Source organism: Herbaspirillum sp. (assembly GCF_035644555.1).
Taxonomy (GTDB): Bacteria; Pseudomonadota; Gammaproteobacteria; order Burkholderiales; family Burkholderiaceae_D; genus Herbaspirillum.
Genome location: NZ_DASQOH010000052.1, coordinates 1 through 115,343 on the forward strand (window position 1 = coordinate 1; position 115,343 = coordinate 115,343).

96 protein-coding genes and 1 tRNA gene (1 of these 97 running past the window's edge) are annotated in these 115,343 nt (G+C 64.3%); 54 read left to right on the forward strand and 43 right to left on the reverse strand.

Features of this window, described 5'->3' with window-relative positions:
* The coding region (locus tag VE092_RS13820) for an ATP-binding cassette domain-containing protein (protein ID WP_324877631.1) at positions 1–940 on the forward strand (940 nt) is incomplete at its 5' end.
* A gap of 55 nt (positions 941–995) precedes the next feature.
* A complete protein-coding gene (locus tag VE092_RS13825; protein WP_324877633.1) occupies positions 996–9,002 on the forward strand; it encodes a calcium-binding protein in 8,007 nt (2,668 codons plus the stop codon).
* A gap of 39 nt (positions 9,003–9,041) precedes the next feature.
* Here the strand turns inward: VE092_RS13825 and VE092_RS13830 are convergent, their stop codons facing one another.
* Positions 9,042–10,538, reverse strand: coding sequence for a PLP-dependent aminotransferase family protein (locus tag VE092_RS13830; RefSeq protein WP_324877635.1), 1,497 nt, complete (start codon positions 10,536–10,538; stop codon positions 9,042–9,044).
* A 180-nt stretch (positions 10,539–10,718) separates the two neighbouring features.
* Between VE092_RS13830 and VE092_RS13835 the strand changes: the two genes are divergently transcribed.
* From VE092_RS13835 to VE092_RS13855, 5 genes are all read left to right on the forward strand, one after another.
* Positions 10,719–11,798 (forward strand): threonine dehydratase, encoded by a 1,080-nt coding sequence (locus VE092_RS13835; protein ID WP_324877637.1) that lies wholly within the window; start codon positions 10,719–10,721, stop codon positions 11,796–11,798.
* Positions 11,798–12,397, forward strand: a complete 600-nt coding sequence (locus tag VE092_RS13840) for a LysE family translocator (protein ID WP_324878021.1) — start codon at positions 11,798–11,800, stop codon at positions 12,395–12,397. The genes VE092_RS13835 and VE092_RS13840 overlap by 1 nt, the downstream gene beginning before the upstream one ends.
* Before the next feature lie 69 nt (positions 12,398–12,466).
* Positions 12,467–13,387 (forward strand): DMT family transporter, encoded by a 921-nt coding sequence (locus tag VE092_RS13845; RefSeq protein ID WP_324877639.1) that lies wholly within the window; start codon positions 12,467–12,469, stop codon positions 13,385–13,387.
* A 161-nt stretch (positions 13,388–13,548) separates the two neighbouring features.
* The gene (locus VE092_RS13850; protein ID WP_077238480.1) at positions 13,549–14,007 is read left to right on the forward strand and encodes a RidA family protein; all 459 of its coding nucleotides are present in this window, start codon (positions 13,549–13,551) and stop codon (positions 14,005–14,007) included.
* Positions 14,008–14,119: 112 nt separating this feature from the next.
* On the forward strand, positions 14,120–15,316 hold the full coding sequence (locus VE092_RS13855; protein ID WP_324877642.1) for a PLP-dependent aminotransferase family protein: 1,197 nt from the start codon (positions 14,120–14,122) through the stop codon (positions 15,314–15,316).
* A 141-nt stretch (positions 15,317–15,457) separates the two neighbouring features.
* Here the strand turns inward: VE092_RS13855 and VE092_RS13860 are convergent, their stop codons facing one another.
* The 4 genes from VE092_RS13860 to VE092_RS13875 form a co-directional block, all read right to left on the reverse strand.
* A complete protein-coding gene (locus tag VE092_RS13860) occupies positions 15,458–15,955 on the reverse strand; it encodes a GNAT family N-acetyltransferase (protein ID WP_324877644.1) in 498 nt (165 codons plus the stop codon).
* Entirely contained in the window at positions 15,906–16,226 is a 321-nt protein-coding gene (locus tag VE092_RS13865) for a DUF1778 domain-containing protein (protein ID WP_324878023.1), read from the reverse strand. The genes VE092_RS13860 and VE092_RS13865 overlap by 50 nt, the downstream gene beginning before the upstream one ends.
* A 177-nt stretch (positions 16,227–16,403) precedes the next feature.
* Positions 16,404–17,534, reverse strand: a complete 1,131-nt coding sequence (locus VE092_RS13870) for an MBL fold metallo-hydrolase (RefSeq protein WP_324877647.1) — start codon at positions 17,532–17,534, stop codon at positions 16,404–16,406.
* A gap of 101 nt (positions 17,535–17,635) precedes the next feature.
* The gene (locus tag VE092_RS13875) at positions 17,636–18,019 is read right to left on the reverse strand and encodes a tautomerase family protein (RefSeq protein WP_324877649.1); all 384 of its coding nucleotides are present in this window, start codon (positions 18,017–18,019) and stop codon (positions 17,636–17,638) included.
* A 199-nt stretch (positions 18,020–18,218) separates the two neighbouring features.
* Here VE092_RS13875 and VE092_RS13880 point away from each other — a divergent pair, with 199 nt between their 5' ends.
* The gene (locus VE092_RS13880; RefSeq protein ID WP_324877651.1) at positions 18,219–19,064 is read left to right on the forward strand and encodes a LysR family transcriptional regulator; all 846 of its coding nucleotides are present in this window, start codon (positions 18,219–18,221) and stop codon (positions 19,062–19,064) included.
* Positions 19,065–19,081: 17 nt separating this feature from the next.
* On the opposite strand, the gene VE092_RS13885 is transcribed toward VE092_RS13880, so the two are convergent.
* Both VE092_RS13885 and VE092_RS13890 read right to left on the reverse strand, forming a co-directional pair.
* A complete protein-coding gene (locus tag VE092_RS13885; protein WP_324877653.1) occupies positions 19,082–19,534 on the reverse strand; it encodes a carboxymuconolactone decarboxylase family protein in 453 nt (150 codons plus the stop codon).
* Between the two features lie 99 nt (positions 19,535–19,633).
* Positions 19,634–21,106 carry a PLP-dependent aminotransferase family protein gene (locus VE092_RS13890; protein ID WP_324877655.1) on the reverse strand — a complete coding sequence of 491 codons (1,473 nt, stop codon included), beginning with the start codon at positions 21,104–21,106 and terminating at the stop codon, positions 19,634–19,636.
* Between the two features lie 96 nt (positions 21,107–21,202).
* Here VE092_RS13890 and VE092_RS13895 point away from each other — a divergent pair, with 96 nt between their 5' ends.
* The 9 genes from VE092_RS13895 to VE092_RS13935 all read left to right on the forward strand — a co-directional run bounded on the left by VE092_RS13895 (position 21,203) and on the right by VE092_RS13935 (position 30,387).
* A complete protein-coding gene (locus tag VE092_RS13895; RefSeq protein WP_324877657.1) occupies positions 21,203–21,688 on the forward strand; it encodes a GNAT family N-acetyltransferase in 486 nt (161 codons plus the stop codon).
* Complete coding sequence (locus VE092_RS13900; RefSeq protein WP_324877659.1) at positions 21,685–22,302, forward strand: FMN-dependent NADH-azoreductase; 618 nt, start codon at positions 21,685–21,687, stop codon at positions 22,300–22,302. The genes VE092_RS13895 and VE092_RS13900 overlap by 4 nt, the downstream gene beginning before the upstream one ends.
* A gap of 158 nt (positions 22,303–22,460) precedes the next feature.
* Entirely contained in the window at positions 22,461–22,919 is a 459-nt protein-coding gene (locus VE092_RS13905) for an Hsp20 family protein (RefSeq protein ID WP_324877661.1), read from the forward strand.
* A gap of 285 nt (positions 22,920–23,204) precedes the next feature.
* Positions 23,205–23,573: an Hpt domain-containing protein gene (locus tag VE092_RS13910; RefSeq protein ID WP_006465287.1), complete on the forward strand. Its 369-nt coding sequence runs from the start codon at positions 23,205–23,207 to the stop codon at positions 23,571–23,573.
* Positions 23,574–23,754: 181 nt separating this feature from the next.
* Positions 23,755–25,200: an efflux transporter outer membrane subunit gene (locus VE092_RS13915; protein ID WP_324877664.1), complete on the forward strand. Its 1,446-nt coding sequence runs from the start codon at positions 23,755–23,757 to the stop codon at positions 25,198–25,200.
* 2 nt (positions 25,201–25,202) lie between these two features.
* Positions 25,203–26,282 carry an HlyD family secretion protein gene (locus VE092_RS13920; protein WP_324877666.1) on the forward strand — a complete coding sequence of 360 codons (1,080 nt, stop codon included), beginning with the start codon at positions 25,203–25,205 and terminating at the stop codon, positions 26,280–26,282.
* Positions 26,279–29,029, forward strand: a complete 2,751-nt coding sequence (rbbA, locus tag VE092_RS13925; protein WP_324877668.1) for a ribosome-associated ATPase/putative transporter RbbA — start codon at positions 26,279–26,281, stop codon at positions 29,027–29,029. The genes VE092_RS13920 and rbbA overlap by 4 nt, the downstream gene beginning before the upstream one ends.
* Before the next feature lies 1 nt (position 29,030).
* On the forward strand, positions 29,031–30,158 hold the full coding sequence (locus tag VE092_RS13930; RefSeq protein ID WP_324877670.1) for an ABC transporter permease: 1,128 nt from the start codon (positions 29,031–29,033) through the stop codon (positions 30,156–30,158).
* 64 nt (positions 30,159–30,222) lie between these two features.
* Positions 30,223–30,387 carry a hypothetical protein gene (locus VE092_RS13935; RefSeq protein WP_158243315.1) on the forward strand — a complete coding sequence of 55 codons (165 nt, stop codon included), beginning with the start codon at positions 30,223–30,225 and terminating at the stop codon, positions 30,385–30,387.
* Between the two features lie 60 nt (positions 30,388–30,447).
* On the opposite strand, the gene parC is transcribed toward VE092_RS13935, so the two are convergent.
* The 7 genes from parC to VE092_RS13970 all read right to left on the reverse strand — a co-directional run bounded on the left by parC (position 30,448) and on the right by VE092_RS13970 (position 40,730).
* Complete coding sequence (gene parC, locus VE092_RS13940) at positions 30,448–32,763, reverse strand: DNA topoisomerase IV subunit A (protein ID WP_324877673.1); 2,316 nt, start codon at positions 32,761–32,763, stop codon at positions 30,448–30,450.
* 34 nt (positions 32,764–32,797) lie between these two features.
* The gene (locus VE092_RS13945) at positions 32,798–33,703 is read right to left on the reverse strand and encodes a lytic transglycosylase domain-containing protein (protein WP_324877675.1); all 906 of its coding nucleotides are present in this window, start codon (positions 33,701–33,703) and stop codon (positions 32,798–32,800) included.
* Between the two features lies 1 nt (position 33,704).
* Positions 33,705–35,693, reverse strand: coding sequence for a DNA topoisomerase IV subunit B (locus VE092_RS13950; protein ID WP_324877677.1), 1,989 nt, complete (start codon positions 35,691–35,693; stop codon positions 33,705–33,707).
* Positions 35,694–35,948: 255 nt separating this feature from the next.
* A complete protein-coding gene (locus VE092_RS13955) occupies positions 35,949–37,301 on the reverse strand; it encodes an amidase (RefSeq protein ID WP_324877679.1) in 1,353 nt (450 codons plus the stop codon).
* 123 nt (positions 37,302–37,424) lie between these two features.
* Positions 37,425–38,102 (reverse strand): DUF2848 domain-containing protein, encoded by a 678-nt coding sequence (locus VE092_RS13960; protein ID WP_324877681.1) that lies wholly within the window; start codon positions 38,100–38,102, stop codon positions 37,425–37,427.
* Between the two features lie 79 nt (positions 38,103–38,181).
* Positions 38,182–39,495, reverse strand: coding sequence for an MFS transporter (locus VE092_RS13965; protein WP_039876979.1), 1,314 nt, complete (start codon positions 39,493–39,495; stop codon positions 38,182–38,184).
* A 299-nt stretch (positions 39,496–39,794) separates the two neighbouring features.
* The gene (locus VE092_RS13970) at positions 39,795–40,730 is read right to left on the reverse strand and encodes a LysR family transcriptional regulator (protein ID WP_324877685.1); all 936 of its coding nucleotides are present in this window, start codon (positions 40,728–40,730) and stop codon (positions 39,795–39,797) included.
* 361 nt (positions 40,731–41,091) lie between these two features.
* Between VE092_RS13970 and VE092_RS13975 the strand changes: the two genes are divergently transcribed.
* The 8 genes from VE092_RS13975 to VE092_RS14010 all read left to right on the forward strand — a co-directional run bounded on the left by VE092_RS13975 (position 41,092) and on the right by VE092_RS14010 (position 50,494).
* Positions 41,092–42,057 carry a MurR/RpiR family transcriptional regulator gene (locus VE092_RS13975; RefSeq protein WP_324877687.1) on the forward strand — a complete coding sequence of 322 codons (966 nt, stop codon included), beginning with the start codon at positions 41,092–41,094 and terminating at the stop codon, positions 42,055–42,057.
* Positions 42,054–43,040, forward strand: coding sequence for an isoaspartyl peptidase/L-asparaginase (locus tag VE092_RS13980; protein ID WP_324877689.1), 987 nt, complete (start codon positions 42,054–42,056; stop codon positions 43,038–43,040). Before VE092_RS13975 ends, VE092_RS13980 begins: the two co-directional genes overlap by 4 nt.
* 25 nt (positions 43,041–43,065) lie before the next feature.
* On the forward strand, positions 43,066–44,919 hold the full coding sequence (locus VE092_RS13985) for a dipeptide ABC transporter ATP-binding protein (protein WP_324877691.1): 1,854 nt from the start codon (positions 43,066–43,068) through the stop codon (positions 44,917–44,919).
* A gap of 94 nt (positions 44,920–45,013) precedes the next feature.
* Positions 45,014–46,585, forward strand: a complete 1,572-nt coding sequence (gsiB, locus tag VE092_RS13990) for a glutathione ABC transporter substrate-binding protein GsiB (RefSeq protein ID WP_324877693.1) — start codon at positions 45,014–45,016, stop codon at positions 46,583–46,585.
* A 131-nt stretch (positions 46,586–46,716) separates the two neighbouring features.
* Complete coding sequence (gsiC, locus tag VE092_RS13995; protein WP_324877695.1) at positions 46,717–47,637, forward strand: glutathione ABC transporter permease GsiC; 921 nt, start codon at positions 46,717–46,719, stop codon at positions 47,635–47,637.
* Positions 47,638–47,645: 8 nt separating this feature from the next.
* The gene (gene gsiD, locus VE092_RS14000; RefSeq protein WP_324877697.1) at positions 47,646–48,590 is read left to right on the forward strand and encodes a glutathione ABC transporter permease GsiD; all 945 of its coding nucleotides are present in this window, start codon (positions 47,646–47,648) and stop codon (positions 48,588–48,590) included.
* Positions 48,591–48,595: 5 nt separating this feature from the next.
* Positions 48,596–49,624, forward strand: coding sequence for a P1 family peptidase (locus tag VE092_RS14005; protein WP_324878025.1), 1,029 nt, complete (start codon positions 48,596–48,598; stop codon positions 49,622–49,624).
* A 24-nt stretch (positions 49,625–49,648) separates the two neighbouring features.
* Entirely contained in the window at positions 49,649–50,494 is an 846-nt protein-coding gene (locus VE092_RS14010; RefSeq protein WP_324877698.1) for a M55 family metallopeptidase, read from the forward strand.
* A 9-nt stretch (positions 50,495–50,503) separates the two neighbouring features.
* Here VE092_RS14010 and VE092_RS14015 read toward each other — a convergent pair whose 3' ends face one another.
* From VE092_RS14015 to VE092_RS14050, 8 genes are all read right to left on the reverse strand, one after another.
* Positions 50,504–51,397, reverse strand: coding sequence for a 2-dehydropantoate 2-reductase (locus VE092_RS14015; RefSeq protein ID WP_324877700.1), 894 nt, complete (start codon positions 51,395–51,397; stop codon positions 50,504–50,506).
* Positions 51,398–51,481: 84 nt separating this feature from the next.
* Positions 51,482–52,282: a GntR family transcriptional regulator gene (locus VE092_RS14020; protein WP_324877702.1), complete on the reverse strand. Its 801-nt coding sequence runs from the start codon at positions 52,280–52,282 to the stop codon at positions 51,482–51,484.
* Between the two features lie 13 nt (positions 52,283–52,295).
* Positions 52,296–53,915, reverse strand: a complete 1,620-nt coding sequence (locus tag VE092_RS14025) for a gamma-glutamyltransferase family protein (protein WP_324877704.1) — start codon at positions 53,913–53,915, stop codon at positions 52,296–52,298.
* A gap of 33 nt (positions 53,916–53,948) precedes the next feature.
* A complete protein-coding gene (locus tag VE092_RS14030) occupies positions 53,949–54,896 on the reverse strand; it encodes an ABC transporter ATP-binding protein (protein ID WP_006463585.1) in 948 nt (315 codons plus the stop codon).
* Between the two features lie 16 nt (positions 54,897–54,912).
* Positions 54,913–55,872, reverse strand: coding sequence for an ABC transporter ATP-binding protein (locus tag VE092_RS14035; protein WP_324877706.1), 960 nt, complete (start codon positions 55,870–55,872; stop codon positions 54,913–54,915).
* A 45-nt stretch (positions 55,873–55,917) separates the two neighbouring features.
* Positions 55,918–56,811: an ABC transporter permease gene (locus VE092_RS14040; RefSeq protein WP_324877708.1), complete on the reverse strand. Its 894-nt coding sequence runs from the start codon at positions 56,809–56,811 to the stop codon at positions 55,918–55,920.
* A gap of 46 nt (positions 56,812–56,857) precedes the next feature.
* Positions 56,858–57,796: an ABC transporter permease gene (locus VE092_RS14045; protein ID WP_006463582.1), complete on the reverse strand. Its 939-nt coding sequence runs from the start codon at positions 57,794–57,796 to the stop codon at positions 56,858–56,860.
* A gap of 55 nt (positions 57,797–57,851) precedes the next feature.
* Complete coding sequence (locus tag VE092_RS14050; RefSeq protein WP_324877710.1) at positions 57,852–59,351, reverse strand: ABC transporter substrate-binding protein; 1,500 nt, start codon at positions 59,349–59,351, stop codon at positions 57,852–57,854.
* Between the two features lie 420 nt (positions 59,352–59,771).
* On the opposite strand from VE092_RS14050, the gene VE092_RS14055 reads away from it, so the two are divergent.
* Together VE092_RS14055 and VE092_RS14060 are read left to right on the forward strand one after the other, a co-directional pair.
* Positions 59,772–60,233, forward strand: coding sequence for a MarR family transcriptional regulator (locus VE092_RS14055; protein ID WP_324877712.1), 462 nt, complete (start codon positions 59,772–59,774; stop codon positions 60,231–60,233).
* A gap of 335 nt (positions 60,234–60,568) precedes the next feature.
* Complete coding sequence (locus VE092_RS14060) at positions 60,569–61,591, forward strand: alpha/beta hydrolase (protein ID WP_324877715.1); 1,023 nt, start codon at positions 60,569–60,571, stop codon at positions 61,589–61,591.
* A gap of 159 nt (positions 61,592–61,750) precedes the next feature.
* Here the strand turns inward: VE092_RS14060 and VE092_RS14065 are convergent, their stop codons facing one another.
* On the reverse strand, positions 61,751–62,419 hold the full coding sequence (locus VE092_RS14065; RefSeq protein WP_182994576.1) for an alpha/beta hydrolase: 669 nt from the start codon (positions 62,417–62,419) through the stop codon (positions 61,751–61,753).
* A 205-nt stretch (positions 62,420–62,624) separates the two neighbouring features.
* Here VE092_RS14065 and VE092_RS14070 point away from each other — a divergent pair, with 205 nt between their 5' ends.
* Complete coding sequence (locus tag VE092_RS14070) at positions 62,625–63,287, forward strand: hypothetical protein (protein ID WP_324877718.1); 663 nt, start codon at positions 62,625–62,627, stop codon at positions 63,285–63,287.
* A 48-nt stretch (positions 63,288–63,335) separates the two neighbouring features.
* On the opposite strand, the gene mog is transcribed toward VE092_RS14070, so the two are convergent.
* Complete coding sequence (gene mog / locus VE092_RS14075) at positions 63,336–63,965, reverse strand: molybdopterin adenylyltransferase (RefSeq protein WP_324877720.1); 630 nt, start codon at positions 63,963–63,965, stop codon at positions 63,336–63,338.
* Positions 63,955–64,563: a ribosome biogenesis factor YjgA gene (yjgA, locus tag VE092_RS14080; protein WP_324877722.1), complete on the reverse strand. Its 609-nt coding sequence runs from the start codon at positions 64,561–64,563 to the stop codon at positions 63,955–63,957. Before yjgA ends, mog begins: the two co-directional genes overlap by 11 nt.
* Before the next feature lie 75 nt (positions 64,564–64,638).
* Here yjgA and pmbA point away from each other — a divergent pair, with 75 nt between their 5' ends.
* The 3 genes from pmbA to VE092_RS14095 all read left to right on the forward strand — a co-directional run bounded on the left by pmbA (position 64,639) and on the right by VE092_RS14095 (position 68,251).
* Positions 64,639–66,003, forward strand: coding sequence for a metalloprotease PmbA (gene pmbA, locus VE092_RS14085; RefSeq protein WP_324877724.1), 1,365 nt, complete (start codon positions 64,639–64,641; stop codon positions 66,001–66,003).
* Between the two features lie 75 nt (positions 66,004–66,078).
* Positions 66,079–66,570, forward strand: a complete 492-nt coding sequence (locus VE092_RS14090) for a GNAT family N-acetyltransferase (protein ID WP_006463573.1) — start codon at positions 66,079–66,081, stop codon at positions 66,568–66,570.
* An 82-nt stretch (positions 66,571–66,652) separates the two neighbouring features.
* Positions 66,653–68,251, forward strand: a complete 1,599-nt coding sequence (locus tag VE092_RS14095; RefSeq protein ID WP_324877726.1) for an MDR family MFS transporter — start codon at positions 66,653–66,655, stop codon at positions 68,249–68,251.
* Between the two features lie 80 nt (positions 68,252–68,331).
* On the opposite strand, the gene VE092_RS14100 is transcribed toward VE092_RS14095, so the two are convergent.
* Positions 68,332–69,816 (reverse strand): deoxyribodipyrimidine photo-lyase, encoded by a 1,485-nt coding sequence (locus tag VE092_RS14100; protein ID WP_324877729.1) that lies wholly within the window; start codon positions 69,814–69,816, stop codon positions 68,332–68,334.
* A 236-nt stretch (positions 69,817–70,052) separates the two neighbouring features.
* On the opposite strand from VE092_RS14100, the gene VE092_RS14105 reads away from it, so the two are divergent.
* A complete protein-coding gene (locus VE092_RS14105) occupies positions 70,053–71,594 on the forward strand; it encodes a methyl-accepting chemotaxis protein (RefSeq protein ID WP_414653493.1) in 1,542 nt (513 codons plus the stop codon).
* Positions 71,595–71,861: 267 nt separating this feature from the next.
* Here the strand turns inward: VE092_RS14105 and VE092_RS14110 are convergent.
* Positions 71,862–71,946, reverse strand: a tRNA-Leu gene (locus tag VE092_RS14110).
* A 220-nt stretch (positions 71,947–72,166) separates the two neighbouring features.
* Here VE092_RS14110 and rnr point away from each other — a divergent pair.
* From rnr to cysE, 3 genes are all read left to right on the forward strand, one after another.
* On the forward strand, positions 72,167–74,689 hold the full coding sequence (rnr, locus tag VE092_RS14115) for a ribonuclease R (protein WP_324877733.1): 2,523 nt from the start codon (positions 72,167–72,169) through the stop codon (positions 74,687–74,689).
* A 90-nt stretch (positions 74,690–74,779) separates the two neighbouring features.
* Positions 74,780–75,517, forward strand: coding sequence for a 23S rRNA (guanosine(2251)-2'-O)-methyltransferase RlmB (gene rlmB / locus VE092_RS14120; RefSeq protein WP_324877735.1), 738 nt, complete (start codon positions 74,780–74,782; stop codon positions 75,515–75,517).
* 95 nt (positions 75,518–75,612) lie between these two features.
* Positions 75,613–76,365: a serine O-acetyltransferase gene (cysE, locus tag VE092_RS14125; protein WP_324877737.1), complete on the forward strand. Its 753-nt coding sequence runs from the start codon at positions 75,613–75,615 to the stop codon at positions 76,363–76,365.
* Between the two features lie 68 nt (positions 76,366–76,433).
* Here cysE and VE092_RS14130 read toward each other — a convergent pair whose 3' ends face one another.
* The 5 genes from VE092_RS14130 to VE092_RS14150 form a co-directional block, all read right to left on the reverse strand.
* A complete protein-coding gene (locus VE092_RS14130; RefSeq protein WP_324877739.1) occupies positions 76,434–77,225 on the reverse strand; it encodes a UDP-2,3-diacylglucosamine diphosphatase in 792 nt (263 codons plus the stop codon).
* Between the two features lie 23 nt (positions 77,226–77,248).
* The gene (locus tag VE092_RS14135; RefSeq protein WP_077238520.1) at positions 77,249–77,737 is read right to left on the reverse strand and encodes a peptidylprolyl isomerase; all 489 of its coding nucleotides are present in this window, start codon (positions 77,735–77,737) and stop codon (positions 77,249–77,251) included.
* Between the two features lie 82 nt (positions 77,738–77,819).
* Entirely contained in the window at positions 77,820–78,389 is a 570-nt protein-coding gene (locus VE092_RS14140) for a peptidylprolyl isomerase (RefSeq protein WP_324877742.1), read from the reverse strand.
* A complete protein-coding gene (locus tag VE092_RS14145) occupies positions 78,386–79,603 on the reverse strand; it encodes a L,D-transpeptidase (RefSeq protein ID WP_324878027.1) in 1,218 nt (405 codons plus the stop codon). The genes VE092_RS14140 and VE092_RS14145 overlap by 4 nt, the downstream gene beginning before the upstream one ends.
* Positions 79,604–79,639: 36 nt before the next feature.
* Entirely contained in the window at positions 79,640–81,151 is a 1,512-nt protein-coding gene (locus tag VE092_RS14150; protein WP_324877744.1) for a YybH family protein, read from the reverse strand.
* A gap of 235 nt (positions 81,152–81,386) precedes the next feature.
* Between VE092_RS14150 and cysS the strand changes: the two genes are divergently transcribed.
* From cysS to tilS, 4 genes are all read left to right on the forward strand, one after another.
* The gene (cysS, locus tag VE092_RS14155; protein ID WP_324877747.1) at positions 81,387–82,778 is read left to right on the forward strand and encodes a cysteine--tRNA ligase; all 1,392 of its coding nucleotides are present in this window, start codon (positions 81,387–81,389) and stop codon (positions 82,776–82,778) included.
* A 1-nt stretch (position 82,779) separates the two neighbouring features.
* The gene (locus tag VE092_RS14160) at positions 82,780–83,439 is read left to right on the forward strand and encodes a DNA-3-methyladenine glycosylase (RefSeq protein ID WP_324877749.1); all 660 of its coding nucleotides are present in this window, start codon (positions 82,780–82,782) and stop codon (positions 83,437–83,439) included.
* 146 nt (positions 83,440–83,585) lie between these two features.
* Entirely contained in the window at positions 83,586–84,566 is a 981-nt protein-coding gene (locus VE092_RS14165; RefSeq protein WP_006463559.1) for an acetyl-CoA carboxylase carboxyltransferase subunit alpha, read from the forward strand.
* Positions 84,567–84,648: 82 nt separating this feature from the next.
* The gene (gene tilS, locus VE092_RS14170; protein WP_324877751.1) at positions 84,649–86,067 is read left to right on the forward strand and encodes a tRNA lysidine(34) synthetase TilS; all 1,419 of its coding nucleotides are present in this window, start codon (positions 84,649–84,651) and stop codon (positions 86,065–86,067) included.
* A gap of 140 nt (positions 86,068–86,207) precedes the next feature.
* Here tilS and VE092_RS14175 read toward each other — a convergent pair whose 3' ends face one another.
* On the reverse strand, positions 86,208–86,459 hold the full coding sequence (locus tag VE092_RS14175) for a hypothetical protein (protein WP_324877753.1): 252 nt from the start codon (positions 86,457–86,459) through the stop codon (positions 86,208–86,210).
* Between the two features lie 79 nt (positions 86,460–86,538).
* Positions 86,539–86,808 carry a hypothetical protein gene (locus VE092_RS14180; protein WP_324877755.1) on the reverse strand — a complete coding sequence of 90 codons (270 nt, stop codon included), beginning with the start codon at positions 86,806–86,808 and terminating at the stop codon, positions 86,539–86,541.
* Between the two features lie 205 nt (positions 86,809–87,013).
* On the opposite strand from VE092_RS14180, the gene VE092_RS14185 reads away from it, so the two are divergent.
* Positions 87,014–87,673: a LysE family transporter gene (locus tag VE092_RS14185; RefSeq protein ID WP_006463555.1), complete on the forward strand. Its 660-nt coding sequence runs from the start codon at positions 87,014–87,016 to the stop codon at positions 87,671–87,673.
* A 127-nt stretch (positions 87,674–87,800) separates the two neighbouring features.
* Here VE092_RS14185 and VE092_RS14190 read toward each other — a convergent pair whose 3' ends face one another.
* Together VE092_RS14190 and VE092_RS14195 are read right to left on the reverse strand one after the other, a co-directional pair.
* Positions 87,801–88,100, reverse strand: coding sequence for a PsiF family protein (locus VE092_RS14190; RefSeq protein WP_006463554.1), 300 nt, complete (start codon positions 88,098–88,100; stop codon positions 87,801–87,803).
* A gap of 79 nt (positions 88,101–88,179) precedes the next feature.
* Positions 88,180–88,569 (reverse strand): lysozyme inhibitor LprI family protein, encoded by a 390-nt coding sequence (locus VE092_RS14195; protein ID WP_324877758.1) that lies wholly within the window; start codon positions 88,567–88,569, stop codon positions 88,180–88,182.
* Positions 88,570–88,717: 148 nt separating this feature from the next.
* On the opposite strand from VE092_RS14195, the gene VE092_RS14200 reads away from it, so the two are divergent.
* The 4 genes from VE092_RS14200 to rmuC all read left to right on the forward strand — a co-directional run bounded on the left by VE092_RS14200 (position 88,718) and on the right by rmuC (position 93,603).
* On the forward strand, positions 88,718–89,068 hold the full coding sequence (locus VE092_RS14200) for a hypothetical protein (protein ID WP_324877760.1): 351 nt from the start codon (positions 88,718–88,720) through the stop codon (positions 89,066–89,068).
* A 63-nt stretch (positions 89,069–89,131) separates the two neighbouring features.
* A complete protein-coding gene (locus tag VE092_RS14205) occupies positions 89,132–91,630 on the forward strand; it encodes an ABC transporter permease (protein ID WP_324877762.1) in 2,499 nt (832 codons plus the stop codon).
* Positions 91,631–91,711: 81 nt separating this feature from the next.
* Positions 91,712–92,113, forward strand: a complete 402-nt coding sequence (locus VE092_RS14210; protein ID WP_324877764.1) for a group II truncated hemoglobin — start codon at positions 91,712–91,714, stop codon at positions 92,111–92,113.
* An 8-nt stretch (positions 92,114–92,121) separates the two neighbouring features.
* Positions 92,122–93,603 carry a DNA recombination protein RmuC gene (gene rmuC, locus VE092_RS14215; RefSeq protein WP_324877766.1) on the forward strand — a complete coding sequence of 494 codons (1,482 nt, stop codon included), beginning with the start codon at positions 92,122–92,124 and terminating at the stop codon, positions 93,601–93,603.
* Positions 93,604–93,673: 70 nt separating this feature from the next.
* Here rmuC and glp read toward each other — a convergent pair whose 3' ends face one another.
* From glp to VE092_RS14235, 4 genes are all read right to left on the reverse strand, one after another.
* Positions 93,674–94,960 (reverse strand): gephyrin-like molybdotransferase Glp, encoded by a 1,287-nt coding sequence (glp, locus tag VE092_RS14220; RefSeq protein ID WP_324877768.1) that lies wholly within the window; start codon positions 94,958–94,960, stop codon positions 93,674–93,676.
* On the reverse strand, positions 94,957–95,577 hold the full coding sequence (gene mobA / locus VE092_RS14225; RefSeq protein ID WP_324877770.1) for a molybdenum cofactor guanylyltransferase MobA: 621 nt from the start codon (positions 95,575–95,577) through the stop codon (positions 94,957–94,959). The genes glp and mobA overlap by 4 nt, the downstream gene beginning before the upstream one ends.
* Before the next feature lie 39 nt (positions 95,578–95,616).
* Entirely contained in the window at positions 95,617–96,732 is a 1,116-nt protein-coding gene (moaA, locus tag VE092_RS14230; RefSeq protein WP_324877772.1) for a GTP 3',8-cyclase MoaA, read from the reverse strand.
* Between the two features lie 304 nt (positions 96,733–97,036).
* Positions 97,037–100,225 (reverse strand): Rne/Rng family ribonuclease, encoded by a 3,189-nt coding sequence (locus VE092_RS14235; protein ID WP_324877774.1) that lies wholly within the window; start codon positions 100,223–100,225, stop codon positions 97,037–97,039.
* A gap of 797 nt (positions 100,226–101,022) precedes the next feature.
* Between VE092_RS14235 and VE092_RS14240 the strand changes: the two genes are divergently transcribed.
* From VE092_RS14240 to VE092_RS14255, 4 genes are all read left to right on the forward strand, one after another.
* On the forward strand, positions 101,023–102,090 hold the full coding sequence (locus VE092_RS14240) for an RluA family pseudouridine synthase (RefSeq protein WP_324877776.1): 1,068 nt from the start codon (positions 101,023–101,025) through the stop codon (positions 102,088–102,090).
* A gap of 128 nt (positions 102,091–102,218) precedes the next feature.
* Positions 102,219–102,878 (forward strand): HAD-IIIA family hydrolase, encoded by a 660-nt coding sequence (locus VE092_RS14245; protein ID WP_324877778.1) that lies wholly within the window; start codon positions 102,219–102,221, stop codon positions 102,876–102,878.
* A gap of 10 nt (positions 102,879–102,888) precedes the next feature.
* Positions 102,889–103,263 (forward strand): Rieske (2Fe-2S) protein, encoded by a 375-nt coding sequence (locus VE092_RS14250; protein ID WP_324877780.1) that lies wholly within the window; start codon positions 102,889–102,891, stop codon positions 103,261–103,263.
* A 47-nt stretch (positions 103,264–103,310) separates the two neighbouring features.
* Positions 103,311–104,345, forward strand: coding sequence for a S49 family peptidase (locus VE092_RS14255; RefSeq protein ID WP_324877782.1), 1,035 nt, complete (start codon positions 103,311–103,313; stop codon positions 104,343–104,345).
* Positions 104,346–104,430: 85 nt separating this feature from the next.
* On the opposite strand, the gene VE092_RS14260 is transcribed toward VE092_RS14255, so the two are convergent.
* The gene (locus VE092_RS14260; RefSeq protein WP_324877784.1) at positions 104,431–105,195 is read right to left on the reverse strand and encodes an SAM-dependent methyltransferase; all 765 of its coding nucleotides are present in this window, start codon (positions 105,193–105,195) and stop codon (positions 104,431–104,433) included.
* Between the two features lie 188 nt (positions 105,196–105,383).
* On the opposite strand from VE092_RS14260, the gene VE092_RS14265 reads away from it, so the two are divergent.
* Positions 105,384–106,841, forward strand: coding sequence for a Ppx/GppA phosphatase family protein (locus VE092_RS14265; RefSeq protein ID WP_006463539.1), 1,458 nt, complete (start codon positions 105,384–105,386; stop codon positions 106,839–106,841).
* Between the two features lie 358 nt (positions 106,842–107,199).
* Entirely contained in the window at positions 107,200–108,234 is a 1,035-nt protein-coding gene (locus tag VE092_RS14270) for a Fe(3+) ABC transporter substrate-binding protein (protein WP_006463538.1), read from the forward strand.
* A gap of 63 nt (positions 108,235–108,297) precedes the next feature.
* Here VE092_RS14270 and VE092_RS14275 read toward each other — a convergent pair whose 3' ends face one another.
* Positions 108,298–109,440 (reverse strand): GNAT family N-acetyltransferase, encoded by a 1,143-nt coding sequence (locus VE092_RS14275; protein WP_324877787.1) that lies wholly within the window; start codon positions 109,438–109,440, stop codon positions 108,298–108,300.
* A gap of 125 nt (positions 109,441–109,565) precedes the next feature.
* Here VE092_RS14275 and VE092_RS14280 point away from each other — a divergent pair, with 125 nt between their 5' ends.
* The 4 genes from VE092_RS14280 to VE092_RS14295 all read left to right on the forward strand — a co-directional run bounded on the left by VE092_RS14280 (position 109,566) and on the right by VE092_RS14295 (position 114,422).
* Positions 109,566–111,623: an NAD(+) synthase gene (locus VE092_RS14280; protein WP_324877789.1), complete on the forward strand. Its 2,058-nt coding sequence runs from the start codon at positions 109,566–109,568 to the stop codon at positions 111,621–111,623.
* A gap of 179 nt (positions 111,624–111,802) precedes the next feature.
* Complete coding sequence (locus VE092_RS14285; RefSeq protein ID WP_006463535.1) at positions 111,803–112,141, forward strand: P-II family nitrogen regulator; 339 nt, start codon at positions 111,803–111,805, stop codon at positions 112,139–112,141.
* Positions 112,142–112,405: 264 nt separating this feature from the next.
* The gene (adh, locus tag VE092_RS14290; RefSeq protein ID WP_324877792.1) at positions 112,406–113,926 is read left to right on the forward strand and encodes an aldehyde dehydrogenase; all 1,521 of its coding nucleotides are present in this window, start codon (positions 112,406–112,408) and stop codon (positions 113,924–113,926) included.
* 115 nt (positions 113,927–114,041) lie between these two features.
* On the forward strand, positions 114,042–114,422 hold the full coding sequence (locus VE092_RS14295; RefSeq protein ID WP_006463533.1) for a DUF779 domain-containing protein: 381 nt from the start codon (positions 114,042–114,044) through the stop codon (positions 114,420–114,422).
* Here the strand turns inward: VE092_RS14295 and VE092_RS14300 are convergent.
* Positions 114,403–115,343, reverse strand: the end of a protein-coding gene (locus VE092_RS14300) for a sigma-54-dependent Fis family transcriptional regulator (protein WP_324877795.1). Its footprint extends 1,063 nt past the window's final position; only the last 941 of its 2,004 coding nucleotides appear in the window; the start codon falls outside the window, past its right edge; the stop codon is at positions 114,403–114,405. The genes VE092_RS14295 and VE092_RS14300 overlap by 20 nt on opposite strands.

Consider the following 115,343-nt stretch of genomic DNA (forward strand, 5'->3'; position numbering starts at 1 on the left):
TGCCGTCTCCAGCGTGGGCTATACCTTCATCGCGGTCGCCACCCTGGTGGTGGGCGTGTATCTGGTGGAAGACAACCTGCTGACGGTGGGCGCGCTGATCGCCTGTTCGCTGTTGATCAGCCGCGCCACCACGGTGCTGTCTTCGCTGGCGGCACTGCTGGGACGTATCGAGATGTTCCGCCGCGCCCGCGCAGAGTTCGATCAGTTGTTCGAGGCGCAGCCGGAAAGTGCCGGTGCCGACGTGCTGCGCCAGGAAATGCGCGGCCTGATCCAGGTCGGCAACCTGCTGCTGCACCTGGACAGGAAGGAAACCCCGACCCTCAAGCATGTCTCCCTGACCGTGCAGCCGGGCGAGAAGGTCGGCATCGTCGGCCGCTCCGGTTCCGGCAAGTCCACGCTGCTGCGTGCGCTGGCCGGCCTGCATCATCCCGACGAAGGCCATGTGCTCATCGACGGCGTGGCCGTGACCGCCTATGCGCCCGAGGTGCGCATGCGCTGCATCGGCTTCAAGCCACAGGAACCCTTCCTCTTCGATGGCACGGTGGCGGCCAATATCTTCGTCGGCGACCGGGTGCCGGGGCAGGTGTACGAGGCGGCTCTGGCCGTGTCCTCTCTGGACGACCTGATCGCGCGGGGCGAACTGCGGCTGGACCAGGTCCTCAAGGCACCGGGCAATCTGTCCGGTGGCCAGCGCCAGATGGTGGCTCTGGCGCGGGTGGTCGCCAGCACGCCGCGCATCCTGCTGCTGGACGAGCCCACCACCGGCGTGGATCAGCAGACCGAGGCCCGCATCATCGAGCGACTGGTGGCCTATGCCGGCCCGCGCACGCTGGTGGTGGCGACCCATAGCCCCGCGCTCTTGCAGCACATGGACCGCATCGTCGTCATCGATGGCGGTCGCATTGTAGCCGACGGGCCGCGGGCCCAGATTTTGCAGTAACACCGTGCAGTGCACGGTGAACCCGATTCGAACCGATCTTCGATAGCGAGGAAACATGGCAACCGCAAGCTCATCACAAGCGAACTCCGCGGACAAGGTCACCGGCCCGGTACGGGTGGTGATGCCCGACCAGGCCGGCAGCTTCCAGGTCAACGTCAACCGCGCCGCCGTGCAGCACGTACAGGTGGTGGATGTGGACATGGTGCTGCACATGGCCGATGGCACCAAGGTGGTGCTGGCCGGCGGTGCCATGGAGGCGATGGACGACAAGTCCAAGGTCAAGTTCGCCGATATCAGTGCCGATACCGGCAAGCTGCTCGATTCGGTGGGCAAGATCGCACTCAAGCCCAATGACCAGTCGCGCATCCTCAACTCCGATCCGGTAATGTCGCCGCCCAACGTGGCACCGGCCCAGCAGGTCACGGTCGACCGCAACGCGGCCAGCATCGGCAACGATGGCGGCAGCCAGTTCTCCCAGATCATCAGCGACAACTCGGCCTCGCTCACCAGCAGCAGCGGCACCAGCAAGACCGGTGGTTCGGCCGGCGCGGTAGTGGGCGGCGACACCACCCACACGACGGTGGGTGCCACCGCAGCGGCATCGCAGAACCTGACGGCCAATACGCCGCCGGTGTTCTCGCCGCCGATCAATCCCAGCGCCAACGATGCCCCGATCAAGCCGGCCGAGCCCCAGTTGCCGCCGGAGCGGCCGGGCTCGATCCCCACGCCGCCGATCCAGGCCGATCCTTCGCAGCCGGCCATGGCCATCAAGCTGGTCAACCTGGCGACCGTCACCCAGACCGGCGACGTGCTCTACGGCAGCGGCGGCATCCCGCAATCGGCCACCGATGCCGGCCTGCCGCTGCAGTTCAGCACCCAGGTGATCAATGCCGGCAACGATGTACACACCATCTATGCCGCCGGCAACAACACGGGCACCTTCATCAAGGTATTCGACGTCACCATCACCGGCAACGGCAACGTGGTCTCGGTGATCGTCTCGGGCGTGCCGGCCAACATGTCCATCGTCAACGCCACCGATCTCGGTGGCGGTCGCTACGAGATGACGGTGGCGGCCGGACAGACCGATTTTCCGATGCAGTTGCAGTACAACACGGTCGAAGCCAACGCGTCCTCGCCGGTGCACCAGGCCTTCGATCTCACCTTCACCACCACCGTCTCGACCTCGCGCGGCCCGCAGACCCTGATCGATACCCGCCACGTCGCAGTCAAGGATGCCACCGTCTATGGCGACCTGAGCTATCTCGATCCAGCCACCGGCGATCCGGTGCTGGTGCTGCCGGCGCAGGGGCAGCCGCATGAAGTCCACGCCGGCGACGGCGGCGTCACCATCTATGGCAGCAATGCCAATGACCTGCTCTATGGCGGTAGCGGCAACGACATCATCTACGGCGGCAGTGGCAATACCTTCTTCCAGGGCGGTGCCGGCGCTGACCAGTTGGTGGGCGGGGTCAACAGCACCGGTACCAACGTCAACACGGCCAGCTACGCCGGCTCCAGTGCCGGCGTGACGGTCAACCTGGTGACCGGCCTGGGTAGCGGTGGTGACGCCCAGGGCGACCAGCTCTCCAATATCCAGAACCTGCGCGGCAGCGCCTTCAACGATACCTTCGTGGCCAATGGCTTGGTGAACCGCCTGGATGGCGGCAGTGGGGGTTCCGATACGGTGTCCTACGTGTCCTCGAATGCGGCCGTGACAGTCAACCTGGTGACCGGCACCGGTGCCGGCGGCTATGCCCAGGGCGATACCTATACCCATATCCAGAACGCCGTCGGCAGCGACTACAACGATCTCTTCGTGGCCAGCAGCGACGCCAACCGTTTCGATGGCGGGCTGGGTTCGAACACCGTGTCCTACGCCAACTCCAACGCCGGCGTCAATGTCAACCTGCTCAGCGGGCTGGGCAGCGGCGGCGCGGCCGCAGGGGATAGCTACCTCCGCATCCAGAACGTCATCGGCAGCGCCTATGACGATACCTTCGTGGGCAACGTGGACGTCAATACATTCGATGGTGGCACCGGCGGCAACGACACGGTCAGCTATGCCGGCTCCACTGCCGGCGTATCGGTCAACTTCGTTTCCGGCCGCGGCACCGGCGGCTATGCCGACGGCGACAGCTACAACCATATCCAGAATGCCATCGGCTCGGCCTACGACGACGTCTTCATCGTGGGCGTGGACACCCGTCACATCGATGGCGGCAGCGGCGGTTCCGACACGCTCAATTTCGGCGCCTCCACCGGCGCGGTCAGCATCAACATGATCACCCAGCTGGGCAGCGGTGGGTATGCGCAGAACATCAGCTTCGCCAACATCCAGAACATCGTCGGCAGCTCGTATTCCGACACCTTCATTGCCAGCGCCGGGGCCAACAATTTCAATGGTGGCCTGGGCGGGTCGGATACCGTCAGCTACGCGTCTTCCAACAGCGCGGTGACGGTGGACCTGACCCACACCGACGGCACCGGCACCTCCGGCGGCTATGCCCAGGGTGACGTGCTGGCACACATCCAGAACCTGATCGGCAGCGCTTACGATGACACCTTCATCGCCAGTGCCGATGTCAACAATTTCGATGGCCAGGGTGGTTCCAACACGGTCAGCTACATCTACTCGACCGGCGGCGTCACGGTGGACCTGACCAATACCATCGGTACCGGCACCGGCGGCTACTATGCGGCGGGCGACTCCTTCACCAATATCCAGAACCTGATCGGCAGCGTCTACGACGATACCTTCGTGGCCAGCGCCGCGGCCAACAGCTTCGACGGTGGCGGATCGACCCACAACCGGGTCAGCTACGCAGCCTCCAGTGCCGCCGTGACGGTGGACCTGAACTATGCCGACGGCACCGGCACCTCCGGCGGCTATGCCCAGGGCGACAAACTGGTCAATATCCAGGACCTCACCGGCGGTGCCGGCAACGATCTGTTCGTGGCCAGCCTGGCGGCCAACAACTTCGATGGGGGCGCCGGTTCCAATACGGTGAGCTATGCCCGTTCCGGCAGCGCCGTCACGGTGGACCTGGTGCAAGGCAGCGGCAGCGGCGGTTATGCCGACAACGATACCTACGTCAATATCCAGAACGTCATCGGCAGCGACTACAATGACCTGTTCATCGCCAATCTGGCCGCCAATGCCTTCGTCGGTGGCGCCGGCAACAACACGGTCAGCTATGCCAAGGCCAGCGATGGCAACGGCGTCACGGTGGACCTGTTCCACAGTACCGGCAGTGTCGGCTTCGCTGCGGGTGACACCTACAGCGGCATCCAGAATGTCATTGGCAGCGCCTATGACGATACCTTCATCGCCGACAACAACACCAACGTCTTCAATGGCGGTCTGGGGTCCAATACGGTCAGCTACGCTTTCTCGACCGGGGCGGTGACGGTCAATCTGGTCAGCGGTATCGGCAGCGGCGGCTTTGCCGCCGGCGACAGCTACATCGCCATCCAGAACGTGGTCGGTTCGTCCCAGGACGACCTGATCATCGCCAGCGCTGAAGCCAACAGCATCGACGGCGGCACCAGCACGGCCACATCCCACAACCGCGTCAGCTATGCCAGCTCGGATGCCGCCGTGACGGTGGACCTGAGCTATACCAACGGTACCGGCACCTCGGGCGGCTATGCGGCCGGCGACAAGCTCTCCAACATCCAGGACCTGACCGGCAGCATCTATGACGATACCTTCGTGGCCAGCCTGGCGGCCAACAACTTCGACGGTGGCGGCTCGCTGCACAATCGTGTCAGCTATGCGCATTCCACCAGCAGCGAAACCATCAACCTGTTTACCGGTGGCGGCAGCGGTACCTATGCCCAGAGCGATACCTACACCAACATCCAGGACGTCACCGGCGGCTCCGGCGACGATCTGATCATCGCCAACGCCGCCGCCAACAACATCGATGGCGGTGCCAGCACGGCGGCCTCGCACAATCGCGTGAGCTACCAGAATTCCACGGTGTCCGAGACCGTGGATCTGTTCAATGGCGTGGGCAGTGGCGGCACCGGGAGCCTGGCCAATGGCGATACCTATACCAACATCCAGGATGTGACCGGTGGTAGCGCCGACGATATCTTCGTGGCCAGTGCGGCCGCCAACTTCTTCGACGGCGGTGGCGGCAGCCACAACCGTGTGAGCTATGCCAATTCCAGTGTCGACGAGACCGTCAATCTGGTCGGCGGCACGGGCAGCGGCGGTACCGGGAGCCTGGCCAATGGCGATACCTATGCCAACATCCAGGACGTCACCGGCGGCAGCGGCAACGATACCTTCTACGGCAATGCCGCCGCCAACCGCCTGGACGGGGGTGGGGGCCTGCACAACCGGGTCAACTACAGCAGCTCTGCGGTGTCGGAGACCGTGGACCTGTTCAACGGTACCGGCAGCGGCGGCACCGGTAGCCTGGCCAATGGCGATACCTATGCCAATATCCAGGACGTGACCGGCGGCACTGCCGACGACGTGTTCATCGCCAGCGCGGCGGCCAACTTCTTCGATGGTGGCACCGGCTCGCTGCACAACCGCGTGAGCTATAGCAATTCCACGGTCGACGAGACCGTCAACCTGGTCAGCGGCACGGGCAGCGGCGGCGCAGGGAGCCTGGCCAACGGCGACACCTACATCAACATCCAGGACATCACCGGAGGTGGCGGCAACGACACCTTCTACGGCAATACTGCCGCCAACCGCTTCGATGGCGGGGGCGGCAGCCATAACCGCGTCAACTACACCACCTCGACGGTGGCCGAGACCATCGACCTGTTCGGCGGCACCGGCAGTGGCGGCACCGGCAGCCTGGCCAATGGCGATACCTACACCAATATCCAGGATGCCACCGGCGGCAGCGCCGATGACGTCTTCATCGCCAGCGCGGCGGCCAACTTCCTCGATGGTGGTACGGGTTCGCTGCATAACCGGGTCAGCTACACCAATTCCACCGTCGACGAAACGGTGAACCTGTTCAATGGCACCGGCAGTGGCGGCACCGGCAGCCTGGCCAATGGCGACACCTATGCCAATATCCAGGACGTCACCGGCGGCAGCGGCAACGACACCTTCGTCGCCAGCGCGGCGGCCAATCGTTTCGATGGTGGTGGCGGTACCCACAACCGTGTGAGCTATACCAATTCCACCGTCGATGAAACGGTCAACCTGATCAGCGGCACCGGTTCCGGTGGTACTGGCAGCCTGGCCAATGGCGACACCTACACCAACATCCAGGACGCCACCGGCGGCAGCGGCAACGACACCTTCTACGGCAACACCGCCGCCAACAGCTTCGATGGTGGTGGCGGCAGCCACAACCGGGTCAACTACAGCAGTTCCACCGTGTCGGAGACGGTGAACCTGTTCAACGGCACCGGCAGCGGTGGCACCGGCAGCCTGGCCAACGGCGACACCTATGCCAACATCCAGGATGTGACCGGCGGTACCGCCGACGACGTGTTCATCGCCAGCGCGGCGGCCAATTTCTTCGATGGCGGCACCGGCTCGCTGCACAATCGCGTGAGCTACACCAATTCCACTGTCGACGAAACGATCAACCTGGTCAGCGGCCTGGGCAGCGGCGGCACCGGCAGCCTGGCCAATGGCGATACCTACATCAACATCCAGGACATCACCGGCGGGGGCGGCAACGACACCTTCTACGGCAACACCGCTGCCAACAACTTCGATGGCGGTGGCGGCAACCATAACCGCGTCAACTACAGCACTTCCACCGTCTCCGAAACCATCAACCTGTTCAATGGCACGGGCAGCGGCGGCACGGGCAGCCTGGCCAACGGCGACGTCTATACCAACATCCAGGACGCCACCGGCGGGTCCGCCGATGACGTCTTCGTGGCCAGCGCCGCGGCCAACTTCCTCGACGGTGGGACCGGCTCGCTGCACAATCGCGTGAGCTATGCCAATTCGACCGTCAACGAAACCATCAACCTGCTCAGCGGCAGCGGTTCGGGGGGCACCGGCAGCCTGGCCAATGGCGATACCTATGCCAACATCCAGGACGTGACCGGTGGCAGTGGCAACGACACCATCGTGGCCAACGCGGCGGCCAACTTCCTGGATGGCGGAGCCGGGTCGAACACGGTCAGCTATGCCGGTTCCACCAGCAGCAACAACGCCACCGGCGTGACGGTCAACCTCACCAGTGGCACCGGTCTGGGCAACTACGCCCAGGGCGACACCTATGCCAACATCCAGAACGTCATCGGCAGCGACTGGGCCGATACCCTGACCGGCTTTTCCACGGTCGGCGTGATGTCGGTACTGACCGGTGGCAAGGGTGCCGACAGCATCACCGCCGACCTCGGCAATCGCGCCTACACCTATGCGTCCTATGCCGGGTCGTCCAGCGGCGTGACCATCGACCTGAAGAACGGGACCGGTACCGGGGGGGATGCCCAGGGCGATACCCTGTTCAACATCGACAACGTGATCGGCAGCAACAACGACGATACCTTCCTGGCCAGCGCTGCAGTCAACATCCTCAATGGCGGTACCGGCGGCTCGGACACCGTCAATTATTCGCTCTCCACCAGCAGCGACGGCACCAACGGCGTGAATGTGGACCTGTCCACGGCCACCGGTACCGGCAGCGGCAACTATGCCGCCGGCGACTCCTACACCAATATCGAGAACGTGGTGGGCAGTGCCTTCAATGACGTGCTCAAGGGATTCTCCACCCCCGGTACGCGCTCGGTGCTGGAAGGCGGCGCGGGTGCCGACAGCATCACCGCGGTGGTCGGCAACCGGGGTTCGACCTTCGCGTCCTACGCCGGCTCGACGCTGGGCGTGACCATCGACCTGAAGAACGGCACCGGTACCGGCGGCGACGCCCAGGGCGATATCCTGGTCAACATCGACAACGTGATCGGCAGCGGCGCCAACGACCTCTTCAAGGCCAGCACCCAGGCCAACAACTTCGATGGCGGTGCCGGCGTCGATACGGTGAGCTATGAATTCGATACCGGTGGCGTGACGGTGGACCTGACCAATACGCTGGCCGCCAGCGGCCTCTATGCGCTCGGCGACAAGTTCAGCAATATCGAGAACCTGATCGGCGGTTCCGGCAACGACACCTTCTATGCCAGTGCCGCCACCAACGCCTTCGACGGTGGCGCCGGCAACAATACGGTCAACTATGCGCGTTCCGGCGGGGCGGGCGTGACGGTGGACCTGTTCCACGGCACGGGTGCCAATGGCTATGCTGCCAACGACACCTACGTCAACATCCAGAACGTCACCGGCAGCGCCGGCGACGATACCTTCTATGCCAGCAGCGTAGCCAATGTCTTCAATGGTGGCACGGGCGGTAGCGATACCGTCAGCTACCTGTATTCGACCAGCGGGCCGATCAAGGCCGACTTGTCCGCCGGCGGTAGCTTGGGCGATGCCAACGGCGACAGCTATATCGGCATTTCCAACCTGGAGGGCAGTTTAACCGTCGCCAGCGAGCTCATCGGCAACGCCGGTGCCAATACCCTGACCGCGCGTGGCAACGCTACCACCAACATCCTCACGGGCGGTGGTGCCAGTTCCGGCACCGATATCTTCAACGTGGTCGAGGGCGGGCACAATTCGGTGACGGTGGGCAGCGGCACCAACCTGATCAATGTCAGCGCCGGCCTGGGCAGTACCGCCGGGGCGCAGAGCGACATGGTCAACAAAAACACCGGCACCTCCAACATCGATTCCATCAATGGCGTGGCCGGGGTGACGACGCTGCATTTTGCCGACCTGGGCAATACCCTCAACCTGAGCAACTTCTCCAGCAAGGTCACCGGTATCACCACCCTCGATGTCAGCGCCGGCAATGGTACCAACATCATCATCACGGCCCAGGACGTGATCAACATGGGCATGGTCAGCGGTGCCACCTCGCACCTGTTGACAGTGAAGATGAGCGGCAGCGAAAGCTTGCAGATCATGGCCAATGGTTCGGACCATTACGTCTACTTCCCCGGCACCACCGACTATGCCTTCTACAATGCCAGCAACCAGGAAGTGGCGCGCATCCACCTGACCACCTGACCTACCGGTGGTCAGGGCGGCCAGGGTGGACGAGGGGGCTCAGCGCGCCATCGCCTTTTCCAGGAAGCGCCAGATGCCGGGGTCGGACATGCTGGCCACGTTGATGCGCATGCGCGTGGAGGGCAGCTGCGCAGGCGAGAACAGGCTGCCCGGTGCCAGCAGGAAGCCCTGTTCCATCGCCTCCTCGGTCATGACATTGGTGTCGCGCCCGGCATCGACCCACAGGAACATCCCGCAGGGCGGCGGATCGCCGATTTCCATGCCCATGCGTTCCAGCTGGCGCATCACCTTGTCGCGCGCGCCATTGAGCCGCGCCCGCAGCCGTTCGGCATGCTTGCGGTAATGCCCCTCCGAGAGCACCTTGTAGGCCACGCGTTCGCCGATCTCGCCGGTGGTCAGTGTCGAGAGCAGCTTGCGGTCGGCCAGGCTGCGCGCCAGTTCGGCCGAGGTGGCGATAAAGCCCACCCGCAGGTTGGCCGACAAGGTCTTGGAAAAACCGCCCAGGTAGATCACCCGCTGCAGCTGGTCCAGGGCGGCGATGCGGGTCGCCGGCTGTACCGCCGAACCGGGATGCATGTCGCAGTAGATGTCATCCTCGACGATGATGAAATCGTGTTCCTCGGCGATGCGCAGGACCTGGAAGGCCTTGGCCGCCGACAGCGAGGTCGAGGTCGGGTTGTGCAGCACCGAATTGATCACGTACAGCTTGGGTTTGTGGATTGACGCCAGCTCGCGCAGGCGCGCGATGTCGGGGCCGTCGCCCAGGCGCGGGATGCCCACGATCTTGGCGCCCAGTGCAGCGAAGGAGCCGAACATCAGGAACCAGGCCGGATCATCGACGAAGATCACATCGCCCGGGCGCAGGAAATGCCGCGCCACCGTGTCCAGGCCCTGGGTCACGCCCGTGGTCATCACGATCTGGTCGGGGGCGGCGGCGATTTCCAGCTCCGCCAGCTTCAGCTGCAACTGCTGGCGCAGCGGCAGGAAACCCAGCGGCGTCCCATAGCCCAGCAGCAGGGACGGATTGTCGCGGCTGACGGCACGCAGGGCGTTGGCGATCAGTTCGCCATCCAGCCAGTCCGGCGGCAGCAGACCGCCCCCGGGCATCTTGTGCGGCGGCATCTGGCGGAACATGTTGCGTACCAGCCAGACCACATCCAGCCCCCGCCCGGCCTCGGCCACGGCTTCGGCCTGGGCAGCGGTGTTGCCATAGCCGCCGCCCAGGGGCGAGCGCTCCTTGACGTAGAAGCCCGAGCCCCGGCGCGATTCCAGATAGCCCTGGGCCACCAGGCGGTCATAGGCCTCCACCACGGTAAAGCGCGAAATCTCGTTGCCATCGGCAAACTGCCGGATCGAGGGCATGCGCACGCCGCTGCGCAAGAGCTTGTCGTCGATACGGGCGCGGATGCCGCGCACAATCTGGTCCACCAGCGATTCGCCACTCTCGCGCAACAGCAGCGGCCAGCCGGGGAGGGCGCTCTCGCTCTGAGGCATATCGGGTCTGACGCTGCGCAATTGCTTGACTGTATTGGTCATTTTGCCGTGACAATGTTTGGGATTATTTGAAAAAGTGTACAGGTACTGTATCGGTATTGTCGGCTAGGATGGCTTCCAATACAAGAGCAAGCGTATCGCCGGGACAAGCAAGCCAATCCGGGCCACCTCGGTCCACCCGGCCTTGTCGCCAGCAACCTGCATTCCGATAGGAGAACCATCATGACCCAAGCCACTTCCGCCGCCCACCGCCTGTTGCCCAGCCTGATGGAGATCGAACAGGCCGCCGGTATCGTCTATGCCGGCATGGCACCCACCGCGCAACTGTGCTGGCCGCTGCTGAATCAGGCACTGGGTGCCGAAGTCTGGGTCAAGCACGAGAACCATGCCCCCACGGGTGCCTTCAAGGTGCGTGGTGGCATGGTCTATCTGCATCACCTGGCCCGGCAACAGCCGCAACTGTCCGGCGTGATCTCGGCCACCCGGGGCAATCACGGCCAGTCGGTGGGGTTGTCGGCGCGCCGCTTCGGCATTCCCGCCACCATTGTCGTGCCCGAGGGCAACAGCCGCGAAAAGAATGCCGCCATGCGCGCCCTGGGCGTGGATCTGATCGAACATGGCCGCGAATTCCAGGACAGCCGCGAACACGCCCAGCAACTGGCGCAACAGCAGCAATTGCACATGATCCCGTCCTTTCACCGCGACCTGGTGGCCGGCGTCTCGACCTACTGGATGGAACTGTTTGCCGCCCAACCCGAACTGGACCTGGTGCTGGTCCCCATCGGCCAGGGTTCCGGCATGTGCGGCGCGGTGGCAGCGCGCAATGCACTGGGCCTGAAGACCCGCATCATCGGTGTGGTGTCCGCCCACGCGCTGGCCTACAAGCTGTCTTTCGAGGCCGGCCGCAAGATCGAGGCGCCGGTCAGTACCTGTATCGCTGATGGCGTCGCCTGTCGGGTCCCCGATCAGGCCTCGCTGGAGGTGATGCTGTCCGAAGTGGACGAGGTCGTGGCCGTCACCGACGATGAAGTCATGGACGCCATGAAGCTGGCCTTCATTGCCACCCACAATGTGGCCGAAGGGGCGGGGGCCTGCGCCCTGGCAGCGGCCTTGCAACTGCGCGCGCGGCTGCGCGGCAAGAAGATCGGCATCACGCTCTCCGGCGGCAACGTCGATCATGACGTCTTCGCCCGTGTGCTGGCCCGCGACAGTGCCGTGGCCGATGCCTTGCTGAGCCCGGCGCGGGTTGTGTCGCTGCCGCCGGCGCAGGGCCAGGAACACCCGCAGCGGAGAACTGCATGATCATCGACGCCCTGCTACCGCTGATGTCGTTCGCGTTTGTTTCCTCGATCACGCCGGGGCCCAACAACATCATGCTGACCTCCTCGGGGATCTGGTTCGGCTTTCGTCGCTCGGTACCGCACATGCTGGGCATCACCTTCGGCTTCGGCGTGCTGCTGGCGGTATGCGCTTTCGGTATGGGCGAACTGGTGGTGGCGCTGCCGCAGGTGGTGCTGCTGCTCAAGGCGGCTGGCTGCGCCTATCTGTTGTACCTGGCCTGGCAATTGCGCCGCATGGGCGTGGCGGGCACTGGCGAGCGGGCGCTGCAGCCCATGTCCTTCGGCGCGGCGGCGATGTTCCAGTTCGCCAATCCCAAGGCCTGGGTGATGGCCATCACCGGTGCGTCGGCCTTCATGCCGTTGCTGCATAAGCATGCCGGATGGCTGGCAATCCTGATCTACTGCATGGTGTTCTGCGCCATCAACCTGCCTTGCGTGTCGGTCTGGGCCGGTGCCGGAGCGGTATTGCGGCGCTATCTGGAACGCCCGCTGTGGCGTATCGGCTTTGCCGCGACCATGGTGCTGCTGACCCTGTATTCGGCGCTGGCGATCTGGCTGTAATGCGGCGACAGGCCGCGGGTAAATCTTTTATATCAATAAGACAACAGCGTAGGCAGACAGGGGCATTTCATGCAGACAGGCAGCAAATCCATTCTGGGAAGTCCATCGACCGGTGTACCGGCACGCCACGAAAGTCGCGGCATGTGGCTGGGCCTGATCGGGGTGGCGATCTTCAGTCTCACGCTGCCCTTTACCCGCATCGCCGTGGCCGAACTCAATCCGGCCTTCGTCGCCTTCGGTCGGGCGGTGGTGGCGGGCGTATGCGCGCTGGTGTTGCTGGTCTGGATCAAGGCACCGCGCCCCACGGCCAGCCAACTGCGCGCCCTGGTGATCACGGCACTGGGTGTGGTAGTGGGTTTCCCGCTGTTTTCCTCGATCGCCATGCGCTATGTGCCGGCTGCGCACGGCGCCGTGGTGGTCGGCCTGCTGCCGCTGGCGACCGCGCTGTTCGGGGCGCTGCGTTTCGGCGAGCGACCTTCGGCCGGCTTCTGGCTGGCGGCGCTGGTGGGCTCGGGCATCGTGATCGGGTTTGCCTTGCACGAAGGCGGTGGCAGTTTCCACCTGGCCGACTTTGCCCTCTTTGCGGCCGTGATCGCGGCGGCCATGGGCTATGCCGAGGGCGGCCGGCTGGCACAGACCATGGGCGGCCAGAACGTGATCGCCTGGGCGCTGGTGGTGGCCTTGCCGGTGATGCTGCCGGTATCGCTGTGGCTGGGCTGGCAATATGGCGTCACCGCCTCGGCGCCGGCCTGGCTGGCGTTTGCCTACGTGTCGCTGTTCTCGATGTTCATCGGCTTTTTCTTCTGGTACAAGGGCCTGGCCCTGGGCGGCATTGCCCGTGTCGGTCAGGTGCAATTGTTGCAACCTTTCATGAGCCTGCTGGGGGCCGCGGTGATCGCCAATGAAGCCCTGGATGCGAGCAACATGCTCTTTGCGCTGGCGGTGATCGTGGTGGTGGCCATCGGCAGGCGCATGGCCGTGCGCCGCTGAAGGGCGTCGCAGGCGCGGCTGTGGCCGTGTTGCGAGCCGAAATAGTTCAGACTGTACCGGGCTAAAGGCCCGGAATTTTGAGATAATCGTCGACTTATTTTTCTTAACGCGCAGCGCCTGCGGCCTCAGCCGCGCGGGCGCTGTCCAACAGGGAGTACCGCATGTCCGTCTATGAAAAGCTGAAAGCATTGAACATCGAACTGCCCGCCGTGGCCGCCCCGGCAGCAGCCTATGTGATGTATGCACAAACCGGCAATACCGTCTTCCTCTCCGGCCACCTGGCCAAGAAGGATGGCAAGGTATGGGTCGGCCAGCTGGGACGCGACATCGGCACCGACGACGCCAAGCTGGCCGCGCGCGGCGTGGCCATCGACCTGATCGCCACCCTGCAGGCAGCCTGTGGCGGCGACCTGACCCGCGTCAAGCGCATCGTCAAGCTGATGAGCCTGGTCAACTCCACCGGCGAATTCACCGAACACCATCTGGTGACCAACGGCGCTTCGGAACTGATCGGCGAAGTCTTCGGCGAGACCGGCAAGCATGCCCGTTCCGCCTTCGGCGTGGCGCAACTGCCCATGGGCGCTTGCGTCGAGATCGAGATGATCGCCGAGATCGCCTGATCCATCGAAACTGTCGAATTGCCGACCAGCACGGCCGCAGCATCCGCAGAGGCGCGCGGCCTGATTCACCCCGGATCACCCTGAACCACACAGACACAGAACACGGTACCGTATGAAACTCGCAAATCCCGCAGCACTGCAATGGCAGTTTTCCCAGCGCGCCGAAGCCATGAAGAGCTCGGCCATCCGCGAAATCCTGAAGGTGACCATGCGTCCCGACATCACCTCCTTCGCCGGAGGCCTGCCGTCGCCGCTGACCTTCCCGGTGGAGCACATGAAGGCCGCCTTCGACCGCGTGCTCACGCAACAGGGCAAGACCGCCCTGCAATACGGCCCCACCGACGGCTACCTGCCGCTGCGTGAATGGATCGCCGCTTCGCTGTCTTCCGACGGCGCCCAGATCACGCCTGACCAGGTGCTGATGGTGTCCGGTTCGCAACAAGGCCTGGATCTGCTGGGCAAGGTGCTCATCGACGAAGGCAGCAAGGTGCTGGTCGAGACCCCCAGCTACCTGGGCGCACTGCAAGCCTTCGCGCTGTATGGCGCCCAGTTCGAATCGGTCCCCAGCGACGAATTCGGCCTGCAGCCCGAGACCATCGAAGCCATCGCCGGTGGCGCGCGCATGCTGTATTCGCTGCCCAACTTCCAGAACCCGACCGGCCGCACCCTGCCCACCGAGCGTCGCGTCAAACTGGTGGAAACCTGTGCCCGCCTGGGTCTGCCGCTGATCGAGGATGATCCGTACGGCGCCCTGAGCTATCGCAACGCACCGCTGCCCAAGATGTTGTCGATGAACCCGGCCGGCGTGATCTACATGGGTTCCTTCTCCAAGGTACTGACCCCCGGCATCCGCCTGGGCTACGTGGTGGCACCGCGTCCGCTGATCCTGAAGATGGAACAGGCCAAGCAGGCCACCGACCTGCACACTGCGCAACTGACGCAGATGGTGGTGTACGAGGCCATCAAGGACGGCTTCCTGGACCAGCACGTGCCGACCATCCGCCAGCTCTACGGCGACCAGTGCCAGGCCATGCTGGATGCGCTGCAGCAGTACTTCCCGGCCAGCTGCTTCTGGAGCAAGCCGGAAGGCGGCATGTTCATCTGGGTCACGCTGCCCGAGCATATCGACGCCGGCGCGCTGCTCAATGAAGCCGTGGAACAGGAAAAGGTCGCCTTCGTCCCGGGCGCGCCGTTCTATGCCAACGTGCCGCAGAAGAACACCCTGCGCCTGTCCTTCGTGACCGTGCCGCCGGAACAGATCCGCGCCGGTGTGGAGCGCCTGGGCAAGCTGATCGCTTCCAAGCTGTAAGGGCAGGCGAGCCCGGACGGGCTCACGGCTGCATCGATTGGCGAGCAGCAAGATGAGCGAAGGCTGGACTGCAAAATGCAGATCCAGCCTTTTTCTTTTGCCTGCTCCGTTGCGTTGCGTTGCGTGGGGGGGGGCGGGTGATCACCCAATCTGTGACAAGGGCATGGCCAGCGTCAATGGCGAATCGGGCAGGGGCCTGAAACCATATTGCGCATAGAAGCGGGCGCCATCGGCATCCTTGGCATCCACGAAGAGCAGGCTGCCGCCGACCTGGGCACTGGCGGCCTTGGCACGCCAGAGGGCGTCATACAACAGAAATTCCCCATACCCACGTCCTTGCAAGGATTGGCAGATCGCCAGGCGCGCCAGGGTCAGTGCGGGGACTTCCCGGGGCAGGCGCCGCGAAAAATCGGTAGGCAGGGTGCTCGTGGCAACCAGTTGCCGGATGGCCAGTGCGTAATAGCCGCTGACGATATCGGGCCGCTGATCCGAGGCCAGCACAAACGACCGGGAAATGCCCTTGTCCTGATGTTGGCCAGCGATATGACGCAACCAGTGGTTCAGGGCGGGCGTGCCGCAGTCGAATTCTTCAGTCTGATGCAGGGTCTTGTTGAGCGGCGCTACGAAGAACTCGTTCATGTCGGGCCTGATGATAACGCTCGCGCGCGCGCATCAGCTTGGCATTGGCCGGCGATGGGTCGTCAAGCAAGTTCAGCAAAAAAACCGCATCGCGTGGCGTGACGGCGATGTGGCGTTCCCGGTCGATCACTTCATTGGCCTTCTCCAGCGCCGCCTGTACGAGGAACTGGTTGACCGTGGCACCGACCAGATCGGCCGCTTCGCGTAGTTTGGCTTCGACTGCCTGGGGAACGCGGGCGGTGATCCGGCCCCTTTCAACGATATCGGTCATGGTGATCAACACTTTCTCGCGCAGGGTAGCTTGCGAAACCCCTTGGCGTGGTTGGAAATGGACTTTGCCGGTGTTTTCTCGTCAAACACGCTGGTCGTGACGAGCACTGGCAAGGAACATCATCATAACATGGTGCCAAAATGGCGCCACTCACGCGTCGGGCAGCAAGCGCCGACCTCAGCGCTGGGAAGGTGTGCCTGCTGGCAGCCTTACGGTTTCTCCGTGCTTGAGCGTAACGAACTGCTCCGGCGGCAGATTGGCCTGCTGCATGGCCCTGGCCAGCGCCTGCGGTGGTTCGTCCAGCGGCTCATCGGCCAGTTCGAAGGTCCCCCAGTGAATACCGATGGAGCGTGTGGCGTGCACGTCCCGGTGGATCTGCACCGCCTGTGCCGGGTCCACGTGCTGACCCTGCATGAACCAGCGCGGCGCGTAGGCGCCGATGGGGATCAGCGCCAGGTCGACATGAGGGAAGCGTGCGCCGATGTCCTGGAAGTCCTTCGAATACCCGGTGTCACCGGCGAAATACACCGTGAACGGTGCGCCGCGGTCAGTCTGGGCCGGCGCGGCGGCCTGCAGCACCCAGCCACCCCATAGCGTCTCGGAACGGTCGAACAGGCTGCGCGCCGACCAGTGGGTGGCGGGTACGAAAGTGATGTCCAGCTTGTCCAGCGACGTCTTGTCCCACCAGTCCATTTCCCGCACGTTGTCGATGCCCAGCGCCATGAACCAGTCGCGCAATCCCAGCGGCACCAGGAACAGTGGCGGGCCACCAGCCTGCCGGTTCAGCTGTTCCACGCTGGCGCGGTCCAGATGGTCGTAGTGGTTGTGCGAAATCACCACCAGGTCGATATGCGGCAGCTCCGCGATCTGCACCGGCAGTGGCACCTTGCGACGCGGTCCGATGAAGGTAAAGGGCGAAGCGCGCTCCGAGAACATGGGGTCGGTCAGCACATTCTTGCCACCCAGCTGCAGCAGCGCCGTGGCATGGCCGATCCAGGTCACGCTGGGCGTGTCCTGATTGGCCTTGAGCCAGGCCAGGTCTGGTTTGAGCACCGGGAAGCGGTAGTCGTTGGCGGGCGGCTTGGGCAGGCCCTGGGTCAGGCGTTCCCATTGCCACTTCAAGACGGAGGGACGCTCCGGCTGTGGGTAGTTGTTGCGAAAACCGGTCTCGGTGCGGTTGGACTTGGCGGGGTCGTAGTACTTGCTCGACGAGGAGCACGCCGTCAACCCCGCCGCCAGCAGCAGGGCGGCAGTACAGCGGAAGAGGCGGCGCAGAAGCGGATGGCGGCAGGATGTCGCAGGTGGCATGTGAGAGGCGCGATGGCTGGGAGGAACGACATCCTAGCAGCAGCCGGCGCGGCGCGCAGGGGACGCGCATGTCTTGCGGCCCCATTGCAAAGTGCGCTGTCTCAGAGCACGTACTGCGCCAGCCCGCGTCCGAAGGACCAGTTGCCCTTGTCACCTTCAAGCAGATGGATCAGCACATCGTCAGCACTGATGCCGGGATTGGCCTGCAAGCGCTCGACGATGCGGGCAAAGAGCGCATTCTTCTGCGCCTGGTTGCGGGTGTTGCTGACCGATAGCTGGATGACCACGAAGTCGTCCGAGCGCTCCATCCCCATGTAGTGGCGGTCGAAGATGAGATCCTCGGGCTCGTGCTGGCTCACGATCATGAAGAGATCGTCCTTGGGGACGTTGAAACTTTCGTGCATGGCCTGGTAGACGTTGTCGACGATGGCATCGCGGTAGGCGCGGGGCTTGCCGCGCAGCAGGGAAAGGCGGACCAGGGGCATGGTGTTCTCCTTGAGATCGGGCGGTTGAAAGTGCTTGAAAAGCCGTGGGTCGCCTGGGCAGGCCTGCCCGTGTGCGACCCATGCAGTGCATGCTAAGCGCCCTCTATCATTTTAAAAACTGCTGAATGCTAATTTCAATGATTTAAAATTCGAATCATTGAGCAATCCGACCCGATATCAGATGCGAGGAGCCCACCCGATGGACCGTCCCCTGGAACTGGATGCCGTACAAGCCTTCGTGCTGGCAGCCGACCTGCAAAGCTTCACACGCGCCGCCGAAGTGCTGGACAGCACGCAATCGGCGATCAGCCTCAAGCTCAAGAAGCTGGAGCAGCGCCTGGGGCGTCGCCTGCTGGAACGCACCCCGCGCCTGGTACGCCTGTCTGCGGAGGGCCAGCAATTCCTGCCGGCCGCCCGCGAATTGCTGGCCGCGCACGAACGCGCCCTGGACCGGCTGGAGCAGGGGCTGGTGCGCTTTTCGGTGGGTATCAGCGATCACGTGGCCGGTGCCGGCCTGCCACGCGCCCTGGCGCAGCTGCATGCCCACGATGCCGGCGTGATGGTGGAGGTGAGGGTGGGCTCATCGCACGACCTCATGCCGCTCTATGAACGCGGCGAACTGGACGCCGTCATCGTGCGTCGCGAGCCGCAGGACCAGGGCGGTGAATTGATCATGCAGGAACCCATCGGCTGGTTTGCCCATCCCGACGCGCAATGCCGGGTCGGGCCTGCTTTGCGGGTGGCGACTTTTTCTTCGACCTGCCGCATTCGTGAATTGTCGCTGCGCCGACTCGACGAAGCCGGTATCGCCTGGGTCGAGGTCTTCGTCGGTGGTGGCATCCTGGCGGTCGGCGCGGCGGTGAGCGCGGGCCTGGCAGTGTCGGCGCTGCTCCATCGCAGCGCGCCGGCAGGGGCGGTGGAGGTGGGCCGACGGCTGGGCCTGCCCACCTTGCCGCTGGCCCAGGTGATGCTGCATTCCCGCCTCAGGGAGCCCCGGGCGCAGGCGGCATTGCGCACGCTGGTGGCCGCGCTGAAGTCAGCCTGAGCCCGGAGTCGCCTCAATCAGGCGCGCGCCGCCTGTGGCCGCATGCGGCCCGGGATGGCCAGGCGGTTCATGGCATTCATCAGGGCGATGGCGACCGTCAGTTCGCTGTACTCCTCGGGCGTGAAATGCTGGATCACCGCCTGGTAATCCGCATCCGGCGCCGCCGTTTCACCGATGCGCGTCATCACTTCGGACCAGGCCAGCGCAGCCTGCTCGCGGGGCGTAAAGAGGCTGCCGGCCTCGTGCCAGACCGGCACCAGCACCAGCTTGTCGATGGTCATGCCGCTCTTGAGCAGGTCGCGCGAATGCTTATCGATGCAATAGGCACAGCCGTTGATCAGCGACACCCGCAGAAACACCAGTTCCACCAGCTCTGCCGGCAGGCTGCATTGCTTGAGATGACGGTTCACTGCCAGCAGGCCTTCGTAGGCGACGGTGGCATTCTGGTAGAGATCGATTCGGTTTGACATGGCGACAAGGCTCCTGGGATGGATGGAAACGAGGCGCCATCATGCCCGCTCATGGCCCAGTCGATAAGTGCCAAGAATGATGAATCGGACTAGGCCATGTCAGGACGGCTCCAGCAGCGCCAGGATGCGCCGTCCCAGTTCACTGGCCTGGCGTCGGCTGTCGATATTGGTGAAGCTGAGCATGATCATCGGCGCCACCCCGGGGCGCGGCGCCAGCAGGCATTCCGACAGGGCGCGGCTGAACATGCCGTGCTGGCGCATCTTCTCGGCCAGTACGCGGTCCGAACGGCGGCCCTGCAGGCGCAGCAGCAGATGCATGCCGCCAGGCGGCGAATCGATGCGGACATGGGCCTTCAATACCGCCTCCAGGCCGGCGATGGTCAAGGTACGGCGCTGTGCGTACAGGCGTCGCATGCGCTGGATGTGACGGGCGAAATGCCCCTCAGCCATGAAATCGGCCACGATATGCTGCATCAGTGCCGGCGCGCCCCCGGAAAACAGCCGGGCACTGTCTTCGAAACGCTGCACCTGGGAACGCGGCACCACCAGATAGGCCAGCCGGATGGCCGGGAACAGTACCTTGCTGAAGGTGCCGGCATAGAGCACGCGGTCATCCTGGTCCAGGCTCTTGAGGGCGGGCAGGGGGCGGCTGACGTAGCGGTATTCGCCGTCGTAGTCGTCTTCCACGATCCAGGCCTGCTGCCGTGCCGCCCATTCCAGCAGCGCCAGCCGGCGCGGCAGTGACAGGGCCACGCAGGTGGGGCTCTGGTGGGCCGGCGTGACCACCGCCGCCCGTGCGCGTGCGGCATGCTGCAGCCCGTGCTCCACCTGCATGCCCTCGGCATCGACCGGTACCCCCACCAGCTGCATACCGGCTTCGCGCAGCAGGGCGCCGGTGGGCGCATAGCCGGGGTCTTCCACCCAGATCTTGTCGCCGGGTTTGAGCAGGGTGCGCGTGATCAGGTTGAGGCTGTCGCGATACCCGGAAGTGATGAAGACCTGTTCCGGCCGGCAGTCCAGCCCCCGCGACAGCTGCAGATAACGCGCAACTTCCACGCGCAAGGCCATCAATCCGGCGGGAGAGGGGTAGAGCATGTCCACCGCTTGCGTGGCACGCGCCGCGCGCGCTGCCAGGCGCGCCCAGATCTTGCGCGGAAAGGCGTCCAGCGCCGGGATGCCCATCTGGAACGGACGCGGTCCCCGGGCCTCGGCGTGGCCGTCTTCCGGCAGGATGGGGGAGCGCGGCGCGGCAGGTACTGCCTGGGCAATGATGGGGCGGGGTTTGCCGGGCGCGTTCGGCGCTCTGGCGGGCAGCCCGGCCGCGATCACGGTGCCGGCCTGTCCGCGTGCTTCCACGTAGCCTTCAGCCGCCAGCAGCGAATAGGCCGTCTCCACGGTGCCGCGCGCCAGTCCCAGTTCTGCTGCCAGTGCCCGCGCCGAGGGAATACGGTCGCCCGGGCGCAGCATCCCCGCTGCCACCGCGCTACGCAGGCGCCCGTAGATCTGGCGGTAGTAGGGCTCGTCGGTGGCGCTGTCGAGGGTGATCAGGGAGGCGGAGGACGGGGTAATCATGGACCAGTCGAAATGTCATTTCTTGGATCTCCCGATTATGCCATCGGCTGGCTAGGATGAAACTCCTTCTACTTTGAACGCATTGACCTTCCTCCCATGAACCAAGCTCCCAAGATTGCCCCAGCCGGCCACTGGCATATCGCCGACAGCGCCTTGCGCCATGCCGACACCGAGGCCGACCGGCTGGCCTGCTTTTCCGTGATGCACGAACTGCGCCCACACCTGCGTGACGCCGACGAGTTCATGCAGCGTACCGGTCGCGCCCGCGAGCAGGGCTATCGCATCCTGGCAGCCTGGGAGCAGGGCGCGGTGGTCGCCCTGGCCGGTTACCGTTTCCAGGAGAATCTGGTCTACGGCCCCTTCCTGTACGTCGATGATCTGGTGGCCGCCAGCACGCAACGCGGCAAGCGTTGGGGCGAGCGCCTGCTCGCCGCGCTCGAAGGTGTGGCCGCCGAGGCCGGCTGTGCGCGACTGGTGCTCGATACCGGCATGGCCAACGCGCTGGCGCAGCGCTTCTACTTCCGCCAGGGCATGCTGACCGGCGCACTGCGCTTCGGCAAGGCCATCGGAGGTGCGGCATGAAGATCCTGCACCTGCTTGCCTCGCCGCGCCAGGAGGCATCCAACACCTGGTGGCTCTCGCAACAGATCGTCAGCCGCCTGCGCGCCTTGCACCCGCAGGCGCAGATCGTGCTGCGCGACCTGCATGCCAGTGCCATTGGTCACGTCGATGCTGCCTATGTCGATGCGCTGGGTTCGCCCGCCTTCGTGGAGGATGCCGGCGCCGCGCAGGGGACGCTGGCCTCGTCGGACCTGCTGATTGCCGAGCTGGAGGCCGCCGATCAGGTCGTCATCGGCACCCCCATGCACAACTACACCGTCCCCTCCATATTGAAGGCCTGGATCGACCATGTGGTGCGGGTGCGCCGCACCTTCGGCATCACCCCCGACGGCAAGGTCGGCCTGCTGCACGACCGCCCGGTACACCTGGCCGTGGTCTCCGGCGGCCGCTTTACCGGCGCGTCCGCACGCCAGCCGGATTTCCTCACGCCCTACCTGAAGGTGGCGCTGGGTACCATCGGCCTGCATGACCTGCGCCTGACGGCGATGGAGGGACTGGCAGCCGGTGCACAGGCGGTGCGCAGCGAGCGCGAGCGGGTCGCGATGGAGCTGGATCGGCAGTTTTCAAGGGCCTGAGGCCGCTTTTCCCGGAAGAAAATCGGGCGACAGAGGCGCCCGTATTTTTTCGAAAAAAATCTCTTGAAAACCCAAAATGCCATCCCTAGATCGGTACCAGCAGATGCTCGACGTTGAGGTCTGCCACGAAAACATCGCTTAACTGAAAGGATATTTTTATGCGTACTTTTGATCTCTCCCCCCTGTACCGTACCGCCATCGGCTTCGATCGCCTGGCCCAGATGTTCGACAACGCCCAGCGTACCGATCAGCCCAGCTACCCGCCGTACAACATCGAACTGGTGGCAGAAGACAAGTACCGGATCACGATGGCCGTCGCCGGCTTTGCCCGCAGCGAAATCGACATCGAGACCGAAAACGAAACCCTCAAGATCACCGGCCGCAAGCAGAAGGAAGACAAGCAGGTCAACTTCCTGCACCGCGGCATCGCCGCCCGTGATTTCGAGCAGCGCTTCCAGCTGGCCAACCACATCAAGGTGGTCGGTGCCAATCTGGAGAACGGCCTGCTCAACATCGAGCTGGTCCGCGAAATCCCTGAAGCCCTGAAGCCGCGCAAGATCGAGATCGGCGCCGGTGATGGCAGCGACAACGTCCAACGTCTGGAACGCGCTGCCTGATCGGCTTCCCCCCTGGATGCCGGGCGCATCCGGAAGCCTGATTGAGCATGCCGCCCGCTAATTGCGGGTGGCTTTTTTGCGTCTATACCTAACACTTCTGATTGACTGTCGTAGCCGGCTTGGTTACGTTACAGGCGCGGCAAAAGAGTTTGCGTGAGTTTGCGCGAGTTTGCCGTACCCGCTCACGATCCGCGCCGTACCCATCGGCCCGGAACTGCTGCTCAAAAGAAATTGGCAATGGAGCAATATATTGCGTATATTGCGTCGGCCTCAGGGGAGAAACGCGTGAACGACCACCGATACCAGCACATCAATCCCGAGCCACTGCTTGAGGCCATGGGGGGCGATGCGGCCGCCTGCCGTCACATGTTCGGCACTTTTGCGCAGAGCGCACCGGCCACCTTCGCCCGGCTGGAGCAGGCCATCCACGCCGACGATGCAGCTCAGGTCAAGCGTGAGGCGCACAGCCTCAAGAGCATGACGGCCCTGGTGGGCGCGGGCGTGCTGACCGACATGCTCAAGAGCATCGAGACCCAGTCCCGCGCCGAACCACCGGTCAGCGCCCAGCCGCGTCTGGCAGAGCTGCAGGCGCTCTTCGCCGACGTCGCCGCCGAGGTGCGCCATTACGTCGACCAGGTCGGCGTAGCGCAGTAGGGCAGGGAGGCGCCATCGGCTTCCAGCGTTTCCCCCTATTTCACCTATTTCATCTTATTACCGACTCATCAGTCAGTAACCTGACGTACATCAATCGGGTTTTTGGCAAGCAACTTCATAATGTGGACACAAAAGACGAAGACTTTCGTCACCACATTTTCCGCTTCCGCCGATGCCCACGATGTGCGAGCCCCCTCCCAGAATGCGCCTGGCCGCATTGCCGCTGTTGCTGGCCTTTTTGCTGGCGGCCTGCCAGTCCATGGCGCCGGACTACCAGCGGCCCGTCGCGCCGGTGGCCGCGCACTACCCGCAGCAGTCTGACAGCACGCTGCCTGCCACGACGCCGCTGGACTGGAAGACCACCTTCAGCGATCCGCAACTGCAAGTCCTCATCAGCCTGGCCCTGGCCAACAACCGCGACCTGCGGGTGGCCGCCTTGCGGGTGGAAGAGGCCATGGCGCTCTATGGCATCCAGCGTGCGGACCTCTTTCCCAGCATCGGCGCGCAGGTCGGCCTGGATCGTTCGCGTACCCCGGCTGATCTCAACCTGACCGGACGACCGCTGGTCGGTAGCGCCTATCAGGCAGGGCTGGGCCTGAGCAGCTGGGAGATCGACCTGTGGGGCCGTCTGCGCAGTCTGGATGATGCGGCCCTGCACACTGCCCAGGCCAGCGAAGCCACGCGTCGCGCTGCTACCCTGAGCCTGGTCACGCAAGTGGCCGATGCGTATCTGGAACTAGGTGAGCTCGACGAGCGCCTGGCCATCGCCAGCGATACCATCGCCAGCCGTCAGGAGAGCTATCGCATCTATGCACGGCGGGTGGAGGTGGGCGCCAGTTCACGCCTGAACCTGACGCAGATCGAAACCCTGCTGACCCAGGCCCAGGCCTTGGGCGCACAACTGGAACAACTGCGCGCCCAGCGCCTGAATGCCTTGACGCTGTTGGTGGGTAGCCCGCTGGAACTGGCACCGGGACAGGCGCGCAGCGTGCTGGACACGGCCTTCCCCGCGTTGCAGCCGGGCCTGCCTTCGCTGTTGTTGACGCGTCGGCCTGACGTGCTTGCTGCCGAATACCGTCTGCAGGCGGCCAATGCCAACATCGGTGCCGCGCGGGCGGCCTTTTTCCCGTCTATTTCGCTGACCGGCCAGGTCGGCAGCGCCAGTGCCGAATTGAGCGGCCTGTTTCGCGATGGCAGCCACGCCTGGAGTTTCTCGCCCAGCATCACGCTGCCGATCTTCACGGCCGGTCGTCTGCGCAACAATCTGGCGCTGTCCGAGATCCGTCGCGATATCTCGGTGGCCAATTATGAAAAGACCGTCCAGGCTGCCTTCCGCGAGGTGGCCGATGCCCTGGCCGCCCGCCAGTGGTTGACGCGGCAACTGGCCATCGCCCAGACCGCCGTGACCGTGCAGGCCGAGCGGGCGCGCCTGTCCACACTGCGCTATGACAACGGCGCCGCGCCATTCCTGGATGTGCTCGATGCCCAGCGCGACCTGCTCAGCGCGCGCCAGCAACTGGTGCAGACCCGGCGTGCCTTGCTGTCCTCCTCCGTGGCGCTGTATGCGGCCCTGGGTGGTGATGCCAGCCAGGCCGGCGCTGCCACCCCTCTTCGTCCCGGACCCTGATCATGACGCTTTCTCCCGCCAAGAAAAACCTGCTGACCGCCGGCCTGCTGGTCGTCCTCCTTGCTGGCGGTGCCACCTATGCCTGGCAGCGCCTGCATCACAGCGGCCCCGGGGAGGGTTTCGCCAGCGGCAATGGCCGCATCGAAGCCACCGAGGTGGATGTGGCCACCAAGCTGGGGGGCAGGGTGGACGCCATCCTGGTCAACGAAGGGGATTTCGTCACGGCCGGCCAGCCGCTGGCCCAGATGCAGATCCTGTCGCTGCAGGCGCAACGTGATGAAGCCCAGGCACGCCAGCAGCAATCGCTGTCGGCCGTGGCCAGTGCCGAGGCGCAGGTGGCGGTGCGCGAGAGCGACTACCAGGCCGCGCTGGCGCAGAGTGCACAACGCGAGAGTGAACTGGACGCGGCGCGGCGCCGCCTGGCGCGCTCCGAAGTGCTGGTCAAGGAAGGGGCCTCGTCGCTGCAGGAAGTCGATGACGACCGCGCCCGGGTGCGCGGCATGCAAGCCGCCGTGACCGCTGCCCAGGCACAGGTGACGGCCGCCCGGGCCGCCGTGGTGGCGGCACGCACCCAGGTCAGCGGTGCCAGATCGACGGTGACCGCGGCCGCCGCCACGGTACAGCGCATCAAGGTCGATATCGACGACAGCACGCTCGTCGCGCCCCGTGCCGGGCGGGTGCAGTACCGTATTGCCCAGCCGGGCGAGGTATTGGGAGGTGGCGGCAAACTGCTCAACCTGGTGGACCTGAGTGACGTCTACATGACCTTCTTCGTCCCCGAGGCCGTGGCCGGCAAGCTGGCCCTGGGGGCCGAGGCCCGCATCGTGCTGGACGCCGCACCGCAGTACGTGATTCCGGCCAGGATCTCCTTCGTCGCCAGCACCGCCCAGTTCACCCCCAAGACGGTGGAGACGGCCAGCGAGCGGCAGAAGCTGATGTTCCGCGTCAAGGCGCAGATCGATCCGGCGCTGTTGCAGCAGCATCTGACGCTGGTCAAGACCGGCCTGCCGGGCGTGGCCTGGGTACGCACCGACCAGAGCCAGGCATGGCCGCCGCAGCTGGTGACCAGGGTTCCGCAATGACAGCTACCCCGGACCAGTCGTGGGTGGCACGCCTGGACGGGGTGTCGCTGCGCTATGGCAAGACGCTGGCACTGGATGCGATATCGCTGCAGATTCCGGCCGGCTGCATGGTCGGCCTGATCGGTCCGGACGGCGTCGGCAAATCCAGCCTGCTCTCGCTGGTGGCCGGCGCCCGCGCCTTGCAGCAGGGCGAGGTGAGCGTCCTGGGCGGCGACATGCGCAAGGTCGCGCATCGCAGCCAGGTCTGCCCGCGCATCGCCTACATGCCGCAAGGACTGGGCAAGAATCTCTATCCCACCCTGTCGGTGGAAGAAAACCTGCAATTCTTCGGCCGCCTGTTCGGCCAGGACGGCGCCGAGCGTCGTCGTCGCATCGACGAACTTACCCGCGGTACGGGCCTGGCCCCCTTTCTCTCGCGCCCGGCCGGCAAGCTGTCAGGAGGGATGAAGCAGAAGCTGGGCCTGTGCTGTTCACTGATCCACGATCCCGACCTGCTGATCCTGGATGAACCTACCACCGGGGTGGATCCGCTGTCACGGGCGCAGTTCTGGGACCTGATCGCACATATCCGCCAGGAGCGTGCGGGCATGAGCGTCATCGTCGCCACCGCCTACATGGAAGAGGCGGACCGCTTCGACTGGCTGGTGGCGATGGACGACGGCAAGCTGCTGGCGACTGGTACTCCGGCCGAGCTGCACGCCCGTACCGGCACGGCAGCGCTGGAAGAGGCCTTCATCAGCCTGCTGCCCGAGCAAAAGCGGCGCCAGCACCAGACGGTGCAGGTCACCCCGCTGGATGAAAGCGTCGAGGCCGGTATCGCCATCGAGGCCAAGGGCCTGACCATGCGCTTCGGTGATTTCGTGGCGGTGGATCATGTAGATTTCCGTATCCGGCGGGGCGAGATATTCGGCTTTCTCGGCTCCAACGGCTGCGGCAAGTCGACCACCATGAAGATGCTGACCGGGCTGCTGCAGGCCAGCGAGGGCCAGGCCTGGTTGTTCGGCCAGGAGGTCGATCCGCGCGATATGGCCACGCGGGCCAGGGTGGGCTATATGTCGCAGGCCTTTTCGCTGTATGGGGAATTGAGCGTGCGCCAGAACCTGGTGTTGCATGCCCGCCTGTACCGCGTGCCGGAAGCGCAGATCGACGCCCGCACCGAAGAGATGGCGACCCGCTTTGGTCTGCTGGACGTGATGGACAGCCTGCCCGAGAGCCTGCCGCTGGGCATCCGCCAACGCCTGTCACTGGCCGTGGCGATGGTCCACAAGCCGGAACTGCTGATCCTCGACGAGCCGACTTCCGGCGTGGACCCGATCGCCCGCGATCTGTTCTGGCAACTGATGATCGACCTGGCGCGCAAGGATAGGGTCACCATCTTCATCTCCACCCATTTCATGAACGAGGCCCAGCGTTGCGACCGCATCTCGCTCATGCATGCCGGCCGGGTCCTGGTGAGCGCCACGCCGGATGCGCTCATCCGCGAACGCGGTGCGGCCACGCTGGAACAGGCCTTCATCGCCTATCTGGAACAGGCGGCGGGCAAGGGGAGCGCTCCGGTTGCCGATGACCGGCCAGCGCTGCCCGCGGCGATGGAAGCGTCAACATCGCGCCCCGGCCGGTGGCGCACCAGCCTGGGCCGCGCCCTGAGCTACAGCCAGCGCGAAAGCCTGGAACTGCGGCGCGACCCGGTGCGCGCCACGCTGGCCTTGCTGGGGACGGCCATCCTGATGTTCATCATCGGCTATGGCATCAACCTCGACGTGGAAAACCTCACCTATGCCGTGCTGGACCGCGACCAGACCGGCCTGAGCCAGAACTATGCTCTGAACCTGTCGGGCTCGCGCTACTTCATCGAGAAGCCCGCCATCACCGATTACCAGGACCTGGACCGGCGCATGCGCAGCGGCGAGATTTCGCTGGCCATCGAGATTCCCTCCGGGTTTGCCCGCGACATCGGGCGCGGCAAGGCGGTCGAGGTCGGGGCCTGGGTGGATGGCGCCATGCCCACGCGCGCCGAGACCGTGCGCGGTTATGTGCAGGGCATGCATCAACTGTGGCTGGCCGACATGGCCCTGCACCGTCTGGGGCAGACCCTGGCCACGCCGGCCACCATCGAGACACGCTATCGCTACAACCCGGATGTGAAGAGCCTGCCGGCCATGGTGCCGGCCATCATCCCGCTGCTGCTGATGATGATTCCGGCCATGCTCACGGCGCTGTCGGTGGTGCGCGAGAAGGAGCTGGGCTCCATCCTCAACCTCTACGTCACGCCGGTCACCCGCACCGAATTCCTGCTGGGCAAGCAGTTGCCCTATCTGCTGCTGGGCATGCTCAACTTCGCCATGCTCACGCTGCTGGCGGTGACGGTATTCGGGGTGCCGGTCAAGGGCAGCCTGTTCACGCTGACCCTGGCGGCGCTGGTGTTCATCATCTGCTCCACCGGTTTCGGTCTGCTGGCGTCGACCTTCACCAACAGCCAGATCGCGGCGCTGTTCGTGACCATGATCGGCACCATCATTCCCTGCGTGCAGTTTGCCGGCCTGTTGAACCCGGTGTCCTCGCTGGAGGGCATGGGCGCCCTGATCGGCCAGGTCTATCCGGCCACGCATTTCCTCACCATCAGTCGCGGCGTGTTCAGCAAGGCGCTCGCCGTCGGCGACCTGGGCTCGTCCTTCTGGCCGCTGGTACTCGCCGCACCCGTGATCCTGGGGCTGTCGGTGCTGTTTCTGAAGAAGCAGGAGCGGTGAGATGCGGAACTCCTGGGCCAACATCTACCGCCTCGGCATCAAAGAACTATGGAGCCTGCTGCGTGATCCGGCCATGCTGGTGCTCATCGCCTACACCTTTACGCTGTCCATCTACGTGGCCGCCACCGCCATGCCGGAAAGCCTGCACCACGCCGCCATCGCCATCGTCGATAACGACGGCTCGCCGCTCTCGGCACGCATCGCGGCGACCTTCTATCCGCCGCACTTCAAGGTGGCGCGGCTGGTCACGGCGCAAGAGGCTGATGCCGGCCTGGATGATGGCGACTACACCTTCGTATTGGATATTCCCGCCGACTTCCAGCGTGACGTACTGGCCGGACGGGCGCCTGCGGTGCAACTGAATGTGGATGCCACCCGCATGAGCCAGGCCTTCACCGGCAACAGCTACATCCAACAGATGATCACCACCGAGGTGATGCAGTTCGTGCAACGTGCCGAAGGCGGCGCCACCGCGCCGGTGAACCTGGCCATGCGCATGCGCTTCAACCCCAATCTGGAGCAGTCCTGGTTCGGATCGCTCATGGAGATCATCAACAACGTGACCATGCTTTCCATCATCCTCACCGGCGCCGCACTGATCCGCGAGCGCGAGCACGGCACCATCGAACACCTGCTGGTAATGCCGGTGACGCCTGCCGAGATCATGCTGGCCAAGGTCTGGTCCATGGGGCTGGTGGTGGCGCTGGCGGCACTGGCCTCCTTGATGCTGATCGTGCGCGGCGCACTGCAGGTGCCGATCGAAGGTTCGGTGGCGCTATTCATGCTGGCCACCGTCATGCATCTTTTCGCCACCACCTCCATGGGCATCTTCATGGCCACGCTGGCACGTTCGATGCCGCAGTTCGGCATGCTGACCGTACTGGTGCTGTTGCCGTTGCAACTGCTCTCGGGCGGCTCCACGCCGCGCGAAAGCATGCCGCTGCTGGTGCAGGACATCATGCTGGCCGCGCCCACCACGCACTTCGTGGCGGCCGGGCAGGCCATTCTGTATCGGGGTGCCGGGCTGGAGGTGGTATGGCCGCAACTGCTGGCCATCTTCGCCATCGGTGCCTTGTTGTTCACGGCCGCGCTGGGCCGCTTCAGGAAGACCATCAGCCAGATGGCGTGATGGATATTTTCGTTCGCCCGTGCAGCGCTCGTGCGAACACCGACCTCACCGGGGAGTACCTACCATGGACCTGACCAGCCCTTCCGCCTTGATACCCGCCATCAGCATCGCGCTGCTCCTGTTCGGCTATGGCATGCGCGCCCGACGCTGGGCGCCCTATTGCATGCTGGCCGGGGCGTTCGGTTTGCTGGGGGTGTTGTTGTATCGGGTGTCGGTGGCGATTGCCTAGCAAATCGCCCCCTGCACAACATGCGCAGAGGGCGATATTTCAACAACGCCAGGCCGTGCCTCAGACTTGCGGACGCAGCCCTGTCACCTTGATCCGTGACTCCAACGCCTTGCCCTTGCGCGCCCGCTTGCCGATATGCACGCCCAGCGACGCGGCCGAGAGGGCGATTTCCTTGGCCTTGCCGACATTGCCGGTACCTTCGACCACCACGCCCTTCTGGCTGATGGCTTGTGCGCCGATCAGCTTTTCGTTTTTCTCCAGCTCCATCAGGTTCACGCCACGGCCGCCGGAAGACAGGGTCTTCATCTCGTCCAGGCCAAACACCAGCAGACGACCATTGCCCGAGACGCAGGCCACGGCGCTGGCGTCGGCAGCGACTGCGCGCGGTGCCAGGGGCAGGGCGCCTTCGTCCAGCGTGAAGAAGCTCTTGCCGCCCTTGACCCGGCCGAACATGTCGGAGGCCTTGGCGATGAAGCCGGCCGCCGCATCCGAGGCCAGCAGCAGCGTGGTGTCCGCCGGGCCGGCGAAGTAGTGCAGGATGCTGCTGCCGCTGGCCAGTTCGATCAGCGTGGTCACCGGCACGCCATCCCCGCGTGCATTGGGCAGGGCGCTCACGGCGATGGTGTAGACGCGGCCGTTGGAGCCGAAGGCCAGCAGGTTGTCCACGGTACGGCATTCGAAGGCGCCATACAGGCTGTCGCCGGCCTTGAAGGTGAATTGCGTGGCGTCGTGACCGTGGCCGGTGCGGGCGCGCACCCAGCCCTTCTGCGAGATGATCACCGTCACCGGTTCGTCGATCACCTTCTGTTCGAAGGTGGCGCGTTCGGCTTCCTCGATGATGGTGCGACGGGCGTCGCCATAGGTCTTGGCGTCGCCTTCGATTTCCTTGATGACCAGCTTCTTCATCGAGGCCGGGTTGTCCAGCAGGTCCTGCAGGGTGGTCTTCTCGCCGCGCAGCTCGGCCAGTTCCTGCTGGATCTTGATGGCTTCCAGGCGGGCCAGCTGGCGCAGACGGATTTCCAGGATGTCTTCGGCCTGGCGATCCGACAGCCTGAAGGCCTCGATCAGGGCCGGCTTGGGTTCGTCAGACTCGCGGATGATCTTGATGACCTTGTCGATGTTCAGGAGCACCGCTTCCCGGCCTTCCAGGATGTGGATGCGGTCGTTGACCTTCTGCATGCGGAATTGCGTGCGGCGGGTCACGGTCTCGAAGCGGAAGCTGATCCACTCGCCGAGGATGTCGGTCAGGTTCTTCTGGCGCGGACGGCCATCGCCGCCGATCATCACCAGGTTCAGAGAGGCACTGGTTTCCAGCGAGGTCTGGGCCAGCAAGGTGTTCATGAACTCGGTCTGGTCCTGGTTCTTGGACTTGGGTTCGAACACCAGGCGTACCGGCGCCTCGCGGCCGGACTCGTCGCGCACGGCGTCGAGCAGGCCGAGGATGGTGGCCTTCTGGGCTTGCTGCTCGGGCGTGAGCGATTTCTTGCCCAGCTTGAGCTTGGGGTTGGTCAGTTCTTCGATCTCTTCCAGTACGCGCTGCGAGGATACGCCCGGCGGCAGCTCGGTGATCACCGCCTGCCACTGGCCGCGCGCCAGGTCTTCGATCTTCCAGCGGGCGCGCACCTTGAGGCTGCCACGACCGCTCTGGTACATCTCGGCGATGGTCGAGGCCGGGGTGATGATCTGGCCGCCACCGGGGAAGTCCGGGCCGGGGACCAGTTCCATCAGTTCGGCATGGCTGATCCTGGGGTTGCGGATCATCGCCACCGCCGCCTTGGCCACTTCGGTGAGGTTGTGCGACGGGATTTCGGTGGCCATGCCCACCGCAATGCCGGAGGCACCATTCAACAGCAGGAAGGGCAGGCGCGCCGGCAGCAGGCGCGGCTCTTCGGTGGAACCGTCGTAGTTGGGCTGGAATTCCACGGTGCCCATGTCGATTTCATCGAGCAGCAGCTTGCTGATGGGCGTCAGGCGGGCTTCGGTGTAGCGCATGGCCGCCGCGCCATCGCCATCGCGCGAGCCGAAGTTGCCGTGGCCATCGATGAGCGGGTAGCGCAGCGAGAAATCCTGGGCCATGCGCACCAGCGCGTCGTAAACCGACTGGTCGCCGTGCGGGTGCAGCTTGCCCAGCACATCGCCGACCACGGCGGCCGATTTGCGCGGCTTGGCGGCGCTGTTGAGCGAGAGCTCGTTCATCGCGTAGAGGATGCGGCGCTGTACTGGCTTCTGGCCGTCGGCTACATCGGGCAGGGCGCGGCCCTTGACCACCGAGATCGCGTAATCGAGATAGGCGCGTTCGGCGAAGGTGGACAGCGTCAGCGACTCGCCATCAGGGGCGGCCGGGACTGGGTCAAACAGGGTCGGTTGATCGGTCATGGAACAGTTCTTGTTGTCGTCGTGGTGGACAGGGTTAATCGTTGGCGGTGACGGGCTCGCGTGGCGGCAGCGTCACCTTGAGACGGGCCTGGCCTGAGCTGGCGCCGGGGGCGGAGGCGGCGCTGCGCTCGCCGGCAGCCAGGCGCATTGCGCCGGGCGGGCGATACAGCTCATAGAAGCGCGATACCAGCCGCACATAGCCCTGGGTCTCGGGATAGGGGGGAATCTTGTTGCCGTATTTCTGCACCGTGCCTTCGCCGGCGTTGTAGGAAGCGATCGCCAGTTCCACATGCTGCGGGAACATGGCCATCAGGTCGCGCAGGTAGCGTGCGGCCAGGCGGATGTTGATCTTTGGATCGACCAGCTTCTGGTGCAGGCTCTTGCGGCGGTCGCCCTGCAGGCCATAGCGCTCGGCGGTATCGGGCATGATCTGCATCAGGCCGATGGCGCCCTTGCTGGAGACGGCACCGGCATTGAAACCGGATTCGGCCGTCATGACCGCCTTGAGCAGGGCCGCATCCAGGCCGAACTCCCCGGCCGCTTCGCTGAGCAGGCTGTCGTACTTGCGTGCATCGCGATGCGCGAGCATGGTGCGCACGAAGGGCGGGTCGGCCTGGGTGACGGCTTCCTTGCTGCCGGGATGGTTCAGCAGCGCGGCACTGCTGGCCATGAGCTTGTCGGGGTCCTCCAGCGTTTCGGCGTAGAAGTGTACTGCACCGTCGGCGTCAGTGTACCGGTACACGATACTGCGGGGGTGCCTGCTGCTGCCATCCTTGCCGCTCTCGGCCGGTTCCACCCGCATGTGCTGCACGCCATCGGCATCGGTGTAGCGCACCATCTGTTGCGCCCGTGCCGTCCCTGCACCCGCGCACAGCAGCACCGTCGCTCCCAGCAGGGCGGCGCGAGCGATGAGCGGCAGGCGGGGCGGGCGGCGGGTCATGTCAGATATCGGCTTCGGCTTCGTTGCCGTGCTCTTCGATCCAGGCGCGGCGGGAGGCGGCTTCGCCCTTGCCCATGAGCATGTTGAAACGTTCTTCCGAGGTCTGCACGCCCGGTTCGCCGAAGCCGATCGGCAACAGGCGGCGGGTGTCCGGGTTCATGGTGGTTTCCCACAGCTGTTCGGCATTCATCTCGCCCAGGCCTTTGAAGCGGGAAATGCTCCAGGCGCCTTCCTTCAGGCCATCCTTGCGCAGCTTGTCTTCGATGGCTTCGAGTTCGCCATCGTCCAGGGCATACAGCTTCTGCACCGGCTTCTTGCCGCGCGCGGGGGCATCCACGCGGTACAGGGGCGGGCGCGCCACGCAGATGTTGCCGTTCTCGATCAGCTTGGGGAAGTGACGGAAGAACAGCGTCAGCAGCAGCACCTGGATGTGCGAGCCATCCACGTCCGCATCCGAGAGGATGCAGATCTTGCCGTAGCGCAGGCCGGACAGATCCGGGCTGTCGTTGATGCCGTGCGGATCGACGCCGATGGCCACGGCGATGTCGTGGATTTCATTGTTGGCGAAGAGGCGGTCGCGCTCGGTCTCCCAGGCGTTCAGCACCTTGCCGCGCAGCGGCAGGATGGCCTGGAATTCCTTGTCGCGGCCCATCTTGGCCGAGCCGCCGGCGGAGTCGCCCTCGACCAGGAAGATTTCATTGCGCGACACATCCGAGGATTCGCAATCGGTCAGCTTGCCCGGCAGCACGGCCACGCCGGAAGACTTCTTCTTCTCGACCTTCTGCGCCGAGCGCAGGCGGCTCTGGGCCTGCTTGATGACCAGTTCGGCCAGCTTCTTGCCGTACTCGACGTGCTGGTTCAGCCACAGCTCCAGCGCCGGGCGCGAATAACCGGCCACCAGGCGCACGGCGTCGCGGGAGTTGAGACGTTCCTTGATCTGGCCCTGGAATTGCGGGTCCAGCACCTTGGCCGAGAGCACGAAGGAGACCCGTGCAAAGACGTCCTCGGCCAGCAGCTTGACCCCCTTGGGCAGCAGCGAATGCATCTCGGCGAAGCTCTTCACGGCCGAGAACAGGCCTTCGCGCAGGCCCGATTCATGGGTGCCGCCGTTGGAGGTGGGGATCAGGTTGACGTAGGACTCGCGCACCACGGCGCCTTCCTCGGTCCAGGCCACCACCCAGGAAGCACCTTCGCCCTCGGCGAAGCCTTCGGCATCCTTCCCGGCGAACTGCTCGCCCTCGAACAGCGGGATCAGGGTCTCACCACTGCCGCTCTGGGCCAGTTGTTCCATCAGGTAGCCGCGCAGGCCCTGGTCGTACTGCCAGCTCTGGCTGTCGCCGGTCCTGGCATTGGTGAAGGTCACCTTCACGCCCGGCAGCAGCACTGCCTTGGATCGCAACAGGCGTTGCAGCTCGCCCAGCGGGATGGTGGGCGAATCGAAATACTTGGGGTCAGGCCAGACCGTGACGCGGGTGCCGGATTTCTTGTCTTCGCGGGTGGCGGGGCGCGACTTGAGCTTTTCGATGACGTCGCCGCCGGAGAAGGCCAGGGTATGCACCCCACCTTCGCGCCAGACCGTGATTTCCAGACGCGTGGCCAGGGCATTGGTGACCGACACGCCCACGCCGTGCAGACCGCCGGAGAAGGCATAGGCGCCGCCGGAGCCCTTGTCGAACTTGCCGCCCGCGTGCAGGCGGGTGAACACGATCTCGACGGTGGGCACCTTTTCTTCCGGGTGCAGGCCGACCGGGATGCCGCGGCCGTCATCTTCCACGCTGACGCTGCCGTCGGCGTTCAGGGTGACGATGATGCTCTTGCCGTAGCCGCCCAGCGCTTCGTCGGAGGCGTTGTCGATCACTTCCTGGAGGATGTGCAGCGGGTTCTCGGTGCGGGTGTACATGCCCGGACGCTGCTTGACCGGCTCCAGTCCCTTGAGGACACGGATCGATGATTCACTGTAATCGGACGGGGAGGTTTTTTTGGTTGCCATGCAGATGAGTGGTCGTGGCTGATGCCGGAGGGTTGTTCTATCTCTGTTTGCCCAGCGCTGAAGCCCCGTCGCAGGGGCCGTCTTGCGCTGCAAAAGCGCATTCTAATGAAAATTCCAGGGATTCGGCGTCTGTGGTACGGAAATGTTCCCTTCCGGGCAGGACGAGGGCCTAACGCCGGTCAACTCCGGCCAATTGCGACCAACAAAAAGGCCCGTGCATGCACGGGCCTTATCCTTGTGGCAACTTTTCCGGCGTCAAGCGGCCAGCAGCCCTTCCACCGCCAGGGCCACGGACAGCAGGTGACGGTCCTGCCCGCCGGCGGCCGCCAGCGACAGGCCCACCGGGGCGCTGCCTGCTGCATGGCAGGGCAGGGATATCGCACAGCCGTCCATGAAGTTGATCAGCGTGGGATTGCGCAGGATCTTGCCATTGGCACCGTAATAGGCGTCGTCGCTGGCCAGCAGCTCGGCAATGCGTGGTGCGACGATGGGGACGGTGGGCATCACCAGCGCATCGTAGCCGGCCAGTTGCGCCTCGACTTCGGCGATCCAGGGCGAGCGGGCGTGCAGCACATCCAGCAGGTCGGCCGCGCTCATGTCCTTGCCGCGCAGGATGCGCGAGACCACACGCTGGTCATAGCCGGCAGCGTTCTCGGCAATCAGGGCGCGGTGCCAGGCATAGGCCTCGGCGGCGGTGAAGCCACCCTTGCTGTTGATCGCCGCCAGGCGGTTGAAGGCGGGGACTTCTTCCTCCACCACCACCGCACCGGCTTGCGTGAGCCTGGACAGGGCGCCACGGTAGGCCTTGGCGACGCTCTCGTCCATGCCGTCGAGCACGACATTGGTGGGTGCCAGCAGACGCAGGCCGCGCAGCGGATGGGCCGGCAGCGGGCGATAGGTTTCACCGGCCAGCACGGCGTCCATGATGGCGCAGCACTCCACCGAGGCCGCCAGCGGGCCGATCGAATCCAGGTAGGCCGACAGCGGCAGCACGCCCTCCATGGAGACCCGTGCCGCGGTCGGCTTGAAACCGGTCAGGCCGTTCAGTGCCGAGGGGATGCGTACCGAACCGCCGGTGTCCGAGCCCACGGCGGCGAACGCCATGCCATCGGTCACCGAGATGGCCGCGCCGGAGGACGAGCCGCCAGGAATGCGCCCGCCTTCGACACCGCGTTCCCACTGGTTTTGCGGGGTGCCGTAGTGCGGATTGATGCCCAGCCCGGAATAGGCGAACTCGGTCATGTTGGTCTTGCCGATGACGATGGCACCGGCCTTGATCAGGTTCTGCACCACCTCGGCATGGGCGCTGGCGACCGGCTTGCCGCGCAGCACTACGGACCCGGCCAGGGTGGTTTCACCGGCCACGTCGAACAGGTCCTTGACCGAGACCGGCACGCCTTCCAGCGGCGAGCGGCGCAGACCGGCGGCGCGCAGGGTGTCGGAGGCACGGGCGGCGGCGCGCGCCTGGTCGGCATAGACGCTGGTGAAGACGCGCGCGCCTTCGCCGGCCGGGTCGGCGATGCGGGCCAGGGCCTGTTCGGTCAGTTGCAGGGAAGTGATGCGGCCGGCATCGAGGTCGGCGGCCAGTTGGGAAAGTGTGCTCGGCATGATGGAAAAATGGGGTGGTCGACAGGAGCGGTGCAGCAAAAAGAGCATAAGGGCCAATCAAGCCGGCAGTATCGCATTGCTTGCCGCATCAGACAAAAATGGCCAGCAGGGCTGGCCACGGGATCAGGCGACTTCGGCCAGCGACTGCGCGACATAGTGATGGCGCAGCGCACGCTGACGGCGTGGATCGTAGAGCTCCATTGTGAAGGAGGCGGCCGGACGGATGCCGCCGATGGCGCCCACCGTGCCGCAGGTCATGCCACAGCCCTCGGGCAGTGTCGCGCTGCCGTCGGTGAAGCGGGCGATCAGGTCGGACGGGGTGCGCAGCGAGGCCAGCGGACCTTCCTGGTACAGCACGGTGGCGCCGTCCTCTTCGATCCAGGAGCGGATCACCAGCTCATCCCAGTAGTCGGCCACGTCCGACAGTTTCCAGGCGGCAGCGCCCACCGGCTTGACGCAGGCCTGCTTGGAAAAGGCCACGCTATGGGCTTCCAGCTTGCGGTCGGTATGGTCGGAGGCGATGGAAACATACAGTTCGCCACCGGCATTGAAGACGAAGGTCTCGACTTCGCCGGAGGAGGCCTCGCCCAGTACCTGCACCTGTTCAGCCTGCGACAGCTGGTTGGCCGAGACGCGGTAGAACAGTGGCACTGCGCTGGGACGGGAGATGCCCAGGGCTTCCAGTTCTTCGATGTGATGTTCGATGGCCGCCATGTCGCGGCCGGCCCAGCCGGCGATGACCAGGCTGTCGATGTCGGCCTGGAGGGTGGATTGGTCGGGGAGGGTAAAGGTCAGCTTCATGATGTCTATCCTGCAGGTGATTCAAGTGTGATTCGAGGGTGATGTGCACTGCGCTTGGGGGAGTTGCTTCAGTGGGGTGTCAGTGCTTCCTGACGAACACCACCACCAGGAAACTGGCCAGGAATTCCAGTGCTGCCACGAAGTACAGGCCCGAGGACAGCGACCCGGTGCTGGTCTTCAATGCGCCGATCATGTAGGGCGCCACGAAGCCGGCCAGGTTGCCGATGGAGTTGATCAGGGCGATGCCGCCGGCGGCCGCCGTGCCGGCCAGGAAGGCACCGGGAATCGACCAGAACACCGGGAAGGCCGCCAGGATGCCGACCGCCGCCAGCGTCAGCGAGCACAGCGCCAGGGTGGCGTTGCCCAGGCTCATGCCGGTGGCGATCAGGCCGATACAGGCGATCAGGGTGGCGATGGCGCTGTGCATGCGGCGTTCGCCGGTCTTGTCGGAGTGGAAGCCGTTCCAGATCATGGCCAGGGTGCCGGCCACGAAGGGGATGGCCGAGATCAGGCCGATCTGCAGGTTACCCTTGACGCCGATTTCCTTGATGATGGACGGTGCCCAGAAGGCGATGGTGGCGTTGCCGCTGACCACGCAGAAATACACGGCGGCGCAGATCCAGACGCGGTAGTTGCTGCAGGCGTCCTTGAAGGAGAAGTGCTTGCCCGGTGCGCTGTTTTCGGCAGCCAGTACCTGGGTGACGGCGTTCTTCTCGGCCTCGCTCAGCCACTTGGCGTTGGCCGGTTTTTCCGGCAGCCAGGCCAGCACGGCGAAGCCGGCCAGCAGGGAAGGGATGCCCTCGATGATGAACAGCCACTGCCAGTTCGCCAGGTGACCCACGCCTTCCATGCTGCTCATGATGAGGCCGGCAATGGGACCCCCGACCGCACCGGCGATGGCGAACGAGGTCATGAACAGGCCATTGACGCGGGCGCGGCGCTGGGCCGGGAACCAGTAGGTCAGGTACAGCACCACGCCGGGGAAGAAGCCGGCCTCGAAGATGCCCAGCAAAAAGCGCAGGATGTAGAAGCTGGTGGGCGTGGTGACGTAGGCCATCGCCATCGAGGCCAGGCCCCAGAGGATGGTGATGCGGGCCAGGGTCTTGCGGGCGCCGATCTTTTCCAGCAACAGGTTGCTGGGGACTTCGAAGAGGAAGTAGCCGATGAAGAAGATGCCTGCCCCCAGGCCGTAGACGGCTTCCGAGAACTGCAGGTCCTGCAGCATCTGCAGCTTGGCGAAGCCGACGTTGACGCGGTCGATCCAGGCCAGCACGAACAGGAAGACCAGGAACGGGATCAGGCGCCAGGCGATCTTGCGATAGGTGACATCCATGCTGGATGGCGCGCCTGCAGATGCCGCCGCTGTGGCGGCGGCGGATGGGGAATAAGACATGAAAACCTCCTCAAGTGGTGCCGGCGTCCGCGTGGCGGCGCCGTGCTGTGTTCGGCATGGGGTGGACTGGGTGCAAGGATGGCAAGCAGGACCGGCCATGCTGTTGTTGTAGCCCGAAGGCAGCGGTCTTAAATCAGTATGGGGATGTGGTGCGGGCGCTGTCCAACAAGAAAATCTGAACGGCCTTGATTGAAAAATCTTATGAGCAAAAGCGGGGCGGCGGTTGCTTCAGGATGGTGCTGCGCCGCATGCGGCGGTTGTGGATGCGCAGCCAGCAGCGGCGCGGCATTGCGCCCGGCTCAGCTGAGCGGCGCCGGCAGGCGGGCGATCTCGTGGCCCCAATTGAGTGCGAAGTCGGACGCGGTTTCCTGGGCGATGCGGGCCACGGTTTCGGTCAAGGGATTCTCATGGTCCGAGCGGAAGCAGGCGATCAGCGCCAGGGCCGGGAACTCGGTATCGACCCGCAGCAGGTGCAGGCTTTCCTCGTTGAGCTCGCGCTGGATGATGGCCGGCGGCACGGCGGTGATGCCGAAGCCGTCGGTGGCCAGCCGGATCATGGTCGCCACCGAGGCGATGCAATTGATGTGCAGCGTGCGCTCGCTGCGTTCGCTGCCCGAGAACAAGCGCTCGATCACCGCATGCGGTCCGGAGTTGCGGGCGAAGCTGATGATCGGGAAGGCTGCCAGGTCGGCCAGCGACAGGGTCTCGCTGCCGATGTCGAGCTTGGGACTGCCGACCCAGCGCATGGGAAATTCGCACAGCGCGATATTGCTGACCTGCTGGCCGATCACCGGTTCGGCCTGCAGCACCAGGTCCAGGTTGCTCTTGCTGAACTGTTCGTGCAGGTGGATGGTGGTATCGCTGACGATCTCGATCTGCAGGCGCGGGAAGGTCTTGTGCAGCCGCCCCAGGAAATCCGGGAACCAGCTGTGGACGATGGATTCGATCACGCCGATGCGGATCACGCCGGCATAGACCTCGCGGTCGGACATGTCGTCCTTCATCTCGCGCATGAGCTTGACCATGCGTTCCGCGTACACCAGCGCCTTGCTGCCGTCGGCGGTGAGTGCCACCTCGCGCGCGCTGCGGTCGAACAGGCGCACGCCGAAGTCCTGTTCGAGCGAGGCGATGCGGCTGGAGACGGCAGCCTGGGTGGTGTGCAGGCGCTCGGCGGTGAGCCGGAAATTGCGCAGCCGGGCCAGCCATACAAAAGTTTCGAGAAAGCGGATATTCATGGCAAGCAGGACGAGGTGAAGGAGCGTATTTTATCGCCAGGTGATGTCGACTCCGCTTGTCATTTTTGGTGCGGTGCGCAATAAAATCGCTCTGAACGGCGCACATCTGGTGCATTTCGCAAGACAACTCGCTTGCTTCTGGTGCGTTATAACGATATTCGAAATTTGAAAGTATTTTTTCTTTACTCCGAATGTAAATGAAAATATATTTACATTTTTTCAGGGCGGGCCTGGTCGCGATGACAAGTCCTGCGCCAGGATAACAATGGGTGAGAGCCTGCCAGGGAAACCGGGTAAATCGAATAAACGATTTAGATCGTTTGCCGAGGCGGGTCGTTCGAATGAAGACGGGGTAGCGACGGTGACACAACAGCCGAAGAACATCAGCTTGCAGGGCGCCGGCGCGGTCGCGCAGGCCCTGGGCAAGCTGTATCCGCAGCTGTCCAAGTCGCACCGCAAGACCGCCGACTATGTGCTGGGCAACCCCTTTCGTGCCGCGACCATGACCATTGACGAGCTGTCGGAGGCGGCCGGCATCTCGGTAGCCACCGCCAACCGCTTTGCCCATGCGCTGGGCTTCGATGGCTATGCATCCTTCCGCGCGGCCCTGGTGGCGGACTTCGCCACCACGCTGGCGCCGGTGGAAAAGCTGCGCGACGAAGTGCAACGCGCCGCCACCAGCGCCGAGATCATGGCTGCTGCCTTCGATAGCGACATCCATAACATCGAGGCCACCCGCCGCATGCTCACGCCCGAGCATTGTGAACAGGCAGTGGACATGATTCTTGCCGCCGAACGCATCTTCATCACCGGCTTCGGTGCCTCGGCCTATCTGGCCGGCCTGATGGCGCATGCGCTGGAGCCCTATGTGCGCACCGTGTCCTCGGTGGCGCTGGCCGGTGGTCCTTCGCAGGCGGGCCGGCAATTCTTCAAGCTCGATAGCCGTGACCTGGTGATCCCGATGGTGTTTCCGCGCTATGCCGCCGATACCGTCTGGCTGACCCAGCGTGCAGTGGAGAAGGGCGCCCGTATCCTGGCCATCACCGATACTCCCGGCTCGCCGCTGGTGCCGCTGGCCGATGTCACGATCTATGCCCAGACCGATCGCAAGCTGTCTCCCACGTCCGATGCGGCCGCGCTGATTCTGATCCAGGCCCTGTGCGATGCGGTGGCGCATCGCGCCCGGCGCTCGGTGCAGGCTGCTTCGCAAATGACCGAATTCGTTCTGCCCTGGCTGTACTTGCCGCAGCAGCACCATCGCCCGGCCATGACGCCGGTCGCCAAGCCGGCCCGGGCCGCTCTCAATAAAGGAAAGACCAAAGCATGACCACTCCGGTAATTGCCATCCATGGTGGCGCAGGCACCATCACGCGCGCCTCGCTGAGCGCCGAGGACGAAGCCCGATATCACCAGGCGCTGGCTGACATCGTGGCCGCCGGCCAGGCCGTATTGAATGCCGGTGGCTCGGCGCTGGAAGCGGTGACCGAAGCAGTGCGCCTGCTGGAAGACTGTCCGCTGTTCAATGCCGGCCATGGCGCCGTCTATACCAGCGAAGGCCGGCATGAGCTGGATGCCTGCGTGATGAATGGCGCCGACCTGGCCTCCGGTGCGGTGGCCTGTGTCACCAATCTGCGCAACCCGGTGCTGGCTGCCCGCGCCGTGATGGAAAAGAGCGAACACGTGCTGCTGGTCGGCTCCGCTGCCGAAGCCTTTGCCGCTCGTAACGGCGTGGCCACGGTGACGCCCGACTATTTCCATACCGACGCCCGCCACGAGCAATGGCTGCGCGTGCGCGGTCAGTCGCGGGCCATGCTGGACCATGATGCCTCCTCCTTCGCCTTTGCCGAAAAGACCGCCGAGCCCATCGACCCCATCGACCCCGACCACAAGTTCGGCACCGTCGGCGCGGTGGCGCTGGACCAGTTCGGCAACCTGGCCGCGGCTACCTCGACCGGTGGCATCACCAACAAGCAGCCTGGCCGGGTGGGTGATTCACCCATCATCGGCGCCGGCTGCTACGCCAACAATGCCACCGTCGCGGTTTCCGCCACCGGCACCGGCGAGGCCTTCATGCGCACCGTGGCCTGTTACGACATCGGCGCGCGCATGGCCTATGCCGGCCAGTCGCTGGAAGAAGCCAGCCGCGCCGTGGTGTTCGATACCCTGCCCAAGGTCGGCGGACGCGGTGGCGTGATCGCCATCGATGCCCAGGGCAACCTGGCCCTGCCGTTCAATACCGAAGGCATGTACCGCGCCTATGGCTGCGGCGAGCTGGCGCCGGTCACCGAAATTTACGCAGCACCGGCCTGAGTCGGCCGAGCAGGAGAGAATCAAGATGCAACAGTCACAACGCGTGCTCGATGTCAGCCACCTCAACGTCCGCTTCGCCACCTCCGAGCGGACGGTGGACGCGGTGCGCGACCTGTCCTTCCATGTCGATCAGGGCGAGACCCTGGCCATCGTGGGCGAATCGGGTTCGGGCAAGTCGGTGTCCTCGCTGGCGATCATGCGCCTGATCGAGCACGGCGGCGGCAAGATCGTCGGCGGCAGCATGCAGTTCCTGCGCCGCAGCGGCCAGACACTTGATCTGACCCAGGCCGACAATGCCACCATGCGCGGCATCCGGGGCGCCGAGATCGCCATGATCTTCCAGGAACCGATGACCTCGCTGAACCCGGTCTTCACCGTCGGTGAACAGATCGCCGAATCGATCCGGCTGCACCAGGGCATGAGCCGCGCCGCCGCCCAGGCCGAGGCGCTGCGCATGCTGGAGATGGTGCGTATTCCCGAGGCACGGCGCGTGCTGGGCCGCCATCCGCACCAGTTGTCGGGCGGCATGCGGCAACGCGTGATGATCGCCATGGCCTTGTCCTGCAAGCCGTCACTGTTGATCGCCGATGAACCGACCACGGCCCTGGACGTGACCATCCAGGCGCAGATCCTGCAACTGATCCGCTCCCTGCAGGAAGAGATGCACATGGGCGTGATCTTCATCACCCACGACATGGGTGTGGTGGCCGAAGTGGCCGACCGCGTGGTGGTCATGTGCCGTGGCGAAAAGGTGGAAGAAAACGCCGTCGAGCCGCTCTTCGCCGCACCCAGCCATCCCTATACCCGCTCCCTGCTGGCCGCCGTGCCGCGCCTGGGCTCCATGCGCGGTACCGATATGCCGCTGCGCTTCGGCATTGCGCCGCAAGCCGAGGTGCGCCCCGACCTGATCGCCAGCGAGCTGCAGACCCAGCAGGAGATCGCCGCCCAGCGCCAGCCCATCCTCAAGGTACGCGACCTGACCACCCGCTTCGATGTGAAGAGCGGCATCTTCGGTCGCGTCAAACAGCGCGTACATGCGGTGGAAAAGGTCAGCTTCGACCTGTTTGCCGGCGAGACCCTGGCCATCGTCGGTGAATCCGGCTGTGGCAAGTCCACCACCGGTCGCTCCCTGTTGCGCCTGGTCGATATCGCCGGTGGTCGCGTCGAATTCGGCGGCCGCGACCTGGCGCAATTGCCGCGCACCGAGCTGCGCCAGTTGCGGCGCGATATCCAGTTTATCTTCCAGGACCCGTTCGCCTCCCTCGATCCGCGCATGACGGTCGGTTACTCCATCATGGAGCCGATGCTGGTGCACGGCATGAAGGAGGGCGCCCAGGAACGCGTGGATGCACTGCTGACCCGCGTGGGTCTCACGCCCGAACATGGGCAGCGCTATCCGCATGAATTTTCCGGCGGCCAGCGCCAGCGCATCTGCATCGCCCGCGCCCTGGCCCTGAACCCCAAGATCGTCATCGCCGACGAATCGGTGTCGGCGCTGGACGTGTCGATCCAGGCCCAGATCGTCAACCTGATGCTGGACCTCCAGGCCGAGCTGGGGATTTCCTTCATCTTCATCTCGCACGACATGGCCGTGGTGGAACGCATCAGCCACCGGGTGGCGGTGATGTACCTGGGCCAGATCGTGGAGATCGGCCCGCGTCGCGCGATCTTCGAGAATCCGCAGCATCCCTACACCCGCAAGCTGATGGCGGCCGTGCCGGTGGCCGATCCGACCTTGCGCCAGCCGGGCAAGAAGCTGCTGACCGATGAAATTCCCAGCCCGATCCGGCTGGTGGGCGATGAGCCCAAGGTGGAGCCGCTGAAGGAAGTGGCCCCCGGGCACTTTGTGGCCCAACACCGTATTGCCGGCGCTTTCTGAGCGACGGCCTGTTTTCATGTTGTAAAAAACGCAGTCAGCGCAGTAAAACCCACTACGTCGTACCAACCTCGCTTTACTGATCAGGAGAGACCACATGTCTACAACAGCAACTCAAAAGGGAGTGTCGGCTGCCAAATGGCTGGCTGTCGCCGCCCTGGGTACCACGCTGCAGTTCGCCGCAGCGCACGCCTTCGCGGCCAAGACCGTGACGCTGGCGGTGTATTCCACCTTCACCACGCTGGACCCCTATGACGCCAACGACACCCTGTCGCTGTCCATGGCCAAGTCCTTCTACCAGGGCCTGTTCGGTTTCGACAAGGACATGAAGCTCATTCCGGTGCTGGCCGAAGGCTACCTGGTGAGCAAGGACGGTCTGGAATACACCATCCGCCTCAAGCAGGGCGTGAAGTTCCAGGACGGTACCGTGTTCAAGGCCGATGCCGTGAAGGCCGTGTTCGACCGTGTCACCAACCCGGACAACAAGTTGAAGCGCTACAACCTCTTCAACCGCATCGCCAAGACCGAAATCCTGAACGACTACACCGTCAAGATCGTGCTCAAGGAGCCGTTCTCGGCCTTCATCAACGTGCTGGCCCACCCGTCGGCAGTGATGATTTCGCCGGCTGCGCTGAAGCAGTACGGCAACAAGGACATCGCCTTCCACCCGGTCGGCACCGGCCCCTTCAAGTTCGTCGAATGGAAGCAGACCGACTACGTCAAGGTCGAGAAATTCGATGGCTACTGGAAGCCGGGCTACCCCAAGGTCGACGAGATCATCTGGAAGCCGGTGGTCGACAACAACGCCCGCTCGGCCATGATGCAGACCGGCGAGGCGCAATTCACCTATCCGCTGCCCTACGAGCAGGCCGATCTGTTGAAGAGCAAGTCCAACCTGGATGTGGTGGCCGCACCGTCCATCATCCAGCGTTACATGTCGATGAATACCAAGCAGAAGCCCTTCGACAATCCGAAGGTGCGCGAAGCCATCAACTACGCCATCAACAAGCAGGCGCTGGTGAAGGTGGCCTTCAACGGCTATGCCTCGCCGATGGAAGGCGTGGTACCGCAGGGCGTGGACTACGCCTTCAAGACCGGCCCCTGGCCCTATGACGTGAAGAAGGCCAAGGCCCTGCTGGCCGAAGCCGGTTATCCGAATGGTTTCGAGACCGAACTGTGGTCGGCCTACACGCACAGCACGGCACTGAAGATCATCCAGTTCCTGCAGCAGCAACTGGCGCAGGTCGGCATCAAGGCCAAGATCCAGGCCCTGGAGTCCGGTCAGCGCGTGGAACGCGTGGAAAGCTGGCAAGATCCGGCCACCGCGCCGGTGCGTCTGCTCTACATCGGCTGGTCCTCCTCCACCGGTGAAGCCGACTGGGCACTGCGTCCGCTGCTGGCTTCCGAAGCCATGCCGCCGCGCCTGTACAACACCGCCTACTACAAGAACGACAAGGTCGACGCCGACATCGCCAAGGCTCTGACCCTGACCGATCGCAAGGAAAAGGAAGCCCTGTACAAGGATGCCCAGCAGGAAATCTGGAAGGATGCACCGTGGGCCTTCCTGGTGACCGAAAAGCTGCTGTACGCGCGTAACAAGAACCTCAAGGGCGTCTATGTGATGCCTGACCAGGCTATCGAGTTCGAGAACATCGAACTGACGAAGTAAGCAGGCAGCACCAGGCCGGCGGCGCATCAGGAGCGCGCCGCCGGCTTGCATTCTTCGATGGACCCCTGGTCCATCGCGCAACAAGAAGGGTCCGATCCATCGGCGACGAGCGGCCTTATTCAGAGAGCATCATGTTTTCCTTTGTCATCAAACGCCTGTTAGGCCTGATTCCCACACTGCTGCTGGTGGCGGTCCTGGTATTCCTGTTCGTGCACTTGTTGCCGGGCGATCCGGCGCGCCTGGCGGCCGGTCCCGAAGCCGACGACAAGACGGTCGCGCTGGTGCGCGCCGACCTCGGCCTGGACAAGCCCCTGCCCGAGCAGTTCGTGAACTTCTTCGTCAATGCCGCCAAGGGCGACTTCGGCACCTCCATCCGCAGCAAGCGCCCGGTATCCGAAGAGATCGGCTCGCGCTTCTGGCCGACGCTGTGGCTGACCATCGTGGCCATGATCTGGGCCGTGATCTTCGGTCTGATCATCGGTATTTCATCGGCGGTGTGGCGCAACAAGTGGCCGGATCGTCTGGGCATGACGCTGGCGGTGTCCGGCATTTCCTTCCCGGCCTTTTCGCTGGGCATCCTGCTGATGCAGGTGTTTTCGGTCAAACTGGGGTGGTTGCCCACGGTGGGCGACGACACCTGGCGCCACTACATCCTGCCCTCGATCACGCTCGGCGCGGCGGTGGCGGCGGTGATGGCGCGTTTCACCCGCTCCTCCTTCATCGAGATCCTGCAGGAAGACTTCGTCCGTACTGCCCGCGCCAAGGGCCTGACCGAGACGGTAGTGGTCATCAAGCACTGCCTGCGCAATGCCCTCATTCCTGTGGTAACCATGATGGGCCTGCAGTTCGGCTTCCTGTTGGGTGGCTCGATCCTGGTCGAGGTGGTCTTCAACTGGCCGGGTATGGGACGCCTGCTGGTGGACGCGGTCGAAATGCGTGACTACCCCATCATCCAGGCCGAGATCCTGCTGTTCTCGCTGGAATTCATTTTCATCAACCTGGTGGTGGACGTGCTGTATGCCGTGATCAACCCCAGCATCCGTTTCAAGTGAGGGGAATCATGTCGCTCTCCAATTCGCCTCTGGCTACCACCTCCGAAACCGGCGCGCCCTTGCCGCCGCCCGATCCCGCCGCTGTCACCGCATCCGGTCAGAAGATCCGCACCCCGTGGCGCGAATTCTGGCGCAAGTTCAAGAAGCAGCGGCTGGCCGTCTATGCCGGCGTGTTCATCCTGCTGCTGATCCTGGTCGCCATCCTGGCCCCCTGGATCGTGCCGTTCGATGCCGAGAACTTCTTCGACTACGACGCCCTGAACTCGCCGCCGACCTGGACCCACTGGTTCGGTGTGGACTCGCTGGGCCGCGACATCTTCAGCCGTATCCTGATGGGCACACGCATCTCGCTGGCCTCGGGCTTCTTCTCGGTGGCCATCGGCGCCGTGATCGGCACCGTCTTCGGCCTGCTGGCCGGCTACTACGAGGGCTGGTGGGACCGCATCACCATGCGCATCTGCGACGTGCTGTTCGCCTTCCCGGGCATCCTGCTGGCCATCGGCATCGTCGCCATCCTGGGGGGCGGCATGATCAACGTCATCATCTCGGTGTCGGTGTTCAGCATCCCGGCCTTTGCCCGCCTGGTGCGCGGCAATACGCTGCAATTGAAGAACCTGACCTATATCGAGGCCACCCGCAGCATCGGTGCATCGGATGCGACCATCATGTGGAAGCACATCTTCCCCGGCACCATCTCGGCCATCGTGGTGTATTTCACCATGCGCATCGGCACCTCCATCATCACCGCCGCGGGCCTGTCCTTCCTCGGCCTGGGTGCGCAATCGCCCACCCCGGAGTGGGGCCTGATGTTGAACGAAGCCCGCGCCGACATGGTGACCTCACCGCACGTGGCGCTGGTGCCCAGCATCGCCATTTTCCTCACCGTGCTGGCCTTCAACCTGCTGGGCGATGGCCTGCGTGACGCGCTCGATCCCAAGATCGACCAGCGTTGATGGCGATGTCGCCCCCGCCGCACATTGGCCGGCTTGCCGCCGGCCCGCGTAACAGCATCACCGACGTGGCCGGGGTGACCGTCGGCCATTGCACGCTCGATGATGGACCGGTGCAGACCGGCGTGACCGTGATTGTGCCGCATGGTGGCAATCTGTTCACCCACCGCTTGCCGGCGGCCGTGGCGGTCATCAACGGCTTCGGCAAGAGTGCCGGACTGGTGCAACTGGAAGAGCTGGGCCTGCTGGAGACGCCGATTGCGCTGTCCAACACCTTCGCCGTCGGCACGCTGCTCAATGCCCAGATCGCCCACACCCTGCGCGCCAACCCGCAATGCGGGCGCAGCCTGCCCACCGTCAATCCGCTGGTGCTGGAATGCAATGACGGCTATCTCAACGATCTGCAGGCGATTGCGGTGCAGCCGGCGCATTTCGATGCGGCCCTGCAGGCAGCTTCATCTGAGGTGGCCCAAGGATCGGTGGGCGCCGGGCGCGGCATGTCCAGCTTCGGCCTGAAGGGCGGGATCGGGACGGCTTCCCGGTTAGCCGTTGTCGGTGCCGCCGGGCAGGGCTACACCGTGGGGGCGCTGGTGCTGTCCAACTTCGGTCGCCTGCCGGAGCTGATCCTGGCCGGCGATCCACTGGGCGCGCGCCTGGCCGCTGCAGAGCCGCCGGATGCTGCCCCCGAGAAGGGCTCCATCATCATCCTCCTGGCCACCGATGCGCCGCTGGATGCGCGCCAGTTGAAGCGCTTGGCCGTACGGGCCGGTGCCGGGCTGGCACGGACCGGATCGGCCTATGGGCACGGCAGCGGCGATATCGCCCTGGCGTTTTCGACCGCGCAGCAGATCGAGGCCGAGGCCGAGTGCGTGCACATGGCGCTGCTGGCCGATCATCTGCTGGATCCGCTGTTCCATGCCGCCGCCGACAGCGTGGAGCAGGCCATCGTCCATGCCCTTTTTGCCGCCGAGACCGTGTACGGGCGCGACGGCCATGTGCGTGTCAGCCTGCGCGAGCGGCTGGCGGCATTGAACTGAACGACTTACCGTAGCGAGATTTTCATGACTGGCAAACGCGCCAACATTCTGGTTTCCGTCGATATCGAAGGCGTGGCCGGGGTTTTCCACGTCGAGCAGACCCGCGCCGGCAACGGCGAATATGAACGCGCCCGGCGCTGGATGACCGAAGAAGCCAACGCCGTCATCCGCGGCGCCCTGGCGGCTGGTGCCACCGGCATCAAGGTCAATGACTCGCATGGCGGCTTCCGCAATCTGCTGCCCGACCTGCTGCATCCGCAGGCCCGCATGGTGCTGGGCAAGCCGCGCGTACTGGGCATGATGGGTGGCGTGGACCAGGAGATCGATGCCGTGATGCTGGTGGGTTACCACTCGCGTGCACAGGGGCGCGGCATCCTCGCGCACACCACCAACAGCTTTGCCTTTGCCCGGGTCTGGCTGGGCGGGCAGGAGATGGGCGAGGCCGGCCTCTATGGCGCACTGGCTGCCGAGCATGGCGTACCGGTGATCTTCGGCAGCGGCGACGATGCCTTCATCGAGGAAAACCAGCCGCTGTATCCCCATGCGGTCTTTGCCGAGACCAAGAAGGCCTATGGCGCCAACAGTGGCGATTCGCTGACCCCGCAACAATCTTGTGTGTTGCTGGAAGAGCGCGCCCGGCAGGCAGTGGCCAGCCTGCTGGCGCAACCGGCGTCGATGCCGGTACTGCCACTGCGCGGGCCGCTGCGGTGTCGCCTGCAGGTACAGACCGTGGCGCTGGCCGACCTGTTCAGCCAGTTGCCGATCCTGGAGCGCAGCGACAATGTCACCGTGGAGTTCGATGCGCCGACGGCGGAATATGCGGTGCGCGTGCTCAACAGCTTGTCGGCGATGTCGGCCATGCTGCGGTGATGCGATAAGTTATTTCACCTTGCTCTCGATCAGCTTGACCAGCGCATGCACGGTCAGGTTGACCGGTGTGGACAGCCCATGGGCCTGGCCGCGCCGGACGATGAAGCCGTTCAGATGGTCGATCTCGCTGGGCTTGCCGCGTGCCAGGTCTTGCGCGGTCGAGGAGAACTGGGAGGGCATGGTCTCGATGATCTTGCGTACGGCGGTGTCGACGTCGCCGGCCAAAGTTACCCCTTCGGCAGCGGCCACGGCCTTGCATTCGGCCACCAGGTGGGCCATCACCTCCGGGACGCCCACGCCTTCCACCAGCTTGCCGTAGGGCAGTTGCGCGATGGCGGAGAGGGCGTTGTAGGCACAGTTGATGATCAGCTTGAGCCACAGCGCGCCGCGCACGTTGTCGGAAATCTCCGTGGGTACGCCGGCCGCGATCAGGGCGTCGGCGGCCGCCTGGCTGCGCGCGGCGGGTTCGATCACCAGTTCGCCGCGTCCGTGGTGCTTGACGTGGCCGGGGCCGGCCATTTCGGTGGCGACGTAGACCACCGCCGCCGACACCGGTTGCGGGATCACGGTGCGCAGGCGCTCGGCATTGTCGGTACCGTTCTGCAATGTCAGCACCAGCGTATCGGCGCCCAGGTAGGGGCGCAGTTGCGCGCCGGCGGTTTCGGTATCAGGAGACTTGACGCAGAACAGCACCAGCTCGGCGCCGGCGACGATGGCGGGATCGGTGCTGGCCTTGACGGGGATGGTCTCATCGAAGGTCCTGGCTTCCAGCCGCAGGCCACGGGTATTGAAGGCCTCCACGTGCTGGGGGCGGCCCACCAGGACCACCTCATGTCCGGCGCGTGCCAGCATCCCGGCAAAATAACAGCCCACTGCACCCGCGCCCATCACTGCAACTTTCATGCGTGTCTCCCCGCTCGGTAGATTGATGACGAAGCGGAAAGCCTAACACAGCACCGCGGTCTTTTCAGGCGGGGTCAGCAGTGGTCAGAACGAGCGCCGCACCCGCACCGACACATAGGCCGGGGGCTTGGTGGTGGCAGTCGCCCGGGCGCTGTGCAGGCGGTGCAGGGTGATCTGGTTGACCTCGGCATGGCTGCCGTCGATGTGCTCTCCCATGAGCTGTTGCGCCGCGTCGGCATCGCCGGCCGCGATGCAGTCCAGGATGGCGGCATGTTCCTCGTAGGTCGAGTGCAGGCAATCGCCATAGAGGAAATCCAGGCGGCGCACGATGCGGATACGGTCGGTCAGGCGGTCGAAGGTATCGGCCATCTCCTGGTTGCCGGCCGCGCGCACCAGGGTCTGGTGGAACACTTCGTCGAGCTGTGCGGCCTTGGGGCCATCCAGCTCGCGGGCCTGCTCCGGCACGCACCAGGAGGCGCGCAGTCCGGCCAGCACGCTCTGGTCGCCGGCCTGGGCGCACAGGCGGCGCACGGCGTGGGTCTCGATGAGCTTGCGCATTTCGTAGAGGTCGGAAAAGCGCTTGAAATCGATCGGCACGATCTCCCAGCCACCGCGTACGTAGCCCTGCATCAGGCCATCGTTCTGCAGGCGCTGCAGGGCTTGTCGCACCGGCGTGCGCGAGACCTTGAAGTAGGCGGCGATTTCGGTCTCGGTGATCTGGTCGCCGGGCAGCAGCCGCATGTCGAAGATGTCCTGCCGCAGCTGGGCGTAGACATACTCGGGCAGGGAGCCGCTGCGCACCAGCGCATCGTCGCCGTCGGGCTCGGCCACGTCGATGGCCTCGGCCGACGGCGGCAGGGGGGAGGGGGCAGCCACGCTCTTCACGATGGTCGCATCCTCACCAGGCCGCTACGCAGCCATCGGTGCGCGGTTCGGTACCGCCGCACAGGACGCCTTCATCATTGCGCCAGATGATCTGGCCACGGCCGAAGCCCAACTGGTTGCCCGACCACGAGACCTCGTGACCAAGCCCGCCCAGGCCGCGGAACAGGTGTTCGGCGGTGCTGTGCTCGATGGAGACCTTGTTGCCCTTTTCCCATTCCCAGCGCGGCGCATCCAGCGACGCCTGCGGGTTGAGGCCGAAATCGACCGTGTTCATCACCATCTGCACATGGCCCTGGGGTTGCATGAAGCCGCCCATCACGCCGAAGGGACCGACTGCCTGGCCGTTGCGCGTCATGAAGCCGGGGATGATGGTGTGATACGGGCGCTTGCCCGGCGCCAGCACGTTGGGATGGCCGGCTTCCAGGGTGAAGTTGTTGCCACGGTTGTGCAGGGCGATGCCGGTACCCGGTACCACCAGGCCGGAGCCAAAGCCCATGTAGTTGCTCTGGATGAAGGACACCATGTTGCCCTCGGCATCGGCGGTACACAGATAGACCGTGCCGCCGCGTGAGGGATCGCCGGCCACCGGCAGGGTGGCGCGTTCGCCGATCAGCTTGCGGCGTTCGTCGGCATAGGCGTCGGAGAGCAACTGTTCGACTGTCACCTTCATGTGGGCCGGGTCGGCGATGTGCGCCAGGCCATCGGCGTAGGCCAGCTTGATGGCTTCGATCTGGCGGTGGTAGGTGGCCAGGGTGTCGCGCTCGGAAAAGTCGTAGGTCTTCAGCAGGTTCAGCGCCATCAGCGCCACCATGCCGTGACCATTGGGCGGGATTTCCCAGATGTCGTAGCCGCGATAGTTCACGCCGATGGGGTCCACCCATTCCGGCTGGAAGGCGGCCAGGTCGGAGGCTTGCATGTAGCCGCCGGCTTGCTGGATGAAGGCGGCGATGCGGCCAGCCAGTTCACCGCGATAGAAACCTTCGGCGCCGTCCTCGGCGATGGATTGCAGGGTCGCGGCATGGCCGGCCGAGCGCCACAGCTGGCCGGCTTGCGGTGCTCGGCCGTCGATGCAGAAGGTGTCGAACCAGGACTGGAAATGGGCGTCCTTGAATTCACGCTTGAAGTTCTGTTGTGCCACCTGCCAGGCGTGCGCCACCATCGGCGAGACCGGGAAACCTTCCTGCGCCAGGGTGATGGCACCGGCCATCGAATCGGTGAGGGCCAGTTTGCCGAAGCGCTTGGCCATGGCGGCCCAGGCGCTGGGTGTGCCAGGCACCGTCACCGGCAGGGCGCCGTATTTGGGGACTTCCTTCAGGCCGGCGCCGGTGAGCTTGTCGGCCGAGATCGATTGTGGTGCCGGGCCGCTGGCGTTGAGTCCATGCAGCTTGCCACCATGCCAGACCAGGGCGAAGGCATCGCCGCCGATGCCGTTGGCGGTCGGCTCCACCACCGTCAGCGCGGCGGCCGCGGCGATGGCGGCGTCGATGGCATTGCCGCCGCGCTGCAGGACTTCCAGCCCGGCTTGCGCGGCCAGCGGCTGCGAGGTGGCGACCATGCCGCGTCGGGCATAGACGGCACTGCGGCGCGAGAAGTAGGGATAGTGATTGCTGCTGAAGTCGGGGAAGGCGGGCATGGCGGTCTCTCGTTCTTGGGTCAGGTGTGTATTTTAGCGATACAGGTGGCAGGCCACGGTATGAGTCGGGCTGAGCTTGATCGGGGCCGGCGCTTCGCGCTGGCAGACTTCCATGCAGGACGGGCAGCGTGGATGGAAGTGGCAGCCGGCGGGCGGCGCGGCCGGGTTGGGGATGCTTCCTTGCAGCACGATGCGCTGGCGCTGCTCGCGTGGGTGTTCACGCGGGATGGCCGAGAGCAGGGCTTGTGTATAGGGGTGGCTGGGCCGGGCGTAGATGTCTTCACGCGCGCCCAGCTCCACCATGCGGCCCAGGTACATCACGCCGATGGTGTCGCTCACATGGCGGATCACGGCCAGGTCGTGCGAGACGAAGAGATAGGTCAGCCCCAGTTCCTGCTGCAGTTCGCGCAGCAGGTTGAGGATCTGCGCCTGGATCGAGACATCCAGCGCCGAGACCGCTTCGTCGGCCACTACCAGCCTGGGGCGGGTGATGATGGCGCGGGCGATGCCCACGCGCTGGCGCTGGCCGCCGGAGAATTCGTGCGGATGGCGCGCCGCATAGGCCGGGTTCAGACCCACCATGTCCAGTGCCTCGGCCACCTTGCGCTTGCGGGTGGCGCGGTCGTGCAGGCCATGCACGATGAGCGGTTCTTCCAGCACTTCGCCGATGCTCATGCGCGGGTTCAGCGAGGCATAGGGGTCCTGGAACACCATCTGCATGTGGCGGCGCATGGCGCGCAGCGGGCCGGCCGGCAGCAGGGTGATTTCCTGGCCCATGAAGCGCACGCTGCCTTCGGTGGGTTCGATCAGGCGCAGCACGCTGCGTCCGGTGGTGGACTTGCCGCAGCCGGATTCGCCGACCAGGCCCAGGGTCTGGCCTTCGGCGATGCTGAAGGAGACGTCGTCAACGGCCTTGACGGTGGTGCTGCCGGCAGCAAAATGTTTTTTCAGTCCGTGGACTTCGAGCAGGGGAGGGTTCATCGTCATTAGCCTTGCTTCAATGCGGATACCAGCAGCGCACATGATGGCCGTCGCCCAGGTCTTCCAGTGGCGGCATTTCCTGGCGGCAGATGTCCTGCGCGCGGGCGCAGCGGGCGGCGAAGCGGCAGCCGCTCTTGACGGTGCCGGGCGGCGGTACGCTGCCGGGAATGGCGTTCAGGGGCGCGCCGGGCGTGGCGTCCAGTGCCGGGCGGGCGCGCATGAGGGCATGGGTGTAGGGGTGGGCGGGACGGTCGAAGAGGTCCTCCACGCTGCTCTGTTCCACTACCTGTCCGGCATACATCACTACCACCCGTTCGCACATCTCGGCCACCACGCCCAGGTCGTGGGTGATCAACAGGATGGAGGTCTGCTGCTCGCGCTTGAGGTCGCGCATCAGGTCCAGGATCTGGGCCTGGATGGTGACGTCCAGGGCGGTGGTGGGTTCGTCGCAGATGAGCAGCTTGGGCTTGCACAGCAGTGCCATGGCGATCATCACGCGCTGGCGCATGCCGCCGGAGAGGCTGTGCGGGTATTCGTCCACCAGTTGCGCGGCCCGTGCCAGGCCCACGCGTTCCAGCATGGCCAGCACGCGGGCATCGATCTCCTGGCGCGCCAGGCCGGTGTGGATGCGCAGCATCTCGGCCAGTTGTTCGCCGATGCGGTGCAAGGGGTTCAGGGAAGTCATCGGTTCCTGGAAGATCATGGCGATCTCCTTGCCCCGGATGCCGCGCAGGGCCTCATCCTCGGCCTGCAGCAGGTCGCGCCCGTCGAAGCGGATCGCGCCCGACAGGCGGGCCTGGCTGGCCATGGGGAACAGGCGCAGGATGGACAGCGCGGTCACGCTCTTGCCGCAGCCGGATTCGCCCAGCAGGCCGACCGTTTCGTCGCGCCCCAGCGAGAAGGAGACGCCATCGACCGGCGCCACGCGCCGGCCGTGGCTCAGGAATTCTATTTTCAGATTTTCGATATCCAGCATGGGTATTCCTTGGCGGCTCACTTGGTGACGCACTTGGCGATGCCATCAGCGGCTCAGTTTTGGATCAAAGACTTCGCGGATGCCGTCGCCCAGCAGGTTGAAGCCCAGCACCACCAGGAAGATCGCCAGCCCCGGCCACATGGCCAGCATCGGCGTGGTATTCAGGTAGCCCTGGGCGATGTGCAACATGGAGCCCCAGCTCGGATCTTCCGGCTTGGCACCCAGGCCCAGGTAGGACAGGCCGGCTTCGGCGATGATCGCGGTACCCATGGCGAAGGTGGCCTGGATCACCAGCGGCGCCAGCGAATTGGGCAGGATGTAGCGCCACATGATGCGCAGGTGACCGGCGCCGATGGAGCGGGCCGCCATCACGTAATCGAGGTTGCGGATGGTCATGGCCTGGCCGCGCGCCAGGCGCACGAAGGAAGACGTGAAGCCGATGCCGACGGCCACCATGGCATTGTAGAAGCCGCCGCCCAGCGCCGCCGCCAGTGCCAGCGCCAGGATCAGTGAAGGGAAGGCCTGCAGTGCATCGACCACGCGCATGACGATGGCATCGACTGCGCCACGGTAGTAGCCACTGACGATGCCGATGGGCACGCCCAGGGAAAACGCCAGCCCCACCGAGATCAGCGCCGCCTGCAGCGAGATGCGCGAGCCAAAGAGCATGCGGGTGTAGATGTCGCGGCCGAGGTCGTCGGTGCCCAGCCAGTGTTCGGCGCTGGGTCCGGCCAGCAGGTTGCCATAGTCCTGGTCGAAGATGGGATCGTAGTGCGCCAGCAGTGGTGCGGCCAGCGCCAGTACGATCAGCAACCCGATGATGAGGGCGCCGATCAGCGCCAGCCGGTTGCCGGCGAAGCGGCGCAGCGTGCGCCAGCGCGGCAGTTCGGGCAGGGCCTGGGAGGACGTCGTGTTGGTCGTCTTGGTGGAGGAATTCATGGTCGGGCCTGGTAGGGTGGGCGGGGATGCATGGTGCTCATCGTGATCATCGTGAAATACGCGGATCGATCACGCTGTAGAGCAGGTCCACGCCCAGGTTGACGATCACCACCATGACGGTGGCGGCCAGCACGCCGGCCTGCACGGTCACGTAGTCGCGCTGGAAGATGGCGTCCACGATCATCTTGCCCATGCCGGGAATGCCGAAGATGCTCTCGGTGATCACCAGTCCACCGAGCATGCCCGAGACCATCAGACCGCTGGCGGTGAGCACCGGGATCATGGCGTTGCGCAGGGCGTGGCCCAGCACCACCTGCCAGTCGCGCAGGCCCTTGGAGAAGGCGGTGCGGATGTAATCCTCGTTGAGCACTTCCAGCAGGCTGCTGCGCACCATGCGCATGAGGATGGCCGATTCGCGCAGGCCGGTCACCACCATGGGCATGATCATGGCGATCAGGTTGGCGTGCCAGTCCACGCTCAGCGGCACGAAGCCCGAGGCCGGCAGCCAGCCCAGCTTGACCGCGAACAGGATGATGAACAGCATGCCCAGCCAGAAGTGTGGCACCGACATGCCGAACAGCGCGATCAGGGTGCCGATGGCATTGGCCCAGCCACGCGGTCGTGCGGCCGAGAGAATGCCGGCCGGCACGGCGATGATCACCGCCACCAGGAAGCTGCCGATGGCCAGTTCGATGGTCACCGGCAGGCGTTGCCACAGGGCGTCGGCCACCGGTGTGTTGTCGATGAAGGAGCGGCCCAGGTCGCCGTGCAGCACGGCCCACAGCCAGCGCCCGTACTGCACCAGCAGCGGATCATCCAGGCCCAGCTTCAGGCGCAGGGCGGCCGCCGCTTCCGGCGTGGCTTCCATGCCGAGGATGGCGGCCACCGGATCGCCCGGTAGCACCGCCAGCAGGGAAAACACCACCATGCTCACCAGCAGCAGGGTGGGGAGGGACAGCAGGAGACGCTTGAGCAGCTTGGGCATGGCTTGTTTTCGAAACGACTTGAAACGACCTGAGACGACCTGCGATGGCGTGCGATTACTTGGACACGGTGGCCGTGCGGATCACGCCGTCGGGCACGTACTGGAAGCCCTTGACCGACTTGGCGATGCCGAACAGCACGTTGTCGTGCACGGTGTAGATGTAGGGCACTTCCTTGACCAGGATGGCCATGGCCTGGTCGTAGAAGCCCTTGCGCTTGGCCTGGTCGCCTTCCACCCGGGCCTGCTGCAGCAGGTCGTCCACTTCCTTGGCACCGAAGTGGGAGTAGTTCAGCGAGCCATTGGTGGTGACGAAGTCATAGATGTTCTGGTCCGGATCGGGACGTCCGCTCCAGCCCACGAAGAGACCTTCGAAATTGCCGGCCTTGCCGGCCTCGATCTGGGTGGCCAGCTCGGTCTTTTCCAGCGTGACGCTGATGCCGGCGGGGCGCAGCATGCCCTGGATCATCTGGCCGACCTGCAATTCATCCGGGGTGGTGGGCAAGGTCAGCTTGAAGCTGAAGCCGCCTTCCTTGCCGGCCGCCTTCAGCAGTGCCTTGGCACGCGCCACATCGACCTTGGGCGGGACATCGCTGGGGCCGTTGGCGAACTGCGCCTTGGAGAAGGGCGAGTGGCCGGCGGCGACGGCGTTGTTGTAGACCACCTTGGCGATGGCGTTGCGGTCGATCAGGATGTCCACGGCTTCACGCACTTCCTTCTTGTCGAAGGGAGGCTTGCCGGTATTCATGTAGAAGCCGCGGAAGCCCAGCGAGGGCTTGTTGAGCACGGTGTAGCTGGCGTTGGCGGGGACGTTGGTGATTTCCTTGTAGGGGAAGCGATTGGTGATGTCCACCTGGCCGCTGCGCAGGTTGTTGAAGGCCACGTTGACGTCCGGCATGATCTTGTAGACCACCTCGTCCACCTTGGGCAGGCCGGCGCGCCAGTAGTCGGGATTCTTCTTCAGGGTGATGGTGGCGCCCTTGAGCCGGCCTTCATAGCTGAAGGGACCGGTACCGACCGGATGGTTGACGTAGTCGTCGCCGTATTTCTTGACCGCTGCCGGCGAGGACATCATGCCGGCACGGTCGGTGAGGATGGAGAGGAAGGGCGCGAAGGGCGTGGACAGATCCAGCTTGATGGTGTGATCGTCCACCACCGTGATCTTGCTGACGTACTTCAGCTCGTTACGGCGCAAAGAGGTCTTCTCCTGGCCGCGCAGCAGGTTGAATTCCACCGCCTTGGCATCGAAGGGCGTGCCGTCCTGGAACTTCACGCCCTTGCGCAGAAAGAGGGTATAGGTCTTCTGGTCCTCCGAGATGGTCCAGCGCTCCGCCAGCATCGGCACGATCTTGCCTTCGCCATCCAGGTCCACCAGCTTGTCGAAGATGCTCTGGTAGACGATGCGCTCATTGAGCATCGAGGACTGGGTCGGATCGAGCTTGCCGGGATCGGCGTCCAGCGAGATGTTCAGGGTCACTGCCAGGGCCGGCAGGGAACAGGCGGCAAGTACCGCCGAGGACATCGTGGACAACAGGAAACGGGAGACGCGCTGGTTCATTCGGTGTTCCTTTCAAAGGTCATCACGCACTGGTCGCAGCCGGCTGGCGTTCCCGCACCGCTCGGCGCAGGGAATGTCGTCAGGCCATCGCGGCAGCTTAGGCGATGAAAACGGTGAGGGCAAGGACGGATACGTCAATGTATACAACGGAGAAGACATGCATGAAGCATGCCATCCTTTGCTCGCCTGGCGTTGGCCTGACCGGTTTCCACGAGGCGAGAATGTCATCTCCCCGGCAGGCTTGGATGAATCACGATGGGGCGACTGCCATGCGTAGATGGGGCTGCCTGCCCAATGCCAGTGCGCTGAGGACGTGACGCAGCGGCACCGCAGCGTGTTACCGAATGGCCACGGGCGATGACGATAAAATTTTTTATTAAATCGCTTGCTATTTAATTTTGGCCTCGCTAAACTGCGTCCATGAATTCGAAAACAGACAAACGCAAGGCGGCCCCGCTACTGGATGCCCAGTTGTGTTTTGCGCTGTACTCGACTTCGCTGTCGATGAGCAAGCTCTATCGCAAGCTCTTGCGCAACATGGGCATCACCTATTCGCAGTATCTGGTGCTGATGGTGTTGTGGGAGCGGGACCAGTTGACGGTCTCCGACATTGGCGAGCGCCTGGTGCTGGATTCGGCCACGCTCACGCCCTTGCTCAAGCGCATGGAAGCGCAAGGCCTGGTGAGCCGCGAACGGGCGGCCAGCGATGAGCGCCAGGTGGTCATTTCCTTGACGCCCGAAGGCGATGCGTTGCGTGAGCAGGCCGCGGAGCTACCCAGGGAAGTGTTGAGGGCGACCGAGTCCACCGCCGCCGAACTGATGGCGATGAAGGAAGAATTGATGGAGCTGCGCGCCCGCTTGCACAAGAACACGGGCGAGTGAGAGAGGGAAGTGATGGCGATGCCAACGTCCCTTTTTTAAGCTGATATAAGTAGTGCGCTATATGATAGCGTGTTAAATCGATCGCATCGGCACTCTATTTGGCGATCGATGGTGAGCAAGGTCAATGTCGCCCAGGTTTGCAGGACGCGCTGTTATACGCAGAGCCAATGGTTTTAATAAGTAGTTTGCTATTTAATAGTGATTTAGTTGTATGTGTTTTCCATGCAGTTTTCGACCCTTGGGGTCAGTGTTTCGAAGTAGCTGTTTGTTGTTCCCTCGCTGAAATTTCCCGGTGCAGATGCACCAATCCGACCATAGAGAAAAGGAAGAAGATCATGAAATCGTTCAAGCAACTCGCCGCCGTCGCCGCCATCGGTCTGGTATTCGGTAACGCCTACGCAGCTGGTGACGCCGGTGTCGAGCCGACCACCCAGTCCTTCCTGCAAGCCCTGGAAGCGGGCGGTGGCAAGCCCCTGGAACAGCTCTCCCCGAAAGATGCTCGTGCCGTGCTGGTGGGTGCGCAAGCCGGCGTGAAGCTGGAACTGCCCAAGGCGGATGTGTCGGAAAAGACCATCACTGCCGACGGCCAGGAAATCAAGCTGACCATCGTACGTCCGGCCGGTTCGGCCAAGAAGACGCTGCCGGCCTTCATGTTCTTCCACGGTGGTGGCTGGGTGCTGGGCGACTTCCCGACCCACGAACGTCTGGTGCGTGACCTGGTGGCCAACTCCGGTGCCGTGGCTGTCTTCGTGAACTACACCCCGTCGCCGGAAGCCGGTTACGGTGTGGCGATCAACCAGGCCTACGCCGCCACCAAGTGGGTGGCCGCTCATGGCAAGGAAATCAACGTCGATGGCAAGCGCCTGGCCGTGGCCGGCAACAGCGTCGGCGGCAACATGGCCGCGGTCGTGGCCCTGATGTCCAAGGACAAGGGTGGCCCCGCACTGCGTTCGGAAGTCCTGATGTGGCCGGTGACCGATGCCAACTTCGAGACCGGTTCCTATAACCAGTACGCCAATGGCTACTTCCTCACCAAGAACATGATGAAGTGGTTCTGGGACAGCTACACCACCGACGCCGCCAAGCGCAAGGAAATCTACGCTTCGCCGCTCAATGCTTCCCAGGCTGAGTTGACCGGCCTGCCGCCGACCCTGATCCAGACCGCCGAAAACGATGTGTTGCGTGACGAAGGCGAAGCCTACGGTCGCAAGCTGCAAGCCGCTGGCGTGGCGGTGACCAGCGTGCGCTACAACGGCATGATCCACGACTTCGGCCTGCTGAACGTGCTGGCCAAGGTACCTGCCGTGCAGACCGCAATGCGTCAGGCCGGCGAGGAACTGAAGTTCCGCCTGAAGTAATCGCCTGACTGGAAGTGCCGGCCCGCTGCATCGGCAGCGGCCGGCTTCAAGCACAACGCCCCCGGACGACAGTGTTGTCCGGGGGCGTTGTGTTTTCCGTTGCCGTCGCGTTCAGCGCGGCATCAGGGGATCAGAACTCAGGGCGCAGGGCCGAGGACTTCAGGCCAGGACCTTGGTTAGCCAGGCGCCGATATCGGCCACTTCTTCGCCACACACCGAGTGCTGCATGGGGTAGTCATGCCATTCGACCTTGTGGCCCAGTTGCGTGAGCAGTTCGCGCGATTTGACGGCGCGTTCCAGCACCACCACCGGGTCCATGGTGCCGTGCGCCATGAAGATCGGTGTGTCATGGTTGGCGCCGTGGCGTTCGGCCTCGATGGTGGCCGCCAGCGGCAGGTAGCCGGACAGGCACATCAGGCCGGCCAGTCGCTCCGGATGACGCAGGCCGGTCTGCAGGGTCATGGCGCAGCCTTGCGAGAAGCCGGCCAGCACGATGCGCTCGGCCGGGATGCCACGCGCCTTTTCGTTGGCGATCAGCGCTTCGATGGCGGCCTGCGAGGCGCGCAGGCCGGGTTCGTCTTCGCGGCGCACCAGGTCGGGGGCGAAGATGTCGTACCAGGCGCGCATCACGTAGCCGCCGTTGATGGTCACCGGCATGGTGGGCGCGGTGGGGAAGATGAAGCGGATCGGCGGGCAGCCGGAGAGGTCCAGCTCGCGCACGATGGGCACGAAGTCCGAACCGTCGGCGCCCAGGCCGTGCAGCCAGATGACGGCAGCAGTCGGGTTGGGGGCGGTTTCGATCTGTATCGTTTCGAGTTGAGCGGCCATGGGCGAGGTTTCCTGATTGCTTGTGAGTTGATGGTTGGCGCTTGACGGCCCAGAGCAGGCGGCGGATTTGTGTCTGCCGCCGGGGCGGCGCACAATACGGTGTTGTCCGTCGTCCAGTGTCGCTGCGAGCCAGTCATATTGCGATGGGCTCACATCATACGATGAACACCGCGCAAATGCTGCCGCGCCGAATGAGGATGCTTCCATGAATTGCCGACAATTGATCCGCCACCTGCTGGCCACCTGCGCCGCGTTGCTGATGCTGGCACCCGTCCCAGGTCATACCGAGGCCGAGGGACGGCTGTTCCAGCCCGTCGGCGAAAACCTGATGATCGCGCCGCCGCCGGGTTGGCGGCTGGCTTACATGAATGGTGATCCGGAGGGCGATTACGTGGTCGACTTCCTGCCCGCCAACGAGGCGCACGATTCCTGGCGTGAGGGCTATATGGGCGTGCAGCGCCGCAGTTTTCCCGACGCCGGCCTGCTGGCCAACATCCGGGCGCGCAACCTCACCGTGTCGCAGGTGGCCCTGAGCGAGGTGATGCAGGGTGCCCAGCGCAATTGCCCGGGGCGCTTCGTGCCAATGTCGCAGAAGGATGGCAGCACCAACAATATCCCGCTGTCGGTCAGCGGTGGCTTCTGCGACCGCGTCGGTCCCTCGGCCCCGTATGGCGAAGGGACGGTGCTGGCGGTCTATCAGGGCAAGGAACGGCTGTTCGTGGTGCAGTTCAGCTGGCGGCCGCCGACCGAGAACGCACTGAAGCAATACCCTTACCGGATCAGCCCGGCGGGTCTGCAGCAGTTCCTGGATCTGCTGAACGCGGCCACGCTGTGCGGCGGGCCGGATGAAGGGAAGTGTCCGAACTAGCGCCTGTGCGCACTGAATCTGCTTTCGCAGATTCAGTGTGAACATGCCCTAGGGTTTGGTCGCCGGCCGGATCGCCGACTTGGGACGGAAGGCCTTGCAGACGGTGTCGTCGGTCTCGATGTAAGGGCCACCGATGAGGTCGATGCAGTAGGGGATGGCAGCGAAGATGCCCGGCACCTTGACCTTGCCATCGGCTTCCTTCAGGCCTTCCAGTGTTTCGCGGATGGACTTGGGCTGGCCCGGCAGGTTCAGCACCAGCGCAGCGTGGCGCTCGGTCTCGCGGATCACCGCCACCTGGCGCGACAGGATGGCAGTCGGCACGAACTGCAGGCTGATCTGGCGCATCTGCTCGCCGAAGCCCGGCATTTCCTTGGTGCCGATGGCCAGCGTGGCTTCGGGCGTGACGTCGCGGCGCGAGGGGCCGGTGCCGCCGGTGGTGAGCACCAGGTCGCAGGCGGCGACATCGACCAGTTCCATCAGGGTCTGTTCGATCTGGGCGCGTTCGTCGGGGATCAGGCGGGTTTCGATCTGGAACGGGGTGGTCAGCGCGCTGCCCAGCCATTCCTGCAGGGCCGGGATGCCCTGGTCCTGGTAGACACCGCCGGAGGCGCGGTCCGAGATCGAGACCAGTCCGACCCGCAGCACCTCGCGCTGGCCGGCCTGGGCGTCAACGCTCATCGTCGTCCTGCTGGTCCGGGTCCTGGTCCTCGACCGCTTCGCCCTTGGCCAGGTTGGCCTGGGTCTGCAGCTGCTTGAGGATCTGAAAGATTTCGCGGTAGGCCTTGGGCGGCTTGTGCTCGGCCTGTTCCTTGCGGGCATTGCGGATCAGCGTACGCATCTGCTGCGCGTCGACCTCGGGATGGCGGTTCAAAAGTTCGGTCAGGGCCTGGTCGTCGGCCAGCAGTTTTTCGCGGCGGCGCTCCAAGGCGTGCATGGCGGCGGTTTCGGCCTTGGAAGCGCCGTGCCAGCTGTCGATGGTCTTCTGGATGATGGCCAGTTCATCCGGCTCCAGTGTGCGCATCTTCTTGCCCACGTACTGCATCTGGCGGCGACGGCCTTCGTGGTCCTTGATCTGCTGGCATTCGAGGATGGCGTCGCGCACGTCTTCCGGCATGGGGACGCGCTTGACGCGGTCGCGCGGTTCGGCGACCAGCGATTCGCCCAGTTTTTGCAGGGCATCCATCTCGCGCTTGAGTTGGGACTTGGAGGGGCGGTCGTATTCCTGTTCGAATTCGCTGGACTGGAATCCGACAGCGCCGCGGTTGGCATTGGGCATATCGTGACTTCGAGAAATAAAGCTTAACGACTGCTATGATAACCGTTTTACCCGCATTTCAGAGAAAACAGGCTCATGAGCGATACCCCATTTACGCACAGTCAGGACCAGTTGAAGCAGTTGGCGCAGGATGTCCTGCGTTATGCCCGTGACAAGGGCGCCTCGGACGCCGCCGTCGATATCAGCGAGGGCAGTGGCCTGTCGGTAGCGGTGCGCAAGGGCAAGATCGAGACCATCGAGCAGAACAAGGACAAGGGCATCGGCGTCACGGTGTTCCTCGGAGAAGGCCGCCAGGTGCGGCGCGGCAATGCCAGCACCTCGGATTTCTCGCAGCAGGCCCTGAAGGAAACGGTGGAAGCGGCCTACAACATCGCCCGCTTCACCTCCATCGATGACTGTGCCGGCCTGCCCGAGGCCGAGATGCTGGAAATGGCCCCGCGCGACCTGAAACTGTTTTCGCCCTGGAACATTTCCACCGAAGAAGCTGTGGCGCTGGCCCAACGCTGCGAAACCGCCGCGCTGGAGACCGATCCGCGCATCAGCAACAGCGAAGGCGCCAGCGTCTACGTGCAACACTCGCATTTCATCGCGGCCAATAGCCGCGGTTTCATGGGCGGCTATCCGTTCTCGCGCCACACCATCTCGGTGGCGCCCATCGCCGGCAAGGGCGCGGGCATGCAGCGCGACGACTGGTATTCCTCCAAGCGCGACCCCAAGCTGCTGGCCAAGCCGGAAGCCATCGGCCGCTACGCCGCCGAACGCGCGCTGGCGCGCCTGAATGCACGCAAGCTGAGCACCCGCAAGTGCCCGGTGCTGTTCGAGGCACCGCTGGCGGCCGGTTTGCTGGGCGCCTTCGTGCAGGCGGTCTCGGGTGGTGCGCTGTATCGCAAGTCCACCTTCCTGCTGGATTCGCTGGGCCAGCAGGTCTTCCCCGAGCACATCCAGATCCTGGAAGATCCGCACGTGATCGGTGCCGTGGGCTCGGCGCCCTTCGATGAAGAAGGCGTGCGCACCGTCAAGCGCGAAGTGGTCAAGGATGGCGTGGTGCAGGGCTATTTCCTGTCCACCTATTCGGCGCGCAAGCTGGGCATGCAGACCACCGGCAACTCCGGTGGATCGCACAACCTGACGCTGCGCTCGGACCTGACCACCAAGGCCGACACCTTCAAGGGCATGTTGAAGAAGATGGGGACCGGCCTGCTGGTGACCGAGCTGATGGGGCAGGGCGTGAACTACGTCACCGGCGATTATTCGCGTGGTGCCTCCGGTTACTGGGTCGAGAACGGTGTCATCCAGTACCCGGTGGAGGAGATCACCATCGCCGGCAACATGAAGGACATGCTGCGCCAGATCGTCGCCGTGGGGAACGATACGCTGGTGCGCGGAACCAAGGAAACCGGTTCCATCCTGCTGGAAAACATGACCATCGCTGGCGACTGAGCCCGGTGCAAGCCGCAGCGCCCGTCAGGGTGTTGCGGCGCCACGGCCGCAGCCGCCCTGACCGGGAGGCAAGCCTTGGACGACATCCACATCCGGCGCGGCTATCTGCCAGGCGCCATCGGGCGGGTAGCCGAGCTGCACGCCGCCTATTACACCGAAAACTGGAGCTTCGGGGTCTACTTCGAAGCGCGCATCGCCACCGAGCTGGCCGCCTTCATGAGTCGCTACGACGATAGCCGCGACGGTTTCTGGACCGCCGCCGTTCACGGGCGCGTCGAGGGCTCGCTCACCATCGATGGTCAGCATGCACAGCAGCAGGGTGCCTGGCTACGCTGGTTCATCGCCTCCGAAAAACTGCGCGGGCGCGGCGTCGGTGATGCCCTGGTGGCGGAGGCGGTGCGCACTTGCGCGGAGCGGGATTATCCTTCCATCTACCTGTGGAGCTTCGAGGGACTGCACGCAGCAAATGCGTTGTATGAGCGACATGGCTTCGTGCTCGCCGAGCAGCGCATCGGCTCGCATTGGGGCGTGAAGCTCAACGAGCGGCGCTACGAGTTGCTGCTGTGAGGCGATCTGCAGGGCCCACGCTGCGGCGCTAGAATGGCGGATTGGCGCACCTGCGCAACTTCCGGATTGCATCCCTCGCCACATGGCCCAACACACCGCCGCCGCCCACTCCAGCGGCCAAGTCCTGCCCTTCCGTGAATCCCTGCTGGCCACGCTCGGTATCTGCTTCGTCATCATGCTGGTGGCGCTGGACCAGACCATCGTCGGCACTGCATTGCCCACCATAGTGGCCGAGCTGAAGGGCTTCGAACTCTATGCCTGGGTAGCCACGGCCTACCTGCTGACCTCGGTGATCACGGTGCCCATCTTCGGGCGGCTGGGTGATTATTTCGGCCGCAAGCCCTTCGTGATCGCATCCATCGTGGTCTTCGTCGGTGCCTCGGCCCTGTGCGGCATGGCCGACAGCATGCTGTTCCTGGTGCTGGCACGCGGCCTGCAGGGTATTGGTGGCGGCATGCTGGTGGGGACCTGCTTTGCGTCGATTGCCGACCTGTTTCCCGATCCCCGTGTGCGGCTGCGCTGGCAGATCATCCTGTCGGCCTCGTTCGGCATTGCCACTGCGGTGGGACCGTCGCTGGGCGGCTTCCTCACGCAGGGGCTGGGCTGGCGCTGGGTGTTCTACTGCAACCTGCCCATCGGCGTGATCTCGCTGTTCTTCGTCTGGCGCTTCGTGCCGCACATCCGGCATATGCAGCATGCGGGCAAGATGCGGCTGGACTGGCCGGGCGCGCTGCTGATCTCGCTGTCGCTGGGGAGCCTGCAGCTGCTGGTGGAACTGCTGCCCAAGCGCGGCATCACCGGCGGCATGCTGGCCTTGCTGGCGCTCGCGGTGGCGGCGTTCTATGCCTTGTGGAAGTGGGAGCGGCGCGCCGCGCAACCCATCCTGCCCTTCGAGATGCTGCGCGACCGGGCGTTGGCCAGCCTGTTCCTGCTGTCGGTGCTGGCCGGCTTTGCCATGTTTTCCCTGCTGATGTACGCGCCGCTGCTGTTCCAGGGCGGCTTCGGCCTGAGCCCGCGTGAGGCCGGCCTGCTGATCACGCCGCTGGTGGCTTGCATCACCGTGGCCAGCATCGTCAACGGGCGCATCATCACCCGCATTCCCAACCCCAACCTGATGATGAACCTGGGCTTCGCCCTGATCGCCGCCGCCTGCCTGGGGGTGGTGCTGTGCGACCGCAATACCGGCAACGGCTTCCTGCTGGCGGTGATGCTGGCCGGCGGTTTCGGTCTGGGACTGGTCTTGCCCAACTTGACGGTGTTCGCCCAGCAGGCCGCCGCGCGCGAGCATCTGGGTATCGCCACCGCCCTGTTGCAGTCGCTGCGCATGATCGGCGGGATGCTGGGGACCGCCATCACCGGCACGCTGGTCAGCCAGATGTATGGCGCCGGCGTGCAGAAGGCGCTGGAGGGCGATCATGCCGCCCAGTGGCTCAAGGATTTCAGCGACCCGGAAGTGCTGGTCAACCACGACATCCAGTCGGTGCTGCTGGCCCAGCTGATGCAGGCCGGCCACAATGGCTCGGCCTTGCTGGATGCGGCCCGTGACGCCCTGGTCGCGGCCATCCACATGGGTATCGCCATTGCCATCGTGGCCGCACTGGTGGGCCTGTGGATGGTGCGGCGGGTGCCGCCGATCCGCTTCGATCAGGACAAGAAGGTGGAGCCTGTCATGTCGGAGTGATCCGCCCGGCGAAATGAACAACGGACTGCAATGTGAGTTGCAGTCCGTTTTTTCTTGCCCATGCAGATCGGTCGATGGGCTTATGCGGCCTTCTTCACCACCGCATAACGTTCCAGCGTGCGCTCGCGCGCCTGGGCGTGGTCCACGATGGGACGCGGATAGTTCTGGCCCAGCGTCACGCCCGCATCCATGCGCTCGTCCGGCGTGGCCGTCCACGGCGCGTGGATGCGTTTGTCGGAGAGCTTGGCCAGCTGCGGCAGATAACGGCGGATGAACTTGCCGTCGGGGTCGAACTTCTCCGACTGCGTGACCGGGTTGAAGATGCGGAAATAGGGCTGGGCATCGCACCCCGAGGACGAGGCCCATTGCCAGCCCCCGTTGTTGGCGGACAGGTCGAAGTCGTTGAGGTGAATGGCGAAATAGCGCTCACCCCAGCGCCAGTCGATGCCCAGGTCCTTGGTCAGGAAGCTGGCCACCACCATGCGCAGGCGGTTGTGCATGTAGCCGGTCTGGTTGATCTGGGCCATGGCCGCGTCCACCAGCGGGTAGCCGGTGCGGCCTTCGCACCAGGCGGCGAACAGTTCTTCGGCATGCGGGCCTTGTTCCCAGCGGATGGCGTCGTATTCTGGCTTGAAGGCTTTTTCAGTCACACGCGGATGGTGGTGAAGGATCATGAAGTAGAAATCGCGCCAGGTCAGCTCCGACAGCCACACCGCCGCGCCGGCCGCCCCCTGGCCGGCGTGCATGGCCTGCATGGCAGCACGCGCCAGCGTGCGAATGGACACGGTGCCAAAGCGCAGGTGGACCGACAGGTAGGATGGCCCCTTCACCGCCGGGAAATCACGCGCCGTACCGTAGGCCCCGATACGCCCCAGGAAATCGTCCAGCAGCGCCTGGCCGCCGGACATGCCGGTGGGGATCTTCAGTTCCTGCAGATTGCTGGGCTCAAAACCGAGTTGCGCATGGGTGGGCAGGGCGTGATCCAGTCTGGCAGGCGGTTTGGCCAGCGCCTTGAGGTATTTTTCTACCGGATAGGGTTTCAGGTAGAAGTCGCCACCGGCGGCCGCCAGCTTGGCCATCCAGGCGTTCTTGTAGGGCGTGAAGACCGAGAAGGGCTTGGCCGACTGGGTCAATACTTCATCTTTCTCAAAGATGACCTGATCCTTGTAGCTGAGCAGCTGTGCGCCTTGTTTCTTGAGCTGTCGTGCCACCAGCTGGTCGCGCTCGATGGCGGCCGGTTCATAGTCGGCATTGGTGAAGACCGCCTGCACCTCCAGTTCGGCCGCCAGTTCGGTGATGCGCTGGGTTGCTGAACCATGCGACACGATCAGGCCACCGCCGGCCTTGCGCAAGGAAGCATCCAGCTCGGCCACGCTGGCCAGCAGGAAGTCGATACGGCGATCGCGGGTCACGCCGTCGGCCTGAAGGGCCGCCAGGATGTCGGTGTCGAAGACGAACACGCACCACACCTGGGTGCTCTGCGACAGCGCGTAGTACAGGGCGGCGTGATCGGTGTGACGCAGGTCGCGGCGGAACCAGACCAGGGATTTGTCGAATTGAGGCATTGGCATTGCTGTTCTGCAAAGTCGATGGACCGGCCGGGACGGAAAGCTCGCCTTCCGGTGCTGGCTACCGATTGGTAGCGTCTGTGCCGGATGATAAAAGATTTCTTCTGATTTGACCCGAAGCATCTCAAGTGCGACATCGCCTGACCGATAATGACTCATCCGCACGGGGATCTGTACGCGGGTCGCGGCGTAGCCGCCATGGTTGCGTCTCACACAACGGGAGATGGGGAACGATGAAGAACATGACGATAGGCATGCGCCTGGGCCTGGCCTTTGCGGCGGTCCTGGTGCTGATGGCGATGATCACCGGCATCGGCATCTGGCGCCTGCAGGCGGTGGGCAAGCTCAATGACATGATGGTCAATGATGCACTGGTCAAGGAGCGGCTGGTCAATACCTTCTACAAGTCCATCGAGATCAACGTCGGCCGCATCGTCGCGGCAGCCAAGAACGCCGATCCGGAGCAGCAGAAGTTCTACAAGCAGGAAATCGGCGCCACCATCAGCAAGAACAATGAGCTGGTCAAGCGCATGGAAGAGTTGATCACCGATGATGCCGGTCGGGCCGGCTTGAACGAGATCAACGAGCGGCGCAAGGTGGTGCTGGCGGCCAATGCGGCGGTCTTCAAGGAAAAGGATGCCGGTAACGAGGAGGCGGCCCGCAAGGCGGTCGACGAGCAACTGCTGCCCAGTACCCGCGTCTATCTGGCTGCCATCGAAAAGCTGGCGAACCTGCAGACCGAGCGCATCCAGGCACTGACGGTGGAAATCGATGGCCTGTTCCGTACCGCGCGTATCGTCATGCTGACCCTGGGCGTGATCGCCATCCTGCTGGGAGTGGTGCTGGCCCTGGTCATCACCCGGTCCATCACCGCACCGCTGAACAAGGCGGTCGATGTGGCCGGCCGTGTGGCGAAGGGGCAGCTGGACAACCAGATCGACGTGCGTAGCGGTGACGAGACCGGACACCTGATGCGCGCTCTGAAGGAAATGAACGACAACCTGGTGGGCATCGTCAGCAGGGTGCGCCAGGGCACCGATACGATTGCCACGGCCTCCACCGAAATCGCCCATGGCAACCTGGACCTGTCCAACCGCACCGAACAGCAGGCCAGTTCGCTGGAAGAAACCGCCTCGGCCATGGAAGAACTGACCTCCACCGTGAAGCAGAATGCCGACAATGCGCGCCAGGCCAACCAGTTGGCGGCCTCCGCTTCGGAGGTGGCGGTGCAGGGTGGTTCGGTGGTGTCCGAAGTGGTGGCGACGATGGGGTCGATCAACGATTCCTCGCGCAAGATCGTGGACATCATTGCGGTGATCGATGGCATCGCCTTCCAGACTAACATCCTGGCCTTGAACGCCGCGGTCGAAGCGGCCCGCGCCGGCGAGCAGGGGCGCGGCTTTGCCGTGGTGGCGTCGGAAGTGCGTACGCTGGCCCAGCGCTCGGCCAGTGCGGCCAAGGAAATCAAGGAATTGATCGGCGATTCGGTCGGCAAGGTCGAGGCTGGCAGCAAGCTGGTCGAGCAGGCCGGCGCGACCATGGAGGAAGTGGTGGCCAGCGTGCGCCGGGTGACCGACATCGTGGGCGAGATCACGTCCGCCTCGCAGGAACAGAGCGACGGCATCGAGCAGGTCAACCAGGCCATCAACCTGATGGACGAAGCGACCCAGCAGAATGCAGCGCTGGTGGAGCAGGCCGCCGCTGCGGCGCGCCAGATGCAGGAACAGGCCGCTGCCCTGAGCGAGACGGTGAGCGTGTTCCGGCTGCGCGGGTAGCTAGGGAAGGAGGGGGGGCAAGGCGCGCAGGCGCTTTGCTCGTGGTCCCCAAAAAGAATGGCCAAAAACGCAAAAGGCCGATTGATTTTCATCAATCGACCTTTTTTGTTTTGCTGCGCACGGAGGCACGCGGTCACGTCCCGCGGCCCCGTCCTGCCTTGCAAGGCAGGACTTTCTCGTCCCTCCCGCAAAGCGCGCAGGCGCTTTGCTCGTGGTCCCCAAAACGCAAAAGGCCGAATGATTTTCATCATTCGACCTTTTATGTTTTGGTGCCCACGGAGGGACTCGAACCCCCACACCTCGCGGCACATGGACCTGAACCATGCGCGTCTACCAATTCCGCCACGTGGGCTGCGCTGTAAAGCGAAGACCGTGATTATAGATGGTCTGCAGATGCTGTCAATACTTTTTTGGGTCGCAACGATGTTTTTTCGTTGTAATACGAATTCCAGACCCCCGCCTTTCCCCGTATTGCGGTTAGGTAAATGGCAGCAACTCCGTTACACTAGGGGCTTCCATCGTCCGGGCGAAGCTTGCCCCGGCCTTTATAACAATTGCGCGAAACGAAACTTTTGAGCCAATTTCCCTATTCCATTCCCAGCCGGGAAGAGATCCTCGGCATCCTGCGCACTTCGTCCGGCGCGCAAAACGCTGCCGCACTGGCAGCCGCGCTTGGCGTCAAGCCTGAAGAAATGGATGGCCTGACGCGCCGCCTCAACGCCATGGAGCGTGACGGCCAAATCAAGCCGGATCGCGCCGGTCATTACAAACTGACCCATTCACCCGACTTCATCCTGGGCCGCGTTTCCAGCCACCGTGATGGCTTCGGTTTCCTGCTGCCCGATGATGGCAGCGCTGACCTGTTCCTGCCCGAGAAGGAAATGCAGAAGGTCATGCACGGGGACCGCGTCCAGGCCCGCATCGTCGGCACCGACCGTCGCGGCCGTCCGGAAGGGACCATCGTCGAAGTGGTGGAGCGCGCCAACAGCCACGTGATCGGTCGTCTGCTCAACGAGAACGGCGTCTGGGTGGTCGCCCCCGAAGACAAGCGCATCGGCCATGACGTGCTGCTGGCCGGCTCGCCGGGCAAGGCCAAGGCGGGGCAGGTGGTCAGCGTCGAACTGACCGAGCATCCGTCACGCTATACCCAGCCGGTGGGCAAGATCGTCGAAATCCTCGGCGACATCGACGACCCCGGCATGGAAATCGAAATCGCCGTGCGCAAGTACGGCGTACCGCACGAATTCTCCGAAGCGGCCAAGAAGCTCTCGGCCAAGCTGCCCAGCGAAGTCAAGGCGGCCGACCTGAAGGATAGGGTCGATCTGCGCGATGTCCCGCTGGTCACCATCGACGGTGAAGATGCCCGCGACTTCGATGACGCGGTCTATTGCGAACCGGTCAAGATCGGTCGCACCAAGGGTTACCGCCTGATCGTGGCGATCGCCGACGTCAGCCACTACGTCAAGCCCAACGATGCCCTGGATACCGACGCGCTGGAACGCAGCACGTCGGTCTACTTCCCGCGCCGGGTCATCCCGATGCTGCCGGAGAAGCTCTCCAACGGCCTGTGCTCGCTGAACCCCGACGTCGATCGCCTGACCCTGGTCTGCGACGCCGTGATTACTGCCAAGGGCGAGATCAAGGCCTACCAGTTCTATCCCGCCGTGATCCACTCGGCGGCCCGCCTGACCTACACCGAAGTGGCCTCGATCCTGGGCAATACCAAGGGGCCGGAGGCGGCGCGCCGGATCGGTCTGGTGCCGCACCTGACGCACCTCTACGAAGTCTTCCAGGCGCTGCTGACGGCGCGCCAGGCGCGTGGCGCCATCGACTTCGAGACCACCGAGACCTACATCGTCTGCAATGCCGCCGGCAAGATCGAGAAGATCCTGCCGCGCACCCGCAACGATGCGCACCGCCTGATCGAGGAGTGCATGCTGGCGGCCAACGTCTGCGCGGCCGACCTGTTGAAGCGTCACGATCATCCGGCGCTGTACCGTATCCACGCCGGCCCGACCAAGGAAAAACTGACCCAGCTGCGGACCTTCCTCAAGCAGGTGGGCCTGACCCTGGGTGGGGGCGACACTCCCAGCGCGTCCGACTATGCGGAACTGATGCCCAAGGTCAAGGCGCGTCCGGATGCGGTCCTGATCCAGACCATGCTGCTGCGCTCCATGCAGCAGGCGGTCTACAGCCCCGACAACATCGGTCACTTCGGCCTGTCCTACGAGTCCTACGCGCACTTCACCAGTCCGATCCGTCGTTATCCCGACCTGCTGACCCATCGTGCCATCAAGGCCGTGCTGCAGGGCAAGCGCTACGAGCCCAAGGGTATCGACAGCAGCGCACTCAATACCTCGATCTCGCCGGCCGCCCGCAAGGCGCAGGCACTGCAGCGCGCCACCGACAAGGCCGCTGGCAAGAAGCCGCGTGGCGAGAGCGCCCTGGCGATCTGGGAAGCGCTGGGCCTGCACTGTTCGGCCAATGAACGTCGCGCCGACGAGGCCTCGCGTGACGTGGAAGCATGGCTGAAGTGCTACTTCATCCGCGACAAGCTGGGCGAGGAATTCACCGGCACCATCGCCGGCGTGGCCACCTTCGGCATCTTCGTGCAGCTCGATGCGCTTTATATTGAAGGCCTGGTGCACGTCACCGAACTGGGGGCAGACTACTTCCAGTACGACGAAGCGCGCCACGAACTGCGCGGCGAACGCACCGGCATCCGCTACCAGCTGACCGATCGCGTGACCGTGCAGGTCAGCCGGGTCGACCTGGATGCACGCAAGATCGATCTGTCGCTGGTCAACGAACCGGGCATCCGCACCCTGATCAAGAACGAAGCCAAGCGCGCCGAAAGTGCCGCGCGCGGCAAGTCAGGATCGGCCAGGAACGCCGCCGGCGGTGACGCCGGCCAACCGGCACCCCGTGCCAAGAAGGGCGCCGCGCCCAAGCCGGCCGCCGTGGCCGCCAAGGGCAAGGGGGCCAAGGGTGGCGCCCAGGCCAAGACCGGCGCCAGCCACGCCCGCGCTGGCGAAGCCGACCGCAAGCGTGCTGCCGCCAAGGGTTTCAACAAGGGCGGCAAGAAGAAGCGATGAGCATGTCCCCGGCCGCCAGCTGCCCAGGCAGCCTGCGTGCGGGTTTGATGGAATGATTTGACCGCAAGACGAAAGACACAAGCAGGATCTATGAAGAGCAAAATGATTTTCGGCTTCCATGCCGTGACCTCCCGCATCCGCCACGAGGCTTCCTCGGTGGACGAGATCTACGTGGATGCCGAGCGCCGCGACCGCCGCATGCTGGACTTGCTGCATGCGGCCAAGGAAGCCAATGTGCGCATCATCCAGGCCGACGACCAGCGCCTCGCTGCCATGGTCGGTACGCGCCGTCACCAGGGCGTGGTGGCCAAGGCCGCGGCACTGTCGCTGGCACGCACCCTGGACGAACTGCTGGACGCCGTGGTCGGTCCGCCGCTGCTGCTGATCCTTGATGGCATCACCGATCCGCACAACCTGGGTGCCTGCCTGCGCGTGGCCGATGGTGCCGGCGCGCACGCCGTGATCGCCCCCAAGGATCGCGCCGTGGGCCTCAACGCCACGGCCATGAAGGTCTCCAGCGGCGCCTCCGATACCGTGCCCTACATCACCGTCACCAACCTGGCGCGCACCATGCGCGACCTGAAGGAGCGCGGCGTCTGGATCATCGGTACCTCCGACGATGCCGAGAAGGGCTTGTACGAGGGTGACTTCACCGGCCCCACCGCGCTGGTCATGGGTTCCGAAGGCGAGGGCATGCGTCGCCTGACCCGCGAGACCTGCGACGTGCTGGTCAACATCCCCATGTTCGGTTCGGTCGAGAGCCTGAACGTGTCGGTGGCATCGGGCGTGTGTCTGTACGAGGCGCGACGTCAGCGCTTGCCCAGATAAGTCCGGTCATCTCCGCATGACAGCATCGCCGGACTGCGTGTCCGGCGATTTTTTTTGTCGTTCCACTTTTTGTTCAACGTTCCAGGAAGGTCATCATGTTCAGCCGACTCAGAGAAGACATCGCCAGCATCCGTGAGCGCGACCCCGCCGCCCGCAATAGCTGGGAGGTGCTGACCTGTTATCCCGGCCTGCATGCGGTGATCCTGCATCGCTGGGCCAAGGCCTGCTGGCAGGCCGACCTGAAGTGGCTGGGACGCTTCATCTCGCAGCTGGGGCGCACGTTCACCGGTATCGAGATCCATCCCGGCGCCACCATCGGCCGCCGTGTCTTCATCGACCACGGCATGGGCGTGGTCATCGGCGAGACCGCTGTGGTCGGTGACGATTCCACCATCTACCAGGGCGTGACCCTGGGCGGTACCTCGCTGTCCAAGGGTGCCAAGCGCCATCCCACCCTGGGACGCGGTGTCATCATCGGTGCCGGTGCCAAGGTCCTGGGCGGATTTACGGTGGGCGACGGCGCCAAGGTCGGCTCCAATGCGGTGGTGACCAAGGAAGTACCGGCCGGCGCCACGGCGGTTGGCAACCCGGCGCGCATCGTCGAGCGTAATCCAGGGCCGGTCGAGCGCGACCAGGCGGCAGCCCGGCTGTTTGCGGCCTATGGCGTCATGCCCAATGGCGACGATCCGCTGTCCAAGGCGCTGCATGGCCTGATCAACCAGGTGGCGGCGCAGGAGCAGCAGCTCGAGGTGGTGCTGGCCGCCTTGAAGAGTGCGGGCATAGGGTGTCGACGACTGGAAGAAACAACGCACTTCGACGCCGCCCAGTTGAACCGGCTGGTCGATTGAAGTGAGGTCGGAGTCCGCAGCCGGGATCATGCCGGCTGCGGTGGGAGGCAGGGCAGGGGAGCGGTGGTTCAGGAGATCTCGTCGCCCTGGGCATCATGCCGGTGCAGCACGCCGTCGGCGCTCAGGCTGATCCAGCCACCGCGCGGCGTCTCGACGTCGTATTCCCAGTCCGGCAGGACGTAGCGCAGCCTGGGGGGCTCACCATCGTCCAGACGATGCAGGGCAGGGCGGTGCGTATGGCCGTGGATGAGCACGTCGCTTTCAGTCTGCGTGAAGAGCGCGGCGATGGCATCGGCATTCACATCCATGATGGCCATTTCCTTGCTCTGGTTGGCATCCTGGCTGTTCTTGCGGATGCCTTCGATGATGGCCTTGCGCTGCGCCAGTGGCATCGCCAGGAACTGCTGCTGGTAGGCCGGCTGCCGCACCTGGGCGCGGAAGGCCATGTAGGCCAGGTCGTCCGTACACTGGGCGTCGCCGTGCGCCAGCGCCAGGCGGCGACCGGCCAGGGTGACCACCGTCGGGTCGTCCAGCAGGGTCATCCCTGCGGCTTCCGCAAAGCCCTGGCCCACCAGGAAATCACGGTTGCCGGCCATCCAGAACAGTTGCACGCCATGCTCCTGCACGGCCTTGAGGGCATCGGCGATCTGCCGGTTGTAGGGCGTGACCAGGTCATCGTCGCCGGCCCAGTATTCGAAGATGTCGCCCAGCAGGTAGAGCTGTTGCGTGCGCCTCGCCTGGTGTTGCAGGAAGGACAGGAAGGCCGCCGTGGTACGCGGCAGGGAAGCTTGCAGATGGAGGTCGGAAACAAAAAGCGCAACCGTCGGTTGCGCTTTCTGCATGAACTGGAAATCAGTCATGGTCGGGGTGAAGAGGGTCTGGCTCAGACCACTTCGGCCTTCTCGATCACCACGTCTTCCGCCGGGACGTCGGCGAACATGCCGGAGCGGGTGGTCTTGACGCCCTTGATCTTGTCGACCACTTCAGTGCCTTCGACGACCTTGCCGAAGACGCAGTAGCCCCAACCGTCCTGGCCCGGGAAATCCAGGAAGCTGTTGTTCTTGACGTTGATGAAGAACTGCGCCGAGGCCGAGTGCGGGGCGGCGGTGCGGGCCATGGCCAGGGTGTAGGGCTCGTTCTTGAGGCCATTCTTGGCTTCGTTCTCGATGGGTTCTTTGGTTTCCTTCTGCTTCATGCCGGGTTCGAAGCCGCCGCCCTGGATCATGAAACCGTCGATGACGCGGTGGAAGATGGTGCCGTTGTAGTGACCTGCATTGACGTAAGCCAGGAAGTTTTCAACGGTCTTCGGCGCTTTTTCCGCGTCCAGTTCGATCTTGATGTTGCCGTGGTTGGTGGTGAGCAGAACTGCCATGTTGAATCCTTTGCTTGAGGGTAAAAATAAAAAAACGAGGCGGGCAACGCTGGCCCGCCTGGCATGCCGGTGCGGTTCAGACCTACTTGACGATGCTGGCCGATTCGATCACCACCGGAGTGGTCGGGACATCACCGCCGCCGGTGCGCACCTTCTTGATCTTGTCGACCACGTCGGTGCCGGCGATCACCTTGCCGAACACCGCATAACCCCAACCATCCTGGCCCGGATAGTCCAGGAAGCGGTTGTTGGCGACGTTGATGAAGAATTGCGCGGTGGCCGAGTGCGGTGCCGAGGTGCGCGCCATGGCGATAGTATAAACCTCGTTCTTCAAACCGTTATTGGCCTCGTTCTTGATGGGGGCATCGGTGGGCTTTTCGCGCAGGTTCTGGTCCATGCCGCCGCCCTGGATCATGAAGCCGTTGATGACGCGGTGAAACACCGTGCCGTTGTACTGGCCCTTCTTGACGTACTTCAGGAAGTTGTCGACCGAGACCGGGGCTTTTTCCGGGTTCAGCTCGACGGTGATGTCGCCCATGCTGGTTTTCAGCAGTACGCGGGGCGCGTCAGCGGCCAGCACGGGGGAGGCCAGCGTAGCCGACAGGGACAGGGCTGCTGCCATGCGCAGCAGGTGACGACGAGAAATGATCATGCGTTGCCTTCGTAAATGATTTTCCATTGCGACCCCTCACGCACCCAGTACTGGCGCTTGCGGATCGCGTTCTTGCTCTTGCCGACGGCACTCTCCTGGGTGAAGGTGCTGACGATCATGTCTTCCGGTGTGCCGGGATAGCGGAACAGGCTGACATCGCGCAGTTTGACACTGGTATAGCGCGCGCCGTTCAGGCTCTTCTGCTGGCGGCCGAACCAGGTGCTCAGGTTTTCGCCCTGGGCCGAGCGGAATTCGGGGGAATAGTACGACAGGACCTTGTCGGCATCCGCATTTTCCAGCGACTGGCCCCAGTCTTCCAGCATGGCGCTGGCGGCGTCACGCTGCCTGGCCCATTCCCCCTTGTCCACGAACTGCACGTGCTGGCTGATCACCACCACGGTCTTGCCGACCTCGGCGGTGGAATACAGATTCTGCAGGTCGGGATTGGCCAGCACCACGCAGCCATCGGAGGACAGCGGCGGACGGCTGAAATTGTCCGAGGGCGTGCCGTGCAGCCAGATGCCATAGCCGCTGCGGCCATTGCGCTTATCCCATTCATTGGGGTAGGACAGGGGCAGGGCGCCAGTGCCATAGAAATCGGGCAGCTTGGGGCCGGGGATGCGGTTGTTGACGTAGTACACGCCGATGGGGGTGCGCTGGTCGCCGGACTTGGTCTTGTTGGCGCCGAAGCGGCCCTGCGAGACATAGTAGTCGGTCTGGTATTTCAGTTCGCCGCCCTGATTCTCGTAGACGTACAGGCGTGAGCGGGTGGTGTCGACCACCAGCACGTTCTTCTGGTCTTCGCCGACCTGCAGCACGGCCTTGGGGATCAGTTGCGGGTCCGGTTTTTCCTGTAGCGAGCGGATGCGCACCATGGCCTCGTCGCGCAGTTCCTTGAGCTTGTCGGCCGGGCCATCGGCCATGGCGCCGAAGTTGCGCACCGGGCGTGCATGCATGAGCAGCAGGTCGCCGCGCACCAGATGCCCCAGGCGGAAGGTCGGATAGGCCGCCACCAGGGCGTCGGCCTTGTCCTGGGCTTCGCGCAGGCGATTGGCGCCGAGATCCTTGTAGATGTCGATGAGCAAGGCTTCCGGATCAGGCTTGGCCGCCGGGCTGCCGGGTGGACTGCTCTGCGGCGGAATCGAAGAAGAAGAGGCCACGCTGCCCATCGAAGGCAGAGCTGCCAGACACAACATCAGCAGGCGTCCCAGCATGCGCATGGAACGCCCTTGCAAAGCGCTAGCCACCAATTACCCTCCCGATCGTTCCTGTTTGATCAGCCATCGATTGCCCTGTTTGACGAAGATCAGGGTCTTGCGGCTGTCCACCGTCAGCCGATCAGAATTATATATCTGGCGATAGCGCACGGTGGCGGTGTTGCCATTGATGCTGACCGTGGCATTGCTGACCTTGACGCTGATGCGGCCCTTGTCCTCGATGCGGGCGCGGCGTTCTTCGGCCCATTCCTTGCGGGATGCGCCCTTGGGGGTGTCGAAGTCGCTGGCGTAGTGGCCCAGGTAGCCGCGCACATCCTTGTCGCTCCACGACTTGGCCCAGCCGTTCAGGGCCGCCAGTACCGCTGACTTTTCCTGTTCGGCGCTGGCTTCGGCCTTGGCCTTGTCCTTGTCGGCGCGGGCCTTGTCGGCCTTGGCCTTTTCGGCGGCGGCCAGCTTGTCGGCACGCGCCTTCTCGGCGGCTGCCTGGGCGGCTTTTTCCTTCTCGGCGCGGGCGGCCTGTTCCTTGGCCAGCCTGTCGGCCTTGTCCTTTTCCTTCTGGGCCAGCAGTTCGGCCTGCTTCTGCTCGGCGGCAGCCTTGTCGGCGGCGGCCTTTTGGGCGCGCGCCTGCTCGGTGGCCAACTGCTCGGCACGCGCCTTGTCGGAGCGCGCCTTGTCGGCAGCGGCCTTGTCAGCGGCAGCTTTTTCCGCCGCCGCCTTGTCGGAAGCAGCCTTGTCGGCGGCCGCCTTGTCCGCTGCGGCCTTGTCTGCCTGCGCCTTTTCCTTGTCGGCGGTGGCCTTGGCGATGGCGGTCTTCTCGACTTCTGCCTTGTCGGCGGCAGCCTGCTGGGCTGCCTTTTCGGCCGCCAGGGCCTTGGCGCGCTGCTGCTGTTCAGCCGCGCTGGCATCGGCCTTGGCCTTGGCTTCGCGCTGGGCGGTGGCAGCCGAGGCCAGACGCGGCACGGTGCCACCGGTGGTATTGCCGTTGAGCGAGCGCAAGAGCGTCAGCTTGGGTTGCGGCACGTTGGCGCCCGGATCGATCTGCAGCGCCTTGTCATAGGCCTGGCTGGCCAGCTTGGCATAGACGTCGCCCAGGTTTTCCAGCGCCGTGGCATAGGTCGGGTTGGTGCGCATGGCCATGTCCAGCGCTGAACGGGCCTTGTCGTACTGGCCGTCGGCAGCATACAGCACGGCCAGGTTGTTGTACGGCTCAGGCAGGTCCGGGAAGTCTTCGGTCAGCTTGCTGAACACCGCGATGGCCTCGGCAGAACGGTTTTGTTCTGCTAAGATCAGGCCCTTCGTAAAACGCAGTTGCGCATCGCGCGGGTGTTTCGCCAGTACGGCATCGGTCCTGGTCAGCGCTTCGGCATATTGCCCTGCCCGCATCAGCTTGTTGATGTCAGACATTTCACTGGCATGCGCATGGCTGGCAGGCACCCCGAACAGGGCGGCCACCAGGCTGGACAACACTGCCGTCCGGTGGGCAGTCTTGCTGATCAAACCGCGCAAACCATGAATGGATGTCTGTTCTTGTGATTCTGGGGCCATGGTTTTATCGATGCTATACTCGAAGAAATTCGAAGAAAGCTGGCATTTTATATCAAACAAGTACGACAAAAAGAGGTTTGGCTGCCGTGACCCGTTCATGTTGCAACTGCTGCTAGAACAATGATCCCCAGGCAGGGGCGTTCCTGTGCCGAGTCCTTTGGCGGCACGAACCCCACGCAAAAAAGCATGAACCCGGCGCCTACTGCGGTACCGCCAAACCTAGAATTCCCATCCCATGAGCGAGCTCAAGATTTACAACACGCTAGCGCGTGATAAGCAGACCTTTTCCCCGATCGAACCCGGCAAGGTGCGCTTGTACGTGTGCGGCATGACCGTCTATGACTACTGCCATATCGGCCATGCACGGGTGCTGGTGGTGTTCGACATGGTGCAGCGCTGGCTGCGCGCCTCCGGTTACGACGTGACCTATGTGCGCAACATCACCGACATCGATGACAAGATCATCAAGCGCGCCCTGGAAAACGGCGAAACCATCAGCCAGCTGACCCATCGCTTCATCGACGCCATGAACGAGGATGCCGGCGCCCTGGGCGTGCAGCGCCCCGATCACGAGCCGCGCGCCACCCAGTACGTGCCGCAGATGCTGGACCTGATCGGCAAGCTGGAAAAGAACGGCCTGGCCTACAAGGCCAGCGATGGCGATGTCAATTACTCGGTGCGCGACTTTCCCGGCTACGGCAAGCTCTCCGGCAAGTCGCTGGACGATCTGCGCGCCGGCGAGCGCGTCGATGTCAACACCGGCAAGCGCGACCCGCTGGACTTCGTGCTGTGGAAGGCCGCCAAGCCGACCGAGCCCGACGAGGCCAAGTGGGATTCGCCCTGGGGCTGTGGCCGTCCGGGCTGGCACATCGAGTGCTCGGCCATGTCCAGCGACCTGCTGGGTGACCATTTCGATATCCACGGCGGCGGTCAGGACCTGCAGTTCCCCCACCACGAAAATGAAATCGCCCAGTCCGAAGGCGCGCACCAGCACACCTTCGTCAATTACTGGATGCACAACGGCTTCGTGCGCATCGACAACGAAAAGATGTCGAAGTCGCTCGGCAATTTCTTCACCATCCGCGACGTCCTGAAGCAATACGACCCGGAAGTGCTGCGCTTCTTCATCCTGCGCGCGCACTATCGCAGCCCGCTCAATTATTCGGATGCGCACCTGGACGACGCCCGCCAGGCCTTGACCCGTCTGTATACCGCCTTGAAGGATGTGCCGCCCGAGGCCGGCGGCCTGGTCGCCGACGAAGCCCACGCCCAGCGCTTCGCCGATGCCCTCAATGACGACTTCAACACTCCTGTGGCGATCTCGGTGCTGTTCGAGCTGGCCAACGAGGTCAATCGCAGCCGCTCGCCGGCGCAGGCGCGCCAGTTGAAGGCGCTGGCCGGCGTCCTTGGCCTGCTGCAGCGCGCGCCGGGCGAATACCTCAAGGGCGGTGTCAGCGCAGCCGGTGGCCTGGACGAAGCGGCCATTGCAGCCCTGATCGACGCCCGCAAGGCGGCCAAGGCAGGCAAGAACTTTGCCGAAGCCGACCGCATCCGTGCCGAGCTGACCGAGGCCGGCATCATTCTGGAAGACAAACCGGGCGGCCTGACCGAATGGCGGAGAGCTTGATTTGAATACCAACCGAAAAGCCAGCGAGCTCGATCCCAGCCTGATCGTCCCGGCCTACTGGGAAGAGGCCAAGGCCGAGCTGATGAAGCGTGACCGCATCATGCGCAAGCTCATCCCGCAGTTCGGGGACCTGCAATTGACAGTGCGCGGCGACGCCTTCACCACGCTGGCACGTTCGGTGATCGGCCAGCAGATTTCGACCAAGGCCGCCAATGCGGTCTGGCAGCGCTTCCTGGAAGCCTGCCCGCGCTGCACGCCGGGCCAGGTGATCCGTAGCGGCCCCGAGGCGCTCGCTGCCTGCGGCCTGTCCAAGCGCAAGGCTGAATATATTCTCGATCTGGCGGCCCACTTCAAGGCCAAGACGGTACATCCCGACAAATGGACGGAGATGGAAGACGAAGCCGTCATTGCCGAGATGATCCAGATCCGCGGGATTGGCCGCTGGACAGCCGAGATGTTTTTGATATTTAATCTGCTGCGCCCGAACGTGCTGCCGCTGGATGACCTGGGATTGCTCAAGGGCATCAGCGTCAGTTATTTCTCGGGCGAGCCTGTCTCGCGCAGCGATGCGCGCGAAGTCGCCGCGAACTGGGAACCGTGGCGCACCGTGGCCACCTGGTATCTGTGGCGCAGCCTGGATCCGCTGCCATCCGATTATTGATCCAAGGGGAAGAGGGCGCGGAGGCCTCTGGTGTATACTCCGCTCCTCTCAAGATTTAAGGCAAACCGATCCATCTGGACCATCGCGCCGCAACCCCCGCCGGGGCGGCCTCCCGCCGATGATCGGACTTGTTGAAAAGGAACACAATGAGTAAATCGACAACGACTTTTCTGGGCTTCGAGCAGGCCATCGCCGAGCTGGATGCCAAGATCGAAGAGTTGCGTTTTGTGCAGGACGACTCGGCCGTCGACATCTCTGAAGAGATCGAACGCCTGGTCAAGAAAAGCCAGCAACTGACCAAGGACATCTACGCCAAGCTGACCCCCTGGCAGGTGTCGCAGATCGCGCGTCATCCGCAACGTCCCTACACCATGGACTACGTGCGCGAAATCTTCACCGACTTCCACGAACTGCACGGCGACCGCACCTTCGCTGACGACCAGTCCATCGTCGGCGGTCTGGCCCGTTTCAATGGCCAGGCCTGCATGGTGATCGGCCACCAGAAGGGGCGCGACACCAAGGAACGCGCCATGCGCAACTTCGGCATGCCCAAGCCCGAAGGCTATCGCAAGGCCATGCGCCTGATGAAGGTCGCCGAGAAGTTCGGCCTGCCCATCTTCACCTTCGTCGATACCCCCGGTGCCTTCCCCGGCATCGATGCCGAAGAGCGCGGTCAGTCCGAAGCCATCGGCCACAACCTGTACGTGATGGCCGAGCTGAAGGTGCCGCTGATCGCCACCATCATCGGTGAAGGTGGTTCCGGCGGCGCGCTGGCCATCGCCGTGGGCGACCAGGTGCTGATGCTGCAATATGCGACCTATTCGGTGATCTCGCCGGAAGGCTGCGCTTCCATCCTGTGGAAGACCGCCGACCGCGCTGCCGACGCCGCCGAGGCACTGGGCCTGACCGCCCATCGCCTCAAGGCCATCGGCCTGATCGACAAGATCGTCAACGAACCGCTGGGCGGCGCCCATCGCGACCCCAAGCAGATGGCCGGCCTGCTCAAGCGTGCCCTGTCGGATTCGCTGCGCCAGTTCCAGGGCATGAAGACCAAGGACCTGCTGGCCGCCCGTCACGAAAAGCTGATGGCCTACGGCAAGTTCAAGGAATTGAATTCGGCGGAATAATTTCCCCACCGTTTCCGCTTCCTACGTTCAGGCGCCAGCGATTGCTTCGCTGGCGTTTGTCTTTTCAGCCGCCGCGTTTCCCATGTCCGATCATCCTTCCGCCTCCCACGACAAGACCCTGGCCAGCCTGATGCAAGCCCTGCAGGCCACGCTGGCGCTGGCCGGCTTCGACGCCCGTCGCGACACCCTGGCCGTGGCCTACAGCGCAGGGCTGGATTCCACCGTGCTGCTGCAGGTGGCCGCGCATTGGGCGCAGCAGGCGGGTGGCAGGCTGGTGGCCTTGCACGTCCATCATGGGCTCAGCCCTCATGCGGACGCCTGGCTGGACCACGCACAGGGCTTTTGCGACGCGCGCGGTCTGGTCTTCCAGGCCGAACGGGTACAACTGCAGCAGGTCGCCGACAGCGGCGTGGAAGAAGCGGCGCGCCTGGCGCGCTATGCCGCCCTGGGGCGCTTGTGTCGCCAGCAGGGCGCGCGCCTGCTGCTGACCGCGCATCACCTCGACGACCAGGCCGAAACCGTGCTGCTGCAACTGCTGCGCGGCAGCGGCCTGGCCGGTCTGTCCGGCATGGATCGCTGCAATGCTGCGCCAGCCTTGCTGGGCGATGCGGATACCCAGATGGCGCGGCCCTTGCTGGGCGTGACGCGGGCGCAACTGGAGAGCGTCGCGCTGGCGCTGTCGCTGACCTGGATCGAGGATGAATCCAACCGTGATCCGCGCTACGCCCGCAATGCCTTGCGTCATCAGGTCATGCCGGCGCTGGGGCAGGTCTTTCCCGGCTACCAGCAGCGACTGGCGCGGGCTGCGGGCCATGCCCAGGGCGCGCAGGAATTGCTGCGTGAAGTGGCCCAGGCGGACCTGGAGCAATGTCGGCAGGACGATCACCTGCGCATGCCGGCGCTGCGCCAGTTGAGCGAGCAGCGCTTCCTCAACCTGATGCGCCACTGGTTTGCGCTGCGCGGCATGCGCATGCCCTCGGCGGCCTGGATGCAGGAGATGCGCAGTCAACTGCTGCAGGCCGACATCGAAGCGCAACTGTGTGTCTCGCATCCCGATGGCGAGGTGCACCGCTATCGCGACCGCGTCTTCCTGGCCCCGCGCCGCAGGCCGCCGGAAGAGGGCGAGTCCCTGCAATTGCGCTGGCAAGGCCAGGCCCAGGTGCATGTGCCGGCCTTCTACGGCACGCTGCATTTCGAGCCTATCTCAGGTACCGAGGCTGACGCCGATGGCCGGGGCGGCTTCGATCCGGCCTGGCTGCAGTCGCAATCCCTGCTGATCTGCGGTCGCAGTGGTGGCGAGCGTGTCAGGCTGGCGCACAACCGGCCGGCGCGCAGCCTCAAGCAGCAATACCAGAGCGCCGATGTCCCGGCCTGGGAGCGACCTTACCTGCCGCTGGTGTGGGCCGGCGACACCTTGCTCCTGGCTGCCGGCATCGGCATGGACTGCAGTCGTTTCGTCACGCAGGGCGAACGCATCGCTTTGCGCTGGCAGCCTGACTGAATCCTTGGTTCCAATGATCTAAACAATATAAAAAATACCGCACCCTGGCCTCTGGCGAGGGTGCGGCATCCCTGTCATCCCTGACATGGGTGGGCGTGGCCGAAGACGAACCGCGCCCGGTCCTGCTCCTTGCGGACGGCTTACTTCTTGGCGCCGTCGGTGGCCGGCTTGGCTTGCTCGCCGGTGGCTTCCTTCTTTTCAGTCTTGGCTTCGGCCTTCTTTTCCGACTTCTTGTGCTTGACGTGATGCTTGGCCTTGGGCGCAGCTTCGGTCTTGGCGGCTTCGGTCTTGGCCGGTGCGGCGGCCGGTGCTGCTGCGGCGCCGGTCTGGGCAAACACGGGCAGGGTCAGGGCCGACAACAGGGAGGCAACGATGATGGTCTTGGTGTTCATGATGGTGTCCTTTCAAGGAGACGTAAATCGGTTCAGGTGTGTTGTGTATCAGTGATCGGTGGTACGGTGGCCTGCAGGATTACTTGGTCTTCGCAGCGTCGGTGGCCGGCTTGGCTTCGCTGCCGCCGCTGCCCTTCTTCTCCATCTTCTTTTCGGCTTTCTTGTGCTTGGCGTGATGGGTCGACTTGGTCTTGGCAGCGCTCTCGGTCTTGCCTGCTTCCGCCTTGGCCGGTGCGGCCGTGGTCGCGGCTGGCGCGGCAGTGGCAGGTGCGGTGGCGCCGGTCTGGGCAAACACCGGCAGGGCCAGCGCGGTCAGCAGGGAAGCGACGATGACGGATTGGGTTTTCATGGCAATTTCCTTTAGAAAGTGGTTGTTACGCTCGGCGCTTGATTCTGCGTAATCGCTTCCTCATTTCCTTGCGCCTTGCTTCCTATAACGAGCCGCCGACGTGCAGGACGACGTCAAAGTGTTTCAATTCATCGTGGATTTGTAAGCAATCGTTGCGGCTTTGCTTATAATGAGCATCTTCACTTTTTGCCTCACCGAGCGCCTCATGGACTACCAGACCTGGTTCACCTTCTTCGCCGCTGCATGCGTCATCGCCATCTCGCCCGGTTCGGGCGCGGTCCTGTCCATGAGCCACGGTCTCAATTACGGCGTGCGCCGCACCAGCGCCACCATCCTCGGGCTGGAGATCGCGCTGGTGGTGATCCTGGTCATCGCCGGGGCTGGCGTCGGTTCGCTGCTGGTGGCCTCCGAAACCGCCTTCAACGTCATCAAGGTGGCCGGTGCGCTGTATCTGATCTATCTCGGTTTTTCGCAATGGCGCGCGCCGGTGCCGACCGAGCAGCAGGGCGAAGCGCTGGACGCGGCCAATGCCGCCGCCCGCGCCAATCGTGGCCAGCTCTGGTGGCAGCGCTGCATGACCGGTTTCCTGACCAATGCCACCAATCCCAAGGGCATCGTCTTCATGGTGGCCGTGCTGCCGCAGTTCATCGACCACCAGCGTCCCCTGTGGCTGCAACTGCTGGTGCTGGCGGTGACCATGGTGGTGGTGGACCTGGTGGTGATGCATGGCTACGCGTTCGCGGCCAGCCGCCTGCAGCGCTTCTTCCGCAGCCAGAAGGCGATCAAGGCGCAGAACCGTTTCTTCGGTGGCGTGCTGATGCTGGTGGGCGCGGGACTGTTCTTCTTCAAGCGCACCCAGCACTGAACCACGGGCGCAGGCCCACGCGCCCAACAAAAAACCCGCAAGTCACAAACTTGCGGGTTTTTTTCATCCGGGCAGGCCGGTGAGGCCGATGGAATGGCCTGCGCCTGCCTTTTCCTTCACTTCAGCTTCATTTGTCCTTTTTCAAACACGACGACATGAAGGCCTTGCGCTCGTCGCCCTTCTTGCCGGCAGCGTCGGCGTTGCACTGCTTCATCTTGTCCTGCTGGGTGGCCGGTTTGGGCTGCTCCTTCTTCAGGCAGGACGACATGAAGGCCTTGCGGTCGTCTCCTTTCTTGCCGGCAGCGGTGGCGTCCGCATTACATTGCTTCATCTTGTTCTGCTGGGCGTTTTCCGCCATGGCGGGACTTGCCACCAGCAGCGGGGCGGCCAGTGCGAAAGAGGTGATGGCGATGAGCAATTTTTTCATTGAATACTCCCTGGGCAGTGTGGATTCGTCTGTCTGAAAATTCAGACGGGAGCATTACAGCATGAAAGTTTGCGACTGCCTAGCGTACGCAGTTCAGGTCACCCTCCTGGCAGCCGGCCAGGGCCTTGAGCTCATCGGCGCGCTGCCGGGTCTTGTCGGCCAGGCAGGTCTGCAGGGCCAGCGAGGCTGCCGAGCCGCCGGCGCTGGCGGAGCTCTCGAACCGGCAGGACAGGTCGCGGTATTTCAGCCAGGCCAGTTGCACTTCGCGCAGCTGGTTCTGCTGGGCCTTGTTCAGCTTCTCGCGGTAGGCCAGATAGGTGGCATTGAGGTCGCTGTCGTTCTGGGTCAGGGTCTGCGAGGCGCAGGCATTCATTTCGGCCTGGGTGGCGGCCTTGCTGCAATCGGCGGCGTAGCTGGCGCCGGCGCACAGGAACAGCAGGGCGCCCAGCAGGGGCAGGGGGGCTTTCATCGTCAGGAAACTCCGTCATGGTTAGCGGATGCTCGGGATAGAATTGCATTTTGCCTGTCTTAGAAGACAGTGCAGGGTCACGGTTCTCCCAGGCGTGCAACGAAATTGCAACAAGCCGTATCCGACCCTGCCGACCAAGGAGAAACACATGGGATTGAGCTGGTTGTCTGCCATCAAGTTGATTCCCTGGGGCGATGTGGTCCAGGCCACCCCGGGCATCGTCAAGGGCGCACGTGATCTGTGGTCGCGCACCCGCAAGGCCAAGTCGGCGGTGGAGGCACAGGAGGCCATGCCGGCGGCCAGCGATGCCGAACTGTTCGCCCAGCGCATCCGGCAGCTGGAGGCCGAACAGCTGGAAGCCAGCCAGTTGATCAACACCCTGGCCGAGCAGAATGCGCAACTGGTCGCCACCATGGACCGCATGCGCTCGCGTCTGCGGATGTTGACCGCCGGTTGCGTGCTGCTGGCCGTGGGGCTGGTGGCGCTCTGGGTGCGTTGAGCGCGTTGCTGGCTGATCTTGTATTCCGATTCGCCTTTTCTTTCACTTCCTCCTGGTTCCTGCATGTTCCAACAAGCATTGCGCATGACCCTGCGCGACTGGCGTACCGGTGAACTCCGCTTCCTGCTGATCGCCCTGATCGTGGCGGTGGCGGCCCTGTCGTCGGTGGGTTTCTTCGTCGACCGCATGCGCGCCGGCATGGCCCGCGACGCCCACCAGTTGCTGGGGGCCGACCTGCTGGTGGCCGCCGACCAGCCGCTGCCGGCGCAATGGGTGCAGCAGGCCAGCCAGCAGGGGCTACTGCAGGCCCAGACCCAGGTCTTTCCCAGCATGGCGCTGGCGGGCGAGGGCGATGCGGCACGTTCGGTACTCTCGTCCATCAAGGCCGTCACGCCGGGCTATCCGCTGCGCGGCCAGCTCAGGCTGCGCGCCGCCGATGGCAGCGACCGGCCGGCCGAAGGCATTCCACAGCCGGGGACGGTGTGGGTGGACCCGCAGATCCTGTCGCAACTGGACGTGAAGCTGGGCGATACCATCAAGCTGGGCGACCTGCCGCTGAAGATCGCCGCCATCATCTCGGTGGAACCGGACCGCGGCAGCGCCTTCGTCAACTTCGCGCCGCGGGTGATGCTGGGCCAAGCCGATCTGGCCGCCACCCATCTGGTGCAGCTCGGCTCGCGGGTGACCTACCGGCTGCTGATCGCCGGCCCGGCCGTAGAGGTCCAGCGCTACCAGAAGCAGATCGAGCGCCAGATTGACGCCGACAAGCTGCGCGGCGTGCGCCTGGAGTCATTGGAGAATGGTCGTCCCGAGATGCGCGCCACGCTGGACCGGGCCGAACAGTTCCTCTCGCTGGTGGGCCTGCTCTCGGCCATGCTGGCGGCGCTGGCGGTGGCCATGGCGGCGCGCCGCTTCATGCTGCGCCATCTGGATGCCTGCGCCATGCTGCGCTGTTTCGGCATGACACAGGCGCAGGTGACGCGGCTGTACCTGACCGAATTCATCGTCATCGGCCTGGCCGCCAGCGTGATCGGCATGCTGGTCGGTTTTGCCGCGCATTTTGCGCTGCTGCAGTGGCTGGGCAGCTTCATGCCGACCGCCTTGCCGGCGCCGGGCTGGGCTCCGGCGGTACAGGGCGTGGCCACCGGCCTGCTGTTGCTGGTCGGCTTTGCGCTGCCCCCCATCCTGCAGTTGCGCAATGTGCCGCATAACCGGGTGATCCGGCGCGACCAGGGCGCACCGCAGGCGATGACGGTGCTCACCTATGTGTTGGGGACGCTGGTCTTTTCGGGCTTGCTGCTGTGGCAGGCCGGTGACCTCAAGCTGGGCTTGCTGACCATTGCCGGCTTCCTCGGCGGCTTCGGCCTGTTCGCGCTGGTGGCCTGGCTGTGCCTGCGGGCGTTGCGCTCCATGCGCGGCCTGGTGGATCGCCAGAGCTGGCGCTTTGCCATCGACGGCCTGCAGCGTCGGCCGGCAGCCGCCGTGATGCAGGTGGTGGCGCTCGGGCTGGGCTTGATGGCGCTGCTGCTGCTGACCGTCATCCGTGGCGACCTGGTAGGTGCCTGGCGCCAGGCCACCCCGGCCGACGCGCCCAATCGTTTCATCATCAATATCCAGCCCGACCAGCGCCAGGCGGTGCAGCAGGTGCTGCAGCAGGGCGGGGTGAAGGACGCCGCCCTGTATCCGATGATCCGCGGCCGTCTGGTGCAGATCAACGGGCGCCCGGTCAACCCGGCGGATTATCAGGAAGATCGCGCCAAGCGCCTGGTCGATCGTGAATTCAACCTCTCCACCATGGCGGAGATCCCGCCCGGCAACGGCATCGTCGCCGGCCGCTGGTACGACGACCGCCAGCCGGAGGCCTCGGTCGAGCGCGGTCTGGCCCAGACCCTGGGCATCAAGCTGGGCGACCGCCTGCAGTTCGACATCGCCGGCCAGTTGGTGGAGGCGCCGGTGACCAGCCTGCGCAAGCTGGAGTGGGGTTCCTTGCGGGTCAATTTCTTCGTGATCCTGAACCCGACCCTGATGCGCGATACCCCGCAGAGCTGGATCACGGCGGTGCATCTGGATCCGCAGCAGGAAGCCCTGGGCAATCGCCTGACCCGCGACTTCCCCAATCTCACCGTGGTCGATATCGGCAGCGTGCTGCGCCAGATCCAGGAGGTGGTGGGGCAGGTGATTTCGGCGGTGGAGTTCCTGTTCCTCTTCACGCTCTGCTCGGGCGTACTGGTGCTATATGCGGCGCTGGCCAGTTCGCAGGATGAGCGGGTGCGCGAGGCCGGCCTGTTGCGTGCCCTTGGCGCCACGCGCCAGGAGCTGTCGCGGGCGCAGCGCATCGAAGTGCTGCTGGTGGGTTCGCTGGCCGGACTGCTGGCGGCCAGCGGTGCGGCTGGCATCGGCTGGGCGCTGGCGCATTATGTCTTCAATTTCGACTGGAGCTTCAGCCCGCTGGTGTGGCTGGCGGGCATGGGCTTGGGCGCTGCCTGCTCGGCGTTGGGCGGCTGGGCTGGACTGCGTCACGTGCTGCGTCGTCCGCCCCTGCAGACCTTGCGCGAAGCCTGAGCCGAGGCAGGTCAAACGCCCTGCAGATCGCAGCCGGCCGGCCCGACGATGGCAGGGCGGCTGCGGTATCATGGCGGTCTTATGCAAATCGAAGATCCCAACCAACCCACCACGTTCGAACTCATCGGCGGCGCTGAAAAACTGCGCGAGATGGTCGACCGTTTCTACGACCTGATGGACCTGGAGCCGGAGTTCGCCGGCATTCGCGCGCTGCATCCGCCTTCGCTGGAGGGCTCGCGCGAGAAGACCTACATGTTCCTCTCCGGCTGGACCGGCGGTCCCAGCCTGTACATGGAAAAATTCGGCCATCCGCGCCTGCGCGCACGTCACCTGCCTTTCCCCATCGGCATCTCCGAGCGCGACCAGTGGCTGCGCTGCATGACCTGGGCCATGCAGGACGTGGGCCTGCCCGACGAGCTGATGAAACGCCTGCTGGCGGCGCTCTACCAGACCGCCGACTGGATGCGCAACAAGCCCGAGTAAGCCCCCCCATGAACACATTCGAAATGATCCTGGCCGGCCTCGTGGTGGTCGGCATCGTCTTGCAGGTACTGGTGCTGCTGCGCGGCGGCTCGCGCGACGATCCGGGTGCTGCCATCGAGGACATGCTGCTGCAACTGCAGCAGGAGCTGCAACGCCACCAGCAGGACACCGGCGAGCGCATCGAGCGCGAGTTGCGCAGCCAGGTCCAGGCCAGCGCCCAGAGCACACGCCAGGAGCTGGGCAGCAACTTCGCCCAGTTGCAGCAGACGCTGGCCACGCAGATGTCCAGCGTGGCCGGCCTGCAGAACCAGCAGATCGATGGCTTCGCACGGCAACTGGTGAAACTGAACGAAACCAACGCCCAGCAACTGGACAGCATGCGCCAGTCCATCACGCTGCAGGCACAGGTCAACCGCGAAGAGCAGGCGGTTTCGCTCAAGCGCTTCGGCGATACCCTGAACCAGCAACTGTCGGCACTGACCGAATCCAATGCCCAACGCATGGGCGAAGTGCGGGCCACGCTGGAAGCCCGCATCAAGGATCTGCAGAACGACAACGCGCTCAAGCTGGAAGAGATGCGCAAGACCGTGGACGAGAAGCTGCATGCCACGCTGGAGCAGCGCCTGGGTGAATCCTTCAAGCTGGTCTCGGACCGCCTGGACAAGGTGCATCAGGGCCTGGGCGAGATGCAGCAGCTGGCCACCGGTGTGGGCGATCTCAAGCGCGTGCTGACCAACGTAAAGACCCGTGGCACCTGGGGTGAAGTGCAGCTGGAAATCCTGCTGGAACAGATGCTCACGCCCGAGCAGTACGCCAAGAACGTCGAGACCGTGCGCGGCACCGGCGAGCGCGTGGAATTCGCCATCCGCCTGCCGGGTGCGAAGGAAGAGGGCGGGCCGGTGTGGATGCCCATCGACGCCAAATTCCCCAAGGAACAGTACGAACGCCTGGTCGATGCCGCCGAGCGTGCCGACGCCGATGGCGTGGCCAGCGCCGGCAAGGAGCTGGAGCGCGCCGTGCGCAACGAGGCCAAGACCATCGCCGAGAAATACCTCTCGCCCCCGCTGACGACCGATTTCGCGATCCTGTTCCTGCCCACCGAAGGCCTGTATGCCGAGGTGATGCGCCGACCGGGCCTGTCCGACGATCTGCAGCGTACCTGCCGGGTGACCATCGCCGGGCCGTCGACGCTGTCGGCACTGTTGAACAGCCTGCAGATGGGCTTCCGCACGTTGGCGCTGGAGAAGCGATCCTCCGAAGTGTGGCAGGTGCTGGGTGCGGTCAAAACCGAGTTCGGCAAGTTCGGCGAAGTGCTGGCCTCGACCAAGGCGGCGCTGGAACGCGCTGCCCGCAATATTGATCAGGCCGAGACCCGTACGCGCCAGATGAACCGCAAGCTCAAGTCGGTGGAGGCACTGCCGGCGGAAAGTGCGCAGAAGCTGCTGGGGACGGCAGAACTGGACCTCGGCGATACGGATGAGGCGGTCTGAGCGGCTGATGCTTCGGCCAGAAAACGAAAAAGCGCGGCCTGGACCGCGCTTTTTTCATTCTGGGATGGCTTCAGACCAGCCCGTCGAACAGCACCACCGAGACCTCTTCGCCCGCAGCCACGTCGCCGCGCTCATGCTCCAGTTCGAGGATGCAGTTGGCGTCCGACATCGAGCGCAGGATGCCCGAGCCCTGCATGCCGGTCAGGCGCACGTTCCAGCGGCCATCGGCGTCGGGCGCCAGGATGCCGCGCTGGTATTCGGTGCGACCGGCTTTCTTGCGGATGGGCGTGGCGGTCGTCACCCGCAGGCGTGGCAAGGGCCGGGACTCGGCACCGGCCAGCCGCAGCAGGGCGTCGCGCACGAAGAAGGAAAAACTCACGGTCACCGCCACCGGATTGCCGGGCAGGCCGAACAGGTAGGCATCGCGCCCACGTGAGCTGATGCGGCCAAAGGCCAGCGGCCGGCCGGGACGCATGGCGATCTTCCAGAACGTCATTTCACCCAGGCTGGCCATGATCTGCCTGGTGTAGTCGGCGGCACCCACCGACACGCCACCGGAGGTGATGACGGCGTCGGCCTCTTCACAGGCGCTGCGAAAGGCTGCCTCCAGCGCCACCGGATCGTCCGGCACCACGCCCATGTCCAGCACCTCGCAACCCAGGCGGGTCAGCATGCCGTGCAGGGTGTAGCGGTTGGAGTCATAGACGCAGCCTGCGTCCAGCGGCTCGCCCACCGAGCGCAGTTCGTCGCCGGTGGAGAAGAAGGCCACGCGCAGGCGGCGCTGCACCGGAACCTCGGCGATGCCCAGCGAGGCCAGCAGGCCGATGTCGGAGGGCCGCAGGATGCGCCCGCGCGGCAGCGCCACGCTGCCTTGCATCAGGTCTTCGCCGCGCAGGCGGCGGTTGTCACCGGGCCGTACGCGCCCGGCCGGCAGGGTTACGCCCTGGTCGTCGGCGTCGGTGGTCAGTTCCTGCGGGATGACGGTGTCGCATCCGGCCGGCATGGGGGCGCCGGTCATGATGCGCACGCACTGGCCACGTTGCACGCTGCCCTCAAAGCGCTGGCCGGCATGGACCGCGCCGACGATCTGCAAGCGCTGCGCCTGGCCGTCGGCGATGTCTTCGCCGCGCAGGGCGTAGCCATCCATGGCCGAGTTGTCATGGGCCGGCACATCGATGCGGGAGATGATGTCCTGTGCCAGTACCCGCGAGAGCGCGCTGCGGATGGCCAGCTTTTCCACCGTCTCGATGGGGGTGATGAAGTCCTGGATCACGGCCTGGGCACGGGCCACGGTCATGGCGTGAGGGTCATAGCCGCTGATGCAGCTGACGATGTCGTTCAGGGAAGGATGGGTCATTGTTCTTCTTCGAGCCGTTGCAACTCCGGCGCGGTGTTGATGTTGCTGAAGGCGTGTTCTTCGGGGAATTCCACTTCCACGCAATGGAGGGTGGCGAACCAGCGCTCCATCTTGCGTTCACCCGTGGCCAGGAAGGCGTCCAGAGCGTCGCGGGTGCTCCTGCCGAGCAGGGCGCAGACCGGATGGCGTTGCCGGCCCTGCGCGCCGGTGGTGACGGCGATGGCGGCCTCGGCGCCGGCCTCGGCAATGGCATCGGCCAGGTGCGCCACCAGGTCATAGGGAATCAGCGGTGCATCGCAGGGGGCGCAGGCCAGCCAGGGGGTGGTGCAGTGGGCCAGACCACTCTGCAGGCCCGCCAGCGGGCCGGGGAAGCCGGCTTGCAGATCGCTCCAGACCGGATAGCCGAAGCTGGCGTAGTGCAATTGCGAGCGGTTGGCGTTGACGGCCAGGGTGCCGACCTGCGGCGCCAGCCGCTCGAGCACGTGCTGGACCAGTGGCTTGCCATGCAGCGGTTGCAGGCCCTTGTCCACTCCGCCCATGCGCGTGCCGCGGCCGCCGGCCAGCACCAGGCCGGTAATGTGGCTGGCGCTCAGGGTGTTGGCAGTGGGGGAGGCCATGGCGGGAGCGGTCGAAGGACGCAGACGGTAGCGCGAGGCCTAGCCGCCGATATAGGACATCTCGACCTTGCGCGCCGGTGTGGCCTGCAGGGCGCCGCGCAATTCGGAATAGCGGTCGCCCCGTTGGCCCCACAGTGCGGCGATGGCGCCGGCCATCTCGGCGTCGCTGGCACCATTGCGCAGGAGGCTGCGCAGATCGTGGCCTTCGCTGGCGAACAGGCAGGTGTAGACCTTGCCCTCGGTAGAGAGCCGGGCGCGCGAGCAATCCTGGCAGAAGGCCTGGGTCACGCTGGAGATGACACCGATCTCGCCGCCGCCATCGACATAGCGCCAGCGCTCGGCGGTCTCGCCGGTGTAGTTGGGGTCGGCCACCTGCAGCGGCATCTCGGCCGAGATGCGACGCACCACTTCGCTGGAGGGCAGTACCTCGTCCATGCGCCAGCCGTTGGAGCTGCCCACGTCCATGTATTCGATGAAGCGCAGGATGGCCGGTGTCCCCTTGAAGTGGCGTGCCATCGGCAGGATCTGGTCGTCGTTGACGCCTTTCTTGACCACCATGTTGATCTTGACCGGCCCCAGGCCGGCGGCGTGGGCGGCCTCGATGCCTTCCAGCACGCGCGCCACCGGGAAGTCGACATCGTTCATGCGGCGGAAGCTCTCGTCATCCAGCGAATCCAGCGAGACCGTCACGCGCCGCAGGCCGGCGGCCTTGAGTGCCTGCGCCTTCTGCTTGAGCAGGGTGCCATTGGTGGTCAGGGTGAGATCCACCGGCTCGCCATCGGGCGTGCGCAAGGCGGCCAGCATGGCGATCAGGGTCTCGATGTTCTTGCGCAGCAGCGGTTCGCCGCCGGTCAGGCGGATCTTGCGCACGCCATGCGCCACGAACTGGGCGGCCACGCGGGTCAGCTCTTCGAAGGTCAGCAGGTCGGAGTGCGGCAGGAACTGGTATTGCTTGTCGAAGACATCCTTGGGCATGCAATAGACGCAGCGGAAATTGCAGCGGTCGGTGACCGAGATGCGCAGGTCGTGCAGCGGACGGCCCAGGCTGTCGGCCAGCCAGCCGTCCGGTACCACCGGCACCGGCGCAATGACGCCTGCCGTGCCGGGCGAGGGGGCTTGCCGGTAATCGACGATGGGAATGACGCGCTTGTTCATACGGGCTGGCAAAGACGGGTGTGTAAAGATAGCACGGCTGGCGTCGCCGGGTTGCTGTCGCTTCATGCATATTCGGCGCGCCAGACCGCCTGGCTCACGCCTGATGCCGCTTCCGGCCTGGGTCGGCGGCGTGTGCACCGGGTCGCTCTGGCGGCAGCGCCGAACTGTATCGCTGCCGGGGCGGCCCAACTGTCACCAGATAGGGAGGAAATGGCCGATGACAAGCCCAATTCCGCCGTGGCAGACGTGAAAAAAGGGAGCCGAAGCTCCCTTTTTCCTTGGCCAGTGTGACGGCGCGTCGCGATCAGCGGCGCGTTTCCACCTGGACCAGCGGCTCGCTCGATGACGGCGGCAACGGCTTGCGCTCGCGCGGTACACGCGGTGCCGGCACGATGGCCGCCGCCGCTTCCTGTGCCGCACGCAGCTTGACCGGATCGGTCGTGGCCAGCGTCAGGCCGGCTTGCGACAGCATCTGCTGCAGCGAGTCCCACTGGGCGCCGTCGCCGGCGCTGGCGGGTTGGGCGGCTGCAGGTTCCACGGCTGCCACGGCGGCTACAGTCGCTGCCGGCGCAGGCGCTGCCGGTACCGGTACCGGTTCAGGGCTGGCTTCCACGGCGTCCAGCAGGCTGATCTGCTGGGGCTGTGCAGGCGCGGTCACCGGTGCGGTGGCCAGTACTTCGACCGGCGCTTCCGAGGCCGCGGGGACCGCAGCAGCGGCCTGCACCGGTGCCGGAGCGGGTTCGAAGGCCGGGGGCGGGGCGAAGCTGGCGTCGATCGACGCGGCCGCCGGTTCGATGGCCTGCTGGTGCGCGAAGACGGCTTCGGTCGCCTCGGCCGCAGCGGCGGCCACGGCTTCCACCGAGTTCACGCCGCTTTCCACCTGGACGGCACTTTCCACCGGAGCAGCGACCGGTGCGTCGGCTGCCTCAGCCGGCACCGGCGATGCGGCGAAGGAGGCCTGGGCCACGGCGGCCTGGGCCACTTCCAGCGGGGCAGCGGGGCTGTCGGTCGCGCTGGCGCCTGCGGCCAGCTCGGCAGCTTCGCCAGCTTCGGCCTCGCTATCGGTGTTTTCGATCAGGTTGCCGTTCTCGTCACGCTCGCGACGATGACGGTTGCGACCACCACGACGGCGGCGACGACGCGGTTCGGTGCCACCTTCGGCGTTTTCCGCCGCTTCGACACCTTCGCCACCCTCGACTTGCGCGGCTTCGACCTGAGCGGCCTGCTCATCATTGGCTACCGCAACCACACCAGCGGCCACGGCCACGCCGGCGGTCGCTGCACCGGCTGCCAGAGCGGCTTCCAGCGGCAGACCTTCTTCCGTCTTGCTGTCCTTGCGTTCAGCACGCGGGGCGCGCGGTTCACGCGGCTGACGCGGTTCGCGACCTTCGCGCGGTTCACGGGCTTCGCGTGCTTCGTTGCGACGGCCTTCCTTCGGTTCCTGACCGTCCCGGACCTGCACATCGCGACTTTCACGCGGTTCACGGCCTTCGCGCGGTTCCCGCACTTCCTTGGGTTCGCGCGGGCCACGCGGTGCACGTGCCTGCTTGGCCTCGGTCAGTTCGCCAGCCTTTACCTCGACGGCAGCGGCGCCGCGGGCATTGCGCTGTTCGCCATTGGCATTGCGTTCACCACGTTCGGCGCGATCACCGCGGTCATTGCGATTGCGGCCACGACCGTTGCGTTCGCCGCCACGGCCATTGCGCTCGCCTTCACGCTTGGCAGGGGCCTTGGCTTCGACCGGGGCCGGTGCTTCCACCGGGGCCACGGGCTTCTTGCGGAAGAAGGCGAAGATCTTGCCCAGCAGGCCCGATTCCGGTGCCAGGGTCGGGGGCGGCACGGGGGCAGCCACCGGTTCCGGGGCCTTGCGTTCGACGATGGGAGCCGGCTGGTCGGGGGTGATGCCCTTGACCACGGCTTCCTGGCGCGGACGCACTTCTTCCTTCTGGCGCTTGCTGTAGCCGATGTCGGTATCGGCCTGCTCGGCCATGTTGTAGCTGGCTTGGGCGTCGTCCAGGCGCGGATCGTCGTGCTTGATCCGTTCCATCTTGTAGTGCGGGGTTTCCAGGTGCTTGTTGGGGATCATGATGACCGTGACGCGATGGCGCGTCTCGATCTTCAGGATTTCACCGCGCTTCTCGTTCAACAGGAAGGCGGCGACGTCCACCGGCGCCTGCACATGGATGGCGGCCGAGTTTTCCTTCATCGCCTCTTCCTGGATGATGCGCAGCACCTGCAGGGCGGAGGATTCGGTATCGCGGATGTGGCCGGTGCCGTTGCAGCGCGGGCAGGTCACGTGGCTGCCTTCGGACAGCGACGGACGCAGGCGCTGGCGCGACAGTTCCATCAGGCCAAAGCGGGAGATTTTGCCCATCTGGACGCGGGCACGGTCGTGGTGCAGGGCGTCTTTCAGGCGACCTTCGACTTCGCGCTGGTTCTTGGAATTCTCCATGTCGATGAAGTCGATCACGATCAGGCCACCCAGGTCGCGCAGGCGCAACTGGCGGGCCACTTCATCAGCCGCTTCGAGGTTGGTGTTGAAGGCGGTGGTCTCGATGTCGCTGCCACGGGTGGCACGCGCCGAGTTCACGTCCACCGACACCAGGGCTTCGGTGTGGTCGATCACGATGGCGCCGCCGGAGGGCAGCGGGACCGTACGCGAGTAGGCGGTCTCGATCTGGTGTTCGATCTGGAAGCGGGAGAACAGCGGTACGTCGTCGCGGTAGCGCTTGACGCGGTGGACCATGTCCGGCATCACGTGGGCCATGAACTGCTGGGCCTGGTCGTGGATGTCGTCGGTGTCGATCAGGATTTCGCCGATGTCGGGCTGGAAGTAGTCGCGGATGGCGCGGATGACCAGTGACGATTCCTGGTAGATCAGGAAGGCGCCCGAGGCGGACTGGCCGGCGCCTTCGATGGCGCGCCACAGTTGCATCAGGTAGTTCAGGTCCCACTGCAGTTCATCGACGTTGCGGCCGATGCCGGCGGTGCGGGCGATGACGGACATGCCGTTGGGCAGGTCCAGCTTGTCCATGGTTTCGCGCAGTTCCTGGCGGTCTTCGCCTTCGACGCGGCGGGAGACGCCACCACCACGCGGGTTGTTGGGCATCAGGACCAGGTAGCGGCCGGCCAGCGAGATGAAGGAGGTCAGGGCCGCGCCCTTGTTGCCGCGTTCTTCCTTTTCGACCTGGACGATGATTTCCTGGCCTTCGCGCAGCGCTTCCTTGATGCTGGCGTTACGGACGTCGATGCCTTCCTTGAAGTAGGAACGGGCCACTTCCTTGAAAGGCAGGAAGCCGTGGCGTTCCTCGCCGTAGTTGACGAAGCAGGCTTCCAGCGAGGGCTCGATGCGGGTGATCACGCCCTTGTAGATGTTGGACTTGCGCTGCTCGCGTCCGGTGGTTTCGATGTCGATGTCGATCAGCTTCTGACCGTCAACGATCGCTACGCGCAGTTCTTCCTGCTGCGTTGCGTTGAACAACATACGTTTCATGTTTTCACTCCGGGATCCGAAGATCCTTCAAATGGCCCGTCCGTATGTGGTAGCGGGCCAAAAGTACAGGGGATGTACGCGAGAACGAAGTGATTGGGGAGGGAATTGCCTTGATTGTGTGAGTGCGCCTTAGCGGGCGCTCCAGCACAAGGGGGCGCGGATGCAGTGGACCGGGACGCCGGGCAGCACCGTATCCGCGCCGCGCGCTCCGCCATAGGCGGTCGCGCAGGCAACTGCGGACGGTAAGCTGGTCTGTGGAGCCAAACGTAACATAGTGAGGTTGGCGACGGCGATCGGGTTCTACTGCATCAACCGGCAAGCTTCGCGATGGCCCGGCCCGAATTGCGGCATGGCCTGAGCGATGCGCTGCAAGGGGGCGGGCGGATGAGCCTGCCATGCTTGCGCTGCTGGTCGCCGGGGGGCTGTGCACTGCTGTCCTGGGTCGGGTCACCGGATGCGAGTCTTGCCAGACTTTTATCCTGATGATCCAAACAAATCTGTTCCACTTCCAAGTGCGCTGTCCGATTGCAACTGCGGTGCAAACTGGACTCGCACAGGGAAGGTGCGTACTCGTTTCGAGGCCTTTACGTGGACCAGGCAAGCGACATGATCGGCTGTATTGTCAACCGTTGCAGCGCTTTTAATGCGTCTGCGATGCCGCGCGTCGTGGTTTTCGGGGCCCCCTTCGTCAATTTTGCAAATGAGCGAGGCTGACGAAGTCTCCTCTTGTGTAGAATGTTCCTTTTTTATTCTACTGACGCCGTTTGTGATTGGCGTCAAACGATTATATATTCAAAATGAAGGACTTAGCGAGATTTTCTAGGGGGGCTTCCGAAACCGCCGACATGGCGCCGGCCTCCCGGAACGCAGCAGCCTCGCAGACCCTTCCCCAGGTGCAGTTGCTGACCATTTCCGACGAAGAGGCGGGACAGCGGATTGACAATTTCCTGCTGCGGGTCTGCAAGGGCGTTCCCAAGAGCCATATCTATCGTGTCCTGCGTTCGGGCGAGGTGCGCGTCAACAAGGGCCGCATCGACCAGACCTATCGCCTGGTCGAGGGCGATGTCGTGCGTGTGCCACCAATACGAGTTGCAGAGAAGCAAGAAACCGTAGTCCCGGGTGCGGAATTCCGCATCCTGCTGGAAGACAGCCACATGCTGGTCATCGACAAGCCGGCCGGTGTGGCCGTGCATGGCGGATCCGGCGTGAGCTACGGGGTCATCGAGCAGTTGCGGGCGGCGCGGCCCCAGGCCAAGTTCCTGGAGCTGGTGCACCGGCTGGACCGCGACACCTCCGGCGTGCTGCTGATCGCCAAGAAGCGCTCGGCGTTGACCAACCTGCATGAACAGATGCGCGATGGCCAGACCGACAAGCGCTACCTCACGCTGGTCCAGGGCGACTGGAAGAATGCCCGCCAGCACGTGAAGTTGCCGCTGTTCAAGTACAGCACGCCCGATGGCGAGCGCCGGGTGCGGGTGCAGGCCGATGGCCAGCCGTCCCATACCGTGTTCTCGCTCTTGCGTCGCTTCGGTGAATTTGCCCTGCTGGAAGCTGAACTGAAGACCGGTCGCACCCATCAGATCCGGGTGCACCTGTCTTCCAGCGGTTTTCCCATCGTCGGCGACGACAAGTACGGCGACTTCCCCTTGAACAAGGCGCTGCAGAAGCCCGATGGCAGGCGTATTGCGTTCAAACGCATGTTCCTGCATGCCTGGCGCATCAGCTTCCTGCATCCGGAAACCGGCCAGACCGTCACCCTGAAGGCCGGCCTGCCCGAGGAATGCGCGAAATTCCTGCGCAGCCTGGAAGGCGGGGCCGAGGGCGACCTGTTGCCCTACAACATGCTGGCTGGCACGGAGGACTGAAGGACAGTGCACGTAGTCGGCCGGGATATGATACTTTCTGCCCGGCATTAACAAAATCGCATGTTTCGCTGCTGCCTTGTCGCGCTGGCAAGCCGGCGGCGGACATGCCCGCAGAAAGAGCATCAGACATGGCAAGAAAGCAATTCGACCTGATCGTCTTCGACTGGGATGGCACCCTGATGGACAGCACGTCCACCATCGTGCGCTGCATCCAGGCCGCGGCGCGCGACCTGGGCCTGCCGATTCCCGACAAGAGCGCGGCCTCCTACGTCATCGGCCTGGGCTTGCAGGACGCCATGCAGGCTGCCATTCCGGATGTCGATCCCAAGTACTATCCGCGCATCGTGGAACGCTACCGCCACCATTACCTGGGTCAGGACAAGGACCTCACGCTCTTCGAGGGCGTGCCGGAAATGCTGACCGAGCTGTCGCAGCAGGGCTATTTCCTGGCCGTGGCCACTGGCAAGAGCCGGGTCGGGCTGAACCGGGCGATGAATACCACTGGTTTGCTGTCCATGTTCGACGCCACCCGCTGCGCCGACGAGACCTTCTCCAAGCCGCATCCGGCCATGTTGCAGGAGCTGACCCGCGAGCTGGGCCAGGACATGCACCGCACCCTGATGATCGGCGACACCACCCACGACCTGCAGATGGCCATCAACGCCGGTGCCGCGGGCGTGGCGGTGGAGTTCGGCGCGCATCCGCCGCAGCAGTTGCAGACGCTCGCGCCGCTGTATTCGGCACGTTCCATCCGCGAGCTGCACCAGTGGCTCAACGAAAACGCCTGAGGACGGTCCCGTGAACGCTCCTGCGGAAATCCTCATCTGTGCCACCGGCGATCTGGCCGAAGGCGGCCTGGGCAAGCGCTTCCCGGTGCAGGTACATGGCGACGAGACCACCGGTTTCGTGGTGCGCTACGGCGGGGTGGTCTATGGCTACCTGAACCGCTGCGCCCATGTCCCCATCGAACTGGACTGGGCCGAGGGCGAGTTCTTCGAATCCAGCGGCCTCTATCTCATGTGTGCAACACATGGCGCCGTTTATGCGCCCGATACCGGAAAATGCGAGGGCGGTCCTTGTACCGGCGCCCACTTGCGTAAGATCATGGCGGTGGAACGCGACGGTCAGGTCTACTGGCGTCCGGACGACATCGTCAAGCCCGTCGAGGCATGAGCTTCGGGGAAACCGGCGCAGGCTGCTGCGCTGCTTAGAGTGAGCCTATGAGCAACAACGAATCTGAAAACCCGCAAAACACATCCCCAGTCCCGCCGCAAGCGCCACCATCGTCATCCATTCCCGCCAGCGTGCGCGAGGACAAGAAAAGCGGCTGGGAGCGTGACGTACTGGAAAAACTGGCCCTGTTCGCGGTCAAGGAACAGCGTGCCCGGCGTCGCTGGGGCGTCTTCTTCCGCATCGCCATCCTGGTGGTGATCGTGCTGGGCGGCTGGCTCGCCTTCACCTACAACAAGACCGAGAGCGAACCGCTGGGTACCCACACCGCCCTGGTCGAGATCAAGGGCGCCATCGATTCCGAAGGCCAGGGTTCGGCCGGGGTGGTGATCCCGGCGCTGGACAAGGCCTTCGCGGCCGCCGATTCGGTCGGCGTGATCCTCAAGATCAACAGTCCCGGCGGCAGCCCGGTGCAGGCCGGCATGATCAATGACGAGATCACCCGTCTGCGCAAGGCCTATCCCAAGAAGCCGATCTACGTGGTGGTGGAAGAGGTCTGCGCCTCCGGCGGCTATTACATCGCCGTGGCGGCTGACAAGATCTATGTCAACAAGGCCAGCATGATCGGTTCGGTCGGCGTGCTCATGGATGGCTTCGGTTTCACCGGCCTGATGGACAAGTTGGGCGTGGAACGGCGCCTGCTGACTGCGGGCGAGAACAAGAGCTTCCTCGATCCCTTCAGTCCGCAAAGCCCGAAGCAGCGCGAATATGCACAATCGATGCTGGAGGAAATCCACCAGCAGTTCATCGCGGTGGTGCGCCAGGGCCGTGGCACGCGCCTCAAGGAAACCCCGGATACCTTCTCGGGGCTGGTCTGGACCGGCTCCAAGGCGGTCGAGCTGGGACTGGCCGATGGCTACGGTACGGTCGACAGCGTGGCCCGTGACGTGCTCAAGGCCGAGGATGTGGTGGATTACACCCAGACCGAAAATCTCTCCGAACGGGTCCTCAAGAAATTCGGTGTTGCCTTCGGTGCAGGCTTTGCCAAGACGATGATGTCGACGCCACTTTCCACCTTGCGCTGACGCCTCGGGACGGAGCATGCAAAAAGGCCGGTTGTGTATCACAACCGGCCTTTGTCATTGTGGCGCCGCGTCTCTCGTGTCGGCGTTATTCGGCCAGCAGCAGGAAGACGGTCGGTTTCTTGTGGAAGTCCGGTGCCTTGCCGGCAGCCAGGGCGGCCTTCCACTGCGCGGCCGTCTGCGTGCGCACCGATTCGCTGGCCAGCGACAGGTCGGTGGCCACGCAGATCAGCGTGCCGGGCTGGCAGGATTGCGCCAGCGCCTCCAGCATGGCGGTGTTGCGATAGGGCGTTTCGATCAGCAGCTGGGTCTGGTTTTCCTTGCGGGCGCGATCTTCCAGTTGGCGGATACGCTTGGCGCGCGTCTCGGCATCGGTCGGCAGGTAGCCGTTGAAGGCGAAGCTCTGGCCATTGAGACCACTGGCCATGACCGCCAGCAGCAAGGAAGAGGGGCCCACCAGCGGGCGCACCTGGATGCCATGCTGATGCGCCAGCCGCACCAGGTTGGCGCCGGGGTCGGCCACCGCCGGCACGCCTGCTTCCGAGATCAGGCCACCGTCACGGCCTTCCAGCAGGGGCGCCAGCAGCGCCGGCAGGGCGGCCGGCGGTGTGTTGACGTTGAGCTCGGCGATCTGGATTTCCTGGATGGGCTGGGCCAGTGCCTGGCAGCTGCCCAGCAGTTTCAGGAAGGCGCGGGTGGTCTTGGCGTTCTCGGCGACGAAATAATCCAGGCGCGCTGCGATCACCTGCACCTGGCGCGGGATGATGCTCTCCAGCGGATGCGTCACGCTGGCGTCGGCGGGAGGCTCGGTGGGTCCCAGGGTGTTGGGAACCAGGTAAAGAATGCCGGGCATGGAAGGGAAATGGGATAAATTGTATAAAATAATATGTGCGACGCAGCATGGCAGCGCCGAGCCGCCATTCTACAGGGTGCCGGCTGTCATCAAAGTGTAATGCGCGCCGATTATCTTGTCGGGATGGAGACAAGGTGAGGTTAAATTATTTAGCAATTGGCTTCTAGTGCGATTGCGAAAGGACATGCATGTTTGCTGCGGTAGATCTCGGTTCCAACAGTTTTCGCTTGCATATCGGCAAGTACGAGGACGACGGCATACGCGTCATCAAGAGCGCGCGCGACCCCATCCGCCTGGCGGCGGGCATCGACAAAAGCGGCAACCTGACCCAGCAGGCCTGTCAGAGCGCCATCGATTCGCTCACCCGCTTTCGCGCCATCCTGCGTGACTATCCGCTGACCGCAGTGCGGGTGGTAGCCACCAATACCTTGCGCGTGGCCAAGAATGCTGCCGACCTGCTGCCGGAACTGGAGCGGGCCATCGGTTATCCGGTGGAGATCATTTCCGGTGAGGAAGAGGGCCGCCTGATCTACATGGGCGTGGCCGGCGTGCTGGCCGATGCCGGTGAAGAACGCATGGTCATCGACATCGGCGGCGGTTCCACCGAGGTCATCCGTGGCCTGGGCGAGCATATCCGTCACGTCGAATCCTTCGGCATCGGCACCGTCAATCAAAGCCTGGCCTTCTTCCCCGATGGTGCCATCACTACGGCGGCTTTCGAACGCGCCATCATCTCGGCCCGCTCGCATGTCGAAGATGCAGTGCACCTGTTCAGCTTCGACCCGGCCGAGGTGAATGTCTATGGCTCTTCCGGCACCATGCGCGCCATCGCCGACACCATCCGTCGCAACGGCATGGGCGATGGTCGCGTGAGCCTGCCCAGCCTGGCCGACCTGATGCAGCGCCTGATCGATTTCGGCCATGTCAGCCAGATCGCGCTGGACGGCATGAAACCCGACCGTGCCGGTGTGATCATGGGCGGCCTGGCGGTGCTGATCGGCTTCATGCAGGAATTCCGCATCGAGGTCATCACCCCGGTGGAAGCCGGCCTGCGCATGGGCGTGATGTGGGACCTGCAACTGCGCGCCACCAAGGCCGACCGCCGCGACCGCTCGGTCGAGGAGTTCGCCCGCCGTTTTCACGTCGATGCCGCCCGCGCCCATGGCGTGGCCGATACCGCGCGAGGTTTCTTCGATCTGCTCAAGCCGGCCACCGACTCCTACGCCCGCTATCTCTACTGGAGCGCCTTGTTGCATGAGACCGGGCTGGTGGTGTCGCCCACCGGTTACCACAAGCATTCGGCCTACATGATTGCCAATGCCGACCTGCCGGGCTTTACCACCCGCGAGCAGCGTCTGATGAGTACCCTGATCCTCGGGCAGAAGGGCAACCTGAAGAAGATCAGCGAGATGCTGGCCGACGTCGATTTCGCCAAGGCAGTGCTGGCGCTGCGGCTGGCGGTGATGTTCCGCCACGCGCACATCACGCTGGACCTGGACAAGGTAAGGGTCAAGCTCAAGAGCCGCATCGACCTGGAGATTCGCCGCGACTACATCAAGGAGCATCCCAGCATTTCCTTTTGGTTCCAGAAGGAGCAGGAGTGGTGGGCCGGCATCGGCGTCGATTTCGCCGTTAAGGTGATCTGAGCGCGCTTCGTCCGCCTTCGCTGTCTTTGCCGCTTTCGTTGCGTTCGCTGCTTTCACAGCACGTCGTCACGCCCTTGCCACATCAGTCGGCAAGGGCGTTTTTACGTTCACTGCATGGCTTTTCGCTATGTCTTTTAGAAGATGATAATGCTTCTTATTTGTGATATATTCGCCTGCGCTTTACCTCTCTCGAGTGTACACGCACACGCACAAGCATACCCATAACGAGGCAGCCATCAGGCCGCCCGCTGCGACAGCCAAGTCCATCCTGGAGCCCGCTCCCCGGACCGCCTTCCGCGCCAAAAGAAAACGCCGTTTCGCCACGGCGGTCGTTCACTCTTTTTGAAAAGGATGGTCCATGTTCTCCCGTCAATTCGCCGTCGGCGCCGTACTGGCTGCCATTGCCGCCTCCAGCTTCGCGCAGGAAAAGGTCCTGAACCTGTACTCGGCACGTCACTACCAGACCGACGAAGCGCTCTACGCCGACTTCACCAAGGCCACCGGCATCAAGATCAACCGCGTCGATGGCGATGATGCCGGCATCCTGGCACGCTTGAAGAGCGAGGGTGCTTCCAGTCCCGCCGACGTGATCCTGCTGGTGGATGCGGCGCGCCTGTGGAAGGCCCAGAGCGATGGCCTGTTCCAGCCGGTCAAGTCCAAGCTGCTGGACGAACGCATCCCCGCCAATCTGCACAGCAAGGAGGGCAGCGACGGCACCCAGTGGTTCGGGTTCTCCACCCGCGCCCGCGTGATCGTCTACAACAAGACCAGCGTCAAGCCGGAAGACGTGGACACCTACGAAGCCCTGGGCGACCCGAAGAACAAGGGCAAGTTGTGCACCCGCAGCGGCTCGCACCCCTACAACGTCTCGCTGTTCGGCGCGCTGCTGGAGCATGATGGCGCGGCCAAGACCGAAGCCATCTTGAAGGGCATGGTCGCCAACCAGGCGCGCCAGCCGGTGGGTGGCGATACCGACCAGATCAAGGCCGTGGGTTCGGGCGAATGTGGTGTGGCCATTTCCAACTCCTACTACGTGGCCCGCCTGCTGCGTTCCACCAAGCCGGAAGACGTGGCCCTGATGGAAAAGGTCGGCATCGTCTGGCCCAACCAGAAGAGCTATGGCGCGCACGTCAACATCGCCGGTGGTGGCGTGGCCAAGCATGCCCCGCACAAGGCCGAAGCCGTGCAGTTCCTGGAATACCTGGCCAGCGATGCGGCCCAGCGCTACTTCGCCGAAGGCAATAACGAATGGCCGGCCGTCAAGAGCGTGAAGACCGAGAACCCGGCGCTGGTCAAGATGGGTCCGTTCAAGGCTGAAGTGATCAACATCGGCGCCGTCGGTGCCAATCAGCAGAAGGTGTTGCAGATGCTGGATCGCGTCGGTTACAAGTAAACCGGATGACTGGCAGGAAGCCGGCCCGCAGCATTGCTGCGGGCCGGCTTTTTTTGCGCCGCCTCAGCGGGGCGGATCGCGGAAGGGATTGCGCTCGTTGAGCTCGTTGATATAACCATCGATGCCGCCGACTTCGCGGGCCAGGAAGTGCTCCACCGCATCGTAGAACCCCGGATGCGCCAGCCAGTGTGCCGACCAGGTCTTCTGCGGCAGGAAGCCGCGCGCCATCTTGTGCTCGCCCTGGGCGCCGCCTTCGAACCAGCGGATCTTTTCGGCGATGCAGAATTCCAGCGGCTGGTAGTAGGCGGTCTCGAAGTGCAGGCAGGGGACGTGTTCCAGCGCGCCCCAGTAGCGACCGTAGAGGGTGTCGCCGTCATGCACGGTGAGCGAGGAGGCGATGGGCTGGCCATCACGCAGGGCCAGGGTCAGCAGCAGGTGCTGCGGCATGGTGGCGCCGATGCGGCGGAAGAAATCCAGGTTCAGGTAGGGCGTCGAATAATGCGCCGCATAGGTATGGCGATAGCAGCGGTTGAAGAATCGCCAGTGGGCCTCGGTGATCTCGCTGCCCCGCAGCCAGATGAATTGCACGCCCTGTTCGGCCACCTTGCGCCGCTCGGCCAGGATGTTCTTGCGCTTCTTTCGATCCAGGGTATCGACGAACTCGGCAAAGCTGCCATAGCCTTCGTTGTGCCAGTGGAACTGCACGCCGCTGCGCAGCAGGAAACCGGCATCGGCCAGCTGTTCCGCCTGCTCCGGGGGCGGGTAGAGGATGTGGGTGGACGAGTGTTCGCCCTCCTGCTGCAGCGCCTGCAAGGCGGCCAGCAGGCCGGCGCGGGCCGTCTCATCGACTGCCATCAGCCGCGCGCCGCGCACCGGCGTGAAGGGGATGGCGGCCAGCAGCTTGGGATAGTATTCGACGCCGTGGCGCTGGTAGGCCTCGGCCCAGGCCCAGTCGAAGACGTATTCACCATAGGAGTGGAACTTGCGATACAGGGGCAAGGCCGCCACCAGGGCTTGGTCCTGCCACAGCGTCAGGTAATGCGGCTCCCAGCCGGTGTCGGCACTGGCCGCGCCGCTCTCGTGCAGCGCGTGCAGGAAAGCGTAGCTGAGGAAGGGATTGCCTTCGGCCTGGGCGGCCACCAGTGCATCCCAGCGGCCGGGGCCGATCTCGGCCAGAGAAGAAACGATTCGCGTGCGATAATCCATGGACTGCGAGTGACCTGCATAAGAAGGCGCGGCCCGCGGCCCCGCTCGAACAGGCATTCTACGCAAAACCGACAGAACGCGTCGCCATCGCGGCGACCCGCACAGAGCAAGAAAGTCCGCACGATATGACTAGCCCATTCTTCAATCTCTATAGCCATGGTTTCGCCCGCGTCGCGGTGGCGGTGCCGGACTGCAAGGTGGCCGATCCGGTCTACAATGTCCGGCGCACCATCGCCCTGGCCGAACAGGCCGCCGCTGGCGGCGCCGTGCTGGTGGCCTTCCCCGAACTGGGGCTGTCGGCCTATAGCTGCGAAGACCTGTTCCAGCAGCGTGCCTTGCTGGACGCCGCGCAGGATGCCCTGCAGAGCGTGCTGGAAGCCTCCTTGCGCATCCCGGCCGCCCTGATCGTGGGCATGCCGCTGAAGGTCGAACACCAGCTCTACAACTGCGCCGTGGTGGTCAGCGCCGGCCGCATCATGGGTGTGGTCCCCAAGAGCTACCTGCCCAACTACAGCGAATTCTACGAAGCGCGCCAGTTCAGCAGCGCCGATTGCGCCGTCACCCGCCGCACCCGTCTGCTGGGCCAGGACGTGGATTTCGGCAGTCACCTCCTGTTCGAGATCAGCAATATCCCCGACCTGCGCTTCCATGTCGAAATCTGCGAAGACGTCTGGGTGCCGATCCCGCCGTCCTCCTTTGCGGCCCTGGCCGGCGCCACCGTGCTGGTGAACCTGTCGGCCTCCAATATCGTGGTCGGCAAGTCCGGTTACCGTCACCAGCTGGTGTCGCAGCAATCGGCGCGCTGCCTGGCGGCCTACCTGTATTCCTCGGCCGGCGATGGTGAATCGACCACCGACCTGGCCTGGGACGGCCAGGCCCTGATCTGCGAGAACGGCGAACTGCTGGCCGAGTCCGAGCGCTTCACCCAGGGTGGCCACGTCATCTATGCCGATGTGGATCTGGAGCGTCTCTCGCGCGAGCGTTTCCACCAGACCACCTTCGGCCAGTCGGTGCGCCGCCATGCGGACGAGGTGCGACGCTTCCAGGTGGTCAGTTTCGAAGTGCAGTTCCCACATGACCGCCCGCTGCCGCTGCAACGCCGGGTGGCGCGTTTCCCCTATGTGCCGGCCAACGCCGAGCAGCGCGAACTGCGCTGCCGCGAGGTCTACAACATCCAGGTCATGGCGCTGGTGCAGCGCCTGTCTTCGTCGGGCCTGAAGAAGGTGGTCATCGGCGTTTCCGGCGGCCTGGATTCCACCCATGCCCTGCTGGTCTGCGCCAAGGCAATGGACAAGCTGGGCCTGCCGCGCACCAACATCCTGGCCTATACCATGCCCGGTTTCGCCACCAGCAGCCGCACCCTGGTGCAGGCGCATCAGTTGATGACGCAGGTCGGTTGCTCGGCGCAGGAAATCGATATCCGTCCCAGCTGCGAACAGATGTTGAAGGATCTTGGCCATCCCTATTCACGGGGCGAGCCGGTCTACGACATCACCTTCGAGAACGTGCAGGCCGGCGAGCGTACCAATCACCTGTTCCGCCTGGCCAACCACCATGGCGCCATCGTCATCGGCACCGGCGACCTGTCGGAACTGGCGCTGGGCTGGTGCACCTACGGCGTGGGCGACCACATGTCGCACTACAACGTCAACGCAAGCGTACCCAAGACCCTTATCACCCATCTGGTGCGCTGGGTGGCCGAGTCCGGCTCGCTGGAACTGAAGCAGCCGGAAGTGCTGATCCACATCCTGGAAACCGAGATCAGCCCGGAACTGGTGCCGGGTGCCTCCGATGGCGAGCCCGGTCAGCGCACCCAGGATTTCATCGGTCCCTACGAATTGCAGGACTTCAACCTCTACTACATCCTGCGCTACGGCTTCACGCCGGCCAAGGTGGCCTTCCTGGCGCACAGCGCCTGGCATGACCGCGATGCCGGTCATTGGCCGGACGGCCTGCACGGTGCCCACAACCAGTACAGCTTGCCGCAGATCAAGAAAAACCTGGGCATCTTCGTCTATCGCTTCTTCAAGACCAGCCAGTTCAAGCGTTCCTGCGTACCCAATGCGCCCAAGGTCGGTACCGGTGGCTCGCTCTCGCCGCGCGGCGACTGGCGCGCCCCCAGTGATGGCGAGGCCACCGTGTGGCTGCAGGATCTGGAGCGGATTCCGGATCTGGAAGGCTGAAACCGGCTTTTTGAGGGCTCGCTTGCGCAGGGTGGTTGAAAGCTGCGCGAGCCTGATTGACAATGTACAAGTGGGCAGGGGGCCACGTCCCTGTTCCTAAAAGAACAACATCGCAGCACCCGCTATTCAACAGATCGCAACCGATCGTTTCTTTACGACATACCAAGAGAGGAATTGCCATGAAACAAGTGACCGCCATCATCAAACCGTTCAAGCTGGACGAGGTGCGTGAATCCCTCGCCGAAGTCGGCGTCACGGGCCTGACGGTCACCGAAGTGAAGGGCTTCGGTCGTCAGAAGGGGCATACCGAGCTGTATCGCGGTGCCGAATACGTGGTCGATTTCCTGCCCAAGGTCAAGATCGAGGTGGTGGTCGATGACAAGGTGGTGGAGCAGGCGGTGGATGCCATCATCAAGGCTGCTCGCACCGGCAAGATCGGTGACGGCAAGATCTTCGTGCAGGAAGTGGAACAGGTGATCCGTATCCGTACCGGTGAAACCGGCCCGGACGCCGTCTGATCCGGACCTCTGCAGAGCATCATGAGAAACCGGCCACTGGCCGGTTTTTTTTACGTCCGCAGCAGACGTGGCGGGTGTGGCAAGGTGTTGCTGCGGGCTGTCACGGGCTGCGCCAGATTGACACAGCGTGACAATGGCCCGTGTCACCCACCCGCGTCCCGCCTGGGTTTGACGGCTGGCATGCGATTTGCCATCTCTGGAGATGAACGCCCGCCATGGCCATGATCATGGCGGGATTTCAACCATAACCCCAACGGAGACAACATGAACCTGGCAGACATCAGCAAACTCGGCGTACGCGATCCTTTCAAGCAGCGCTACGACAACTTCATTGGCGGCAAATTCGTCCCGCCGGTCAAGGGCGAATACTTCGAGAACATCAGCCCGGTGATCGGACGCGCCTTCTGTGAAGTGGCCCGTTCCAGTGCCGAGGACGTGGAGCTGGCGCTGGACGCCGCCCACGCCGCCAAGAAGAGCTGGGGCAAGACCTCGCCCACCGAGCGCGCCAACATGCTGTTGAAGATCGCCGACCGCATGGAAGCCAACCTGGAACTACTGGCCACCGCCGAGACGCTGGACAACGGCAAGCCCATCCGCGAAACCATGGCCGCCGATATCCCGTTGGCGATCGACCATTTCCGCTACTTCGCCGCCGCCGTGCGTACCCAGGAAGGCAGCATCTGCCCCATCGATGACGATACCTATGCCTATCACTTCCATGAACCGCTGGGCGTGGTGGGCCAGATCATTCCCTGGAATTTCCCCATCCTGATGGCGGTGTGGAAGCTGGCCCCGGCCCTGGCTGCGGGCAATTGCGTGGTGTTGAAACCGGCCGAACAGACGCCGGCCTCCATCATGGTGCTGATCGAACTGATCGCCGACCTCATTCCGCCGGGCGTGGTCAACATCGTGCAGGGCTTCGGCGTGGAGGCCGGCAAGCCGCTGGCCTCCAACAAGCGCATCGCCAAGATCGCCTTCACTGGCGAGACCACCACCGGTCGCCTGATCATGCAATACGCCTCGCAGAACCTGATCCCGGTAACCCTGGAGCTGGGCGGCAAGTCGCCCAATATCTTCTTCGCCGACGTGCTGGACAAGGATGACGATTTCTTCGACAAGGCCCTGGAAGGCTTCGCCATGTTCGCGCTGAACCAGGGTGAGGTCTGCACCTGCCCCTCGCGGGTGCTGGTGCAGGAATCGATCTATGAGCGCTTCATCGAGCGCGCCTTGAAGCGCGTGGCTGCCATCAAGCAGGGCAACCCGCTGGACAAGAGCACCATGATCGGTGCGCAAGCCTCGCAGGAGCAGCTGGAAAAGATCCTGTCCTACATCGACATCGGCAAGCAGGAAGGCGCCAAGGTGCTGGCCGGTGGCGGCCGTGAAGAACTGGGCGGCGACCTGGCCTCGGGTTACTACGTCAAGCCGACCGTCTTCCAGGGCAACAACAAGATGCGCATCTTCCAGGAAGAGATCTTCGGCCCCGTGGTCTCGGTGACCACCTTCAAGGACGAGGAAGAAGCCCTGGCCATCGCCAACGATACCCTGTACGGCCTGGGCGCCGGCCTGTGGACCCGCGATGGTACCCGTGCCTTCCGCATGGGGCGCGCGATCCAGGCCGGGCGCGTGTGGACCAACTGCTATCACCTGTATCCGGCGCATGCGGCCTTCGGTGGCTACAAGCAATCCGGCATCGGTCGTGAAAACCACAAGATGATGCTGGACCACTATCAGCAGACCAAGAACCTGCTGGTCAGCTACAGCCCCAAGGCGCTGGGCTTCTTCTGATCGGGTTCCGATCCTTCGTTTGACTCCTTGGCTCCTTGCAGCAAGGCAGCTTGGGCGCCGGTCCGTTCTCCCACGGCCGGCGCCTTTTTTATGTGGACTTTCCAGGAGCATGCCGATGAGCGCCTTACCCCGGGTTACCGCCACCGACGCCACGGTGGCACTGCTGCGCCAGTTGAAGACACGCCATGGCGCTTTGATCTTTTTCCAGTCCGGCGGCTGCTGCGATGGCAGCGCGCCAATGTGCTACCCCGAAGGAGACTTCACCTTGGGCGACACCGATGTGTACCTGGGGGAGATCGACGGCGTGCCGTTCTACATCGGCGCCGACCAGTTCGAGTACTGGAAGCACACGCAGCTGATCATTGACGTGGTCAATGGCAACGGTGGCATGTTCTCGCTGGAGAACGGCAGCGGCAAGCGCTTCCTGACGCGCTCGCGGTTGTTCTCCGATGAGGAATATGACGCTTTGGAACCGCTCAGTGCCCGCGTGACTTGAAGCGCCGGTACAGCGTATTGCGCGACACCCCGAGTGCTTTGGCGGCGGCGCTGACATTGCCCTGGTGCGCGTGCAGGGCACGCTCGATGGCGGCCCATTCGCTGTCATGGATGGACAGGGGTTCCGGCGCCCTGCCATCCGGGGCAGCAGCGGCCTGGCCGGTGCTGCCCGACGGCGCCAGCGCGGCTTCTTCCAGGAAGTCGTCCGGCAGGTGCTGCAGGCCGATGGCAGCTTCGCCGTCGGCCATGGCCAGGGCAGTACGGATCAGGTTGGACAGCTGCCGCAGATTACCGGGCCAGCGGCCGGCGTGTAACAGGGCCAAGGCCTGCGTATCGAAGCGCGGCGCATGCGGGCCGCCTTCATGACGCAGGATGCGTTCGATCAGGCCGTCCAGGTCGCTACGTTCGCGCAGCGCGGGCAGTCTGAGCTGCAAGCCGTTGATGCGGTAATACAAATCTTCCCGGAAGGCGTGGCGCGCGGCCATCTCGCGCAGCGGCTGGTTGGTGGCGCACACCAGCGCGAAGCGCACCGGGATCAGCCGCTGGCTACCCAGCGGCGTGACCGCACGTTCCTGCAGTACCCGCAGCAGGCGGCCCTGCAGCGCCAGCGGCATGTCGCCGATCTCGTCCAGGAACAGGGTGCCGCCCTGGGCCTGGGCGATCTTGCCGATCGCCCCTTTGCGACGCGCGCCGGTGAAGGCACCGTCTTCATAGCCGAACAGTTCGGCCTCGATCAGGTTTTCCGGAATGGCCGAGCAGTTCACGGCCACGAAGGGCGCTGCGCCGCCGCGCGCGCCTGCATGGTGGATGGCCTGGGCCAGCCATTCCTTGCCGGTGCCGGTCTCGCCGGTGATGAGGATGGGAATGTCGCGATCGATGACCCGGCGCAGCTTGGCGATGATGGCGCTCATACGGGCGTCGC

Bases quoted from the DNA above. Each gene is read 5' to 3' on its own strand.
- VE092_RS13980 (WP_324877689.1), top strand. From the start codon at position 42,054: ATGACCACTCCGGTAATTGCCATCCATGGTGGCGCAGGCACCATCACG.
- VE092_RS13830 (WP_324877635.1), bottom strand. From the start codon at position 10,538: ATGACCAATACAGTCAAGCAATTGCGCAGCGTCAGACCCGATATGCCT.
- VE092_RS13860 (WP_324877644.1), bottom strand. From the start codon at position 15,955: ATGAACGAGTTCTTCGTAGCGCCGCTCAACAAGACCCTGCATCAGACT.
- VE092_RS14050 (WP_324877710.1), bottom strand. From the start codon at position 59,351: ATGAACCAGCGCGTCTCCCGTTTCCTGTTGTCCACGATGTCCTCGGCG.
- VE092_RS14190 (WP_006463554.1), bottom strand. From the start codon at position 88,100: ATGAAAAAATTGCTCATCGCCATCACCTCTTTCGCACTGGCCGCCCCG.
- VE092_RS13960 (WP_324877681.1), bottom strand. From the start codon at position 38,102: ATGAAGCTGACCTTTACCCTCCCCGACCAATCCACCCTCCAGGCCGAC.
- mobA (WP_324877770.1), bottom strand. From the start codon at position 95,577: ATGGCCTCCCCCACTGCCAACACCCTGAGCGCCAGCCACATTACCGGC.
- VE092_RS14185 (WP_006463555.1), top strand. From the start codon at position 87,014: ATGGACTACCAGACCTGGTTCACCTTCTTCGCCGCTGCATGCGTCATC.
- VE092_RS13855 (WP_324877642.1), top strand. From the start codon at position 14,120: ATGAAACTCGCAAATCCCGCAGCACTGCAATGGCAGTTTTCCCAGCGC.
- VE092_RS13945 (WP_324877675.1), bottom strand. From the start codon at position 33,703: ATGACCCGCCGCCCGCCCCGCCTGCCGCTCATCGCTCGCGCCGCCCTG.
- gsiD (WP_324877697.1), top strand. From the start codon at position 47,646: ATGTCGCTCTCCAATTCGCCTCTGGCTACCACCTCCGAAACCGGCGCG.
- VE092_RS14100 (WP_324877729.1), bottom strand. From the start codon at position 69,816: ATGCCTCAATTCGACAAATCCCTGGTCTGGTTCCGCCGCGACCTGCGT.
- VE092_RS13950 (WP_324877677.1), bottom strand. From the start codon at position 35,693: ATGGCAACCAAAAAAACCTCCCCGTCCGATTACAGTGAATCATCGATC.
- rlmB (WP_324877735.1), top strand. From the start codon at position 74,780: ATGAAGAGCAAAATGATTTTCGGCTTCCATGCCGTGACCTCCCGCATC.
- VE092_RS14055 (WP_324877712.1), top strand. From the start codon at position 59,772: ATGAATTCGAAAACAGACAAACGCAAGGCGGCCCCGCTACTGGATGCC.
- glp (WP_324877768.1), bottom strand. From the start codon at position 94,960: ATGACCCATCCTTCCCTGAACGACATCGTCAGCTGCATCAGCGGCTAT.
- tilS (WP_324877751.1), top strand. From the start codon at position 84,649: ATGTCCGATCATCCTTCCGCCTCCCACGACAAGACCCTGGCCAGCCTG.
- VE092_RS14275 (WP_324877787.1), bottom strand. From the start codon at position 109,440: ATGGATTATCGCACGCGAATCGTTTCTTCTCTGGCCGAGATCGGCCCC.
- VE092_RS14095 (WP_324877726.1), top strand. From the start codon at position 66,653: ATGGCCCAACACACCGCCGCCGCCCACTCCAGCGGCCAAGTCCTGCCC.
- VE092_RS14235 (WP_324877774.1), bottom strand. From the start codon at position 100,225: ATGAAACGTATGTTGTTCAACGCAACGCAGCAGGAAGAACTGCGCGTA.
- VE092_RS14135 (WP_077238520.1), bottom strand. From the start codon at position 77,737: ATGGCAGTTCTGCTCACCACCAACCACGGCAACATCAAGATCGAACTG.
- VE092_RS14130 (WP_324877739.1), bottom strand. From the start codon at position 77,225: ATGACTGATTTCCAGTTCATGCAGAAAGCGCAACCGACGGTTGCGCTT.
- VE092_RS14195 (WP_324877758.1), bottom strand. From the start codon at position 88,569: ATGAAAGCCCCCCTGCCCCTGCTGGGCGCCCTGCTGTTCCTGTGCGCC.
- VE092_RS13935 (WP_158243315.1), top strand. From the start codon at position 30,223: ATGGACCTGACCAGCCCTTCCGCCTTGATACCCGCCATCAGCATCGCG.
- VE092_RS14010 (WP_324877698.1), top strand. From the start codon at position 49,649: ATGACTGGCAAACGCGCCAACATTCTGGTTTCCGTCGATATCGAAGGC.
- VE092_RS14280 (WP_324877789.1), top strand. From the start codon at position 109,566: ATGACTAGCCCATTCTTCAATCTCTATAGCCATGGTTTCGCCCGCGTC.
- VE092_RS14040 (WP_324877708.1), bottom strand. From the start codon at position 56,811: ATGAATTCCTCCACCAAGACGACCAACACGACGTCCTCCCAGGCCCTG.
- VE092_RS14285 (WP_006463535.1), top strand. From the start codon at position 111,803: ATGAAACAAGTGACCGCCATCATCAAACCGTTCAAGCTGGACGAGGTG.
- VE092_RS13915 (WP_324877664.1), top strand. From the start codon at position 23,755: ATGTGCGAGCCCCCTCCCAGAATGCGCCTGGCCGCATTGCCGCTGTTG.
- VE092_RS14165 (WP_006463559.1), top strand. From the start codon at position 83,586: ATGAGTAAATCGACAACGACTTTTCTGGGCTTCGAGCAGGCCATCGCC.
- gsiC (WP_324877695.1), top strand. From the start codon at position 46,717: ATGTTTTCCTTTGTCATCAAACGCCTGTTAGGCCTGATTCCCACACTG.
- VE092_RS14105 (WP_414653493.1), top strand. From the start codon at position 70,053: ATGAAGAACATGACGATAGGCATGCGCCTGGGCCTGGCCTTTGCGGCG.
- VE092_RS13985 (WP_324877691.1), top strand. From the start codon at position 43,066: ATGCAACAGTCACAACGCGTGCTCGATGTCAGCCACCTCAACGTCCGC.
- VE092_RS14015 (WP_324877700.1), bottom strand. From the start codon at position 51,397: ATGAAAGTTGCAGTGATGGGCGCGGGTGCAGTGGGCTGTTATTTTGCC.
- VE092_RS13875 (WP_324877649.1), bottom strand. From the start codon at position 18,019: ATGCCCCTGGTCCGCCTTTCCCTGCTGCGCGGCAAGCCCCGCGCCTAC.
- VE092_RS13900 (WP_324877659.1), top strand. From the start codon at position 21,685: ATGAAGATCCTGCACCTGCTTGCCTCGCCGCGCCAGGAGGCATCCAAC.
- VE092_RS13930 (WP_324877670.1), top strand. From the start codon at position 29,031: ATGCGGAACTCCTGGGCCAACATCTACCGCCTCGGCATCAAAGAACTA.
- VE092_RS13920 (WP_324877666.1), top strand. From the start codon at position 25,203: ATGACGCTTTCTCCCGCCAAGAAAAACCTGCTGACCGCCGGCCTGCTG.
- VE092_RS13890 (WP_324877655.1), bottom strand. From the start codon at position 21,106: ATGATTACCCCGTCCTCCGCCTCCCTGATCACCCTCGACAGCGCCACC.
- pmbA (WP_324877724.1), top strand. From the start codon at position 64,639: ATGAGCGATACCCCATTTACGCACAGTCAGGACCAGTTGAAGCAGTTG.
- VE092_RS14035 (WP_324877706.1), bottom strand. From the start codon at position 55,872: ATGCTGGATATCGAAAATCTGAAAATAGAATTCCTGAGCCACGGCCGG.
- VE092_RS13895 (WP_324877657.1), top strand. From the start codon at position 21,203: ATGAACCAAGCTCCCAAGATTGCCCCAGCCGGCCACTGGCATATCGCC.
- VE092_RS13970 (WP_324877685.1), bottom strand. From the start codon at position 40,730: ATGAATATCCGCTTTCTCGAAACTTTTGTATGGCTGGCCCGGCTGCGC.
- VE092_RS14180 (WP_324877755.1), bottom strand. From the start codon at position 86,808: ATGAAAACCCAATCCGTCATCGTCGCTTCCCTGCTGACCGCGCTGGCC.
- yjgA (WP_324877722.1), bottom strand. From the start codon at position 64,563: ATGCCCAATGCCAACCGCGGCGCTGTCGGATTCCAGTCCAGCGAATTC.
- VE092_RS13885 (WP_324877653.1), bottom strand. From the start codon at position 19,534: ATGTCAAACCGAATCGATCTCTACCAGAATGCCACCGTCGCCTACGAA.
- VE092_RS14240 (WP_324877776.1), top strand. From the start codon at position 101,023: ATGAAGGACTTAGCGAGATTTTCTAGGGGGGCTTCCGAAACCGCCGAC.
- VE092_RS14140 (WP_324877742.1), bottom strand. From the start codon at position 78,389: ATGATCATTTCTCGTCGTCACCTGCTGCGCATGGCAGCAGCCCTGTCC.
- VE092_RS13905 (WP_324877661.1), top strand. From the start codon at position 22,461: ATGCGTACTTTTGATCTCTCCCCCCTGTACCGTACCGCCATCGGCTTC.
- VE092_RS14210 (WP_324877764.1), top strand. From the start codon at position 91,712: ATGCAAATCGAAGATCCCAACCAACCCACCACGTTCGAACTCATCGGC.
- VE092_RS13955 (WP_324877679.1), bottom strand. From the start codon at position 37,301: ATGCCGAGCACACTTTCCCAACTGGCCGCCGACCTCGATGCCGGCCGC.
- VE092_RS14200 (WP_324877760.1), top strand. From the start codon at position 88,718: ATGGGATTGAGCTGGTTGTCTGCCATCAAGTTGATTCCCTGGGGCGAT.
- cysS (WP_324877747.1), top strand. From the start codon at position 81,387: ATGAGCGAGCTCAAGATTTACAACACGCTAGCGCGTGATAAGCAGACC.
- VE092_RS13845 (WP_324877639.1), top strand. From the start codon at position 12,467: ATGCAGACAGGCAGCAAATCCATTCTGGGAAGTCCATCGACCGGTGTA.
- VE092_RS14030 (WP_006463585.1), bottom strand. From the start codon at position 54,896: ATGAACCCTCCCCTGCTCGAAGTCCACGGACTGAAAAAACATTTTGCT.
- rbbA (WP_324877668.1), top strand. From the start codon at position 26,279: ATGACAGCTACCCCGGACCAGTCGTGGGTGGCACGCCTGGACGGGGTG.
- VE092_RS14005 (WP_324878025.1), top strand. From the start codon at position 48,596: ATGTCGCCCCCGCCGCACATTGGCCGGCTTGCCGCCGGCCCGCGTAAC.
- VE092_RS14175 (WP_324877753.1), bottom strand. From the start codon at position 86,459: ATGAACACCAAGACCATCATCGTTGCCTCCCTGTTGTCGGCCCTGACC.
- VE092_RS14045 (WP_006463582.1), bottom strand. From the start codon at position 57,796: ATGCCCAAGCTGCTCAAGCGTCTCCTGCTGTCCCTCCCCACCCTGCTG.
- VE092_RS14205 (WP_324877762.1), top strand. From the start codon at position 89,132: ATGTTCCAACAAGCATTGCGCATGACCCTGCGCGACTGGCGTACCGGT.
- VE092_RS14265 (WP_006463539.1), top strand. From the start codon at position 105,384: ATGTTTGCTGCGGTAGATCTCGGTTCCAACAGTTTTCGCTTGCATATC.
- VE092_RS13865 (WP_324878023.1), bottom strand. From the start codon at position 16,226: ATGACCGATATCGTTGAAAGGGGCCGGATCACCGCCCGCGTTCCCCAG.
- VE092_RS14245 (WP_324877778.1), top strand. From the start codon at position 102,219: ATGGCAAGAAAGCAATTCGACCTGATCGTCTTCGACTGGGATGGCACC.
- VE092_RS14270 (WP_006463538.1), top strand. From the start codon at position 107,200: ATGTTCTCCCGTCAATTCGCCGTCGGCGCCGTACTGGCTGCCATTGCC.
- VE092_RS14070 (WP_324877718.1), top strand. From the start codon at position 62,625: ATGAATTGCCGACAATTGATCCGCCACCTGCTGGCCACCTGCGCCGCG.
- VE092_RS14065 (WP_182994576.1), bottom strand. From the start codon at position 62,419: ATGGCCGCTCAACTCGAAACGATACAGATCGAAACCGCCCCCAACCCG.
- VE092_RS14145 (WP_324878027.1), bottom strand. From the start codon at position 79,603: ATGCTGGGACGCCTGCTGATGTTGTGTCTGGCAGCTCTGCCTTCGATG.
- VE092_RS13965 (WP_039876979.1), bottom strand. From the start codon at position 39,495: ATGTCTTATTCCCCATCCGCCGCCGCCACAGCGGCGGCATCTGCAGGC.
- VE092_RS14150 (WP_324877744.1), bottom strand. From the start codon at position 81,151: ATGGCCCCAGAATCACAAGAACAGACATCCATTCATGGTTTGCGCGGT.
- adh (WP_324877792.1), top strand. From the start codon at position 112,406: ATGAACCTGGCAGACATCAGCAAACTCGGCGTACGCGATCCTTTCAAG.
- VE092_RS13850 (WP_077238480.1), top strand. From the start codon at position 13,549: ATGTCCGTCTATGAAAAGCTGAAAGCATTGAACATCGAACTGCCCGCC.
- VE092_RS14295 (WP_006463533.1), top strand. From the start codon at position 114,042: ATGAGCGCCTTACCCCGGGTTACCGCCACCGACGCCACGGTGGCACTG.
- VE092_RS14255 (WP_324877782.1), top strand. From the start codon at position 103,311: ATGAGCAACAACGAATCTGAAAACCCGCAAAACACATCCCCAGTCCCG.
- VE092_RS14060 (WP_324877715.1), top strand. From the start codon at position 60,569: ATGAAATCGTTCAAGCAACTCGCCGCCGTCGCCGCCATCGGTCTGGTA.
- VE092_RS13835 (WP_324877637.1), top strand. From the start codon at position 10,719: ATGACCCAAGCCACTTCCGCCGCCCACCGCCTGTTGCCCAGCCTGATG.
- mog (WP_324877720.1), bottom strand. From the start codon at position 63,965: ATGAGCGTTGACGCCCAGGCCGGCCAGCGCGAGGTGCTGCGGGTCGGA.
- VE092_RS13870 (WP_324877647.1), bottom strand. From the start codon at position 17,534: ATGCCACCTGCGACATCCTGCCGCCATCCGCTTCTGCGCCGCCTCTTC.
- cysE (WP_324877737.1), top strand. From the start codon at position 75,613: ATGTTCAGCCGACTCAGAGAAGACATCGCCAGCATCCGTGAGCGCGAC.
- VE092_RS14025 (WP_324877704.1), bottom strand. From the start codon at position 53,915: ATGCCCGCCTTCCCCGACTTCAGCAGCAATCACTATCCCTACTTCTCG.
- parC (WP_324877673.1), bottom strand. From the start codon at position 32,763: ATGACCGATCAACCGACCCTGTTTGACCCAGTCCCGGCCGCCCCTGAT.
- rmuC (WP_324877766.1), top strand. From the start codon at position 92,122: ATGAACACATTCGAAATGATCCTGGCCGGCCTCGTGGTGGTCGGCATC.
- VE092_RS13825 (WP_324877633.1), top strand. From the start codon at position 996: ATGGCAACCGCAAGCTCATCACAAGCGAACTCCGCGGACAAGGTCACC.
- VE092_RS13880 (WP_324877651.1), top strand. From the start codon at position 18,219: ATGGACCGTCCCCTGGAACTGGATGCCGTACAAGCCTTCGTGCTGGCA.
- gsiB (WP_324877693.1), top strand. From the start codon at position 45,014: ATGTCTACAACAGCAACTCAAAAGGGAGTGTCGGCTGCCAAATGGCTG.
- VE092_RS14260 (WP_324877784.1), bottom strand. From the start codon at position 105,195: ATGCCCGGCATTCTTTACCTGGTTCCCAACACCCTGGGACCCACCGAG.
- moaA (WP_324877772.1), bottom strand. From the start codon at position 96,732: ATGAACAAGCGCGTCATTCCCATCGTCGATTACCGGCAAGCCCCCTCG.